Genomic DNA, 111,445 nt, shown 5'->3' with positions numbered 1-111,445 from the left:
ACCGTCCGCCGCATCCACCCCGTCGCCCAGAAACAGCGCGGCCCAAGCCGCATTCGGTGTACTGGCGGTGTCGGCTGGCGTTTCAGTGGACACCGCGCGCACCACCTCAGTGCAAGCCAGCTGAACCAGCGTCGGGCGTTCGGCGCGATAACCGCGCCGTGTCAGTTCCTGCCGCACATCGTCAAAACAGGCGTCGGTCGCCAGGCGAAACAGCGCCGGCAAACCGTGCGCCGCATAACGTGCCGCTATCTGCGCCACCACGCCGACATCCCCCGCGTGATGGCGCAGCGGCACCGCACTTTTGGCCCGGTTCACCGTGCCACGGCCCAGGGGCAGCAACCAGCCGTCCAGTTCCTCCATAACTTCCGGGGCCACGGCGGCCACCGTGGCCCGTTCAATGTTGTCGATATCGGTAGAAACCATCTGTTTACCTGGACCGGCCATCAATATGCTCCACGGTCAGGGACGACAGCTCAAGGCCTTCGAGGCAACGCACATTGATCGCTGCCATACGTTCGCCCGAAGGCCCCATCCCTTCGCCATAAGGATGGATGCCGCAGGTGGGGCAAAAGCGGTGTTTGATCACGTGTTTGTTGAATTCGTAAGTGCTGGCGTTTTCCTCGGGCGTCAGCAGGCGCAGCTTGTCGTGCGGCAAAAACCAGAGCAGCGAGCCCTTGCGCAGACACATGGAGCAATTGCAGGCAAACACCTTCGTGGGCTCCCCTTCGACCTCGAAGGCGACCTGCCCGCAGTGGCAACTTCCTTGGTACTTCATGGATCACTTCCTTTCATGCCAGCACTGGACGGCGTGGTGCCGTCACCTCTTTACAGGAAGACTGTACACAAGCAACAAGTCGGTCAACCAACCCGCTAGCAGAAGACCACGGCCACAGCGTCTGTTGACAGAAATAGTCCCCAAACCGCCCTGTGTAAAGGCATTACGAATGATCAAGACAATAGTAAATTAGCGCCCATGCCTACCGACACCAACGCCCCCCGTCGCGCCCGCCCAGGTTTTCGCATGCCGCATCTCCAAACGCTGCCGCTGCTGCTCGCCCTGGCCTGTCTGCTGACACCGGCCCTGCCCCTGTCAGCAGCCGAAACCAGCCCGCCGCTGATGCTAGCCAATGTCTACCGCCCCGGCATCACACTGAGTGATTATTGGGTCAGTGAAAAGCTTGACGGTGTGCGCGGCTACTGGGACGGCAAACAACTCCTGACCCGTGGCGGTGAACGGATTGTCGCGCCGGCCTGGTTTACCGCCGGCTGGCCCAAGGTGGCGATGGACGGCGAGCTTTGGGCCGGGCGCGGGCAATTTTCCAAAGCCGTGTCCACCGTGCGCCAGCAAACACCTAACGAGGCGGCCTGGCATGCGATGCGTTTCATGGTGTTTGATCTGCCGGCGCAGGGCGGTACGTTTTCCGAACGGATTCCGGTGCTGAACGGTGTGGTCAGCCAGATCGATCAGCCCTGGGTGCAGGCGGTGGTGCAAAGCAAGGTCGCCAGCCCGGCCGCGCTGCAGGCCTTGCTGGTCAAAACCGTGAAGCTGGGGGGCGAAGGCCTGATGCTGCACCGTGGCGCCTCCTTCTACCAGGCGCGGCGCAATGACGACTTGCTCAAGGTGAAGACCCATGAAGATGCCGAAGCCCGGGTCATTGCCGCGATTGGCGGTCAGGGCCAATACGCCGGCATGCTGGGGGCGTTGTTGGTGGAAATCCCCGGCGCGGACGGCCAGCCGGCCCAACGCTTCAAACTGGGCACCGGTTTCAGCGATGCCCAGCGAAAAAATCCGCCGGCCGTGGGCAGCTGGGTGACTTACCGCTTTCGCGGCCTCAACAACAGCGGTGTTCCGCGTTTTGCCAGTTTCATGCGGGTGCGCGAGGACATGCCACCGGCACGTCCCTAGCCTGGACCGGCCCGGGCCTGCGCCCTACTCCTTGACGCAGTCGGCGTAGTAGTGCTTCTTGCCGTTAGCGTCTTCTTCCTCAACCAGACCGTGGATGTCGGTCTCGAAACCCGGGCACTGCGTGTTGAACTCGCGCGAGAACTTCAGGTAGTCGACGATCTTCTTGTTGAAGACCTCGCCCGGAATCAGCAATGGAATGCCCGGCGGGTAAGGCGTGACCAGACCGACCGTGATGCGGCCTTCCAGGTGGTCGATTTCCACGCGCTCGGTCTTGCGCAGGGCAATGTGGGCGTACGCATCGCTGGGTTTCATGGCCGGGGTCAGGTCGCTCAAATACATGTCGGTGGTCAGGCGCGCAATGTCGTACTTGGCATACAGCGTATGCAGGTGCTGGCACAGGTCGGCCAGGCCCATTTTTTCGTATTTGGGAAACTTCTGGCAGAACTCGGGCAGGATGCGCCACATCGGCTGATTCTTGTCGTAGTCGTCCTTGAACTGCTGCAGCGCAGTCAACATGCTGTTCCAGCGGCCCTTGGTGATGCCGATGGTGAACATGATGAAGAAGCTGTACAGGCCGGTCTTCTCGACCACCACGCCGTGTTCGGCCAGGAACTTGGTGACGATGCTGGCCGGAATGCCGGTTTTGGCAAACTTGCCGTTCAGGTCCATGCCGGGGGTGACCACCGTGGATTTGATCGGGTCCAGCATGTTGAAGCCGGTCGCCATTTTGCCGAAGCCGTGCCAGTTGACACCGGCCTTGGCGTTTTTGGCCTCGCCCTTGATGATCCAGTCTTCCGAGCGGCCAATGCCCTCCTCGACCAGCTTGTCCGGTCCCCAGACCTTGAACCACCAGTCGTGGCCATATTCCTCGGCCACCTTGCGCATGGCGCGGCGGAAGTCCAGCGCTTCCAGAATACTTTCCTCCACCAGTGCCGTGCCGCCGGGCGGCTCCATCATCGCGGCCGCCACGTCGCAGCTCGCAATGATGCTGTACTGCGGCGAGGTCGAGGTGTGCATCAAGTAGGCCTCGTTGAAAAGGTGGCGGTCCAGCTTGACGGTTTGCGAGTCCTGCACCAACACGTGGCTGGCCTGGCTGATGCCCGCCAGCAGCTTGTGGATGGACTGCGTGGCGTAGACCATGGCCTGCTTGGGGCGCACGCGTTTTTTACCCATGGCGTGGTAGCTGCCATAAAACGGGTGGAAAGCGGCGTGGGGCAACCAGGCTTCGTCGAAATGCAGGTTTTCCACATAACCGTCCAGCATGCCCTTGATGGTTTCGGTGTTGTACAGCACGCCGTCATAGGTGGACTGGGTGATGGTCAACACACGCGGCTTGACCTTCTTGGCATCCACACCCTTGAGCAGCGGGTTCGCCTTGATCTTGGCCTGGATAGAGGCCACTTCGAACTCTTCCTTCGGGATAGGGCCAATGATGCCGAAATGATTACGTGTCGGCTTCAAAAACACCGGGATTGCCCCGGTCATGATGATGGCGTGCAGGATGGACTTGTGGCAATTGCGGTCCACCACCACCACATCGCCGGGCGCCACCGTGTGGTGCCAGACCATTTTGTTGGAGGTCGAGGTACCGTTGGTGACAAAAAAGCAGTGATCAGCATTAAAAATGCGGGCGGCATTGCGCTCGGAGGCGCCCACCGGGCCGTCATGGTCCAGCAACTGGCCTAACTCTTCGACCGCATTACACACGTCGGCACGCAACATGTTTTCACCGAAAAACTGGTGAAACATCTGGCCGACCGGACTTTTCAGGAAGGCCACGCCCCCCGAGTGGCCCGGGCAATGCCAGGAGTAGGAACCGTCCTCGGCATAGTCCAGCAAGGCCTTGAAAAACGGCGGCTGCACGCCTTCGAGGTAACTTTTGGCTTCCCGGATGATGTGGCGCGCCACAAATTCGGGTGTGTCCTCGAACATGTGGATGAAACCATGCAACTCGCGCAGGATGTCATTGGGGATGTGGCGCGAGGTTTTGGTCTCGCCATAGACATAAATCGGCACGTCCAGGTTCTTGCGCCGCACTTCTTCAATGAAATGGCGCAGGTCCAGCACAACCGGGTCCACGTCCGGTCCGGGCGAGAACTCCTCATCGTCGATCGACAGGATAAAAGCACTGGCGCGGCTTTGCTGCTGCGCAAATTGCGACAGGTCGCCGTAACTGGTGACACCCAGCACCTCGAAGCCCTCCGACTCGATGGCCTGCGCCAGCGCACGAATGCCCAGGCCGGAAGTGTTTTCGGAACGGAAATCTTCGTCAATGATGACGATGGGAAAGCGGAATTTCATCGGGAGGCCCTTGCCTGGAAATGCAAAAAAATCAAATCAGGGCCGAAGTGTAGAGATATTTGATGAAGTCCGAGCCTGCTAGGCCTTTCAGAGCCCCGGTTAAGCTTGTCAAATCGCCCTTCTGGCCCAAAATGTAGTTTTTACGAAACGCAAGGAAACAACATGTACGCCCACGTTCACATTCGCTCACGGCCTCCTGAAGAGGCGCATGCCGGCCTTGAGGCCCTTGGGCGGGGGGCATGAACATGGCCGATTCAACCATTTGGTGGCTGCTGGCGGGTGTCGCCGTGGCGGTGGAACTGGTCACCGGCACGTTTTACCTGTTGATGCTGGCCATAGGCATGGTGGCCGCCGCACTGGCCGCCCACCTGGGCGCCCCGGTCATCGTCCAGATTGTGGTGGCCGCACTGGTCGGCGGCGGCGCTGTCGTGGCCTGGCACTGGAAACGCAGCAAAAGCCCGAAACCCGCCCAAGCCAACGCCAACAGTGACGTACAAATGGACATCGGCCAAACCGTGCACGTCCAGCAGTGGAATGACGATGCCACGGCCAGCGTCAAATACCGCGGCGCCCAGTGGACGGTGCAGCTCGCCGACCCGGATGCCGCTCCCCAGCCCGGTTTATTCAAGGTCAAGGAATTGAACGGCAACCGGCTGGTGGTCGCCAAACTGTGAGACATTGCAGCCTGTCATGTAAGGCTGGTTTCAGCCTCTTTTTTTGATTCAACGGAGAACTTAATGGAAATTGCACTCGTCATCCTGGTGATTGCCGTCATTTTTATTGCACGCAGCATCAAGGTTGTGCCTCAACAAAATGCCTGGGTCATCGAGCGCCTGGGCAAATACCACGGCAGCCTGACGCCGGGGCTCAATTTCCTGGTCCCCTTCATTGACCGCGTGGCCTACAAACACTCGCTCAAGGAAATTCCGCTGGACGTGCCCAGCCAGGTCTGTATCACCCGCGACAACACGCAGTTGCAGGTCGATGGCATTCTGTATTTCCAGGTCACCGACCCGATGCGCGCCAGCTACGGCTCGTCCAACTACATCGTGGCCGTCACCCAGCTGGCCCAGACCTCGCTGCGCAGCGTGATCGGCAAGCTTGAGCTCGACAAGACCTTTGAGGAGCGCAACATCATCAACGCCCAGGTGGTCGCGGCCATCGACGAGGCCGCGCTGAACTGGGGTGTGAAAGTCCTGCGTTATGAAATCAAGGACTTGACGCCGCCCAAGGAAATTTTGCATGCCATGCAGTCGCAAATCACCGCCGAACGCGAAAAACGCGCGCTGATTGCCGCCTCCGAAGGCCGTCGCCAGGAACAGATCAACATCGCCACTGGCGAACGCGAAGCCTTCATCGCCCGCTCCGAAGGTGAAAAACTCGCGGCCATCAACAATGCGCAAGGTGAAGCCTCGGCCATCACGGCCGTGGCCGAAGCCAATGCCCGGGCGATCGAAGTTGTCGCGGCCGCCATCCGCCAACCCGGCGGCGAAATGGCCGTGCAACTCAAGGTCGCGGAAAAAGCTGTCGAGGCCTACTCACGTGTTGCCGCGGATGCCACCACCACCCTGATCGTGCCCAGCAACATGACCGAGGTCTCGGCCTTGATCACTTCGGCCATGAAAATGGTGCAATCCACTGGAAAAGCAGCCTGATCCGGCGGCCAGGGACACAGCGATGAGCGCCAAAAACGTATTGGGCACCGAGCTGGTCCCCTGCTCCTACGATCCGCTGACCGGTTATTTCCGCGATGGCTGCTGCAACACCGACGAGACCGACCTCGGCTCCCACCTGGTCTGCGTGCGCGTGACCCGCGAGTTTCTGGCGTTTTCAGCGGCACGCGGCAACGATCTCAGCACGCCCCGGCCGGAACACCGATTTGCCGGGCTGCAGCCGGGCGACCGTTGGTGTTTGTGCGCGATCCGCTGGCGCGAGGCGCTGGAAGCCGGTGCGGCGCCACCGGTGATCCTGGAGTCCACCCACCTGCGTACGCTCGAGTTCGTGACCCAGGCGCAGTTAGAAAAACACCGGTTTCCGAACGCACTTCATTAAAAAACCAGCCCCTCGCGGTGCAACAGCCTTTCCGCACTGCTACAATCAGAGGCTTCGCGGAAGGGTGGATGAGCGGTTTAAGTCACACGCCTGGAAAGCGTGCGTGGGGTTATACCCACCGCGGGTTCGAATCCCGCCTCTTCCGCCAATAGTCAAGCAGCCGTGAGTTTCCAACACGGTCGCAAAAACTCCTGAAAGCCCAGCCAGTCTGGGCTTTTTTGTGCCCGCATGAAACCCATAAAAAAAGCCACCTCGCGGTGGCTTTTTGACTGAGGTTGCGGAAATTTATTCCAGCGGTGTTTTCTTGCCGCCCACGTAGTTGTACAGGGTGATGGCCGGGTTTTTCAACTCGCCGTTGGGCAGGAATTCGATGGTGGTGGTCACGCCCTTCATGCTGGTCTTGATCAACTCGGGGGTGTAGACCTTGGGATCGATGGAGTTGGCGCGTTTCATGGCGTCAACCAGCACGAAGGTCGCGTCATAGGTGTACGGGCTGTAGACCTGGAACTGGTTCGGGTATTTCTCGTCGTAGCGCTTTTTCCACTCCACACCGCCAGGCATTTTGGCCAACGAAGCGCCACCTTCGGCGCAGATCACGTTTTCCAGCGTCTTGGCGCCGCCGGCGAGTTTGGCGATCTCTGAGGTGCAGATACCGTCACCGCCGAAATATTTCACCTTGCTCATGCCCAGTTGCTCCATCTGGCGCAACATGGGGCCGGCTTGCGGGTCCATGCCGCCGTAGAACACCGCATCAGGATTCTTGGCCTTGATCGCGGTCAGAATGGCCATGAAATCGGTGGCCTTGTCGGTGGTGAACTGTTCGTCCACCACGGTCATGCCTTTTTCCTTGGCTGTTTTCTTGAAGATGTCGGCCACACCCTGGCCGTAGGCCGAACGGTCGTCAATGATGGCGACCTTCTTCAGCTTGAGCTTGTCGGCGGCGTAAAACGCCAGGCCGGCGCCCAGGGCCAGGTCATTGGCAATGATGCGGTAAGTGGTTTTGTAGCCGGGTTTGGTCAGGTCCGGGTTGGTCGCGGCACCGGTGACGTGGGGAATGCCGCAGTCGTTGTAGACCTTGGAAGCGGGAATGGTGGTACCGGAGTTCAGGTGGCCAACCACACCGGCGACTTTGGAGTCGCACAATTTTTGAGCGGCGGCCGTGCCCTGTTTGGGGTCGGCGGCGTCGTCTTCGGCGACGATTTCAAAAGTGGCTTTTTTGCCACCAATCTGGATGTTCTGCTTGTTCAGGTCTTCAATGGCCATGCGCACGCCATTTTCATTGTCTTTGCCGTAATGGGCCTGGGCACCTGAAATCGGGGCCACGTGGCCGATTCGGACGGTAACCGTGTCACCGGAGGGGGCTGCTGGCGCCGCAGCGACGGGGGCAGCAGGTGCAGTAGCGGCTGGTGCGGCTTCCTCTTTTTTACCGCAAGCAACAACCAGGGTGGCGGCCAGAGCGACCGCAGTCCATTTCATTTGCATAAACACACTCCATGTAGGAAATTACCGTTAAAGGTTGAGAACATTCTTATGCTCAACGGCCCCCAACATATCGCAATTTCCGCGCCTGCACCATAGCAAGCTTCCCTAGCGCGAGGTGGCGCCACGGAGCTGTCATACAAAAGTTTACGCCTTGCCGGCGCGGGCCATCAGGCAGCGCTGGCTCAGCGTTTGTCCTGCCACTGGCTGGCCAGTTCCTGCTCAAAGGCGTGGCTCACCGACTGCCGCACCACGATTTCGATCTCGTCGCGCAGGCTGGGCGCCAAGGCCTGGGTGTGCTCCAGCACCAGGCGGCCTACCGTTTCCCGCAGCAAGCGGTCCAGTGTCAAATCAACACGCTGCATGACCCGGTGCACCATCTGCGCCTGAAGGTGCGGCAGGTCAGGCGCAGCAGGCTGGGCCGGCGGGTCTGTCGCCTCAGCGGCAGACGCCACCGCAGGCATAACCGGCTGAACGATTTCCGTCAGCGTGGGCACAAAACGCGGCGGCTGGGTGGCGCGATTCATGACGCCCCTGCAATCGCCAGGTCGTGCCGCTTCATGGCATAACCGCGGTCCGTGTAATGCTTCCAGCGACTGCGCGCCGCCACACGGTCCTCATCGCCCAGTGCGACCAATTCGATAAAACGCTCGAAACGCTCAAACCCGGCGGGAACCTCGTGCCCCAGGTTGACCAGGACGTCATGGTGCGGGCAGTCGTCGAGCGTGCGGGCCAGCAACACCGGCGTGAGGGCCACCGTGGCCGGAGAAGCCGTCAACTGGCAATGCGGCACAAACTCCAGCGGGGAAAAAGTCCACAACAACTGATCCAGGCGGTTCAGCGTCTCCGGCTCGCCCGTTACCACGACACGGGCCCCGCTGCCCCAGGCCTTGCGCAGCAGGCGGCAGCTGTAGGCCAGCTTGTCCGGTACGTTGAAATGGAAAGCGACTTCTGTCATGCGCGGGGCGTGCTCCGCTTTTTAGCCGGTCGTTTGGCGGCGGCAGGCTGAACCTGGCCCAGCAGGAAATCCACCAACAGAGGCACGGGACGTCCGGTAGAGCCCTTGGCTGCGCCGCTTTTCCAGGCCGTGCCGGCGATATCGAGGTGCGCCCAAGGAAACTTGCCGGCGAAGCGCTGGAGGAATTTGGCCGCCGTGATGGCGCCACCGGCACGACCGGCAACGTTGGCCACATCGGCAAAATGGGTCTTCAGGCCATCGGCGTAGTCCTCATCCAGCGGCATGCGCCAGCACAGGTCCAGCGAGCTGTCGCCGGCCGCGCTCAGCGAGGCGGCCAGCGTATCGTCGCTGGAAAACAGGCCGCTGCGCACACCACCGAGCGCAATCACGCAGGCACCGGTCAAGGTGGCAATGTCCACCACGGCACGCGGCTTGAAACGTTCGGCATACGTCAGCGCGTCACACAACACCAGCCGGCCTTCGGCATCGGTATTGAGGATTTCAATGGTTTGCCCGCTCATGCTGGTGACCACGTCACCGGGCTTGATGGCCCGGCCGTCGGGCATGTTCTCGCAGGCCGGGATCAAACCCACCACATTAAGCGCAGGCTGCAGCTCGGCCAGCACCCGGAAGGTGCCGAGCACGCTGGCCGCGCCGCCCATGTCGTATTTCATCTCGTCCATTTCGGCGGCAGGCTTCATGGAGATGCCGCCGGTATCAAAGGTGATGCCTTTGCCCACCAACACCACGGGCGCTTCGGTCTTGAGGCCGCCGTCGTAACGCAGCACGATAAACCGCAGCGGCTCTTCCGACCCCTGGGCCACGGCCATAAAAGAACCCATGCCGAGTTTGGCCACTTCTTTGGGGCCCAGAACCTCAACCTTGATGTTGGGCAGCTTGCCCAGCTCTTTCGCGGCCTGGGCCAGCATCGTCGGCGTGGCGTGGTTGGATGGCCGGTTGGCCCACTCCTTGGCCAAGGCCAGGCCTTTGGACAAACCCAAACCTTTGTCAAACCCCGCCCGGCTGGCCGCCAGCGTGGACACGCCGATCAGCACCCGTTGCAGTTTTTGCTCAGCCGGTTTTGATTTGGTGGTGCTGTAGACATACGTCGCGTCGGCGCAAGCCAGCACAGCGGCGCGCACCGTGTCGTGGCCGGCTTGGGGCAAGGCGACCAGGCTCAGCAAGACACGCCGGGCATTGGTGGTTTTCAAAGCCGACATCGCGGCCGTCACGCCAGTCCGGACACTTTTTGCGCTGCCGTCACCAACGCCGGCCAGCAACACGCGGGGGGCGCTAAAACCCTCGGGGCGGTAAGCGCTGAGCAGCTTGCCGGGCTTGCTCTCAAAATCTCCTGCCTTGGTGGCCAAGGCGGCCAGCCTGGACGCAGCGTCGGTGCCGGAAACCGTGTCGCCGGCGATCAGAACAATCAGGGCGTCACATTTTTCACTGCAAATGCGGGCGGGGGTCAGGGTCTTGAGTTCAAAGTCCATAATCAGTGGTTGGGCGCGGCAAGCGCAGTATCTCGTGTTGTTGTTAAGGCTAAGTTTCAGCTAATGTTATTCCAATCTTCAATCCGCAAAGAATTGGCGCGCAGTTTTGGGGCGACCCTTGTGGTTTTGATGACCATTGTGATCACCATCATCCTGATCCGGACCCTGGGACAGGCCTCGCGCGGCAGTGTTAATCCGCAGGATGTGATGATGGTCATGGGTTATTCGGCGCTCGGACGCCTGCCCATCATCCTCACACTTTCGCTGTTTGTTGCCATGGTCAGCACCCTGTCGCGCATGTACCGCGACAGTGAAATGGTCGTCTGGTTTGTCAGCGGCCGTGGTCTGGCTTTTTTCCTGGTGCCGCTGTTTCGTTTTGCCTGGCCGGTCTTGCTGGTGATCACGCTGATGTCGATTTTTGTCTGGCCCTGGTCCAACCAGCAGGCCCAGGACATGAAGGACCGCTACGAACAGCGCGGCGATCTCGAACGGGTTTCGCCCGGCCAGTTCCAGGAATCATCCAGCGGCAACCGCGTCTTTTTCATTGACCGTGGCGTGTCCACCGAGGGCAAAGCCAGCAACAATGTGTTTATCGCCTCGACGGAAAAAGGCAAAAACTCGGTCACCACGGCCAGATCCGGCCGCATCAGCACCGTGGGTGACGCCCAGATGTTGTTGCTGGAAGACGGCCAGCGGCTGGAAAGCGAGATCGGCAAATCCGCCCTGAAAATCACCGAATTCCAGGAATACGGCAGCAAGGCCGGCGACAGCGCGCAAATCAACGGCGAACACATCCCTGAAAAATCCAAATCCACCCGGGAGTTGCTGCGCGACCCCAACCGCAACAACCAGGGCGAACTTGCCTGGCGCCTGGGCATGGCGCTGGCGGCGATCAACTTTGTGGTGATTGCGCTGGCCCTGGCCAGTGTCAACCCGCGCGCGGGACGCAGCGGCAACCTGATTTTTGTGCTGTTTACCTTTGTGGTTTATCACAACCTGCTGAACCTGGGCCAAAGCTGGATCACGGTAGGTGTCGCCAACTTCGGCACCTTTATCCTGGCCCTGCACGGCGGCACCCTGCTGCTGGCGCTGGGCTGGCTGTCCAAACGCCACCTGAACTGGAGCCTCAAAGGGGCGGCCAGCCGGCAGCGCAAGCGTCAGTCTGAGCGGCAAACCGCCAAGGTGGGCGCATGAAAACCATACGCCGACTGATTTATGGCGAGGTCTTGTCCTCCATCGCTTTTGTGGCCGCCGGTTTTCTGGCGCTGTTTTTCTTTTTCGACTTCGTCGATGAACTGCAATACCTGGGCAAAAATGCCGCCGGCGCGCTGAGTGCCGACGAGAACACCTACCAGATCCGCCACGCGCTGCTGTATGTTGCGCTCTTGATTCCCAGCCATCTGTACGAGCTGGTGCCCATTTCCGTGCTGATAGGCACGATTTTCGTGATGGCGCGGCTGGCGCAGAGTTCGGAATACACCATTTTGCGCACCAGCGGCCTGGAGCCCTGGCGGGCCTTGCGCCTGCTGCTGACACTGGGCGCGCTGTTCACGATTGTGTGTTTTGCCATCGGCGACTACCTGGCACCGGCCGCCGATCGCAGCGCCCAACTGCTCAAGGCCCGATACCAGGGCCGCATCACCATCGGCCAGACCGGCGCCTGGCTCAAGGAAAAACAGGCTTACAACAGCTATGTGGTCAACGTCGGCGCCTTGTCGTCCAACAACGAAATGCACAACGTGCGGGTGTTCGAGTTCGACAACAAAGGTTTGCTGACCTCCATCACCCAGGCGCCGGTCGCCGCCTTTGCGGCCGATGCCTCCTGGCAGCTGAAAAATGGCAGCCGCACCGAATTCACCGTGAAGGCCGGACAGGCCACCCCCACCGCATCAGGCCGGGATTCCGCCAAAATCAGCATCAACAAGATAGACAACTTCCGCTGGCCGACCGAGATCAGCGCGGAAATGGTGTCGGTCGCCGTGCTCAAGCCGGAACGTATGAGCACGCTTGACCTGTTCACCTACATCCGCCACTTGAATGCCAACGGCCAGACCGCCCAGCGTTACGAGATCGAGTTCTGGAAAAAAGTCTTTTACCCGCTCAGTTGCCTGGTGATGGTGGTGCTGGCCCTGCCTTTTGCCTACCTGCATTTCCGCAGCGGCGGCATCGCCGGTTACGTGTTTGGCGGCGTGATGATTGGTATCAGCTTCTTTTTGCTCAACAACGTTTTTGGCTACATCGGCAACCTGCAAAACTGGCAACCCTGGCTGGCGGCGGCGGCGCCCGGCTTGTTGTACACCGCCATTTCGCTGGGCGCCTTTGGCTGGCTGGTGTTGCGACGCTGACGATGGCCATAACGATGAAGCGGGCCATTGTTTTGCTCGCCCACGGCTCGCGCGACCCCTTGTGGCGCCTGCCCATAGCAGCCGTGGCCGACGCGATACGCGCGCGTGACCCCGAGGCCCTAGTCTGCTGCGCCTACCTGGAGTTGTGCCCGCCGGACCTGCCCCAGGCCGCTACGGATTTAATAGCTGCTGGCGCCCACCAAATAAGGGTCTTCCCGCTATTTCTGGGTGTAGGAAAACACGCACGCGAAGATTTGCCACGCCTGATCGATCAAGTCCGGGCCCAACACCCTGGCGTGCCTATCGAGCTCTTGCCGACGGCTGGCGAACACCCACACCTGACGGCGCTGATGGCCGAGATCGCCCTGTCCTGAGCGTGTCAGTCTGCGGCCTATTTTTCAGCATTGGTGGCAACTCTTTAGCTTCAAACGGGCATAATAAAGCAAATATTTAGCCAAATAAACGTATGAATCTCCACCAATTTCGCTTTGTCCAGGAAGCCGTCCGGCGCAACCTGAATCTCACCGAAACCGCGCGCGCGCTACACACCTCGCAGCCCGGCGTGTCCAAAGCCATCATTGAGCTGGAGGAAGAATTGGGCGTGGAGATTTTTGCGCGCCACGGTAAACGCCTGAAACGGGTGACCGAGCCGGGCGAACATGTGCTCAAAAGCATAGAGCTGATCATGCGTGAGGTCGGCAATCTGCGGCGTATCGGCGAGCAGTTTTCCGCGCAGGACAGCGGCACCCTGTCGATCGCCACCACCCACACCCAGGCGCGTTATGTGTTGCCGGTGCCGGTGGCCAAGCTGCGCGAAGCCTTTCCCAAGGTCAACGTCAGTCTGCACCAGGGTTCGCCCGACCAGGTGGCACGTATGCTGATCGACGAAGTGGCCGAAATCGGCATCGCCACCGAATCGCTGTCGCGTTATGAAGAACTGGTCACGCTGCCCTGCTACGAGTGGCAACACATGCTGGTGATGCCGCTGGATCACCCGCTGGCCAGGCAGGAACACATCACACTGGAAGACCTGGCCGAGCAGCCATTGATCACCTACCACCCCTCGTTCACCGGCCGCACCAAGGTGGATCTGGCCTTTGCCGCCAAACGCCTGCAACCGCGGATTGCGCTGGAAGCGATTGACTCCGATGTGATCAAGACCTATGTGCGCCTGGGCTTGGGCATAGGCATCGTGGCCGAAATGGCACTCAAGGACGACGGCACCAACAACGATCTGCTGGCGCGGCCGGCCGGCGCCTTGTTCGGCGTGAACGTGGCGCGTGTGGCCTTCAAACGCAGCGCCTACCTGCGCAATTTTGTCTACAAGTTTGCCGAACTGCTGAACGACAAACTGGACCGCAACCAGATCACCAAGGCCATGAGCAGCCGCCACAACGATTTCGAACTCTAAACACCCATGAGCACCATGATGACTGTTAGCGAATACACCCCTGCCCTGCAAACCAAGCTGCCCGCCGTGGGCACGACGATTTTCACCGTGATGTCGACCCTGGCCACGGAAAAAAATGCGGTCAACCTGGGCCAGGGTTTCCCGGACTTTGAATGTGACCCGCAACTGGTAGGCACTGTCACCGACGCCATGACGCGCGGCCTGAACCAGTACCCGCCCATGACCGGCGTGCCGGTGCTGCGTGAAGCCATCTCGGCCAAACTGCAGCAGTTGCATGGCCGGACTTATGACGCGGGCAGTGAAATCACCATCACGGCCGGCGCCACGCAAGCCATCATCACCGCCATCCTGGCCGTGGTCCATCCCGGTGATGAAGTCATCGTGCTTGATCCCTGCTACGACAGTTATGTGCCCAACATCGAACTGGCCGGCGGTGTCGCCGTGCGTGTGCCGCTGATTCCCGGCACTTTCCGGCCCGACTTCGACAAGATCAGCAGCGCCATCAGCACAAAAACCCGCGCCATCATCATCAACTCGCCGCACAACCCCAGCGCCACCGTCTGGACGCGCGAAGACATGTTGCGCCTGCAGGAAATCCTGGCGCCCACCGACGTCTTGCTGATCAGCGACGAGGTCTATGAACACATGGTGTTCGACGCCGCACAAGGCCGCGTACACCAAAGCGCCGCACGTTTCCCCGGTCTGGCGGCACGCGCCTTCATCGTCAGCAGCTTTGGCAAGACTTACCACGTGACGGGTTGGAAAGTCGGTTATGTGGCGGCACCGGCGTCATTGACGGCCGAGTTCCGCAAGGTGCACCAGTTCAACGTCTTCACCGTCAACACGCCGGTGCAATACGGGCTGGCCGCCTACATGAGTGACGCCCGCCCCTACCTCGACCTGCCCGCGTTTTACCAGCGCAAACGCGACCTGTTCCGCGCCGGCCTGGCCAACACCCGCTTCAAGTTGCTGCCCAGCGAAGGCAGTTATTTTCAGTGTGTGGACATCTCGGACGTCAGCGACCTGAACGAAGCCGACTTCTGCAAATGGCTGACCACCGAAATCGGCGTCGCCGCCATTCCGCTGTCGGCGTTTTACGGCAACGGCTTTGACCAGCGCGTGGTGCGTTTCTGTTTTGCGAAGAAGGATGAGACGCTGAACATGGCGCTGGCGCGGCTGGCCAAGCTGTAGTTGCTACGACATTGATAGCTTCTTGCGCTCATGGGATATGGGCTAGCGGCTTATTTCATTCATAAAATTGGGTTTACAGCCCTACCGGCATCACGCTGCGCTTGTGGCTTGCCGCAGACAGTAGGCCTGACTCCCCACTCCCTCCCCTAACCCCTCCCTCGCCCCGCTGGGCGATGGAGGGGGACTTCATTTGGCTAGGTGTGCTGCCACCGCGTGCATGAATGGCAGTCCCTCGCCTTCCCGGATTTGTGCCCGCACCCACACCCTTTTGTCTGCGACTAGGCGCGCAGAGAAAAGCGGATCAGGGCTCGCGGTTGTCTGAGGCGAAGCCGAGTTCGAGCGAGACCCGGCTTGCTCGAGGTACAAGCAACATGAACGCTGGCAAAAGCCTCACCGAACGAAGACCACCAAGCCCTTTCCTTTCGCAACCTGCAGAAACTCCCTGACAAGCCGGCAGCGCCCCGTCCTGCCAACGTCAGCCGAGCCGCAGGCAAGAATGATTGAAAGACAAACAAGGAGTTCTCCATGTCGATTTCAATGATTCTGCTCATCGTGCTGATCCTGATCCTGGTCGGCGCACTGCCCACCTGGGGTCATAGCCGTTCCTGGGGTTACGGGCCCAGTGGTGGTGTGGGACTGATCGTCATCATCCTCGTCGTGCTGCTGCTGATGGGTCGCATATAAACAGGAAAGCGCCGGGCAACAAAAAAAGGACTCGGCCGCCAGGCGTGAGTCCTTTTTTCTTGGCGCCTGGCGAGAAGCGGCGCCCCCCACTCAACTGTTGATCTGCGCCCAGGCTTTTTCCAGCCGCTTGATACTCACCGGCTGCGGCGTGCGCAATTCCTGCGCAAAAAAGCTCACGCGCAACTCTTCGATCAGCCAGCGCAGCTCCTGCAGCCGCGCATCGGTCGCGCCCTTGCGCTCGGCCACCAGTCGCCAGTAACGCTGCTCTTGCGGCCGCAACTCGGCCAGACGGGCGGCGTCGCGGGCCGGGTCGGCGCGCCACTTTTCCAGGCGCAAAGTAATGGCCTTGAGGTAACGCGGAAAGTGCTGCAACTGCGGGTAAGGCGTGGTGGTCAGGAAACGTTTGGGCACCAGGCGCTGCAGCTGCTGCGCGGCGTCCGCAGCCGCCTCGGTGGCGTTTTTCGTGTCCTTGATCTTGCGCTGCGCCGCCGCAAACTCGACCAGGATGCCGGCCGCCAGACGCGCCACTTCACTGGCGATCAGCGTCAAGCGCCCGCGCCCGTCATCCCCGCGTTTTTTGAAGTCGGCTTCATTGGTCGGCAGCGGTTCCAGCAGGAAAGCACGGTCCAGCGCCACTTCGATGATCTGCTCGCGCAACTCTTCGAGTGTGCCGCCGCCCGAGTTGTCGGCGGCGCGGCCGACCAGCATGTAGGCCGTGGCCATTTTCTGCAGGTCGGGCAAATTCTTTTCAAGGTACTTCAGCGCGTCCTTGATCTGCAGCGAAAACAAACGGCGCAAGCCGGCGCGGTGTTTGGTCGCAGCCACCTCGGGCTCGTCGAAGACCTCGATGGTCACCGCGTCGCCCAGGTCCATCAGCGCCGGGAAACCGATCAGCGTCTGTTTGCCCTTGCTGATTTCCATCAGCTCGGGCAGCTCGCCAAAACTCCAAGTGGTGTAACGCTCAGGTATTCTGGCCGGTACGGCCTTGGACTGGTTCGCTATGTTTTCAGGAGCTGCTTGCGCCCGTCCTTTCTGGGCTGGAGGCCGATTTGACTCTGAACTTTGGCTATTCTCGATACTTTCAGGCGCTATACGTGTTTTCAGTCCGGCCAGCGCCTGGAAAGCACCACGGGCTTGTGATCCCAACTCGCCCTTGAGCGCACCCAGGTTGCGGCCCGCACCCAGCTGCCGGCCATGTTCGTCGACCACGCGGAAGTTCATGAACAGATGCGGCGGCAACATCTCCAGCTTCATGTCGCCGCGTTTGATGTCCAGCGAGGTGGCGTCGCGCACCAGCTTGAGCACGGCATCCGTCAAAGAGCCGGCGCCAAATTTCTCGGGCTGCAGCAACTCCGCCGTCATACGCGCGGCCGTCTCCGGCAGCGGCACCAGGCGTGAGCGCGGCCGCTGGTGCAGGGTTTTGATCAGCGCCTGAACCTTGTCCTTGAGCATGCCGGGCACCAGCCATTCACAACGTTCTTCATTCACCTGGTTCAGCGCAAACAGCGGCACGTCCACGGTCACGCCGTCCTTGGCGTCGCCCGGTTCGTGCAGATAAGTCGCCAGGCAATCCACGCCGCCCAGCCTCAAGGTTTTGGGAAAAGCCTGCGTGGTGATGCCGGCGGCCTCGTGGCGCATCAACTCTTCACGGCTCAAGAGCAGCAGCTTGGGCTGCTTTTTGACCTCGTCCTTGTACCAGTGCTCACAACCGGCGCCGGTGCAAATGTCGGCCGGCAGTTGCTGGTCGTAAAAAGCGTAAATCAGCTCTTCATCCACCAACACGTCCTGGCGCCGCGCCTTGTGCTCCAGGTCCTGCACCTGCTCAATGAGTTTCAGGTTGGCCGGCAGGAAGGGCAGCTTGGTGTCCCAGTTGCCGGCCACCAGCGCTTCGCGGATAAAAATCTCGCGCGCCGTCATCGGATCGACGCGGCCAAAGTTGACGCGGCGGCCGTTGTAAATCACCAGGCCGTACAAGGTGGCGCGCTCCAGCGCAGTGACCTGGGCTGCTTTTTTCTCCCAGTGCGGGTCCAGCAACTGTTTCTTCAACAGGTGGCCGGCCACCTGCTCGACCCACTGCGGCTCGATGTTGGCAATGCCGCGGCCGAACAGGCGTGTGGTTTCCACCAGCTCGGCGGCAACAATCCAGCGCCCCGGTTTTTTGCTGAGTTTGGCGCCCGGGTGCCGGTAAAACTTGATGCCGCGCGCGCCCAGGTACCAGTCCTCTTCCTCGTTTTTGATACCGAGGTTGCCGAGCAAGCCGCACAACATGGACAAATGCAGTTGTTCATAACTCGCCGGCCTGTCGTTCAGGAGCCAGCCCTGCTCGCCCACCACGCTGTGCAGTTGCGAGTGGATGTCGCGCCATTCCCGCACGCGGCGGATGTTGACGTAGTTTTCGCGCAGCAGGTTTTCGTACTGGCGGTTGGTCAGCTTGTGCACGGCATCGTGGCCGCCACGCGCATCACCCAGCCACTTCCAGAGCTTGAGGTAGCCGCTGAACTCGCTTTTTTCATCGTCAAACTTGGCATGCGCCTGGTCGGCCTGCGCCTGTTTGTCCATGGGCCGGTCGCGCACGTCCTGCACGCTGAGCGCACTGGCAATCACCAACACCTCGTCCAGCGCCTGCCTGTCCTTGGCCTCCAGAATCATGCGGCCGACACGCGGGTCCAGCGGCAACTTGGCCAGGGAGCGGCCGACCGCCGTGAGTTCGTTGTCCTCGTCCACCGCACCCAGCTCGGCCAGCAACTGGTAACCGTCGGCGATCGCGCGGCCCTGGGGCGGCTCGATAAACGCAAAACTCTCGATGGTGCCCAGGTGCAGCGACTTCATGCGCAAAATCACCGCCGCCAGCGAGCTGCGCAAAATTTCGGGATCGGTAAAACGCTGCCGGCCCAGGAAGTCCTGCTCGTCGTACAAGCGTATGCAAATACCGTCGGCCACGCGGCCGCAACGCCCGGCGCGCTGGTTGGCAGCCGCCTGCGAGATGGGCTCGACCATCAACTGCTCGACCTTGTTGCGAAAGCTGTAACGCTTGACACGCGCCGTGCCGGCGTCGATCACATAACGAATGCCCGGCACCGTCAACGAGGTCTCGGCCACGTTGGTCGCCAGCACGATGCGCCGGCCGGTGTGGCCGTCAAAAATGCGGTCCTGCTCGGCCTGGGAGAGGCGCGCAAACAGCGGCAACACCTCGGCATTGCGAAACAGCGGCTGATGCGCCAGGTGTTTGCGCAAATGATCCGCCGCCTCGCGGATCTCGCGCTCGCCCGGCAAAAACACTAGAATGTCGCCGGCGCTGTGCGGGTTGCGCCAGAGCTCGTCGACGCCGTCGGCAATCGCGTCGTTCAGGTCGTAGTCGCGGGCCTCTTCAAACGGCCGGTAGCGCTGTTCGACGGGAAACATGCGACCTGACACCATGATGACCGGCGCCGGCCCTTTACTGGAGGCAAAGTAGTCGGCAAACCGCTGCGCATCGATGGTCGCCGAGGTGATGACCACCTTCAGGTCAGGCCGGCGCGGTAGCAACTGGCGCAAATAACCCAGCAAAAAGTCGATGTTCAGGCTGCGTTCGTGCGCCTCGTCGATGATGATGGTGTCGTAGGCCCGGAGCAGCGGGTCGGTCTGCGTCTCGGCCAGCAAAATGCCGTCGGTCATCAGCTTGACCGAGGCGTCGCGGCTGAGTCTGTCCTGGAAACGCACCTTGTAACCCACCACCTCACCCAGCGGTGTTTTCAATTCCTCGGCGATACGTTTGGCGACGCTGGAGGCGGCAATACGACGCGGCTGGGTGTGGCCAATCAGTTTGGCCGGCTGGCCCGCCGGGTAGTTGAGCTTGCCGCGCCCCATGGCCAGGGCGATTTTGGGCAGTTGTGTGGTTTTGCCCGAGCCGGTTTCGCCACAAACGATGACGACCTGGTGCGCCAGCATGGCGGCCGTGATTTCCTCACGTTTGCCCGAAACGGGCAAGGACTCAGGGAATTCGATGCGCAAGGAGGTGGACAAAGGGGGCGACGACACGGATGGGGGTTTCAAAACCTTCCATTATCGGGGCTGCGCAGCGGCTCTGGCGCTTCAGCCGCAAAAGCCGTGGCTCAGGGGGCAGGCGACGCCGGCAATTCGACGGCCTCGCTGCTGGCGGGGTCAAACCAGGCCACCCGGCTGGCATAACTCATGGCGGTGCGCGACATGGCGCGGGCCGTGGCCAGCGCGTCCGAGGCTTTGGCGCTCGGGCCGGACGCCAGCAACACCCCAATGCCGATGTCGGCCTGCCAGCGGGTTTGCGCGCTTTCGCGGCGGCCCGTGTCCAGGCTGGTGTTCAAAACCACCGACTTCGACAGGCGCGCGACCAGCCGGTGCGCCAGGCGGGTCAGCTGGCCACTGTCCTTGCAATGCCGCATCAGCAGCAAAAAGCCGTCGCTGGAAAAACGCCCCATCTCGACATGGACGGGCGCCGTGCGGCGCAAGCGGCCGGCACACACAAACAAGGCATGGTTGACCGCCGCCACACCATGCAATTTTTCCAGCGCGTACAAATTGCCCAGGGTCAGGACCACCACGCCCATCACGGACGGTTCGTCCTGCTGGCGCCTGAAGGCGTCGCCCATCATCTGTCCGGTTTCCGTGTGTGAACGCATGCGGGTCACCGGGTCGTGACCGGGGCCGTGCGCCATGATTTGATTCAACTCGATCAGGTAGGAATAACGCACCCACAAGGCCGACGCCATGCTGACCAGGTAAGCCGTTCCGGCCAGCGCGCTGACCGCATGCACCGGCCAGGGCACGGGCGCGTCGGCCAGCCCAATCCAGCCCAGGCCGGCGATGGCCACCAGCATGAAAAACACCCCCGCGACCGCCGTCCAGGCCAAGCGGTCACCCCGGTAGACACTGCGCAGCGCCACGCCCAAGCCCACCCCGGCCAGTACGCAGGCCAGGCCCAGACTCAGCGCCAGCGCCGGCACCGGGGGTAACAGCCAGCCCAGTGCCATGCCGCCCAGGGCCAGCAAGGCCAACGCCAACATGCTGCGCCGCCGGGTCTGGCGCCGCCCCAGCACCCCCAGAATGGAAAAAAGCAAATAGGCCAGAAGAGCCGACACGCCCAGCGTCAGATGCGCGAGAAAACGCGCCAGCGTGGCCTGGTCGGAAATCGGCAGCCCGCCGAGGAAGGCGAACACAAAAAAACTGGATGCCCCGGCCGACAAGGCTGCGTTGAGCGAAATGCGATGTAACGAGCGGGCAAACGCCAGCGCCGAGCCCGCCAGCATCAAGGCCGCCGTGCCGAAATAACATCCCCAAAAGCCGTAGGCCAATTTGTCCATGTGTGGACGCATTATCCGGTGGAAAACCGAACAAAACCGCAAGGCCCGCTTACGCGGCGCTGTCCTTTACACTCTCTGCCACTGCCCTCCACCCCCTTGCTGCAACCCGAAAGCGCGCCCCATGTCTGCCGTCTTCAATTTCACCTTTGTTCCCTGGTTTCGCTCGGTCGCGCCGTATATCCACCTGCACCGCGGAAAAACCTTTGTGGTCGGTATTGCCGGCGAAGCCATTGCGGCCGGCAAGCTGCAACACCTGGCGCAAGACCTGGCGCTGATCCAGAGCATGGGCGTGAAAATTGTGCTGGTGCACGGCTTCAGGCCGCAGGTCAACGAACAACTGGCGGCCAAGGGCCACGAAGCCAAATATTCCCACGGCATGCGTATCACCGATTCGGTCGCGCTGGACTGCGCGCAGGAAGCCGCCGGCCAGTTGCGTTACGAGATCGAAGCCGCGTTCAGCCAGGGCTTGCCCAACACCCCGATGGCCGGCTCCACCGTGCGTGTCATCTCCGGCAACTTCATCACCGCGCGGCCGGTAGGCATTGTGGACGGCGTGGATTTCAAACATTCGGGCATGGTGCGCAAGGTCGACACCGCCGGCATCTTGCGCACGCTGGACTTCGGCGCCATGGTGCTGCTGTCGCCTTTTGGTTTTTCGCCGACCGGCGAAGCCTTCAACCTGACCATGGAAGAAGTCGCCACCCGCGTGGCGATTGAGCTGCAGGCCGACAAGCTGATCTTCTTGACCGAAATCCCTGGCGTGCGTCTCAACCCCGACCAGCCCGAGAGCGAAGACAACCCCATCGATACCGAGCTGCCGCTGGCCGCCGCCGAAAAACTGCTGGCGCAATTGCCCAACGCCACCCAGCCGACCGACACCGCGTTTTACCTGCAGCACTGCGTCCAGGCCTGCAAGTCCGGCGTCGAGCGCAGCCACATCCTGCCGTTTGCGGTGGACGGCTCCTTGCTGCTGGAGATTTACGTGCACGACGGCATAGGCACCATGGTCATCGACGAAAAGCTGGAAAGCCTGCGCGAAGCCACGGCCGACGACGTGGGCGGCATTTTGCAACTGATCGAACCGTTTGAAAAAGACGGCACCCTGGTCAAACGCGACCGCACCGAGATCGAACGCGACGCCAGCCTCTACACCGTGATTGAACACGACGGCGTCATTTTCGGCTGCGCCGCGCTTTACCCCTATCCCGAAGCCAAAACGGCCGAAATGGCGGCGCTGACGGTGTCGCCGCAAAGCCAGAGCGTGGGCGACGGTGAACGCATCCTCAAACGCATCGAGCAGCGCGCCAAAGCCATGGGCCTGCAAAGCATTTTTGTGCTGACCACACGCACCATGCATTGGTTCATCAAGCGCGGTTTTGTGCCGGTCGACCCGGAATGGCTGCCGGATGCCCGCAAGCGTAAATACAACGTGAACCGCAAGAGCCAGGTACTGGTGAAAAACCTGTACCCCTGAGCGCGGCGCAGGCCGGGTGCCAGATCTCATCCCGGACCGCCACGCCGGGCGTTGTCTTTCATCGGGTTGGTCCTGCTCATCAGGGAAAGTGGCCGCGTCAATTCAGACGGGGTGGCGACGTCAGGCACGCGAACTGAGCTGCGCAGCCCCTGCCCGCGCCGACCTCAATTTTTTTCGAAACCTGCCGATAAACAGACAGGGTGACGTTCGACGCAGACGCCAGGCGTTCTGCCAAAAACGTGACCCGGTTGAGTTTGCGCATTGACGCCTTGACTTGAAAGGCCGGCATTTCCCGTTTCAGATCCGTCGAACTGCAAATCAACAGGCGCCGTCCGGCCAGGCGGCATTCGTGTGTCCCCAAAGACCTTCATACGAGCACCATTGACATGCTGAACAACGCAGAACTGCGCAACGCCGCACAGGCCATCGCCAGAAATATCGCGGGCGTCGGACCCGATTCCCGGATCGATGGCATGCGGCGCCGGGTTTTTAATGCCCACGATCTCATCGTCACCGTGGTCAATGCGCAAGGCCGGCGCCAAGATGTTGCCGTGACCAAACGCGCGCTGGATCGCTACATCGCCACGCCGAAATAACGGGCGCCTGATCGAAACGCCTCTTTGGCAAGATCGCAGCAGCTCCCTGGCAAGTCAGTCCGTGCGTGTGCGCAAGGCGTCCAGCTGGCTGGCCAGCGAAGCCGTTGAGAGTTCGCCAAGGTGGGTGTCGACCAAGCGTCCCTCGGCATCGTAGAAAAGCGGGGTCGGCAGCGCCTTCGAGCCAACGTCGCGCCCAAGCGTCGGGCCGGCGTCAAGCAGCCTATGGGCAAGGCTTCACTGAACGCCAGGCGAGCGGAAAAATCCATGGGCACGGCCGACACAAAAAACCACACGGCCACTAAGCCGCTTTCCTGGCAGGGGATGGGGACAAGCGGTCCAGAATTTCGAAAATCGCCATGCCCGCCAGCATGGCCGCTACAAAGATCAGCGGCTGGCTGCCGCCGGTGGCAAGCGACGTCAAGGCCGGCCCCGGGCAATACCCGGCCAGCCCCCAGCCGACACCAAAGGCCAGTCCGCCCAGCACCAGGCGCCTGTCGATATGACGCGCGCTTGGCAGCCGCATCGGCTCGCCCAGCACCGCCGCCGGACGCGCCCGGGCAAAACGAAAAGCCAACACACCGACCAAAATCGCGCCGCCCATGACAAAGGCCAGCGACGGGTCCCAGTTGCCCGCCAGGTCAAGAAAACCGGTCACTTTGGAGGGATCGCTCATTCCCGAAACAATCAGGCCAAGGCCAAAGACCAGGCCCGCCAACAAGGACATCAACAGTTGCATGTTTGTCTCCCTAGCCCATCCAATGGCGAACAACAAAAACGGTCACAAACCCGGCCGCCATGAACGATGCCGTGGCGACCAGGGAGCGGAATGAAAAGCGCGACAGGCCACACACACCATGGCCACTGGTGCAGCCCGACCCGTAACGGGTGCCGACGCCCACCAAAAGGCCCGCCACCACCAGCGTCGCCGTATCGGCCTCAACCCGCACGGACGGCAGCGGCGCGATAAGTTGATACACCAGAGGCGCAAGCAGCAAGCCGCCTATGAAGGCCACACGCCATCCGATGTCGCCAGCCCGGGGGCGCAACAGCCCGCCAAGAATGCCGCTGATGCCGGCGATCCGTCCATTCAGGAGCAAAAACATGGCGGCGGCGACGCCAATCAGCAAGCCCCCCGCCAGGGAGGACCAGGGTGTGAAATGGGCCCAATCAATCATCGTTTGTCTCCTGAGGTGGGTTCGCAGAACTGCTGGTAAAGCACTTGCATCACCGCCAAGGCCTCCGGGCTCGCCATGCTGTAGAAAATTTGCTTGCCTTCACGTCGCGTCGTCACCAGGCCCTCCTGGCGCAACACGCCAAGCTGCTGCGACAAGGTGGGCTGCAAGATGCCCAGCAAGCCCTCCAGCTCGCTCACACAATGCTCACCCTGGGCAAGCTGGCAGAGCAAGAGCAGCCGGTCGGGATTGGCCAGCGCCCTCAACAGCCCGCTGGCTTGAGTGGCGGCGCGCTGCATCGCCTGCAGATCCAGTGTTTCGGTGGTGCCCTTCATGAACTGACTCCAGACAACATTCAGCAAAATTACAATATATAAAATTGTATTTTATCAGAAGGCCAGAGATCTGAGTGTTTGTCGCGCAGACACCCGATCCGCGCCCGCGCGCAGGCCGGGGATGAAACGCCGGGGCTAGCGGCGAATCAGCAGGACGCAGGGGCTCAGCCCGCTGCGGCGATCTGGCGCAGGGCCTGCTCGAACACTTCGACCGGCTGCCCGCCCGAGATCAGGTGTTTGTCGTTGATGATGATGGCCGGCACCGAGTGGATGCCTTGGCGCTGGTAGAACTGCTCGCGCTCACGCACCACATCGGCATATTCATCCGAGGCCAGGATGGCCTTGGCGCGGGCCACATTCAGCCCGACTTCGCCGGCCACGCGGGCCAGCACCTCGTGCGAGCCCGGGTTTTCGCCGTCGGTGAAATAGGCCTTGAACAAGGCCTCCTTGAGGGCCAGCTGGCGCCCCTCTTCCTCGGCCCAATGCAGCAAACGATGCGCATCAAAGGTGTTGTAGATACGGCCGCGTTTGTCCATGCTGAAGGTAAAACCCACGGCCTCGCCGCGCGCACGGATCATGTCGCGATTGCTTTGCGACTGTTCGGGGCTGGCGCCATATTTTTCGGCCAGGTGTTCCCCAATGTCCTGGCCTTCGGCCGGCATGTTCGGATTCAGCTCGAAGGGCTGGAAGTGCAGTTCGGCCTGGACCTGGTCGCCGACCCGGGCTATGGCGTCTTCCAGCGACTTCAGGCCAATCACGCACCAGGGACAGGAAACGTCGGAGACAAAGTCGATTTTCATGGTGGGGCGGGTGGTCGTGGTCATGGGTAACAAGCCTTGCAGGTGATGGGGCGCCCCGATGCGGGACGGCCTGGAAACAAAGATATGGAGCCCTCTCAGGGAATATTCAAGAAGCTGCCCAGTCGCTCCTATTTTAATAGCTACTTGCGCCCGCCCATGATGGGCTTAGGCCACTTTTCATGCCTCAACCTCGGCCTGAAAAGCTGTCCTACAAATAAATCGCTCCGGTCTGACAGACAACAGGTGCCGCAGGGTGAAGCATGGCAAATCAAGGCGATGCACCATGCCCAACACCCGTCCTCACCTCCCGTTTCGGGACCGACAACAGGCCGGCCAGGAACTGGCCCGCCTGTTGGGCCACTACCGCGGCCAGCCCGGCTTGCTGGTGCTGGCCTTGCCGCGCGGCGGCGTGGCTGTGGCCTGCGAGGTCGCGCGGGCGCTGCAGGCGCCGCTGGACATTTTTGTGGTGCGCAAACTCGGCTTTCCCGGCCAGGAGGAATATGCCATGGGCGCCATCGCCAGCGGCGGCGTGTGTGTGATGAACCCGCTGACCGAAGGCGCGGTCTCGCCGGAGGCCGTCCAGGCCGTGATCCGGCGCGAACAGGCCGAGCTGGCGCGGCGCGAGTTGTTTTACCGCCAGCAGCGCCCCGCAGAGCCCTTGCAGGACCGTACCCTCATCGTGGTGGATGACGGGCTGGCCACGGGCGCCACCCTGCAGGCGGCACTGCTGTCCATCCGCCAGCAGCAGCCACGGCATCTGGCCGCGGCCGTGCCGGTGGGTGCGGCGGACAGCTGCGCGGCCCTGCGCGGGCAGGCCGACGCGGTGATTTGCTGCGCCATGCCCGAGCCGTTTCGCGCCGTGGGCCGCTATTACCGGGAATTTCCGCAATGCAGCGACGAGGAGGTCTGCGCACTGCTGGCACAAGCCAGGCGGGACCATGCCCACGTTCGCCCTTCCCCCGCGTGAAGGCTTATGTGCTGTAACGCACAGACGCCCGGCCCGATAACTGTAAGCATCAACAGTCTTTTTTCGAAGACGTGGTTTCCGGCCTGGCCCGACCGCGGCTTCCCGCGACCGCCCTGGCCCTGAACGCGCCCACGATCGCCCCACCTTTCAAAGAATGCGGCCATATGCCCAACCTCCCCCATCCTGGCGTTCTCGACGACATTGCTAGAGCCAACGGCATTGAAGTCAAACGCCAGGAAGCACTGCTCAAGACCGGGGCCTTGCAGACCGCGATCCTGACCAGTGAAAATTTCTCCATCATTGCGACCGACGAAAAAGGCATCATCCAGCTGTTCAATGTCGGCGCCGAACGCATGCTGGGTTACCTGGCCGCTGAAGTCGTCAACAAGATCAATCCCAGCGACATCCACGACCCGCAGGAAGTGATGGCGCGGGCCCAGGCCTTGAGCCTGGAACTGGCCACCACGATCACACCGGGTTTTGAAGCCCTGGCCTTCAAGGCCTCGCGCGGCATTGAAGACATCTACGAGCTGACCTACATCCGCAAGGACGGCAGCCGTTTTCCCTGCATCATTTCCATCACCGCACTGCGTGACGACTATGGCACCATCATCGGTTACCTGCTGATAGGCACCGACAACTCGGTCCGCAAACAGGTCGAAGTGGCCTTGAAAGACGCCATGGCGGTGGCCGAAAAAGCCAACCTCGCCAAGTCAGACTTTTTGTCCAGCATGAGCCACGAGTTGCGCACACCGCTCAGCGCCATCCTCGGCTTTGCGCAACTGATTGAATCCGGCACGCCGCAACCCACCCCCTCGCAAAAGCGCAGCGTGGACCAGATTCTTCAGGCCGGTTGGTATTTACTGGACCTCATCAACGAAATTCTGGACTTGGCGCTGATCGAGTCCGGCAAGCTGTCCTTGTCGCTGGAGCCGGTCTCGCTCGCCGAGGTCATGCGCGAATGCGAAACCATGATCGAATCGCAGGCCGACAAACGCGGCATCAGCGTGACCTTCCCCCACTTCGACCTGCCCCGCGTCGTCATGGCCGACCGCACGCGGCTCAAGCAGGTGTTGATCAACCTGCTTTCCAACGCCATCAAATACAACACCGAACACGGCTCGGTGGCCCTGAAATGTGTGGACATCGAGCCGCAGCGCATACGCATCTGCGTTGAAGACACCGGCGAAGGCCTGGGCCCCGAGAAAATAGACCAGCTCTTCCAGCCCTTCAACCGCCTGGGGCAAGCCGCCAGCGCCGAACAGGGCACAGGCATTGGCCTGGTCATGACCAAACGACTGGTCGAGCTCATGGGCGGCGTGATCGGCGTGGAAAGTGTGGTCGGCCAAGGCAGCATGTTCTGGATCGAAATGAACACCACGGTCGAACGCCAGCATGCCGCCGAGCTGATGGACCTGGCGCTCGCACCCAAGGCGCCGGCGCTTGCGCAGATGCACACCGTGCTCTATGTCGAAGACAACCCGGCCAACCTCATGCTGGTGGAAGACCTGATGGCCAGGCGGCCTGACTTGCGCCTGCTGTCCGCGCGGGACGGCACCAGCGGCATCGCCATTGCCAAAGCGTCGCTCCCGGATTTCATCCTGATGGATATCAACCTGCCCGGCATCAGCGGCATCCGGGCCCTGAAAATCCTGTCCGACGACCCGCTGACCGCGCATATTCCGGTGGTGGCCTTGAGCGCCAATGCCATGCCGCGCGACATCGAAAAAGGCCTGGAAGCAGGCTTTTTTCGTTACCTCACCAAACCCATCAAGATCAACGAATTCATGGATACGCTGGATGCCGCACTGAAACTTGCGATGACCACAAGCGCCGCCGCCAGCCAGGCGAAGAAGGAAAAAACCGCATGATTGAAGAGTTTGCCATTCTCAACGCCCGCATTCTTGTGGTTGACGACCAGATCGTCAACGTGCAATTGCTGGAGCAACTGCTCAGTGAAACCGGCTACACCCAGGTCAGTTCCACCATGAACCCGCAGGAGGTCTGCGCGCTGCATGCGGCGAATCCTTACGACCTGATTTTGCTGGACCTGAAAATGCCCGTCATGGACGGTTTCCAGGTGATGGAGGCGTTGAAAGAAAACACCACCGATCGTTACCTGCCCGTCATCGTGCTGACGGCAGAGCCCGGGCACAAGTTGCGGGCCCTGCAGGCCGGCGCCAAGGACTTCATCAGCAAACCGTTTGACCTGGTGGAAGTCAAGACACGCATCCACAACATGCTGGAGGTGCGGCTGCTGTACAAAAAACTGGAAAACTACAGCAAACTGCTGGAACACGCGATCCAGCTGGACGCTGCTTGATCAGGTGGCGGCCTTGCCCGGCAGCAACCTGTCGTATTCTTTTTTAACCACCGCGTAACACTCGCAGGTCCGCTTCTCCAGGCCAGGCCGGTCCAGCACCGATATGTGGCCGCGCGCGTAACGAATCAGCCCGGCATTCTGCAACTTGAGCGCGGCTTCGTTCACGCCCTCGCGGCGTACGCCCAGCATGTTGGCGATCAGCTCCTGTGTCATCACCAGTTCATGGCTGCTCAAACGGTCCAGTCTGAGCAGCAGCCAGCGGCACAACTGCTGGTCCAGCGAATGGTGACGGTTGCAGACGGCGGTCTGCGCCATTTGCGTGATCAGGGCCTGGGTGTAACGCAGCAGCAAGGGCAACACCGGGCCGGCTCTGTCAAACGCTTCTTTCATCACGGCCGCTTTCAGGCGAAAGCCTTCGCCGGCACTTTGCACCACCGCACGGCTGGGGGTGGAGCCGCCGCCCATGAACAGGGACACGCCGACCAGTCCCTCGTTGCCGACCACGGCAATTTCAGCCGAGGCGCCGTTCTCCATCACATACAGCAGCGACACAATGGCCGTGATCGGAAAATACACATGTTGGAGCGTGCTGCCCGACTCGTACAACACATGGCCCAGCGGCATGTCCACCCATTCCAGCTGGGGCAGCCAGCGTTGCCACTCGGCCTCCGGCAGCGCGGCCAGCAACTGGTTCGCCAAAGGATTGGGCGGGATCAAGGTCGGGGGTTGCGGTTTTTTCTCAAAGGTCATCACGGAACTCCCGGCGGGTTGCTTGTGGGCATTACCGGGCGTGGTCCTGCATCAGTCGCTGAGTATAGTGAGGCGGCGCCTGGGGCGCCGTTAATGAAAGTCCCGGCTCGACGTACCCAGCCGGCCCAGCAGCGGTGTCAGGTCTTCCAGCCGCTGCGCCACCAGGTTGCGCACTGCGCCATAACCTGGGGCCGTGCCGCTTTCCTCGCTGCGTTGCCAGATACCGTACACCGCCAGCAGGCGCGCATGCAACACTTCGGCGCGCTGCACTTCACGCAGCGACTTCCAGACAATCACATTGACCGGGCCGGTTTCGTCTTCAAGGGTGATAAAAATCGTGCCTTTGGCGGTCTGCGGCTGCTGGCGCACGGTGACGATGCCGCAGGCGGCGACCTCCTGACCATCCGGCAATGCATTCAACTCGCCCGCGCTGAGCAGCCCTTGGCTGGCCAGGCGCGGCCGCAGCAAGGCCAGCGGGTGGCGTCGCAGCGTCAGGCCGGTGGCTTTGTAGTCGAACAAGATGTTTTCGCCTTCAGGCGTGTCCGGCAACTCCAGCGCAGTTTCATACGTGGGCACGGCCTTGAGCAGCCAGGGCGCGGGCTGGATGGCCGCGGCCTCCCAGACCTGCTGGCGCCTGTGGCCGGCCAGTGGCAAGAGTGCGTCGGCAGCGGCCAGGGCGTTGATTTCCTGCATGCCCAGTTGTGCACGTGACACCAGGTCTTCGGTGGAGGTGAAAGGCGCTTGGGCACGTGCGTCCATCAAGCGTGTGGCCGCAGCCTCAGACAAGCCGGTCACCAGACGCAGGCCCAGGCGGACCGCAGGCTGATCCGTATGGATGGCCGGATAACGCGGCAACACAGCCGCTGGCTTCGCAGGTTCCAGCGTGCAGTCCCAGGCGCTGTGCAAAACATCCACCGCCCGCACCTCGACGCCATGTTTGCGTGCGTCCTGCACCAGTTGCGAAGGCGAATAAAAACCCATGGGCTGGGAGTTGACCAAGGCCGCCAGGAAACACGCCGGCTCATGGCACTTGAGCCAGCAGCTCACGTAGACCAGCTTGGCAAAACTGGCGGCGTGGCTTTCAGGGAAACCGTAATCGCCAAAGCCCAAGATCTGCTTGAAGATGCGTTCTGAAAATTCAGCGCTGTACTTGTTCTTGATCATGGCGTTGACCAGCCGGCCATGAAAACGCTCCACCCCGCCCTTGCGTTTCCAGGCTGCCATGGAGCGGCGCAAATCGTCGGCCTCGCCAGGTGTGAAGTCGGCCGCAATCATGGCAATTTGCATCACCTGCTCCTGAAAAATCGGGATGCCCAGCGTGCGCTCCAGCGCTGAATTGAGCGCCGGGTACTCGGGTTTGAATTCACCGCCCAGGCGTTTGATCTCGCGGGCTTTCAGGTAGGGGTGCACCATGCCGCCCTGAATCGGCCCGGGCCGCACGATGGCGACTTCGACCACCAGGTCGTAATAGTTGCGCGGCTTGAGGCGCGGCAACATGGACATCTGCGCCCGGCTTTCGATCTGGAACACGCCCACGGTGTCGGCCTCGCAAATCATGTCGTAGGTGGGCTCGTCCGCCAGCGGAATCGTGTGCATGGCCAGCTCGCCGCCCCGCGTCTGGTTCACCAGCTGCAGGCAACGTTTGATGGCCGACAACATGCCCAGCGCCAGCACATCGACCTTGAGCAGGCCCATGGCGTCCAGGTCGTCCTTGTCCCACTGGATGATGCGGCGCGCCTCCATGGAGGCCGGCTGCACCGGCACCAGCCGCGTGAGTTTGCCCTGCGTCAGCACAAAGCCGCCCACGTGCTGGCTCAAATGGCGCGGGAAACCAATCAGTTGTGCTGCCAGCGCCAGCCATTGCAAGACCGGCCCGGTTTGCCCCTGCAAACCGGCCTCTTCCAGTTTTTGCTGGAGCGCCTCGCTGCCGTCAAACCAGAAATGTTCCTTGGCAAACCGGTCTATCAGTTCAGGGTCGATCGCCAGCGCCTTGCCCACATCCCGGATCGCGCTGCGCGGCCGGTAACTGATGACGGTAGCCGCAATCGCGGCGCGGTCGTGGCCGTATTTGCCGTAGATGTACTGGATCACTTCCTCGCGCCGCTGGTGTTCAAAGTCCACGTCGATGTCGGGCGGTTCGCTGCGCTCGCGGCTGATAAAACGCTCAAACAGCAAAGCGCTCTCAGCCGGATTGACGGCGGTCACACCCAGGCAATAACAAACCACCGAATTGGCCGCCGAGCCGCGCCCCTGGCAAAGAATTTTCTGCTCGGTGGCAAACCGCACGATGTCGTAGACGGTGATAAAAAACATCTCGTAGCCCAGCTCTTCAATCAGGGCCAGCTCCTTGTTGATCTGGGCTTGGATGCCAGGGTCAACACCGCCCGGATAACGCGTCTTTGCACCTTGCGCCACCAGGCGCCGTAAACATTTCGCCGGTGTTTCTGCATTAGGAACCATGTCCTCGACCGGGTAACGGTAGAGCTCGCGAATCTCGTCCAGATTGAAGTTGCAGCGCGCCGCCACCTCCAGCGTGGCACGCAACAGCGCCGCCGGGTAAATGTCAGCCAGCCGCATGCGTGGCCGCAAATGCGCTTCGGCATTGGCCTGCAACGCAAAACCGCAGTCATGCACGGTCCGGCCCAACTGGATGGCCGTCATCACGTCATGCAAAGGCTTGCGTGAACGTTTGTGCATCAACACCTTGCCAGCAGCCACCAGCCGGATGCCAGTGCGTTGCGCCACGTCCTGCAACTGCTGCAGACGTAGCGCATCGTCCAGGCCCTGCAGCAATTCAACGGCGAGCCAGGCATTCAAGCCAAAAAGGCCTGTAGCCCAGGCAGAATGAGCGCCGATAGCTTCTGTATTGATAGCGCCTGACAAGGGCGAGAGCAAAACTTCACAATCTGCCAGCGTGGCGAAATCGGTCTCACCCAGCGCCACGCGGTAGCTGCCCTTCTCTATGGCATCCCCCGCCTGTTTGGCGATACTGATGAACTCGCACAAATTGCCCCAACCCGTGGCGTTGTGCGGCAACACGACGATGCGGAAAGCGCAGTCGCCCTGTACCAAAAATTCAGCGCCCGGCAGCAGCTTCAAGCCCAACTCTTTGGCTGCGACATGCGCCCGCACCACGCCGGCCACCGAACATTCGTCGGTGATGGCCAGCGCCTTGTAGCCCAGCCTAAAAGCCCGCTCGGCCAGCTCCTGCGCATGGGACGCGCCGCGCTGGAAGCTGAAGTTGCTCAGCGCATGCAACTCGGCGTAGTCGGGGAGCGGGTAGGCGGACATACACGGCTTAGGCAAAAAAACCGTGTAAATACCAGGCATGTGACCAGGCCTGCGGCGGCTCGGCCGCGGGTGCGCCCACGGCCAGGCGTTCGCTGTAAATCCACAGCAGGCTGCCCTGCTGGCTGCGGTAGATGAAGTAGTCGCGTATGGCCGGTGGCTTGCCACGTGCGCCCTCCACATCGTTGGCCATCAGCCAGCCGCTGGCTTCCAGCCGCTGCGGCCCGGCCAGGCGCACCAGCGGGCCCTGGTACACCGGGCTGTCACGCAATGCCTGCAGCCGAAGCGGTTCGGACAAGAGCCAGCTCGGGTACAAGGCCTCGGTTTTGGGCGCATCCTCTTTTCTCAAGCTTTTTAGGCCTCTGACCCTGATAGGACGGGCGCAAGCAGCTATTGAATCCATAGCACCTTGGGCCGGCACCCAGCGCTGCATCTGCTCGGGCCGGTGATCGGCGGCGGCTTGCCAGGTCAACACCTGCGCCTCGCCCAGGCGCGCACTCAGCCGCTCGATCAGCTCCACCGCGCTATCGCCCTGCTTGCGCTCCTGCGCCAGCAGGCTGCCGGTGGCGGCCGCTGCATCGGTCAGGCGTTCGGTCACCAGCGATTGCAAGCTCAGGGAATGCACGGGCGCCGGCAACTTTTGCTGCGCCAGGTGCTCGGCGATCAGGCGCGCCACGTGGCGCAAGTCCTGCGCGGGCTGGGCGGTGCGAATCTCCAGCTCGCCGGTGGGCGCCACATCGCGTCGTTTGTCCAGGTGCCAGCTCAGCCTGAGCGCGCTCAGCCCGCTTTGTCGGCCCAGCAGCCAGGCCTGCAGCTTGAGCAGCAGGCGCTCAACACCGGCCATCAGCGCCGGCCCGTGGCTGACGAAGGCATTCAGTTCGAGCTTGTCTTCAAACTGTTCGGGCAATACCTGCCAGGGGTAGTCGTCGGGCCCGCTGCCGCGGGCGCGGTCCAGCGCGTCGAGCAGCTCGGCGCCAAAGCGCCTGGCCACACCGTCACGCGGCAGGCGCAACAAGTCATCCCAGGTGCGGCAACCTATACGCTCCAGCACGCCCAGGTGCGGGCGCGCGGCCGTGAGTGTGTGCATGGGCAGGTCCGCCACACGTGGCCGGCTTGCGCCGCCCTGACTACTTGACTGGCGCAGCCGCCCCAACGCTATCAAAGAAGTAGCGCCTTGCGCCCGATCGATATGGGCTAGAACCCTATTTGACTCAAAAAAATCAAGCAAGCACTGCTCCAGCAAGTGCATCAACCGCGCCAGGCCGCCAAACAGGCGCAGGCTGCCGGTCACGTCCAGCAACACGGCTTCGTCCACCAGCGCCACACGCGGCGTCCAGCCCAGCGCGATGCTGGCCACCGCCTGCTGCACGGCGGCGGCGTCCCACATCACGGGCTGTATGGCTTGTGCCGGCTCAGTGGTGATCGAGGTGTGTAATGCGATCCAGCAACGCATGGGCGGGACTTGGCAAGGACGTGGCAGAAAACGATGGCAGCCACACGGGCGCCAACTCTTCGCGCTGACGGCGTGTGCGCTCGCGGCTGGCGGCCAGCAACGCCGACAGCCGGGCCGGCCGCGTGTCCAGCAACACCGGTGCGGCCAGCGGCGGGCCACGGCGTTTGAGCACATGGACCCGCAAATTGCCGGCCTCGTTGACCGTGCCCTCCAGCAGCAGGCGCAGCGGCGCGGGCGAAGACTCGTGCTGCGCACGCGGCGTCCGGAAGGCAAACAGCAATTTGTGGTGCGCATGCGCGGCAATCTGCAGACGGCGCAAATGGGCGCTGCGCACATCCGGCAGCCAGGCCAGCACGGCGGCCACGTCGGCGCATTGCAAAGCCTCGCGTGTGGCCCAGAGCAAGGTCGGCGCGTCCCTGCCCTGCACACCCAACAGGCGCTGCATATTGAGCTGGCGCGCACCCAGCGCCGGGCCAAAAGGCAGGTAAGGCGCACCCACCAGCACCAGCCATTTTGCGGGCGCCTGCGCCTGGAGGGCGGCCAGTGTCGGCGCGATCAAACCCCATTCCTGCTGGCCCGCCTGTGGCTGAAGCACTTCGACCAGCGCGCCCTGCGGCCAGCCGCCACCGGGCAAGACCGCGTTCAGCGCGGCATAACCCGTGGGAATGGTCTGCAGGCTGGCGCTGCCCAGCTCGCCGGCGCGCCACACCTGGGTGTGGACGAAGTCCGGCAAGACGCGGCGGGCAAAAGTCGGGGAAAACATGGGGCGCAAGCTGAATCAAATAACTGTATTTATATACAGTATATTACTGGATTCAAGCTGCGGGGCCAATACCCCTTGCAACGGCGCAGACGTGGCACGCCGGACCCGGTGTGTCTTAGCGCAACGCCGTCCACAACATGGTCAGGCCCGAAGCCAGCAGCAAGGCGTCCATCAGCAAACGGAATTTTTCAGGGTCCAGGCTGAGCACAAACCGCTTGGCGATAAAAGAGCCCGCCGTCAGCGAGCAACCAATGATCAGGCCCTGGACGATCGCCTCCAGCGGCAAGGCGCCATAACTGCGGAAAACCAGGCTTTTGCTGACATAAACGACGAGCGAAGCCATCGCCTCGGTCCCCAGGAACGCGCCCTTCACCAGCCCATAAGCCAGGAAAAACGGCGCATTGACCGGCCCGGTGGACACCACAATGCCGGTCAGGAAGCCAATCACCGCACCCACCACCGCAAAATGCCAGAGCTTGAGCCTGAAGTTGCGCGCGGCCAGCCAGCGGCGCAGCGGGATCATGGCGATAAAAAACACCGCCAGCACCGCCTCCACGATACGCGGCGGCAACACCAGCAACGTGCGGGCGCCCAGGGCGGCGGCGGGAATGCCGGTCAGCGCATAAGCGCCCACCACGCGCCAGTCCACCTCGCGCCACCAGACCGCCACCCGCGAGACATTGGCCATGATCGCCGCCACCGCCATGATGGGCACTGCCTCGCGCGGGCCAAAGGCAATCACCAGCACCGGCATCAGCATGATGCTGGAGCCAAAACCAACAATGCCGCTGATGGTGCCCGCGATCAGGCCAACGGTGAGGACAAGCAGGTAGGTCATGCGGTGTTATTCGTTTTTATGCCCGGCATGGCTGGGGCGGTGGCCCGCAAGCCGGTCTCCCGGCAGTATCGACGAAGTCGCCGCTGCTTTAGCGCTTGCGGGCTTGCCGCAACATCAGCGTCAGCATGACCAGCCCAATCGCCACAAAACAGACAAAGGACCAGTTGGCAATCGAGCCACCCAGAAACGTCCAGTCGATCGCGGCGCAGTCACCGCTGCCCTTGAAGATCATGGGAATCGCGCGCTTGAGCGGAAAGGTCTCGATCATGCCGTAGAAGTCACGGCCGCAAGAAGAGATTTCAGGCGGGTACCACTGCAAAAAACTCTGGCGCGCGGCAACAAAAGCGCCAAAACCGGCCACCAGCAGCGTCACGAAAGAACCGGTGATGAGCAAGCCCTTTTTATAGGAGAACGCCGTCAGGCCAGACACCAACGCCACCACGATCAAGGCATAACGCTGCACGATACACATGGGACAAGGCTCCAGGCCCACCACATGCTGCAAATAGAGGCCAAAAGCCAGCATGGCCACACAGGCCACAGCCACCAGCGCCAGCACGCGGCGCGGTGCCGCTTCGAAATACTTTAAAAACATCACGTTCCTTTTTGATCGATGTACGAATTGTCCGATGGTTCGTGGGGTTTGGCCGGGATAAGTTCCGCGAGTGAGAACTCATTGACGATTTTTCGGCTGTACGGCTCTCGGTACGTAGTGGATACAGTACCAGTTTGGGAGGGGCGTCGAAGAGCCGCCTCATGGCCAAGCCCGAGAACACTGATATAAGTCAAGGGACTACAAAAGCAAAGGGAAATTCGAAAATGAGCATTCAACCATGTTATCCCGCCGGTTTACGGCCCATACCGCGTTAGCCAGAGACACAAGAGTTCGCTCATGCGCAAGTGGATATCACCGGCTGTGCTCGATTGGGAACCCGACGTTTCGTCCGGAATTCGAAGTGATCCCGAACGAGTACGGCGTCCTCACGCAATCCTTTCTCACAGCGAGAACGTACTCTCAAAAAGCGAATCAGAATTCTCAGTTGCCGACTCAATTCTTAGCCTGAAGCGTGCAATAAACAGTCGCTTGCAGCACCTCGAGGATCTCTATGAGTTCCAGGGCATGTTCCCGAAGTCCGTTGGATCTCTCGAAAGGCTCGAAGAAGTAGGGCTTGCTCGGCCATTCCTCATCAAGCAATTGTTTGACCTTAGAAACAACATTGAACACAACGACGCTCCACCGCCGAGTGCAGAACGAACACGGGAACTTGTAGACGCCACATGGTATTTCCTGCGCACCACGGACTACGCGTGCAAATTACGGCCCGACGGAGTCATGCTCCGGTCAGCAGAGGACGGCTCATTCCCACCAGAACAGTGGCTGGAGATCACCGTAATACGTGACCAACCTCAGCGTTTCAATATTGGGGGCTGGGTTTCACTTGATCTTATTTCGGATCATGAACAACCAGGATTCACTCCGATCGAGGTCAGCATATTTCGTCCTAAACGGCAACTACCAAAAGGACCGGTAGATTCAATAACAATGTCGGCATACAAACAAAATTCGATGCGCGGTGACGATGAGCGATGGATTCAGGCTCACGCGGATCTGCCACAGGAAGTTAGAAGAAAGATATGGCGCTTAGCGTTTGAAGCGTTGTAGCATTCCAGATTTCTTGTGGGCAGTTGCGGAGGGCACCTTACCCGGACTCAGTACCGCCAGCACGCTACCGCAGGTTGCGAGCCAGGGAAATCAAATCCCCGCCCCCTCCTCCACAAACACCCGCGCCTTGCGCGGTGTCAACACCAGAAGATCGCCCTCGCGCAGCCCCATGTCGCGGTATTGCTGCGAGGGAATCTGCGCTTCGATCAGTGGGTCGGCTTGCTGGCTTTCTTCAGACGGCAGCAGCTCCAGCCGGGCGATGGGGCCGATCACAATCGCGCGGCTGAGCTGCGCGGCAATGCCCTCGGCGCCAGGCGTATAACGCTGCACGTCGAAGTCGTGTGGGCGCACATAGGCAAAGGCCTTGGCGTTTTGCGCGCCGCTGTGCTCGGGTGAATCCAGCCGCATGCCTTCGAGCTGAATCTGGCCTTCGTGCGCGCGGCCGTGGAACAGGTTCACGTCGCCCAAAAAGCCATACACAAACGGGCTGGCCGGGTGGTCCCAGACCTGCTGCGGTGAGCCGATCTGCTCGACCTGACCCTGGTTCATCAGCACCACGCGGTCGGCCACTTCCAGGGCTTCTTCCTGGTCGTGGGTCACAAAAATACTGGTGACATGCAGGTCATCGTGCAGGCGGCGCAGCCAGCGGCGCAGCTCTTTGCGCACCTTGGCGTCGAGGGCACCAAAGGGCTCGTCGAGCAGCAGCACCTTGGGCTCGACTGCCAGCGCACGTGCCAGCGCAATACGCTGGCGCTGGCCACCGGAAAGCTGTGACGGAAAACGGTCGGCCAGCCAGTCGAGCTGCACCAGGCTCAGCAGCTCGTGCACTTTTTTCTTGATGTCGGCGTCGCTGGGGCGCATACCGCGCGGCTTGACACGCAGGCCAAAGGCGACGTTTTCAAACACCGTCATGTGGCGAAACAGCGCGTAATGCTGGAACACAAAACCGACCTGGCGCTCGCGCACGTGCACGTCGGTCGTGTCTTCGCCGCTGAATAAAATGCTGCCCTGGTCGGCCGTTTCCAGCCCCGCAATGATGCGCAGCAAGGTGGTCTTGCCGCAGCCCGAGGGGCCGAGCAAGGCGACCAGTTCACCCGACGCGATGTCCAGGCTCACGTCACCCAGCGCCTGGAAGTTGCCGAAATGTTTGCTGACGTTGCGAATTTCAATACTCATGGGAATCTCGTTTCTGCTCAATCACAGCGCACCAAGCGGTGCGACGGGTGTGGGAGGCCGCTCGGGCGGCAACTCGGCCGCGGCTTTTTGCTCCTGCTCGGCGCGCCACTCGGCCACCGACTTGATCAGCAGCGTGACCAGCGCCAGCAGCGCCAGCAGCGAGGCCACGGCAAATGCGGCGACCGACTGGTATTCGTTGTACAAAATTTCCACGTGCAAGGGCAAAGTGTTGGTCTGCCCGCGGATGTGGCCGGACACCACCGACACCGCGCCAAACTCACCCATGGCGCGTGCATTGGTCAGAATCACACCGTAAACCAGGGCCCACTTGATGTTGGGCAGGGTCACATGCCAGAAGGTCTGCCAGCCGGTGGCGCCCAGCACGATGGCGGCCTGCTCTTCGTCGCTGCCCTGGGCCTGCATCAGCGGGATCAACTCGCGGGCGATGAAGGGAAAAGTCACAAACACCGTGGCCAGCACAATGCCCGGCACCGCAAAAATCACCTTGACGTCATGTGCCTGCAGCCAGGGGCCGAACCAGCCCTGGGCGCCAAAGACCAGCACATACATCAGGCCGGCGACCACCGGCGACACTGAAAACGGCAGGTCCACCAGGGTCGTCAAAAACGACTTGCCGCGAAACTCGTACTTGGCAATCGCCCAGGCGGCGGACACGCCAAACACAAGGTTGAGCGGCACGGCAATCGCGGCGGCAATCAAGGTCAGCTCGATCGCCGACCAGGCGTCGGGCTCTTTGAGTGCGGCCAGGTAGGCGCCGAATCCCTTGCGCAAGGCTTCGGTGAACACGGCGGCCAGCGGCAACACCAGGAAGAGAAACAGAAAGACCAGCGCGATACCGATCAGGGTGTACCTGACCCATGGCGCTTCGGTGGTGCCGGCCCTAGCGCCAGCGACGTTGGTGCGTGAAGCCGCGCTCATGCTGGCGCCCCTGTGTTGCGGCGCTGCCAGGCTTGCAGCGCATTGATGACCAGCAGCAGCACAAAAGAAATCACCAGCATCACCACCGCCACGGCCGTGGCCCCGGCGTAGTCGTATTGCTCCAACTTGCCGATGATGATCAGCGGCGTGATTTCGGAAATCATGGGCATGTTGCCGGCGATGAAAATCACCGAGCCGTATTCACCAATCGCGCGTGCAAACGCCATGGCAAAACCAGTCAGCAAGGCCGGGGCGATGTGCGGAAGAATCACCTTGGTGAAAATCTGCAAGCGTGTTGCGCCCAGCGAGGTGGCGGCCTCTTCAAGCTCTTTTTCGGCGTCTTCGAGCACCGGCTGCACCGTGCGCACCACAAACGGCAGGCCGATAAAAATCAGCGCAATCACCACGCCCGCCGGCGTGAAGGCCAGCTTGATGCCCAGCGGCTCCAGGTATTGGCCTATCCAGCCATTGCCGGCCAGGATGGCGGTCAGCGAAATGCCGGCCACGGCGGTCGGCAGGGCGAAAGGCAAATCGACCAGCGCATCGACGATTTTTTTGCCGGGAAACTTGTAGCGCACCAGCACCCAGGCCACCAGCAAACCAAACACCAGGTTCACCAGCGCCGCAATCAGCGAGGCGCCGAAAGTCAGGCGGTAAGAAGCCATGACACGCGGCGACGTCACCGCCGCGATGAACTGCTCCCAGCTCAGCGAGAAGGTCTTGAACAACAACGCCGACAGCGGAATCAGCACGATGATGCTGAGGTAAAACAGCGTGTAGCCCAAGGTCAGGCCGAAACCCGGCAGGACTTTTTTGGCGGCACGCCGGGCCGGCAGCGCCGGGGGCGGCGCCGCAGAAAGGGTCGCGGCAGTCATGGACTTATTTGACGGTGTAGATCTTGTCGAACAGGCCACCATCATTGAAGTGGACTTTTTGCGCTTCGCTCAAGGAACCGAAATAGTCCTTGACCGTGAACAGTTGCAAAGGCTTGAAGATGTTGGCGTATTTTTTCAGGATGGCTTGCGAACGTGGGCGCAGCGCATGTTTGGCGGCAATCTCCTGGCCTTCATCCGAATAAAGGTAGTTCAGGTAAGCCTTGGCGAGCTCGCCCGTGCCTTTTTTGGCCACGGTGCGCTCGACCACAGCCACCGGGTTTTCCGCCACGATGCTGACGGACGGGTAAATTGCGTCGACCTTGCCTTCGCCAAACTCGCGGTTGATGGACAAGACTTCGGATTCAAAGGTGATCAACACATCGCCAATGTTGCGCTGCAGGAAGGTGGCGGTGGCGTCACGCCCGCCCTTGGCCAGCACCGGCACGTTTTTGTAGAGCTTGCTGACAAACTCGGCGGCCTGCGCATCGGTGCCGCCGTTCTTGCGCACCGAGCCCCAGGCGCCCAGGTAGGCATAACGGCCGTTGCCGCCGGTTTTGGGGTTGACCACAATCACCTGCACACCGGGCTTGATCAGGTCGTTCCAGTCCTTGATGCCTTTGGGGTTGCCGTTGCGCACCAGGAACAACATGGTCGAGGTGGTGGGCGAGGCGTCATTCGGGAACCGTTTGGCCCAGTCTTTGGCCACCAGGCCCTTGTCGGCCAGGAACTCGATGTCGGTCGTGGTGTTCATGGTCACGACGTCGGCGTCCAGGCCGTCGGCCACGGACCGCGCCACGGCGCTGGAGCCGGCGTGGGACTGGTCCACCTTGATATCTTTGCCGGTGGTCTTTTTGTAGTTGGCAATAAAAGCCGCGTTGTAGTCCTTGTAGAACTCGCGCGCCACGTCATAAGAGCCGTTGAGCAAGGTCTGGGCCGAAGCCAGGCCACCGGTGGCCAGCACGATGGATGCAAAAGCGAGTTTGATTTTGGAGGTCATACAGTTTCCAGAGAAGCAGAGGAAGTAGGAGGAAAAGAAGAGGAAGAAAGCGATACATGCAGGCGCGAGGCCACAGGTGCATCACCGGCCAGCGATTGCAGCAGGGCCGCGCCCAGCGGCCATTCGCCATGGCCCGACTCGATGTTGATGTGGCCCCCGTCCTGGATACGAACAAATTCACTGCCCCAGGCCCGGGCATAAGCCCCGGCCAGGCGTACCGGGCAATACGGGTCGTTGCTGCTGGCCACCAGCACGCTGCGGTAAGGCAGCTTCTGGTAAGGCACGGGTGCAAAGTCGCTCAGGATGGCGCGCCGCTCCGGATCGGCCGGTGCCACCAGCAAGGCCCCGTGGATACGGGCCGCCACCTCGACCGGCAAATGCGCCGTGGCAATACAGCCCAGGCTGTGCGCCACGATAACCACCGGTTCCTGTTGCAGCAGGATGGTGCGGGCCAGCGAGGCCACCCAGGCCGGACGCGAAGGTGTGATCCAGTCGTCCTGCTGCACCCGCACGGCATCGTCCAGGCGCTCGGCCCACAGGCTTTGCCAGTGGCCGGGGCCGGAGTCGCGCCAGCCGGGAACAATGATGAAACGCACGCGGTGAGGCCGATCTTTAAGCGCTTACTTGTTAGGCTGCGGCGTGATGCGCAGGTAGGGCCGTACGGCTGTAAAGCCTTTGGGGAAGCGCTGGGCCAGTTCGGCCGGGTCCTGGATGCTGGGCACGATCACCACGTCGTCGCCGTCTTTCCAGTTGGCCGGTGTCGCCACCTTGTGGCTGTCGGTCAGTTGCAGCGAGTCAATCACACGCAGGATTTCGTCGAAGTTGCGGCCAGTGCTGGCGGGATAGGTGAAGGTGGTGCGTATGACCTTTTTCGGGTCGATGATGAACACGCTGCGCACGGTGGCGTTGGTCAGCGCCTTCGGGTGAATCATGTCGTAGAGGTTGGCCACGGTTTTGTCGGCATCGGCCAGGATGGGGAAGTTCACCGTGGTGTTTTGCGTGTCGTTGATATCGCTCACCCATTGCTGGTGTGAGTCCAGCGGGTCCACGCTGACGGCGATGGGTTTGACACCGCGTTTGGCAAATTCACCGCTCAGGGCGGCGGTTTTGCCAAGTTCCGTGGTGCACACCGGGGTGAAATCCGCCGGATGGGAGAACAACACCACCCATGAATCGCCAGCCCATTCGTGAAAAGAGATAGTGCCTGCGGTGGATTCCTGTGTGAAATCGGGGGCAGTGTCGCCAAGTCTGAGAGTCGCCATGATGTGCTCCTGATGGGTTGCCGGTGCTACAAAAAGCACCATGACAATCATTGTGGAGAGCAAAGGCTAAAACTCAAAAGAATATATCGCTCTTAATTTATCTCCATAAACGAATATAAAGATTTGCAAACCCAACACCAAGGCTTGAAAAGCACGGCAACAGCTCTTGCCGGCTCGCCCGTTACGTAACAAAACCGGTGCCGCGCCCACCCGCGACGCGGCCACATGATTTGCCCGTCTTGGCCTGTTCAAGCTGGTCTGGCCATGGAGGAACGAGAAAATGCAAGAAATACTGGATACGCAAAAGTACTGGTTTACGAAGGCCAGGCCGACATTTCCAAACGCATCGCCGGCCTCTGATTTTCTCGACGATCAAGCATCAAAAGTGCCTCCAGCCCGATCAATACGGGCGCAAGAAGCTATCAAAACAAGAGCGACGTCTAAAAACAGCTAAACCAGCCGGTCGCCCTGCATGTGCGCCCCCAGGAAATCCAGAAAGCTTCGCACCGACGGCACCTGACCGCGGCGTGACGGAAACACCGCGTGCACCATGCCCGGCGGGATCCCCCAGCCCGGCAACACCGGCACCAGCAACTGGGCTTGCAGTTCGGCCTGGCTCATGGTGTCCGGCAAAAAGCTGATACCCGTGCCCGCCATCACCGCCAGCTTCAAGGTCAACAAATCGTCAGCCACAAAACGCGGCTGGTGCTGAAGCACAAATTCCTGGCCCTCGGGGCCCAACAGCGTCCAGCTGCTGCGCCCGTCGGCAGCGGACATGGCGATGGTGTCGAGCCAGGCCAGGTCTTCCGGCCCGCTGGGCGCACCCTGACGCTGCAGCTGCGCCGGGCTGGCCAGCAATTGGCCGCCTGTGGCACCCAGGTTTTTGATCACCAGGCTGCCGCTGTCGTCCAGGGTGGGCCGCACCCGCAACGCAACATCAATGCCCTCTTCCACCAGGTCCACCACCCGGTTCGTCACGCGCATGTCCAGCTTCACCTGCGGGTGCTTGGCCAGGTAGCGCGGAATCAGATAACCCAGCGTGCCCTGCGCCAGGGTCACCGGGCAGGTCACGCGCAAGGTGCCACGCGGCTCCATCTGCATCTGCGCCACCGCTTCGCCGGCGGCCAGCGCCTCTTCGCGCATGGCCACGCAGTGGCGCAGGTAAAGCGCGCCGGCTTCGGTCAGCGACAGCTTGCGGGTGGTGCGCTGCAGCAGCCGCACACCCAGTTGTGCCTCCAGCTCGGCCACACGCCGCGACAGGCGCGATTTGGGCAGGCCCAGCGCCCGGCCCGCCGCGGCAAAACCGCCCCGCTCCGCCACCTCGGCGAAATACACCATGTCGTTCAGATCCTGCATGTGGCCACTCCATCAAGGGTTTGAGGGCTCAAATTGTCCCAAAAATAGGACAATCTATCGCAATTTTGCCGACTTATCAATCAATCGACTCAGAAGCACAATCTATCCATGGCTGCGATTCACAGTGAACACGGCCACCACCCGATTCACATCTTCAAAGGAATTCATCATGAGCAAGCTTCTTCACATCGACTCCAGCATTCTTGGCGGCAACTCGGTGTCGCGCCAACTCACGGCCCAAATCGTCGCTTCCTGGCGCGCCGCCCACCCAGCCACCGAAGTCAGCTACCTGGACCTGGCCGTGGACACGCCCAGCCACTTGTCGGCCGAGTCCCTGGGTTTTCGGGTTCCTGCCGGCGCTGAACTGAGCGATGCGCAAAAGCGCGAAAACGCCGTGTCTGAAGCCCTGGTGTCGCAGTTTCTGGCGGCTGATGTGGTGGTGATAGGCGCACCGATGTACAACTTCACCATTCCGACCCAGCTCAAGGCCTGGATTGACCGTGTGGCCCAAGCCGGCCGCACCTTCAAGTACACCGAAACCGGCCCGGTTGGCTTGGCCACTGGCAAAACCGTCATCGTGGCATCCACCCGCGGCGGGGCTTATTCCACCAGCGATGCCGGCAATGCGACAGAACACCAGGAAAGTTTCCTGAAAATTGTGTTTGGCTTCTTCGGCATCACCGATGTGCGTTTTGTGCGCGCCGAAGGCCTGGCCATGGGTGACGCCGCCAAAGCGGCAGCCGTGACGGCCGCAGCCATCGAGATCAAGGCGCAAACCCAGACGGCGGCCAATCAGGAACAAGCGGCCCTGGCGGCTTGAGCTGGGTAAGCACGGACCTTCCGGACCCGTGTTTTCCAAAAAGCCCGCAAATTGCGGGCTTTTTTTTTGCTGGCGGGCAAGGCCGCAACCCCGGGTTATACCCGCTTGGGCTCGCTCTGCCTGGCGTCGCGGCCGCGCCGATTCTGAAGGGTCAATGCCCAGAAGATCAGCGCCGTGGCATTGATGGCCGCACCCAAAAGACACACGCCCGTCCAGCCCGCCAGTGCATACATGCTGGTCGAGGCAATCGAGCCAGCACCGCTGCCCACCGCATAAAACATCATGTAGCACCCCACCAACCGGCTGTGCGCCTCGGGGCGCACGCTGAGGATCATGCTTTGGTTGGTGACATGCACCGCCTGCCCTGCCAGGTCCAGCAGAACGATGCCGACGACCAGTACCCACAGCGACTGCGGGGTAAAACTGATCGGCAACCAGGCGGCCAGCATCAGGAGCAAGGCCCCGCCGGTGGTCCATTGGCCCAGGCCGCGATCAGCCAGATGCCCCGCCCGGCTTGCCGCCAGCGCACCGACCGCGCCCACCAACCCAAAAGATCCGATCAGGGTGTGCGACAACGAATACGGCGGCGATCTCAGCGGCAACACCAGCGCCGTCCAGAACACGCTGAAGGAAGCGAATATCAGCATGGCGATCACCCCGCGAATCCGCAGCACGCGTTCCTGCACCAGCAGGGTCAGCATCGAGCGCAGCAATTGCAGATAAGACAGGTGCGCCGTGGGCAACGCTTGCCGCGGCAGCATGCGCGACAGCACGGCGATCATGAGCAGCGTCAAGGCACCGGAGACAAAATACACGGCACGCCAGCCGGCCAGATCCGCCAATGCACCGGCCATGGTTCGCGCCAGCAGCAGGCCGATCACCACGCCGCCCTGCGCGGCGCCCACCACTCGCCCGCGCTCCGCGGGTGCGGCCAGGGTCGCGGCGAATGCCAGCAGGCCCTGCGTCATCGCCGTACCAAGCAGTCCCATGCCGATCATCCCGGCCAACAACACCATGCGCGACGCCGCCATGCCGACGACGACCAGGGCCAATGCAAGCAGCCATAACTGCACCAGCACCAGGCGGCGGCGGTTGACCAGATCACCCAACGGAACCACCAGCAACAGCGCCAGCGCACAACCGACCTGGGTCGCGGTGATCACCATGCCGACCGCACCGTAACTGATGCCGAAATCGTGCGCTATGGCGTCAAGCAGCGGCTGCGCATAGTAAACATTCGCGACACTCAGGCCACAGGCGACCGCAAACAACAGCACCATGGCGCGCGGTAGCGTCGCCCGCCCGGCATCCGCAGGCCGGCCCTGCGCCGCTGCTTGCAAACCCACCCTAGCGCCGGAGGCAATCGCCTCAATTCTTTCATGTTCCATGACTTGCTGCGCCTTCATTCTGGTTTCATAACTAAACCAATTTGAAGTATATCCTGATGAAGTTTTATAATGCAACCAGAATTACCGCGCCGCGCTCAAGCGGCGGCCACTCACCTGGAGGCATGGCATGGTCAAACGGAAAAGCCTTGAAGATGCGGCGTGCCCCGTTGCGCGCTCACTCGACACCATTGGCGACTGGTGGTCGCTGCTGATCATTCGCGACGCATTCGACGGCTTGCGCCGTTTCGGCGAATTTCAGAAAAGCCTAGGCATGGCAAAAAATATCCTGTCTGCCCGGCTTCGCACGCTGGTCGCGCATGGCATTCTGCAGAGCGTCCCGGCGTCAGACGGTAGTGCCTATCTGGAATACGTCCTGACTCCCAAAGGGCTAGGCCTTTTCCCGGTGATCGTGGCGCTGAGGCAATGGGGCGAAGACCATTTTTATGAGCCGGGAGAGGCCCGCTCCCGGCTGGTTGAACGCGCCAGCGGTCGGCTGGTTCCGCGTATGGCGCCGCGCAAGGCAGATGGCGGGCATCTGAAACCCGCCGACGCGGTGGTGAAAAAAGCCGCGGCCCCGCGCGTGCCCGCAGCTTAGGGCGGCGCCGTCAGGCGTGCTTTTTCACCCAGGCCACGTACTGATCCACCCAGCCCTGCAAAAACTTCTTGCTGGCTTCGCCGATGTTGCCAGCTTCGTCATACAGGCCGTCCTTGTTATGGATGAAGGCTTCGGGCTGGCCCAAGGTGGGCACGTTCAAATAGGCCAGCACGTTGCGCAGGTGCTGCTGGGCCAGTGCCGTGCCGGTCGCGCCAACGGACGCCCCGATCACACCGGCAGGCTTGCCGTCCCACGCGTTCTGCCCGTAGGGGCGCGAAGCGTGGTCAATGGCATTTTTCAAAACACCGGGCATCGAGCGGTTGTATTCAGGGGTAAAAAACAGCAGGCCCTGGGCCGCTGTGATCTCGCCTTTCAGGCGCTTCACCTGCTCGGACGGATTACCGTCATCGTCCTGGTTGTACAGCGGCAAGTCGTCAATGCGCAGATGGGTGAAGCTGAAATCCGCCGGAAACAGCTTTTCAAGCGCCTTGGCGAGTTTCTTATTGAAGGAATCCTTGCGAAGGCTGCCGACAACAACGGCGATTTGGTACTGGGCCATGAGCTTCTCCTGGAAAAGGGGTGGACGGGGTTTGAAAATGAAGTGGCCCGACCATTATGCGGAGTGGCCGGGAATCGTGCTGGCCATGCAAAGGTCCGCAACGATGAACGACACCATGTTCTTTCGCAATCTCTACCTGAGCCGCTTGAACGGCCCGACCCAAGTCCCGCTGGAAGCCGCCTTCATGGCCGACGGCGCTGCTGAGGTTCAGAATGCAGGCATGCCCCCGCACAGCGGTTTTACGCTACGCCGGGCCCCGCTGACCACCCGAACTCACGTCAAACCGCCATGAAAAAGCCTGAAGAGATTGCAGAAAAACAGCTGGGTATGCCGTACGAAGCCCTGGACGAACACACCCAAAAAGTGGCGCGTCACATCGCCGGGCGCAAACACATCGCCAGAAACACGGCCACGGAGTTTGAGGCCAGGACCACCACCGGGCAACGCGCCGCCGATCGGGTGGCGGGTTTTGGCGGCTCCTGGACATTCATCATGATTTTCGCGGTGGTCCTGGTCGCCTGGGTAGGTCTGAACTCGCTGATTCTGGCCAGGTACAACACAAGTTTTGACCCCTACCCCTACATCCTGCTCAACCTGGTGCTCTCCATGCTGGCCGCCATTCAGGCGCCCATCATCCTCATGTCGCAAAACCGGCAAGCCGAGAAAGACCGGCTCAGTGCAGAGCATGACTACGAAGTCAACCTGAAGGCCGAGCTTGAAATCATGCTGCTGCACGAAAAGCTGGACTTGTTGCGGGAAGGCCAATGGGGCGAACTGCTGGCCATCCAGAAGGAGCAACTCAGCCTGCTGGCGGGTTTGATCGAAAAAGGCAAAAGCAGCCCTGAGGAGAAAGCCACATGAAACCCAGCATCACGGTCATCACCCTGGGCGTGGACGACCTGCAGCGCGCACTGGTGTTTTACCGCGACGGCCTGGGCCTGAAGACCGAAGGCATCATCGGCCAAGAGTTTGAACACGGCGCCGTCGCCTTTTTTGAGCTGCAGGCCGGCCTGAAGCTGGCGCTCTGGCCGCGTCAAAGCCTGGCGCACGATACCGGCCTGCCCGAAGGCCAACCGAACCCGACCGAATTCAGCCTGGGACACAACGTTGAGTCCAAAGCCGAGGTTGATGCCGTGATGGCCCAAGCCCGACAGGCGGGCGCCACCCTCGTGAAACCGGCGCACGACACCTTCTGGGGCGGTTATGCCGGCTACTTCCAGGACCCCGATCAACACTTGTGGGAAGTGGCGTGGAATCCGCAGTGGGAAATTGCGGATTGAAACGCGGTGTTCCGCCGCCCAAAGACGTTACGATTTCGGATTCATGTTCACTCCAACACATCCCGCAGAGAACACCCTGTCCTGCGCTAAAAATTCATGAACCCACCCGCAATGACCGAACCCAACCCAGGCCGAGCCGTAGCCGGCGACATAACCGAGCCGCTGACACCCGCTGTGACGGCACGGCACCGACCGCCCACGCCCAAAGGACCACTCTGGAAAATCTTTCTGGCTTTTCTGGCGCCCATGTTGCTCAGCAACATCCTGCAGTCCCTCTCGGGCACGCTCAACAATGTCTACCTGGGCCAGATGCTGGGGGTCGGCGCGCTGGCGGCGGTGTCGAGTTTTTTCCCGGTGATGTTTTTCTTCATCGCCTTCACCATCGGCTTGGGCGCCGGTGCCTCGGTGCTGATTGGCCAGGCCTGGGGCGCGGGTGATGTCGGCAAGGTCAAGGCCGTGGCCGGCACCACACTCACGGTCGGTGTGGTCTTCGGGCTGCTGGTCGCGGTGTTTGGCGGCACCTTCACCCGGCCCATGATGGACCTGCTCGGCACGCCGCCCGACATCCTGGCCGACGCCACTGTGTACGCTCGCATCATGCTGATCGCCATGCCGGGGCTGTTTGTGTTTTTGCTCTCGACGGCCATGTTGCGCGGCGTGGGCGACACGGTCACGCCGCTCTACACACTGGCCATTTCCACCGTGATCGGTTTGCTGCTCACGCCGGCGCTGATACGCGGCTGGTTCGGCCTGCCCATGCTGGGCGTGACCAGCGGTGCAGCCGCCACAGTGGTGTCTTTTGTCCTGGCCACCACCTGGCTGGGGTTTCGCCTGCGTCGCATCGGCAGCCCGCTGGCGCCCGATGCCGCTTTTGCGCACAGCCTGCGTATCAACCCGCACATTCTGAAAACCGTGCTCAAGGTCGGCGTGCCCACCGGCGTGCAGATGATTGTGATTTCGCTGGCCGAACTCGCCCTGCTCTCCATGGTCAACAGCTACGGCTCGAATGCCACGGCCGCGTATGGCGCGGTGAATCAGGTGGTGGCTTATGTGCAGTTCCCGGCGATCTCGATCGCCATCACCGCCTCCATCCTGGGCGCCCAGGCCATAGGCGCCGGCCGCGCCGACCAGCTGGGCGCCATCGCCCGTACCGGATTGATGATGAACCTGGTCTTGACCGGCTCGCTGGTGCTGCTGGGTTATTTGCTCTCGCGTTACCTGGTCGGTTTTTTCATCACCAGTGCCCCCGTGATCGAAATCGCCCAGACCTTGCTGCACATCATGTTGTGGAGCACCGTGATTTTCGGCATGGCCTCGGTGCTGTCAGGCGTGATGCGCGCCAGCGGCTCGGTGCTGGTGCCCACAGGCATCGCGATTTTCTGCATCATCGCGGTGGAAGTGCCGGTGGCCTGGTTCACGAGCCAGCGCATCGGCATCAACGGCATCTGGATTGCCTACCCGGTGACGTTTATCGCGATGCTGGCTTTGCAGACGGCGTATTACCGGCTGGTCTGGAAAAAGAAGGCGATCAAGCGTCTGGTGTGAGCTTCGCGGCGGGCTGGGCCTGGGGCGGTGACCCCGCACGCCCGGCCGAGGCGGCCACCGCGGCCCAGGATTTTCCGCCCGCCCGAAGTTGCGCCACCGACGGCCCAACGAGGTTGCCATACTGCGCCAGGGTCCGCGCCTCGATGAGGGCCAGCACGTCCGGCGGCGTCAGGCCGCGGTAAACCTGCTTGAGCTGATTCCGCTGCGCAACCGCCCAGCGAGCCACCTGTTCTTCGGCCGCACCGGAAGCCAGCATGCCGGCGACTTGTTCGCCCAATGCCGCCACCGCACTTTCGTACTGCCCACGTAAATCGCTCATGGCTACATTCTGCCCACCATGGCGGAGCCTAGCCCGCTAGGATGTAGTCATGAGCACCGAACCCAATCCGGAGTTTGCGGAGGAAAAAGTCCAGGAAGACAGAAAAATCTGGTGTGAAACCTATGTGCACGTCTGGTCAGACCTGTCCAAAGGGGTTTTCAACAAAGAAGCGATTCAAAAAGCCGCCGACGAACACTGGCAACGCAGCCCACGCTCTGATCCGGTGGAAATGGCGGTCATGGAATTCATCAAGGTGAAGTGAAGCCAGGCGGACAGGCCAGCCGTCGCTATTCTTTCAATAGCTGCTTGCACCCGCCGGATAAGGGCTAGAGGCCAATTTTTCTTACAATTTTCAACCCGCGCGGCGAAACGTCAGGTTGATGCGCCGCCGGCCCAGCAGGGCATGTTCACCGTCGGCCAGGGGCGCAACGCCGTGATAAGCCAGCCGCGCCGCGCCGCCCCAGACCACCACATCGCCGTGGCTCAGCCAGTGGCGCCGGGGACGATCGCTGCGATGCGACGTGCCGAACAAAAAAACTGCGGGCAAGCCTAATGACACCGAAACAATCGGCTCGGAAAAATCTTTCTCGTCCTTGTCCTGATGTAGCGAGAGTTTTGCGCCGGGTTCGTACAGGTTGATCAGGCAGGCGTCGGGCTGGAACGGGGAAAAACCGGCCTGCGCCGCCGCCCGCTGGGCCAGCTCCGTGAAACAGGCCGGCATGGTCGGCCAGGGCTGGTTAGAAAGCGGGTCCCGCGCGGTGTAGCGGTAACCGCTGCAGTCTGACACCCAGCCCAGCGGGCCGCAGTTGCTCATGGCCACCGACATGGTGTAGCCGCCGGGGGTGATGAGGTGGCGCAAAGGCGCCTGGGCAATGACATCGTCCAGGGCCTGCAGCAGGGCCGCATCAACCTCCCGGGCAAATCCGCGCAGCAACACGGCGCCCGGCGCGATGAGTTCGTGCGCAGGCCCGAGTACGGGCAAGTCATCAAAAAGGTCTGCGGTCAAACGGTGTCCTGTTCGTGCCGTGGCATCCACTTATGTCTTCTCATGCTACTGCGCATCATGAAAAATCACACCCAGTGTGTGGCGATTTCCAGAACGTATCTGGCTCACGCCGTGACGCATGTTGACGCGGTAAAACCCCTTGCTGCCCTGCACCGGCCGGTGGTGCACGGCAAAAATCACCGCATCACCTTGCGCCAAGGGCACCACCTCGGGCCGCGACTGCATACGCGGGCGCTGCTCGGTCAGCACAAACTCGCCGCCGCTGAAGTCCGCACCCGGCCGCGACAGCAACACCGCCACCTGCAGCGGAAACACGTGTTCGCCATACAAGTCCTGGTGCAGGCAGTTGTAGTCGCCCTCAAGGTATTGCAGCAGCAGCGGTGTCGGCCGGGTCTGCCCGGCCGCATGGCAACGCGCCAGGAAAGCCGCGTGGTCGGCCGGATACCGAATGTCTAGGCCCATGGCTTCGTTCCAGCGATTCGCCACACCCACCAGGCGGGGGTACAAGCTGCTGCGAAGTTCCTGCACCAGGTCCGGCAAGGGGTAGCTGAAATACTGGTATTCACCCTGGCCAAAACCATGGCGCGCCATCACCACCCGGCTGCGGAAACGGCCGGTTTGCGGGTAAAGCCCGGCGACAGCCTGGCACTGGGCGGCGCTCAGCAACTGAGGCAGCACCACGCTGCCGCGGGTTTGCAAGGTGTCCATGAGCAGAGGCCAGTCGATGCCAGTCGGCAAAGCCGCGCGCAGGGGTGTGGTGTCACGGTTTGGAGAAGCGAACAAGGTCATGGCGTCGAGTTTGGGGCCGCCTGGTGGTTCAGACTCGCCGGAAACGGACATCTCTGTCATTGGGCGATTGTTGCCCCGTTGATGCATTAAACAGGCATCCAACCCATGCAGGACGGGCGCAAGCAGCTACCCTATTGATAGCAACTAATTCGCGGCCGCCAGTGCCTGCTCAATCGCCTCGTGCAGGTGGCGCAAACCGAAAGACACGTCGGTGAAATGGCCGTTGACATAAAACGCCGGCGTGCTGCGCAGGCCCAGGTATTGCCCGCTGTGTATATGTTCCTGCACACGTTGCAGGTAGACATGGTCGTTCATTTCGTTCTGGAAGCGGGCCAGGTCCAGGTCCAGCCGGCCGGCATACGCGGTCAGGTGTTTTTCCTTGAGGTGCTGCGGATTCTCGAACAAGAGGTCGTGAAACGGCCAGAATTTGCCCTGAGCCGCCGCCGCCTCTGCGGCTTCGGCCGCCTGTTCGGCATCGGGATGGACCCGGCGCTGCGGGTAATGGCGGTAGACAAAACACAGTTGGCGGCCGAAATGCGCAAGCATGACCTTCATCGCCGAGTGCGCCTGGACACAGGACGGGCATTCGAAGTCGCCGTATTCGACCAGCGTCACGCCGGCCGACACCGGCCCCAGGATATGGTCGATGGCCAGGTCGGGCTGGAGCACCGGGTCAGGTTTGGCATGGGCATTCATGGCATGGGCTCCGGAATGCAGCAACAGGCTTCAGCGCAAGTCGGCAGGCAGATGCGACCGTGCCCAACGCACGATGTCGGCCGCACCCATGGCACCGGGCTGGCGCGCCACTTCACGGCCATCCGCGAAAAGCGCGAGGGTCGGAATGCTGCGAATATTGAAACGTGCGCCCAAGGCGCTGGCTTCTTCGGTGTTGACCTTGGCCACGCGAAACCGGGGCTCCAGCTGCGCCGCCGCCTGTTCATAGGCCGGTGCCATCTGCAGGCAGGGGCCGCACCAAGGCGCCCAGAAATCGATCAGGACCGGAATCTGGCTGCGGGTGATGTGGCGCTCAAACGCGGCTTCACCCAGCGCCGCCGGGCGGCCTGTGAACAAAGCCTGGTGGCAACTGCCGCAGTCGGGCGCCTGGGCCAGATCACCCTGCTTGACGCGGTTGGTGGTGTGGCAGTGCGGGCAGACGATGTGCAGGGAATCAGTCATCGCGCCCGCCCGCTTTTTTGCTGAGCAGGCTCAGCTGCTGGCTTCGTCCAGCGCCTTGCAGGAAGGCGCACACACGGCGTGGGACTTGCCCAGCACCTTGCGTGTGCCCATCTGCGAGCGGGGCCGGTGTTTGCCGCACATGAAACACGACATCGTGGCCGCGCCGAAAGATGCGGACGCCACAAAAGGCGAGCCCGACACCTTGGACTTGTAGCGCAGCCCGTCGGCAAGGACAGTGGTTTTGGCATCAGCTCTGGCCATTGGGGTTTCCTTTGTTGGTGGGTGGACGCATTGCGCGTTCTATCGCTTGCCTGGCTTGTTGCTCGGCGCTGAGTGAACTTTCCAGCGGTGAGCGGCACAGGCCTGCGTACTGGTAGTTGATATTTTCGTACAACTCGGCCGCGGCCGGGTGAGTATCGAGCAAAGCCCCCAATGCCAGACCGGGCGCCACATCCCCAAACGCGTGAACCAGGTGGTTCACCACGGAAAGGTATTGCTCAGGCCCGACCGGCTCGGCACTGTGCTCCAGCCGCTCAAGCAACTCGGCCAGCACGTGCGTCACGGTCAGGCTCGCGCTGGATGAAGGGGTTTGGGTGGTAGTCATGCACAAAAGCTGGGGGTTCCCGCCTGAAATTCAAGCGCGGGAAGCCTCCATTTTACCAGCCGAATGGCCCCAACAGGCGCAACATGCCTGCCCTGCCCCTCTTCGACTCACTATTTTTTTCATAGCTGCTTGCGCCCGGTGGACAAGGGGGATAGCCCGATTTGTTTAAAAATCAGGCTCGGGCCGTTGCTGCTTGATACACCTGCTGTTTAGAAGCCGGCCTGCACCGAGCCCTTGAACTCGGTCTGGATGAACTTGCGGATCTCTTCGGACTGGTAAGCCTTGAGCAGCTTGGCCACCCATGGCTTGTCCTTGTCGGCGGCACGCACGGCCAGGATGTTCACGTAAGGCGACTTGGCGCCTTCCTGGGCAATCGCGTCCTTGGGGTTCAGGCCGGCGGACAGCGCAAAGTTGGTGTTGACGGCCGAGGCGTCCAGGTCGTCCAGCGAACGCGGCAGTTGGGCGGCTTCGAGTTCCACGAACTTGAGTTTCTTGGGGTTCTCGATCACGTCCAGCGGCGTGGCTTTCAGGCCGACGCCTGGCTTGAGCTTGATCAGGCCCTTGTCCTGCAGCACCAGCAACACACGGCCGCCGTTGGTGGGGTCGTTCGGAATACCGAAACGCGCGCCCTCTTTCAGCTCGGCCAGGCTTTTGACCTTTTTGGAGTACAGGCCGATCGGGAAGTTGACGGTGTAACCCACCGAGACGATCTTGTAGCCGCGGTCCTGCACCTGCAGGTCCAGGAAAGGTTTGTGCTGGTAGCTGTTGCCATCCAGGTCGCCGGACGCCAGCGCGGCGTTGGGCTGGATGTAGTCGCTGAACTCGACGATCTGGATGTTCAGGCCATCCTTGGCCGCGATCTTTTTGACCTGCTCAAAAATCTGCGCGTGTGGGCCGGCGGTGACGCCAATTTTGATAGGCTTGTCCTGAGCCAGCACGCCGGCAGAGAAAGAAGTGGCCAGGGCCAGCGCGAGGGCCGACTGGATAAGCGTACGTTTGTTCATGGTGTGTCCTTCTTGAGAAATAACAGGGGAATGAATGGATAAATAGGGAAAATCGCCTGCAAGCCAGTTTCTTATGAAAAACAGGCCCTAGCCCAGACAGGATGGGCGCAAGCAGCTATTAAAAAAGTAGCGTCGTCAACAGCGCGGGTAAGCGCTTGGCGGCAGTTGCGCGCTCATTTGTGGCTCAGCCGCCGTACGGCCCAGTCGCCCAGGCTTTGCACCGCCTGCACAAACAGGATCAGCACAATCACCACGGCCAGCATCACTTCAGGCAAGAAGCGCTGGTAGCCGTAACGGATGCCGAGGTCACCCAGACCACCGCCGCCAATCGCGCCAGCCATGGCCGAATAACCGGTCAGGCTCACAAAAGTGATGGTCAGGCCGCCGACGATGCCGGGCAAGGCCTCGGGCAGCAGCACCTTGAGCACGATCTGCCGCGTGGTCGCGCCCATGGCCAGCGCCGCCTCGATCAGGCCGTGATCGACCTCGCGCAGGGAGGCTTCCACCAACCGCGCCACAAACGGTGCGGCCGCAATCGTCAGCGGCACCACGGCGGCTGCCGTGCCGATGGACGAGCCGGTGATAAACCGTGTCAGCGGAATGATGGCCACCAGCAAAATGATGAAAGGTGTGGAGCGCACCGCGTTGACGATGCCGCCCACGACCCGGTTCGCCACCGGGTTGTGCAACACCCCGCCCTCGTCGCTGAGCCGCAAATACACGCCCAGCGGAATACCTATCAGCGCGCCGACCAGGCCCGAAATGCTGACCATGACCACGGTTTCCCAGAGCGAGCTGACAAACAGCTCCAGCAGGGCTTGCGAAAAATTACTGAACATGACTTAACTCCCCACCTGGTCAACATGGACACCGGCGCCGCGCAAATGCGCAACCGCCGCATTGAGTTGCTCGCGCGCACCGCGCGCAAACACCGCCAGCGTGCCAAAAGGTTTGCCCTGGATTTCATCAATCTGTCCATGCACGATGGACAGATCTATGCCAAAACGGCGAATCACATCGGACAACAAAGGCCGGTCCGACTCGTCGCCGGCAAAGGCCAGGCGCAGCAGGCAACCTTCATGGCCCTCTTCAGGGTGTTCGGCACTCATCAGCGTGCGGATGCGCGCCAGCACACTTTCGGGCAGGTCTTGCGGCACGATTTCGGCGATCAGGCTGCGTGTGGTTTCGTGTTTGGGCCGCGTGAACACGTCAATGACCGGGCCGCTTTCAACAATACGACCGGCGTCGATCACCGCCACCCGGTCGGCCACCTGCTTGATCACCTGCATCTGGTGCGTGATCAAGACAATCGTCAGGCCAAATTCCTTGTTGATCTGCTTGAGCAGGCCCAGGATGGAACGTGTGGTTTCCGGGTCCAGCGCCGAGGTCGCTTCGTCGGACAACAAGACCTTGGGGCGATTGGCAAGCGCGCGTGCAATACCCACACGCTGTTTTTGCCCGCCGCTGATCTGCGCCGGGTAACGGTCACGCAGCGCCGTCAAACCGACCAGATCCAGCAAGGGCTCGACACGTTTCTTGATCTCTTGCGCGGAAAGCCCCGCAATCTCCAGCGGCAAGGCCACGTTGTCATACACCGTGCGTGACGACAACAGGTTGAAATGCTGGAAGATGATGCCGATGTCGCGCCGCGCCACACGCAAGGCGTCGCCATCGAGCGAAGTCAGCGCCCGGCCATCGACCAGCACCTGGCCCGAGGTCGGACGGTTCAGCAGATTGATGACACGCACCAGCGAACTTTTGCCGGCGCCGCTGCGGCCGATGATGCCGAAGACTTCGCCCGGCTTGATATGCAGATCGACGCCTCGCAGCGCTTCGACCGGCCCGGTCGGGCCTTTGTACGTTTGAAAAATACTCTTGAGCTCAATCATGAAAACCCGTCATGGCCGCGCGCTTCGCTGATGAAGGCGTATCGGCTCTTTTTTGGAACAGGGTGGAACTTTACAGGGTTTCCCCTAAAACCCAAAAGAATAATAAATTTGTTAGTTAGACTTTTTAGTAGTTACCCAAGAAACAAGACTGACACGAGGCCAAATCCGGGCGCGTAGCACTCACCATTTCTGGGCATAGGCGTGGCTGGCAGACGCCTGTAGCCTGTTGCTGGGGTCATTCAGAGAGAGGGTTGCCGGGTAGGCCACACACCGCCACCCTGATCGCCGCGCAGGCGCAGCCTGCCAGCAGGCATGGCCCTGAGCCAGCACAACGGGGCCGTTGCTGGCCTGTTTGGCCTGTCAGGCCCTCTACCCGGACGGAGAACCCAGAATGCTTACCTACATTGCACTTTCCAACTTCACCGATCAAGGCATACGCGGTATCAAGGAGACCACCCAGCGCGCCGAAGCCGTCAAGGAGGCCGGCAAGAAGTTTGGCGCCAAGATGACGCAGATTTACTGGACCCTGGGGAAATACGACCTGGTGGCCATCATCGAGGCACCCGACGAAGCCTCGGCCGCCGCGTTTGGCCTGGCCATAGGCATGTCGGGCAATGTCCGCATGCAAACCCTGCGCGCCTACACGGCGGCGGAAATGAACGGGATTCTGGGCAAGCTGGGATAAAAACCCGCCGCCCCCTCCCCCTTTCCCCCGGCGTGTGCGGCACCGCCGTCAAGGGCCGCAACAGAAGCAGGAGAACACGTCATGAAAATGTTATTGACGGTCGATATCCCCCATGAACCTTTCAATACCCTCGTCAGAAGTGGCGAGGCGGGCGAGATTCTTGGGCGCATCCTCGAAGCCATCCAGCCGGAGGCGGCTTATTTCACGGAGCAAAACGGCAGACGCGGCGGAATTTTCGTGATTGAGGTCAAAACGTCGTCAGACCTGCCCAGCTTTTCAGAACCCTTTTTTCTCAACTTCCAGGCCGATTGCAAATTTCGCATGTTGATGAGCCCTGAAGATTTGCAAAAGGCGGGACTAGAAGCGCTCGGCAAAAAGTGGGCCTGAGCGCCACCTGAGACGCCACTGCAACCAGCAGTAGCCCCACCTTGCCGTGACCACGTCGCGGCTGGTGCGGGTGTCCTGAAAAATGCGGGGTCATGGTTTGACCTCACATCGCCTGACAAGCGCTTCGAGAAGGCGCAACAGAAGGAGGTAGGAGATGTCCGCCACGCTCACTTACCAGCGCCTCTACGCAGACGACATGGGTGTCTCGCATTTCGCACCGCTGGACGTCGAGGTATCGCCTCGCGAGTTCGCTCCTCCTGCTCCGCCTTTCAGCGTCTCGGCCTTCACACCGGCATCGCGCTGCGGTTTTTTGCACCTGACTCGCGGATGGTCCGGAGACCTTCATCCCTCGCCCCTGTGCATGTGGATCATCGTGTTATCCGGAGAAATGGCGTTAGAGGCCGGGGATGGCACGCAACAACGCATCGCTCCCGGAAGTGCGCTACTGCTCGAAGACACCGTCGGAGTGGGCCATCGCAGCCGCGTCCTCGGCAATGCCGCGGCGAATCTCTTCGTCGTTCATGTCTAGCGCCACGATAGGTCGACCCCTGAACAAAATCCTCTCTCTAAGGAAAACGTCATGACACCCGAAATGGAATCACTGAAAGCCCGCCTCAAAACCACCTGGATGGCCGGCGATTACGGACACTTTGCCAAGTACCTGGAACCGGGCGCGCTGGCCTTCCTGGCGCGCCTGTCGATCACACCGGGAACACGCCTGCTTGACGTGGGCTGCGGTGCGGGTCAGATCGCGATTCCGGCCGCGCGCGCCGGTGTCCGTGTGACCGGCGTCGACATCGCCCTGAACTCCATTGAACAGGCCCGCGCTCGCGCCCAGGCCGAGGGACTGGACGCCCATTTTGACGAAGGTGATGCCGAGATGCTGGCCTTTGCGGATGGGACCTTCGACATGGTGGTCAGTCTGATAGGCGCGATGTTTGCGCCCCGGCCCGAACGTGTCGCGGCGGAACTGGTCCGCGTCTGCCGCTCGGGGGGTCGCATCGTCATGGCGAACTGGACACCTGAAGGTTTCGTTGGTCAGATGTTCAAGACGATTGGCCAACATGTGCCGCCCTCGCCGCTGATGCCCTCGCCCTTGTTGTGGGGCAAGGAAGCGACTGTGCGTGAGCGGCTGCAGGACGGGATCACAGACCTGCGCATGACCAAATGCTTGTATCCGATTCAATATCCCTTCGGCCCACCTGAAGTTGTGGAGTTCTACCGCAGTTATTACGGCCCCACGAATCGCGCTTTTGCCGCACTCGACGCGGCAGGACAGGCCGCCTTGCACAGCGACCTGGAGCAGTTGTGGGCACAACACAACCTCGCCACCGATGGCACGACCCGTTATGAGGCGGAATACCTGGAGGTGTCGGCGATCCGCCTGTAGCCGCAAGACACAGCAAGGCGCTGCCGCTGGCGCCGCGCGACGCCAGCGGCAGCGATGTCAGAGCTTGGCAATGGACACTTCGGTGGCCTTGACCAGCGCCACCACGTCACTGCCTATCACCAGTTCCAGGTGATCGACCGAGCGGGTGGTGATGACCGAGGTGACGATGCCCCACGGCGTTTCGACATCGATTTCGGACATCACGTCACCACGAATGATTTCCTTGACCTTGCCTTTGAACTGGTTGCGTACGTTGATCGCTTGAATGGACATGGGTTTCCTTGGGGTTTAAAAAACAATAAAAAATCAGATGGCCCAGCGGACCTGAGTAACCGACGCCACCGAGGCAAACAGCGAGTGATCGCCGCGTTCGTTGTGGGATTCCTGGCCGTCCTTGCTGAGCACGCGGTTCAGCACGCGGGCTTCGAGCGCGGCAAAGGCCGCACTGCCGCGTACACGCGGCCGCGCCAGTTCAATGCGTTCGTCCAGCGCAATCCGGCCGTCCTCGATCAGGATCACGCGGTCGGCCAGCGCCACGGCTTCCTGCACATCGTGGGTGACCAGCAAGGCCGTGAAGCCTTTGCGCTGCCACAAGCCCTCGATGAGCTGGTGCATCTCGATGCGGGTCAGCGCATCCAGCGCGCCCAGTGGCTCGTCCAGCAGCAGCAAACGCGGGTTGTGCACCAGGGCCCGGGCCAGCGACACACGCTGGCGCTGGCCGCCCGACAGCCGGGCCGGCCAGTCGCCGCCGCGGTCGCCCAGGCCGACCTGAGCCAGCACCTCGTTGGCGCGTGGGCGCTGCGCAGGCGGCAAACCCAGCGCCACGTTGTCGTAGACACGGCGCCAGGGCAGCAGGCGCGAGTCCTGGAACATGATGCGGGTGTCTTCACGCAGGCCGGTGATTTCTTCACCATCAATGCGCAAGCTGCCGGTGGTCGGGCTTTCCAGCCCGGCCACCAGGCGCAGCAAGGTGGATTTGCCGCAGCCGCTGCGGCCGACAATAGCGACAAACTCGCCGGGTGTGATCGTGATCTCGGTATGACTGAGCACCTCGCGCGGGCCATAACGTTTGTGCACGTCGTGCACTTCCAGGCGCACACCGGCTTGGACAGGGTTGGTTGTGCTTGTTGTCATGCTTGCTCCTCAGGCCTTGGCCATCTGGTAGCCAGGATGCCAGCGCAGCCAGCCCCGCTCCAGCGCGCGGGCCAGCACATCGGCGATCTTGCCCAGCGCGGCGTACAAAAGAATGCCGACCAGCACGATGTCGGTCTGCAAAAACTCCCGGGCATTCATGGTCATGTAACCAATGCCGGCCTGGGCTGAAATGGTTTCGGCCACGATCAGGATCACCCACATCAGGCCCAGCGAAAACCGCAGGCCCACCAGGATGGACGGCAAGGCGCCAGGCAAGATCACCTCGCGGTAAAGCTGGGTGCGCGACAGCCCATAGGTGCGCGCCATCTCGATCAGGCCGGGGTCCACATTGCGTATGCCGTGAAAGGTGTTGATGTAGATCGGAAAAAACACCGATACCGCAATCAGGAACAACTTGGCCGTCTCGTCGATGCCAAACCACAGGATGACCAGCGGGATCAGCGCCAGCGCCGGGATGTTGCGCACCATCTGGATGGTCGAGTCGAGCAGGGTTTCAAAAAACCGCACCGATCCCGTCAGCAGGCCCAGCAACAACCCCAGGCTGCCGCCTATCGCCAGCCCGGCCAGCGCGCGTCCGGCGCTGACCTTCACATGGGTCCACAACTCGCCGGACAGCGCCAACGCCCAGGCGGCCTTGATCACCTCCAGCGGCGCGGGCAAAACACGGGTCGAGAGCCAACCCTGTGCCGAGGCCACTTGCCACAGCGCAATCAGGCCCACCGGCACCAGCCAGGGCAAAAGGCGTTGTCCCAGGTCCCGCAGAAAAGCAGCTATGTGCGTCCCGCTCAGGCTGGCGCCCAGCGGCAAAAAGCCCAGCCCCGGTGCGTCTATCGTGTCGGGCATCGGCGTAACCTGGATTTCACGTAGCTGTGTTGTCATCAATCCTCCTTGGGTTCAGCTTTGCGACACACGCGGCAGGTAGTCGTTGGCCACGACCTCCCCAAAAGGCCCGTTCAGGCCACCGCCCGACAAGGTGTCACGCAACTTGCGCGGCAGCAACGGGAACACCAGCTCGGCAAAACGGTAGGCCTCTTCCAGGTGCGGATAGCCCGAAAACACAAAGGTGTCCAGGCCCAGCGCGGCGTATTCCTCAATCCGTGCGGCCACGGTTTTGGCATCCCCCACCAGCGCCGTGCCGGCGCCGCCGCGCACCAGGCCCACGCCGGCCCAGAGGTTGGGGCTGATTTCCAGGTCCTCTCGGCTTCTTTTTTTGCCACCCGCATGTAGCGCAGCCATGCGCCGCTGACCTTCCGAGTCCATGCGTGAAAACGCGGCCTGGGCACGACTCACTGTGTCATCGTCCAGCCGGCTGATCAGGCTTTCGGCGGCGCGCCAGGCTTCGTCCTCGGTCTCGCGCACGATCACGTGCAGGCGTATGCCGAACTTGACGGTCCGACCGTGTTGGGCGGCCTTGGCCCGCACGTCGGCGACTTTTTTGGCCACGTCCGCGGGCGGCTCACCCCAGGTCAGATAGGTATCCACCTGCTCGGCAGCGAGCTCGTGTGCGGCCGGCGAAGAGCCACCAAAATACACCGGCGGATAAGGCTTTTGAACCGGTGGATACAGCAGCTTGGCGCCTTTCACACTCAGGTGTTGGCCTTCGTAGTCCAAACTTTCCCCCTCATGGCTGCGCGCCAGAATCTCGCGCCAGATCCGGATGAACTCGGCCGACTGCTCGTAACGCTGGGCATGGTCGAGGTAAACCCCGTCGCCCTCCAGTTCGGCCTGGTCACCGCCTGTGACCAGGTTGATCAGCAGACGCCCGCCCGAGAGCCGGTCAAAGGTGGCGGCCATTCGTGCGGCCAGGCTGGGCTGGTGCAAGCCAGGCCGCACCGCGACCAGGAACTTGAGCTTCTTCGTCACCGGCAGCAGGCTGGCCGCCACCACCCAGGGGTCCTCGCAGGAACGGCCGGTCGGAATCAGCACCCCCTCATAACCCAGTGTGTCGGCCGCCATGGCCACTTGTTTGAGGTAGTCATGGCTGACCTCGCGCGCGCCCTCGCCCGTGCCCAGGTAACGGCTGTCGCCATGGGTAGGAATAAACCAGAAAACTTGCATGAGATATTCCTTATTCGCGGTCGAGTTGGGCCAGGCGGGCGGCCTCGGGCCGCCAGACGATGTCGGCCACCTTGATGGGTTTGGGGATCAGTCCGAGCTTCAAAAAGGCGTCGGCCACCCGCTGCTGGTCAGCCACCGTGGCAGCGCTCAGCGGCGATACCGGTGACTTGGGCCGGCGCTGGATGAAGAGGCTCACCACGCCGGCGTCCAGGCCGCTGAAGCTGGAAATCAGCTTGATGGTGTCCTTGCGCTGGGTCTGCGCATACACGTCGGCACGCGAGAGCTCCTCCAGTAGCGCCCCCAAAGCCTGGCTGTGTTGCGTCGCAAAAGCCCCCGACGCCAGGTAAAACGAGTTGTTGCTGGACAGATCGCGGCCGGTTGCCAAAGCGCGCGGTTTGATGGCCAGTTCGATCGCGGCGTAAAACGGGTCCCAGATGGCCCAGGCGTCCACACTTTTGCGCTCAAACGCGGCCCGTGCATCGGCGGGCGGCAGGTAAATCGGCTGGATGTCGCTCCACTGCAGGCCGGCTTTTTCCACCGCACGCACCAGCAGGTAATGCGCGCTCGAGCCTTTTTGCAAGGCAATCTTGCGGCCCTTGAGGTCGGCCAGGGTTTTCAGCGGCGAGTCGTTCAGCACCAGAATTGCCGAGCTGTCGGGTTTGGGCGGCTCCGCCCCCACATACAGCAAGTCCTTGCCGGCCGCTTGTGCAAACACCGGCGGCGAGTCCCCGGTCAGGCCAAACTCCAGGCTGCCGACCGACAAGGCCTCCAGCAGTTGCGGGCCAGCCGGAAACTCGGCCCACTGGATGCGGGTGTTGGGGAAACGTTTCTCCAGCACGCCCTGCTGCTTGAGGATGACCAGGTTCACGGCGGACTTCTGGTAACCGATACGCAACTGTTCGGGGGCTTTCTCTGCTTTGGAACTGGCCGACTGGGCCACGGCCTTACCGCTCAGGCCCCAACCGGCGGCGGTGGTGCCTATGATCTGCAGAAAGCGGCGGCGCAGAAAACCGACGCCGGAGGAGGATGAGTCGAAAGAGGTCATGAGGATGTTGTCCTGAAAATGTTTTGCCGTTACAGCGCGGGTTTCCAGGCTGCATCACGCACGGCGATGGGCTTGGGAATCAGCTTGAGCTCAAAAAAGGTGTCGGCGATTTTTTGCTGCTCGGCGATCACGCTGTCAGACACCGGCTGGACCTTGAATTCATAACGGCGCAGGCTCAGCTCGGCCACGTCCACCGGCTGGCCTTGCAAAGGTGCGATCAACTCGGCGGCCTGCTTCAGGTTGGCTTTGAGCCACCGGCCCTGCTCGACCGAGTCTTCAAACCAGGCGGCAATCAGCTTGGGGTGTTTGTCCACAAAACCGCGCTCGCCCAGGTAATACTGGTAGTTGTTGGCAACCCCCGTGCCGTCGGCCAGCACCCGGGCGCCAATCGCTTTTTCAGCCGCGGCCGTGAACGGATCCCATATCACCCAGGCATCGACGTTTTTGCTTTCAAACGCAGCGCGGGCATCGGCCGGCGCCAGGTACACGGTTTGTACGTCGCTGAGCTTCAGGCCATTTTTCTCCAGCAGTTTGACCAGCAGGTAGTGCACATTGCTGCCCTTGTTGAGCGCAATTTTTTTACCCTTGAGTTCGGCCACGGTTTTGACGGCCGAGTCTTTCGGCACCACCAGCGCTTCGGCTTGCGGCGCCGCCGGGTCGTGCCCGATGTAGACAAATCGAGCCCCTGCGGCCTGCGCAAAAATAGGCGGCGCCTCGCCGACATAACCCACGTCCACCGAGCCCACATTCAGGCCTTCCAGCAGTTGCGGCCCGGCCGGAAACTCAACCCATTTGACGCTGGCGCCCAGCGGTGCCAGGCGTTTTTCCAAGCTGCCCTTGGCTTTTTGCAACACAAAGAGGCTGGCGCCTTTCTGGTAGCCAATACGCAGTTCGGTCGCGGGTTTGCCTTGCGCCCTGGCCACGGGCAGCAGCAAAAGGCTGACCAGCGAGGCCAGGCCAACCAGCCCCAGCGCGACCAGCGCCAGGTTTTGAAGGGGATGGAGTCGGCGCCACAAGGGCGTCGGTTTTTGAAAGTCCGTGGAATGAGTTGTCATAAAAGTCCTTGTCGGGTCAGCGCAGGCAAAAGCAGTCCCCTGCCGCCTGCGCAGGCGGTTGATCAATGCATCAGCTTGGGAGTTGTTGCAGGCCGTCAGGTGGCCTGAGGGAGAAGCGTCAAACGCTACATCGCACCCTGGAAAAATGCACGGGCTCGAAACCGGTGGTGGCCGGCGTCTGGAAACTCTCCAGCATCAGGGTGGCGACGGCATCGTCAAGCCGTGTTGAGATATCCGGTCCGGGCGTATAAGCGCCACCGGTCGATGGCGGCACCTGCGAATCAACGGCATACACACCCGGCAGGATGTGGCGCGCCGACAGCGAGTGCAACACGGGCCGCAAGGCGTAGTCCAGCGCCAGCATGTGGTGCGGGCTGCCGCCTGTGGCCAGCGGCAAAAGGGTTTTGCCCTTCAGCGCGGTTTGCGGCAGCAGGTCCAGGAAAACCTTGAGCACACCGCTGTAAGCGGCCTTGTACACCGGTGTGGCCACCACAATCACCTTGGCCCTGGCCACCTGGTCAATCGCACGAATCACAGCGGGGTGGGTCCAGTCGGCGAGCAGCAAGGCCGCAGCCGGCAGTTCACGGATAGGCAGGCGATCAACGGTCTGGCCGTGCTGGGCCAGGCGCTGGCCGACCCAGTCAAGCAGCCCGGAGGAACGCGAATACTCTGAGGGACTGCCGGCAATCAGCAACACGGAAGCTTGCACGGACATGGCTTGTTTTTCTTTCTTGAATGGACATAAAGACGGGCAAAGACGGCGCCAGGTGCGGCTTATTTCCGCACGTAAATCTGGTCAAAGCTGCCACCGTCGGCAAAATGTTCTTTGTCTGCCTTGGCCCAGCCACCAAACGCCTGGTCGATGGTGAACAGGTTCAGCTTGGGAAACTGCTTGGCGTATTTGGCAATCGCCTTTTGCGACACGGCCGGGCGATAGAAGTTTTTGCCGGCAATGTCCTGGCCTTCTTCGGAATACAGGTATTTCAGGTATTCCTCGGCCACGGCACGTGTGCCTTTTTTGTCGACGTTTTTATCGACAACCGCCACCGCCGGTTCAGCCAGGATGCTGATGGACGGCGCAATCACGTCGAACTTGGCGCCGAACTCTTTTTCGAGCAGGTAGGCCTCGTTTTCCCAGGCGATCAACACGTCGCCCTGGGCACGCTGGGCAAAGGTGATGGTCGAGCCCCGCGCACCGGTGTCCAGCACGGGCACGTTGCCATAGAGCTTGGCGACAAACTCCTTGGCCTTGGCGTCGCTGCCGTATTTGCGTTTGGCGAACTCCCAGGCCGCCAGGTAGTTCCAGCGCGCGCCGCCCGAGGTTTTGGGGTTGGGCGTGATCACGCTGATGCCGGGTTTGATCAGGTCATCCCAGTCCTTGATGCCTTTGGGATTGCCCTGGCGCACGGCCAGCACAATGGTCGAGGTGTAAGGCGAGGCGTTGTGTGGCAGCTTTTTTTGCCAGTCGGCCGCGAGCCAGCCGCCGTTTTTCACCAAGGCATCGGTGTCGCCGGCCAGAGCCAGGGTGGCCACGTCGGCATCCAGGCCGTCAATGATGGAGCGCGCCTGTTTGCCTGAGCCGCCGTGCGACTGTTTGATGGTCACGTCCTGGCCGGCTTTAGCCTTCCAGTGTTTGGCGAAGGCGGCGTTGTACTCGACGTACAGTTCACGGGTCGGGTCGTAAGACACATTGAGCAAGCTCACGGGCGGTTTCTGGGCCAAGGCGGCGCCTGCCGACCCTGCCAGCGCCACGGCTAATGCCAGGCGGGTGGAAACATTCATAAAATGGCGGCGAGTAGTCATATCTGCTTTCTGGGTCCAGCTGCATTTGCATGCGATTTAAAGAAGAAACTGGATTCTGGAAGCATTGATTCAAAACTGGAACGAATAAAAATTCAGTTCTTAATACCCATAACATCTATAAAACTCTTCACGAAAGAAATCTCACATGGCACGCACCGTCAATTGCATCAAACTGGGCCGAGAAGCTGAGGGTCTGGATTTCCCGCCCTACCCTGGCCCCTTGGGCAAGCGGCTCTGGGAAGAAGTCAGCAAGGAAGCCTGGGCGGAATGGATGAAGCAGCAAACCATGCTGGTCAACGAAAACCGCCTGAACCTGGCCGATGCCAGAGCCCGCCAGTACCTGGCGCGGCAGATGGAAAAACACTTCTTCGGCGATGGCGCCGATGCCGTGCAGGGTTACATCCCCCCAACGCAACCTTAAGCCCCCACGCTTGTCGCTTCGCGTACTGCGCTGCCCCCCGAGGGGGCGCTGCGCCTGCGGCCCGGCAAAGCCGGTTCCGCGGCCCCGGCTGGTCTGGGTCCATCACCACACGTTTGCCGGTTATGGCTGAGCTGATCGAATGGCTGGCCGATGGCACGCCCTACAGCCCGCGCTTTGGCGACCGTTATCGCAGCGAACTCGGCGGCCTGGCGCAGTCGCGTGAAGTGTTTTTGCGCGGCTGCGGCTTGCCTGCGGCCTGGGCCAACCAGCCGCAATGGCGCATCCTGGAAACCGGCTTCGGCCTGGGCCTGAACTTCCTGGTCACCTGGCAGGCCTGGAAAGCCGATCCGCAGCGCCCGCGCCTGCTGCATTTTGTCGCAACCGAAGCCCACCCGGCCAGCGCCGCCGACGTGTTGCGCGCTGCGATGGCGCATCCGGAACTGCTGCCATTGGCCGAGCAATTGCAAGCCCAGTGCTGGGGTTTGTTGCCGGGGGTTCACCGGCTGGTGTTTGAAGAAGGCCGGGTGCTGCTCAGCCTGTGTATTGGCGACACCAAAGCGGTGTTGCGCGAACAGGTGTTTGAAGCCGACACGGTTTACCTGGACGGCTTCAGTCCATCCAAAAATCCCGGCATCTGGGACCTCCACACCCTCAAGGCGGTGGCGCGTTGCTGCCGCCGCGGCACACGTATCGCCAGTTGGACCGTGGCACGCGCCGTGCTGGACGGCTTGACGCAGTGCGGGTTTGCCGTCACAAAAACGCCTGGCCTGCCGCCCAAGCGCGACAACCTGCAAGGCGAGTTCAATCCACGCTGGGAGCCGCGCAAGGCCAGACCGATCACGACAGTCACACCCTCGACTTGTGTGGTGATAGGCGGCGGCTTGGCCGGCGCGGCCACCGCGGCCAGCCTGGCCCGGCGCGGCTGGCGGGTCGAGGTGCTGGACAGCCAGGCGGCGCCAGCCGGCGGCGCATCGGGTTTGCCGGCTGGTTTGCTGGTGCCACATATCTCCCCCGATGACAGTCGGCTCTCGCGCCTGTCGCGTTGCGGCGTGCGTGCCACCTGGCAGCAGGCGGCAGCGCTGCTGCAGGAGGGCCGCGACTGGCAAGCCACCGGTGTGCTGGAACGGCGCCTGGATGGCAGCGCCGGCCTGCCCGCAGACTGGCCGGCGGCTGGCCGCGACTGGAGCGAAGCGGCCGGGCTCGAGCAGCTTGCCGGCGCCGGGCTCAGCGCCGCGGATGGGCCGGCCTGCTGGCACCACCGGGCCGGCTGGATCAAACCGGCACGTCTGGTCCAGGCCTTGCTGGCGCAGTCCGGCATCCACTGGCGTGGTGCTAGCCAGGCCGCGCATTTGCAGCGCGACGTGGCGACAGGCGCCTGGCAGGTGCTCGACGCGTTAGGGTGCAGGCTGGCGCAGGCCGACCTGGTGGTGTTGGCCGCAGGTTATGCCAGCCGCTTGCTGGTGGACGGAGGCCTGCCCTTGCAGGCGATTCGCGGGCAGGTGTCTTGGGGGCTGCGGCCAACGGATGAGACAGCGGATACCGGGGCCTTTCCTTCGTTTCCAGTCAACGGTCACGGCAGCTTTATCCCCGCCGTGCCGACCGAAAAAGGCCTGGCCTGGCTGGCCGGCGCCAACTTCGAGCGTGACCAGGACCACACACGCATCCAGCGACAAGACCAGCAAACCAACTTTGAACGCCTGCAGACCTTGCTGCCGGCCACGGCAGCCCACCTGGCCACGGCGTTTAACAGCGATGCAGCGCAGGCCTGGGCCGGGGTGCGCTGCGCTTCGCCGGACCGGTTGCCGCTGGTGGGGCCTGTGGATGTCGGGCTGTGGGTCCACACCGCCATGGGCGCGCGTGGCTTGAGCTTTGCGGTGTTGTGCGGCGAATTGCTCGCAGCCAGGCTGCACGGCGAACCTTTGCCGCTGGAACAACGCCTGGCGCAGGCGCTGGCAGCGCAGCGGTTTTCCTCGGCTACCGCCAAACATTCATAGCCTTTTAGGCCTCCAGCCCTGATGGGATGGGCGCAAGCAGCTATATATGTTGTAGCAACGCCTTGAGCTGGCCAGGGTGCAAAGGTTTCTTCAGGGAAACCCTGGCGCCGGAAAACCAGGCACGCACGCCCTGGTGCCAGACCAGCTCCGAACCTGTGACAAACAGATGCGGCACGGCCGGACGCGTGGCTTCCACCGCCTTGATCAGTTGCCAGCTGTCCATGTCGGCCAGGCCCAGATCAACCGTGACGAGGTGATAAGGCTGCTCACGCAACAAGGCCAGCGCCTCGGCCCCGCTGGCCGCTTCATCCACCTCATAAAGGCCGGCGGCCGCCAGCTTGGCGCGCCAGTACAGGCGCTCGTCGCGCCCGGCATCCACCACCAGCACCCGCCGCTCGGGGACGGCCGGCGCCAGTTCCTGGCGTTCGGTATCGTCCGCTTCGTCGAAATGCACCTCCAGGTCCTCCGCGTGCACCAGGTCCAGATCGAGCGACAAAGAATGCGAATTCAGCGGCGCAAATTCCTCGTCCAGGGTTTCGATCAGGGTGGACCATTTGACGGGTGAAGGAAACACCCGCCAGGCCTGACCGGGCGCAGCATCGCCGACCCAGACCAGTTTGAGGTCATCATGCGCGGGATTGGCCAGCGCCAGCACGGCCTCCCAGCTGTCGCCGTCTATCAGCAGCACCTCGGGCGCGTCCGTGGTTTCTGGCGTCCAGGCGGAATAAACCGTCTCGCGCGATTCGGACAGGCGAAACACCGTGTCCAGCGCATGGCGCTCGGTCTCACTGAACCCGTAATGTTTAACAAATATTCTTTTCACAATCCGGCTGTCTCCGTACTTATTATTTGCCGTGGATTATGCGGGGCGCGTGCGGCCCGTTTTCATCGGGGTTTGCCCACACCCCCTCAAAACACGGCTAAGCCGCATGCAGACTGGTGAATAAGCTTATTCGCATAAGCGCACAACAAATTTGTAGTTTGTTTTCATAAGCGGGGCTTTTACAGTTCCCGGCTTATGCATGATTTTGCTTTTGTATTTGCCGGATTTGCGGTGGGCCTGGTGGTAGGCCTGACCGGGGTGGGCGGCGGCTCGCTGATGACGCCCTTGCTGATCTTCTTTTTCGGCGTCAAACCCCATCTGGCCATAGGCACCGACCTGTTGTTTGCCGCCTTCACCAAGATGGGCGGCACCGTCAGCCTGGCGCGCGCCCGCGTGGTGGACTGGAAAATTGTCGGACAAACCGCGGCGGGCAGCATCCCGGCCTCGCTGGCCACCTTGTATGCGCTGCAGCAACTCGGCCCGGCCAGCCCGGCCGCCCATGCGGTGATGACCACCACCCTGGGCGTGGCCTTGCTGCTCACGGCCACCGCCACCTTGTACAAGGCGATCTACGGCAAAGCCGCGCCGCGCACCATCGCCACTGCCGACCTGGCCGCCGCCACACAAGCCCGCCACTGGGCCTTGCCCATGTTGTTTGGTGCGGTGATTGGTTGCCTGGTCACGCTCACCTCCGTGGGCGCGGGCGCGATTGGTGTCATTGTGCTGATGCTGCTTTACCCGGCCCTGCCGCTGCCGCGTATTGTGGCCGCCGACATTGCCCACGCCGTGCCGCTGACTTTAGTTGCCGGTTTGGGCCACGCCTCCATCGGCTCCGTCGACTGGGTCTTGCTGGCCAAGTTGCTGGCCGGCTCTCTGCCCGGCATCTGGCTGGGCACACGCCTGGTCACCCGCACGCCCGACCGCTGGATACGTTCCCTGCTTTCCCTGCTGTTGGCGTATGCCGGCCTCAAGTTAATCGCCATCTGAATCCATTTTTGATCTCTGACAGCCATGTACCAATACACAGAATTTGACCGCGAATTTGTCAAAGCCCGCGCCAACCAGTACCGCGACCAGTTGACGCGCTGGCAGGCCGGCCAGTTGCCGGAAGACGAATTTCGCCCCCTGCGCCTGCAAAACGGCTGGTATGTGCAGCGTTATGCACCCATGTTGCGTGTGGCCGTGCCTTATGGCGAACTGTCCAGCGCGCAAGTGCGTGTGCTGGCCAAAATTGCGCGTGACTACGACCAGCCAAACGCCGCCTTGTTCAAGGAAGCCCAGGCCAAGCAGGACCAGCTCGGCCCCGTCAAGCTCAAGAACGGCCTGTCCGTCAGCTCCAAATTGACGACCGGCTACGCCCACTTCACCACGCGCCAGAACATCCAGTACAACTGGATTCCGCTGGACAAATCAGCCGAGGTGATGGACTTGCTGGCCAGTGTCAGCATGCACGGCATCCAGACCAGCGGCAACTGCATACGCAACATCACCAGCGACGAACGCGCCGGCATTGCGGTGGACGAAATTGCCGACCCCCGGCCTTTCGGCGAAATCCTGCGCCAGTGGAGCACATTGCACCCGGAGTTCGCCTTCCTGCCACGCAAGTTCAAGATCGCCATCAGCGGCGCCCGCGAAGACCGCGCCGCCACCGCCTGGCATGACGTGGGCCTGCACCTGATCCGTAATGCCGAAGGTGAACTCGGCTTCAAGGTGCAGGTTGGCGGTGGCATGGGTCGCACGCCGGTGATTGGCACCGTGATCCGCGAGTTCCTGCCCTGGCACCAGATCATGAATTTCATCGAAGCCATCGTGCGGGTCTACAACCGCTACGGCCGTCGCGACAACATCTACAAGGCGCGTATCAAGATTCTGGTCAAAGCCGAAGGCCAGCGCTACATCGACGACGTCGAGGCCGAGTACCTGCAGATTCTGGAACACGACGGCGGACCGCACACCATCACGCAAGCCGAGCTGGACCGGGTCACCGCCTCCTTTGTGCCGCCCACGCTTAATTGCGACCGCAAAAGCGCCGATGCCAAGATCGCCAACATCCTGCGTGCCGCCGCCGAAGACGACATCGAGTTTGGCCGCTGGCTCAAGCAAAACGTGGCGCCCCACCGCAACCCCGACCTGCGTGCCGTGACCCTGTCTTTCAAACGCCTGGGCCAGGCCCCCGGCGACGCCACGGCCGACCAGCTGGACACGGCGGCCGACCTGGCGGATCGTTTCAGCGCCGGCGAAGTGCGAGTCACCCACGACCAGAACCTGTTGCTGCCCTGGGTGCGTTGCGACGAGTTGCCCGAGCTCTGGCGCGCCGCGCGCAAGGCCGGTTTTGCCAAGCCCAACATCCGCCTGCTGACCGACATGATTGCCTGCCCCGGCGGCGATTTTTGCTCGCTGGCCAATGCGCGCTCCATCCCGATTGCCGAAGCGATTACCGAGCGTTACCAGGACATGGACGAGTTGCATGACCTGGGCGAGATCGATTTACACATCAGCGGCTGCATCAACTCCTGCGGCCACCACCACAGCGGCCACATCGGCATCCTGGGCGTGGACAAGGATGGCCTCGAGTGGTACCAGGTCTCGCTGGGCGGCTCGGACGGCTCCACGCTGAGCGGCGCACCCGTTCCCGGCAAGGTGGTGGGTCCCTCGTTTTCGGCCGCCGAAGTGCCCGAGGTGATCGAAGCCGTGCTGGACACCTACCGCAGCGAGCGCCAGGCCGGCGAAACCTTTATTGCGACATTCCGCCGTATTGGCATCGACCCCTTCAAGGCCGCCGCCAAGGGTGCACGTTTGCCGGCTGCGACCGAAGCCGTCTGAGGAAACCCCATGAAATTACTGCCTTTTACCGACGTTCCCGCGCTGAGCGAAGACCCCAGCGTTCTTGTGCTGGCCAACGACGCGGACCCGCTGCAAGCCCCGCTGCAAGGGATTCAGCGCATAGACCTGTTTTTCCCAAAATTCACAGACGGCCGCGCCTTCAGCCAGGCTTTTTTGCTGCGCCGCCGCCGCGAGTTCCGGGGTGAAATCCGCGCCACCGGCGACGTGCTGGTGGACCAGCTGGCCCAGATGGAACGCAGCGGTTTTGACAGCGCCGTGTTGCGCGCCGACCAGGACATGGGGATCGCCCAGCGTGTATTGAGCACTTACCCCGGTTATGGCGTGGGCCGTTACCAGGGTGATGCCGTACACGTCACACCGCATTTTGCGGATGCAGGCCAGGTCTGACCATGGGTGCCATTTCGCTCTACGCCAAGGCCTCGCCGGATTTCGCGCAAAAGCTGGCCGCCAGCCGCGCGCTGCTGATCTCGGCCGCCGCGCAATACACACCGCTGACCCAGGCCTCCAGCCTGGGTGCGGAAGACATGGTGGTGACCCAGCTGATTCATGACACGGGCATTGGCAGCCGCGTGTTTGTGCTCGACACCGGCATGTTGCATCCGCAGACCCTGGCCTTGATCGGCCGGCTTGAAGAACGTTACGGCCTCTCTGTCGATGTCTACCAGCCGGACCCGGCGGCGGCCGCCGATTTTGTGCGCGACAACGGCGAGGACGCGATGTACCGCAGCCTGGACCTGCGCAAAGGCTGCTGCCACATCCGCAAGATGGAACCGCTGGAGCGTGCCTTGACCGGCAAAAAAGGCTGGATCACCGGCCTGCGCCGCGAACAGTCGAACGCCAGAGCCGACGTGCATGACGTGGAGCAGCAGGAATTACTCATCCAGGGTGAAACCGTCTCACGCGCCAAGATCAACCCGCTGGCCGACTGGACCTGGGGCGATGTCTGGCACTTCATTGCCGCGAACAACATTCCCTACAACCCGCTGCACGACGAGTTTTTCCCCAGCATAGGCTGCGCACCCTGCACCCGCGCCGTGACCCTGGGTGAAGACTTCCGCTCCGGCCGCTGGTGGTGGGAGCAGGAAAGTGCCAAGGAATGTGGCTTGCACGTGGCCGCCGACGGCACCCATGAAGCCGAAGAACCGGCCGCCTTTGAACCTCTTGTCCGTCCCGTTTCCAGCATCATCCCCATCAGGCAGATCCCCGCATGAACGCACGCACCGAACCCCAACTGCTCAGCAAGCTGAGCAATTCCCATCTCGATGCGCTGGAGGAAGAAACCATCTTCATCCTGCGCGAGGTGGCCGCCGCCTTTGAACGCCCGACCCTGCTGTTTTCGGGCGGCAAGGACTCGCTGGTGATGCTCAAATGCGCCGAAAAAGCCTTTGGCGTGGGCCGTATCCCCTATCCGCTGCTGATGATAGACACCGGCCACAACTTCCACGAAGTAACCGATTTCCGCGACCTGCGGGCCAAAGAATTAGGCGCCGAGCTGATTGTGCGCAACGTGGAAGACTCGATGAAACGCGGCACCGTGCGCCTGGCGCATCCCGGCGAATCGCGGAATGTGCACCAGTCGGTGACCTTGCTGGAGGCAATTGAGGAGTTCCGCTTTGACGCCTTGATAGGCGGCGCCCGCCGCGACGAGGAAAAGGCTCGCGCTAAGGAGCGCATTTTTTCGCACCGCGACAGCTTCGGCCAGTGGCAGCCCAAGGCCCAGCGGCCCGAGCTCTGGACCCTGTTCAACACCCGGCTGCAGCCCGGCGAGCACTTTCGCGTGTTCCCGATTTCCAACTGGACCGAACTCGACGTCTGGCAATACATCGAACGCGAGCAGATCGCCCTGCCTTCGCTTTATTACGCGCACCAGCGCAAGGTCGTCGAGCGCAAAGGTTTGCTGGTGCCCGTGACCGAACTCACGCCGGCGCGCGAAGGCGAGCAGATCGTTGAAAAAACCGTGCGTTTTCGCACCGTGGGCGACATCACCTGCACCTGCCCGGTGGACAGCCCGGCCGCCACGGCCGCCGAAATTGTGATCGAAACACTGGCCGCCGACGTGAGCGAACGCGGCGCCACACGCATGGACGACAAAACCTCCGATGCGTCCATGGAAAAACGCAAGAAAGACGGGTACTTTTAGTTCTCCCCCGCAGCAGGCTTCGCCTGCTTCCCCCCAGGGGGCGGCGCCTGCGGGCCGGCGAAGCCGGACCCGCGGCCCCCACTGACATGGACACTCCCTACATTTTGAGACTGAGATGAACACAAGCACCAACACTATTGATTTAATAGCTGATAGCGTAATACCTACGGGGGCTACAGGCCAAAATGACTTGAGGTCTGCGCTGAAGTTCATCACCTGCGGCTCGGTCGACGACGGTAAAAGCACCCTGATCGGTCGCCTGCTGGTGGACAGCCGTGCGGTGCTGCAAGACCACCTGGCCGGCGTGCAACGCGGCGGCGAGACCGATCTGGCTCTGCTGACGGACGGCCTGTCGGCCGAGCGCGAACAAGGCATCACCATCGATGTGGCTTACCGCTACTTCGCCACCGAAAGCCGTAAGTTCATCATTGGGGATGCACCCGGCCATGAGCAATACACACGCAACATGGTCACGGCGGCATCGAGTGCCGACGCCGCCGTGGTGCTGGTCGACGCCACCAAGCTGGACTGGAACAACCCGGCCATGGAGTTGCTGCCGCAGACCCGCCGCCATTCGCTGCTGGTCAACCTGCTGCGTGTGCCCTCCATCGTGTTCGCCGTGAACAAGCTGGATGCCGTGGAAGACGCCACCCTGGCCTTCAACAACATCAGTGCCGCACTCCAGGCTTTCGCCGAGGCCGCGAAGATCCCGGTCAAGGCCACGGTGCCGGTGTCGGCGCTCAAGGGTTACAACGTGGTCGACGCCAAACCGGGCTGGTGCGGTTATGAGGGCTTGTCGCTGCTGCAACTGCTGGAGCACCTGCCGGCCACGCCCGCGGAAACTACCGAGGCTTTTGCCTTCCCGGTGCAGTGGGTGGAAAAATTCTCCTCGTCGGCCGACACCTCCCAGGGCCGCCGCGTTTTCTGGGGCCGCGTCGCCACCGGTGGCGTGCAACCAGGCCAGACCGTGACCGTGTTGCCCAGCGGGCAAACCGCCGTGGTGGCCCAGGTGCTGGACCATACCCGCCAGCCCAAGTCCATCCTGGCCGGCCACAGCGCGGGTATTGTGCTGGACCGCGAAGTGGATGTGTCGCGCGGCGACTGGCTGCTGGCCGAAGACAGCTTCACGCCTTCGCGCGAACTGTCGGCCACCATCGCCTGGATGGACGACGAACCCCTGGTCGCCGGGCGTGTCTACTGGGCGCTGCAAGGCCACCGCTGGGTCAAGGCCAAGGTCAAACGCATCGTCCACAAGCTGGATGTCAACACCCTCGCCGAGGAAGACGCCACCGAACTGCCGCCCAATGCGATTGGCCATGTGGAACTGAGTTTGCAGGAGGCCCTGGCCACCCTGCCGTATGCGCGTTCACGCATCCTGGGCTCGCTGGTGCTGGTGGACACGGCCTCACACAAGACTTCCGCCGCCGCGCTGATCCAGTGACGGCCAGTCGCCCCTTTTTAAAGCCATTTTTGAAACAGGCCATCCCTGTTTAACCCCTGCGTGCGAAACCTCATAAAATCAAGGGTTTCCACCGATTAGCTTAGAACAACATGACTCACATCGTCTCCGAATCGTGCATCCGCTGCAAATACACCGACTGTGTGGATGTCTGCCCCGTGGATTGTTTCCGCGAAGGCCCGAACATGCTGGTGATCGATCCGGACGAATGTATTGACTGCGCCGTCTGTATTCCCGAATGCCCGGTCAACGCGATTTATGCCGAGGAAGATGTGCCGGCCGATCAAATCGCGTTTATCAAACTCAATGTCGAGTTGAGCCAGGCGGCGGGCTGGAAAAGCATCACCAAGCGCAAGGAAGCCTTGCCGGATGCCGAAGAGTGGAAAGACAAGACGGGTAAGCTGTCCGAGCTGGTAAGGTAACTTGGCACACCCCCGTCGGATGCTCACTTCGTGTAGCACCTTCCCCCCTTGCAGGGGGCGGCGCCAGCGGCCTGGCAAAGCCAGTTCCGCGGCGTCCGCTGGCGAGGGATTCGGACATTGGGCAACGACATGATTCAAACCGATGCGCTGGTCATAGGCGCCGGGCCGGTCGGCCTGTTCCAGGTCTTCCAGCTCGGTTTGCTGGAGATCCAGGCCCATGTCGTGGACTCCCTGCCCCACCCCGGTGGCCAGTGTATGGAGCTGTACCCCGACAAACCGATTTACGACATTCCCGGCGTACTGCGCTACACGGGCCGGGAGTTGGTGGCCAATCTGCTCAAGCAAATTGAACCGTTTGCTCACACGTTTCACCTGGGCCAGGAAGTCCGCGTGCTGGAGCAGCGCCCCGACGGCCGGTTTTTTGTGGAGACATCTAGAGGCAGCCAGTTCCTGGCCAAAACCATCATCGTGGCAGCGGGCGTGGGCGCCTTCCAGCCCAAGTTGCTGAAGATAGATGGCCTGGACAAGTTCAATAACAGCCAACTGTTTTACCGCGTTGACCATCCCGACCACTTTGTCGGCAAGAAGCTTGTCATCGTGGGCGGTGACGACGCGGCGCTGGACTGGGCATGCCGTTTGGCGACCGAGGGCAAAACCGCCAGTGTGACGCTGCTGCACCGCCGCGACGTCTTCCAGGCGGCGCCCGAAGCCACGACAAAAATCAAAGCGCTGTGCAATGCAGGAAAAATGCGCTTTGAAGTTGGCCAAGTGACGGGTTACGACGAGAAGGACGGCCGGCTTGTTGCCGCCCAGGTCACCGATGTAGAAGGCCAGACACACCCGCTGCCGCTGGATGCGTTGCTGGTTTTACTCGGCCTGTCGCCCAAGCTCGGGCCAGTGGCGCACTGGGGCCTGGACATGGAGCGCAAACAACTGCTGGTGGATACCGAGAAGTTTTCAACCAGCATCCCGGGCATCTTCGCCGTCGGCGACATCAACACCTACCCCGGCAAGAAAAAACTGATCCTCAGCGGTTTCCATGAAAGCGCACTGGCCGCCTTTGGCGCGGCAGCGCTGGTCTTTCCGGACAAAAAAATCATGCTGCAATACACCACCACCAGTCCGCGCCTGCACCAGTTGCTGGGTGTAGATGGCGGCACCTGAACCGGCAATACAACGCCTCTCTTCAACCCGGCGGGCTTGAAGTGGTCACCTCCAGCGGCGCCAGCAAGGCCTGCAGGTCTTCGGGGCCGAATTTAAGGACGGTTGCACTGTCGCTGCCCAACACACCCTCGGCCAGCGCGGCCTTGCGAGCCTGCAGCTCCAGCATGCGTTCTTCAATGCTGCCTTCCACCACCAGCTTGTAGACAAACACCGGCTGGTCCTGCCCGATACGGTGGGCGCGGGCCGTGGCCTGCTCTTCCACGGCAGGGTTCCACCAGGGGTCCACATGGATCACCGTGTCCGCCGCCGTCAGGTTGAGGCCAACACCACCGGCCTTCAGACTGACCAGCAGGATGGGCACGGTTTTATCCTGGAAGCGGCGCACCACCTCGCCGCGCTTTTTCGGCGGCGTATCACCCGTCAGTGACAGCCAGGGAAGCTGCAGCGCCTGCAGTTCGGCTTCTATCATCGCCAGCATGCCGGTGAACTGCGAAAACACCAACACACGCCGGCCCTCGGCAATCAGCTCGGGGAGCATGCCGCCCAGCAGCTCCAGCTTGGCCCGGCCCATGGCGCGCGAAGGTTTCACGCCTCGCAGCAGGTAGGGGTCGCAGCAGACTTGGCGCAGCTTGAGCAGCGCGTCCAGGATGGATATCTGCGCCCCGGCAAAACTGTTGCGCGTCAACACCCGGCGCACCTGCTCATTGGCGGCGACACGCACACTTTCATACAGCTCGCGCTGGCCGCCGAGCAACTGCACACGCTTGATGACCTCGGTGCGCGGCGGCAGTTCGGTGGCGACCTCGTCCTTGCGCCGGCGCAGGATAAAAGGACGCACACGCTGCGCCAGCAGTTGCGCACGCAGGGTTTCGCCATTGGTCTCTATCGGCTTGCGCCACAGCCGCGCAAAGCTGCGGGCATCGCCCAGAAAACCGGGCATCAAAAAATCGAACTGCGCCCAGAGTTCGCCTAAATGGTTTTCCAGCGGTGTGCCGGTCAGGCACAGGCGATGCCGCGCTTGCAGGCGGCGAAGCGCGCGGGCGCTGCGGCCGGCTGCGTTTTTCACCCATTGCGCCTCATCAAGAATGAGCAGGTGAAACGGCTGCTCCGCCAGTACATCCACATCACGCCAGAGCAGCGGGTAGGTGGTCAGCACGACGTCGTGGTCCGGCATGGCCTGGAATACTTCTGCACGGTCCGGCCCCTGCAACACCAGCAGGCGCAAGCCCGGAGCCATGCGCCTGGCCTCGGCCTGCCAGTTGAACACCAACGAGGTGGGCACCACCACCAGGCTGGGCAGCGTCATCCGGCCCGCCTGTTTTTCGATGAGCAGGTGGGCCAGCGCCTGCGCTGTTTTACCCAGTCCCATGTCGTCGGCCAGGATGCCGCCCAGCTGGTGGGTGCGCAGGTATTGCAACCAGGCCAGGCCCTGAAACTGGTAGGGCCGCAGCGTCACGCCCAGGCCAGCCGGCGCATCCACCGACTTGGGGCCGCCTGCTCCCTGCAGGCGCTGCGCCAGCTCACGCAAACCGGCGTCGCCCCGGGACTGCCAGGCACTTCCCACGCCCGCTCGGGCGGCACCCGAATCGAGCATATCCAGCCGCCAGGCGTCCCACGCCGACAGGCGCAAGGGTCCCTCGGCACGCCGGGGATCGGTCAGCAAATCCAGCATGCTGCCCACAATCGTCTTGAGCAGGGCTGCCGGGACGGCCACCCGTTTGCCACCCGGCGCACGCAAGGTAATCGCCGATTTATCGTCGATGGCCAACACCTGCCGGGCATTCAGCCAGCGGCTGTCGCGGCGCAAGAGGTCGGCCATCATGGGCGCGAGGTCCAGCGTCTGGCCATCCACCTCCACACCGAGCGTGAGCAGCCAGGAGCCTTCGCGCGGCGCCAGGCCCAGGGCTTGCACAACGGGTGGGCGGCCGTGCATGGGCGCGGCCACTTCCTTGCCCAACACCTCGCCGGTGTCGGGGCTGATCACCAGGCGCCAGGCGTCCACCGGCACACTTTCATGGGCAAAACCGGGCCGCACCACGACGGCCCAGCCTTGCGCCTGCAGAGCCGGCAATTGATCCGCCCAGAAATCCGCAAAAGATTCCTCCTGTACCAGCGACCAGAAGACACCATGGCCTGCCTCAGCATCGTCGCTGCGCCACTGCAAGGCATCGGGCGGCACCGGGTGCAGGCCCAGCGTCCACAAGCCATCCATGGCCTCGGCTTCGGCATACAGGTCACGCTGGAAGGCCACGAACCTGCCATAGCTGTCCGCCACGTTTTGGACAGGTGCGGCGCGGCTGTTGAGCACCGTCACCGGCGCCGGGCATTCCCAATACAAGCCACCGTCGAGGGCATAGGTCCAGTCCACCTGCACCACCGTCACCTGCTCGCCGCGCGGGCCAAACGGACCGTTGGGTTTCATGCCCAGCAAACCATCGCCGCGCGTCAGCGTCTGCAAGGTCAGGCGTGGGCGAAAACGGGCAGCAACAACTGGCACGGCGCTCACAGCTGGACGCGCCTTGGCACGTGCCGGAAAAGGCAGACAGGTACAGGAGAACAAACACGCATGGCGCTGATTGTCCATGGGGCCTGCCTGAACCCTGCGTGTGTCTGCTCGCTGCCCCATTCCGGCGTCATTCCTCCGCTACATTTTTAATAGCTGACTGCGCTTACCCTGATTGGGCTAGAGCATTATTTAATGCCTAAAAAGGTCGAAAAAAGCACCTCCTGAGGCCAACAATTGCGGATTTTATAAGCCAAAAAGGCCTGTAACCCAATCAGGATAAGCGCAAGCAGCTATCAATTAAGTAGCATCCTGAGGTTACCTGCACGGCCACCCGAACCAAGCGTGCATTCGCCAGGATCTGGCGTCGCCGCTATTCGATTGAGAAAACCGCTGTGCCATCCAGCCCGCTTTTGAGTGGGTTTTTTCATTCCAAGGGTAATCCCGAATTTTCCTTGAAGACGGGATTGGCAACAATCTGGTCCAACCAATCTGGTTAAACCAATTATGACCACAGCCCTAGACAGCACCCAAGTCCTCTCCCGCATCCTGCCCTTCATCCGTGAGCGCGGTTATGCGGCGGGTGACCGTATTCCCTCGGAGCGCGAACTGGCCGAGCGTTTCAAAATCAGCCGTGGCATCCTGCGGGAAGCGTTGTCGGCGCTGGAAGCCATGCGTGTGATCCAGCGCAAGCCGCAGTCCGGCATCTACCTGCGCGATATCGCCACGGAAGCCTCTGTCGACATGCTGGTCCTCGAATCCGACCTCGGCATGCCGGTGTCGGCAGCAGACGTGAAAGACCTGAACGAATTCCGCTCCATGCTGGAAGTTCAGTCGGTGGGCCTGGCCTGCAGCCGCCGTACCGACGCCGACCTGGCTCGCATCGACGCGGTTTTGACAACCTCCAGAGAACGCCACGCGGCCGGCCAATCCATCAGTGATCAGGACGCGCTGTTTCACATGGCTTTGTGCGCGGCCAGCGGCAACAAGTTGATCCAGCGTGCAGCCAACTCCTTCTGGCTGGCCTCCAAAGCGCGGCGCGCCCAGTATTTCAGCGATCCGGCCAACGGCCTGCGCTCCATCCGGCAACACACAGCCTTGCGGGATGCCGTCGAGGCTGGTGATTCGTCGCGCGCACTCGCCGTGTTGGGCGATCACCTGGGCAATGTGGAGCGCTACTGGATGTTGCATGTCGGCCCCGCCGACCAGGCCAGTCCGCCGACCACGGCCTGACGCCCTTCTTTTCCTCGCCTTCTTTTCACTTTTTTCACGACTGTGTTACCTGCCGTGTCCCTGCCCCGCGTCCTGCTCACCAATCCCATCCACCCCGAGGTGGCCCGCCAACTGGCCGTGCACTTCGACCTGCACCTTGCCAGTGCGACGGATGCGGCCTCGCTTAGAAGCGCCGCGTCGGATGCCAGTTTCATCGTGGTGCGCTCGCCGCTGCCCGAAGATCTTTTTGCGGGCGCAGCTCAACTGCGTGGTGTGGTGCGGCATGGTGCCGGGCTGGACATGATTCCGGTTGATGCGGCCAGCCGCCATGGCGTGGCCGTTGCCAACGTGCCGGCCGTCAATGCCGGCAGCGTGGCCGAATACGCGGTGGCGCAAATGCTCAATCTGGCGCGCCACCTGGCCCACATCAACACCACACTGCGCAACACGTCCTGGGCCGCCGCACGCCAACTGGCCGACGGTGCCAGCGACCTGCAGGGCAAAACGGTCGCGATTGTGGGCATGGGTGCAATCGGCCAGGCACTCGCCCGCATCTGCGCTCTGGGCTTCGGCATGCGTGTGCTGGGCATACAGCGCAGCCCGGCGCCAGACACCGAACTGCTGCATTACATCACCCTGGCCCAAGCCTTGCCGCAGGCGGACTACCTGGTGCTGGCTTGCCCGCTGACCGAAAACACACGCGGCCTGATCGGTGCCACCGAACTGGCCTGCATGAAGCCGGGTGCACGCCTCATCAATGTGGCGCGCGGCCCGGTCGTCGATGAAGTCGCGCTCGCTGCGGCGCTGAGCAGTGGTGCGCTGGCCGGCGCTGCGCTCGACGTGTTCACTACACAACCGTTGCCTCCATCGTCCCCGCTGCTGGGCCTGCCCAATGTGCTGCTGTCCCCGCACCTGGCCGGCATCACGCAGGAAAGCATGCGCCGCATGAGCGAAGGTGTCGCCAGCCAGTTGCTGGAGATGCAAGACGGCCGCCTCCCCCGCCATTTCGTCAACCCCGAAGCGCAAAAGGCCATCCTCGCGCGCTGGTCCCACCTGTCTCAATCATGAAAATCAAAAGTATCAACGCCCGCTGGCTACACGTCCCCATTCCCTACGAAAAACAACACGTGTCCGATTTCGGCCGCGTCGCCTCCTTCGACTCCGTGCTGGTCCGCATCGAAACCGACTGTGGCCTGATCGGCTGGGGCGAAGCCAAGGAAGAGGTCGGCAGCGAGGCCAATAGCCACGGCCTGGTGGCGCTGATCAACCAGAAGTTCGGCCCCGCATTGATCGGCGAAGACCCGCGCGACATCAACCGCCTCTGGGAGTTGATGTACAACGGCTGCCGCGGCCACTACGCGCTGGCGCACGGCCACGTGTTCCCCATCATGGGGCGGCGCGGCGTCTCGATTTCGGCCATCAGCGGTATCGATCTCGCCCTCTGGGACTTGCTGGGCAAACACCTCAACGCCCCGATCTGGCGCCTGCTCGGTGGCCGCAAGGCCGAGCGTATGCCGGCCTACGCCTCGGGTGGCTGGGCCGATGCCGATCACATCGGCGAACAACTGCTGGGCTACGTGGCGCGCGGCGGCTTCAAGGCCGTGAAGATGCGTGTCGGCGTGATCGACTGCGACCCCATCCACTCGGCGCGCCGCGTGATCGCCGCACGCAAGGCATTGGGCCCGGACATCGGCTTGGCCTGCGACGCCCATGGCACTTACACCGTGGCGGAGGCCAAGCGTTTCTGCCGTCTGGTGGAAGACTGCAACCTGTTGTGGTTTGAGGAGCCGGTGACGGCCGACGACAAACGCGGCATGGCCGAGGTACGCGCCGCCACGGCCATCCCGATCGCGACCGGCGAGAGCGAGTTCAACCGCTTTGACTTCCGCGACCTGGCAGAACTGCGCGCGGCCGATATCTTCCAGCCCGACCTGGCGATCTGCGGCGGGATTTCCGAAGCCATGCGTATAGGCGCTATTGCTTCGGCCTGGAACCTCAAGCTGGCACCGCATCTGTGGACAGGGGCTCTGGCCTTTGCCGCCGGCATGCATGTGGCCGCCGCGTCACCGGCCGGCTGGCTGCTGGAGTATTCCGTGGGTGCCAACCCCTTGCTGCAAGAGCTGGCCGAAGAGCAATTCGAAGTCAAGGACGGCCTGGTCGACATCCCCGACCGGCCGGGCCTCGGTATCACGATTCGCCAGGACTTCGTCGACCGCTACGCCGTGGCCTGAACCGCAACCTCTGCTTTTTTCAAATACAACGATAGGAGATTTTCATGTTCACTTCTTCCATGTCGCGCCGACTGGCGCTCGGCCTCTGCTGCGCCAGCCTGGCGCTGGCCTCCGGCCTGGCTGGCGCGCAAAGCAGCTATCCCAACAAGCCGGTCAAACTGGTCGTGCCTTTCGCAGCTGGCGGCACAACCTCCATCCTGGCGCGCATGCTGGCCGAACGCATGGGCCAGCAGATGGGCCAGCCCGTCATCGTCGACAACCGTCCGGGCGCGGGCGGCAATGTTGGCATGGACATGGTGGCCAAAGCGGAACCCGATGGTTACACCATCCTCATGGGGCCCATCGGCCTGGCCATCAACCCCGCCCTGTACGCGAAGATGCCCTTCGATCCGATCAAGGACCTTGCCCCCATCGGTTTGTACGCCGGCGTACCCAACCTGCTGGTGGTGCATCCGGCCGTGCCCGCCAACAACGTGAAGGAGCTGGTGGCCTACGCCAAAGCCCATCCCGGCAAACTCAATTACGCCTCCAACGGCAACGGCACCTCCAGCCATCTGGCCGCCGAAATGCTCAAGTCGGCGGCCGGCGTGGACATCGTCCACGTTCCCTACAAAGGCGGCGGCCCCGCCATGCAGGACCTGATTGGCGGCCAGGTCAGCATGTTGTTTGACCAGATGCCGGCGGTGTTGCCTCAGGTCCAGGGCGGACGGGTGCGCGCTTTGGGCGTTTCCAGCCTCAAACGTTCGGCCGCTGCGCAGGACATCCCTGCCGTGTCCGAAAGTGTGCCGGGCTTCGACATGACGGTCTGGTTTGGATTTCTGGCGCCCAAGGGAACACCGTCAGACATCGTCGCCCGCCTCAACTCAGAAATGAATCGCGCGCTCAAAGACCCGGCCTTCCAGGCGCAGCTCGCCGGTATGGGCGTCACACCCATGCCGAGTTCTTCCGCAGAATTCGGCACCTTCATCCGCCGCGAAATGAGCCACTGGGCCAAAGTCGTCAAGGATTCCGGCGCCAAGCTCGATTGATACGGCACACCTAATCCCTGTTCAGGAGACCCACGATGACGTTTTCTTCTTTCTCTCGTTTGTTAGGTGTGACACTGGCCTGCGCGGCCAGCCTGGGGGTGCCCGCGGTGGCGCAGACCGATTTTCCGAGCAAGGGAATGCGCGTGATCGTGCCCTTCCCGCCAGGCGGTGCATCCGACACCTTGGGCCGCATGGTGGCGCAGCACCTGTCCACGGCCTGGGGCCAGCCTGCCATCGTGGAGAATCGGCCGGGCGCAGGCGGCAACATAGGCGCCGAAGCCGGCGCCAAGGCGCCTGCCGATGGCTACACGCTAACCCTGGCCGCGGCCGGCTTCATGGCGGTGAACCCGTCGATTTATCCCAAGCTCAATTACGACTCGGCCACCGACTTCCAGCCTGTGGCCCTGCTGGTCAAAGCACCTTTGTTGCTGGTCGTCCATCCCAAGGTCCCGGCGCAAAACGCCCGTGAATTTATTGAATTGGCCAAACGCTCGCCTGGCCGCATCACCATCGGCAACGGCGGTACCGGCACGGCCCAGCATCTGGGCGGCGTGAGCTTCGGCTTGGCGGCAGGCGTCGATGTCGGCCACATTCCCTACAAGGGCAGCGCGCCGGCCACCACCGACCTGCTGGGCGGTGTGGTGGATGCGCAATTCGACAACCTGGTCACGCTGGTACCTTTTGTGAAAAGCGGCAAGCTGCGCGCCCTCGGGGTTTCGTCGACACAACGCGTGGCAGCCCTGCCGGAAGTGCCCACCCTGGCCGAAGCCGGATTGCCCGGTTTTGAGGATGGCACCTGGTATGGCATCGTCGCGCCGCGCAACACACCCAAAGCCGTTGTCGACAAGCTCAATGCCGAGCTGCTGCGTATGCTGTCGCAGCCGGACATCAAGGAAAAGCTCCTGTCCATGGGGCTTCAGCCTGCGGGCAACAGCCCCGTGGAGTTTGGCGCGCTGATCCGTTCGGAAATCGGCAAGTACCGCACCATTGTCAAAACCGCCAACGTCAAGATCGACTAAAAAGCAACAGCTGTCCGTTCCGAGGTTAGGCCGCTGGGCGGCCTCTTCCTATAATCGGCCTCGTGCCTGCAAGGGCATATTCGCTAGGGGTGTTGTGCTGTTTTAAAAAACAGCACGACTGAGAAAGTCCCTTTGAACCTGATTGAGGTAATCCTCGCGCAGGGAAGCATGTTTCAGGCGCCGGGCCCTGGGCGTCAGACAAGCCGACCTGCCATTAACGATTGGAATGTTGATGGCTACTAATCCCCCCACTCCCGCCTCTTCCGGCAGCACCAACACGGCGCTCACGCCACAACCCGCCGGCGACCGCTCGTTTGGTTTTCGCGACCACGCCGCGCTCTGGCTCAGCCTGGGCGTTGGCCTGCTGGTCATGCAGATTGGCGCCTACCTGGTGCCGGCACTGGGCGCCCAACAGGCCGCCCTGGTCATCGTGTTCGGCTCCCTTCTGGGCGCCGGGTTGCTGGCCTGGACAGCCAAGGTCGGTTGCGACAGCGGACTGTCCAGCGCCGGCCTGATGCACGCCACCTACGGCAGCAGCTTCGCGCGCCTGCCAGTCTTGCTCAACATCGTGCAGCTCGTTGGTTGGACGACTTTTGAGCTGGTTGTCATGCGCGACGGCACCCTGGCCATTGCGCGCCAGTCTGGCAGCTTCACCAGCGCCATCTGGCCCTTGCTGGCGACTTTGCTGTGGGGCGGCGTGCTGATCGCCCTGCTGTCGGGCTCCATGGTCAAGCTGGTGCGCAAATTCATAGGCCGTTACGGCCTGCCGCTGGTGATTGCCTCGCTGCTTTGGCTCACTTGGCAGTTTCTTGCCAAAGCCAATGCGCAAGGCTTTGGCACTTTGTGGAACCGCCCCGGCACAGGCGGCATGAGCACACTGGCCGCGCTGGACCTGGTGATTGCCATGCCGGTCTCGTGGCTGCCGCTGGTGGCTGACTTTGCGCGCCACGGACGTGACGGCAAAAGCGCCCTGCGCGGCACCTGGCTGGGTTACGCCGTGGCCAATATCTGGTGTTACGCGCTCGGCGTGCTGATCGCCATCACCACACCCAGCACCGACCTGGTCGCGGCACTGTTGCTCGCGCAGGGCGGCCTGATTGCCTTGGGCCTGATCCTGATTGACGAGGTGGACAACGCCTACGGCGACATTTATTCAGGCTCGGTCGCCGGCCACAGCCTGAAACCCCGCTGGAGCGTGCGTCGCTGGGGCATCACCATGGCGGTGGTGTGCACGGCCCTGGCCATGGTTTTGCCCATACACAGCCTGGAGCCGTTTTTGCTGATGCTCAGCTCGGTCTTTATCCCCCTGTACGGCGTGATCCTGGCGCGGCTGGCCGGCCGCTCCGATGTGGCGGCGCTGGTCACAGAACGGCAGGTCAACTACAGCGCCGTGCTGATCTGGTTCACAGGCATCGTCTGTTACCACGCCTGCGCGCAGCTTGCGCCGAGTTGGGGTGCGGCACTGCCGACGCTGGTGTTGACTTTTGTGCTGGCCAGATTTACCAGCGACACGCCGGCAAGAGTCAGCGCAACAGCCTAAGCAAGCGTCTAAGAGTCCAGCGGAACAAGCCGCATGACCTGCGGCGCGTGGCTGTGGTTCAGCGGCCCGCTGCCCGCGCCGGTGCGCACGGCGGCGCCAGCCTCCAGCGCGCCACGCACATAGGCCCGTGCGGCCTCCACGGCCTCAGCCAAGGACAGGCCCAAAGCCAGGTGCGCCGCAATCGCCGATGACAGCGTGCAGCCCGTGCCATGGGTGTTGGCGCTGTGAATACGCGGCGCGCGCATCCAGTGCGGCGCACCGTCTTGTGTGATCAGCAAATCACTGACCACATCCCCCGGCAAATGCCCGCCCTTGAGCAACACCGCCCGCGCACCTTGGGCCAGCAGCTCACGTGCGGCAATTTCCATCGCCTGCTCGCTCTCCAGTGGCCGGCCCACCAGCAAGGCGGCTTCGTCCAGATTCGGCGTGACCAAAGCCGCACGGCCAAACAGTTCGCGCACCAAAGCCGCAATCGCCGGGTTGTCGATCAGCACGGCACCACTGGTCGCCACCATCACCGGGTCCAGCACCACACGCGTAAGCACATGCCGGTCAATTGCCTCGGCCACGGCATGCACGATTTCGGGGGAATGCAACATGCCGATCTTCACGGCATCCACACCAATGTCTTCGACCACCGCATCGATCTGGTCCAGCAGCATTTGCTGCGGCACCCCATGGATGGCGCGCACACCCAAGGTGTTCTGCGCAGTCAGCGCCGTGATGGCCGTCATGCCGTAGCAGCCCAGTGCCGCAAAAGTCTTGAGGTCAGCCTGTATGCCCGCGCCACCGCCGCTGTCAGAACCGGCAATGCTCAGGACGCGAGGGTATTTGAATTCAAAAGCCTGATTTGTCATGGTGCCAATGCTAGCTGCAATACCAGCGCCAGAAATGAAAAAAGCACCTGATGCTTACGCATCAGGTGCTTGAATTCTTGGCTCCTCAACCTGGGCTCGAACCAGGGACCTACGGATTAACAGTCCGGCGCTCTACCAACTGAGCTATTGAGGAATGCAGCCTTAGATTATAGCCATAAATTTTGGCTCTTCTTCGCGGGCCTTCATCTTCTGCTCACAAAAAGTGGAGCGGATGAATCGCTGCGTGAGGTAGTACCATTTGCAGCGACCGCGAATTTTCGCATAGCCTGACGGCCAAAATCATCCTCAGGCTGGCTCCAGGCGTTTTATTTTTCACATCCTCTTTTATTGATGCGCAAGTCACCCCGCCCCCTGCCCTGGCTTGCTGCCGATGAAGCCTTTCCACCAGTGGACAGCGCATGGGCCGAGCATGACCCTGCACCGGGTTTGCTGGCAGCGGGCCGGACGCTGGATGTGCCTAGCTTGTTGCAAGCCTACACGCTCGGCATCTTTCCGTGGTTCAGCGCGGACCAACCCATTTTGTGGTGGAGCCCGGACCCGCGCATGGTGCTGCGCACGCAAGATTTCAAACTTCACCGCTCCTTGCGCAAGAGCCTGCTGCATTTTGAAAACACACCCGGCCATGAGATTCGTTTTGACACGGCGTTTGCCGACGTGATTCAAGCCTGCGCCAGCACTCCACGTGCCGGCCAGCCGGGCACCTGGATCTTGCCCGACATGGTGCGCGCCTATACCGCCCTGCATCTCGCCGGCCATGCACACAGCGTTGAAACCTGGGTGGATGAGCAACTCGTCGGCGGGCTTTATTGCGTGAGCCTGGGCGGCATGGTGTTTGGTGAATCGATGTTTGCGCACCAGACCGACGCGTCCAAGATTGCCTTGGCCGCCTTGGTGGCTTTTTGCCGCGCAAAAGGCATCCGCATGATTGATTGCCAGCAAAATACACTGCACCTGGCCTCGCTGGGGGCGGCTGAAATGTCGCGCACCAGCTTTGTCGCGCACGTCGCCAAAGCCGCGGGGGACACACCACCCCATTGGCAATTCGACCCTCTATACTGGAAGCAGATTTTGATGGCCAGAACGAGCTGACGACGTGACGCACCTCAAAGACCTGCCCCTCCAGACGCTGCAGTTTTATGCAACGGCACCTTATCCTTGCAGCTACCTGCCTGGCAGGCAGGCGCGCTCGCAGGTCGCCACCCCCAGCCACCTGATCCACAACGCGGCGTATTCAGAGCTGGTGACCAACGGCTTTCGCCGCAGCGGCATGTTCACTTACCGCCCTTACTGCGACGGCTGCCAGGCCTGTGTGCCTTTGCGGGTTCCCGTTCACACCTTCCAGCCGGACCGCAGCCAGCGCCGCGCCTGGAAGCGCCACCAGTCGCTGCAGGCCCGCGTGCTCAAGCTGTGTTTCATGCCCGAGCATTACCAGCTTTACCTGCGTTACCAGAACGGCCGCCACGCCGGCGGCGGCATGGACCATGACAGCATCGACCAGTACACGCAATTCCTGCTGCAAAGCCGTGTCAATTCACGCCTGGTGGAGTTCCGCGACACCCTGCCCAACGGCGAAGCTGGTGCGCTGAAAATGGTCTCTATCCTCGATGTGCTGGAGGACGGTGTCTCAGCGGTGTATACCTTTTACGAACCCGATGCGCAGGCCAGTTATGGCAACTACAGCGTGCTCTGGCAGATTGAACAGGCCAAGCGGCTGGACCTGCCTTATGTCTACCTGGGTTACTGGATCGCCGAAAGCCCGAAGATGAATTACAAGGCCAGGTTTGCACCGAACGAGGTGCTGATCGATGGGCAATGGATCGCCGCCGACAATCCCGATCCAGCAACGGCCGCCTAAGCACGGACGCACGGAAACAGCCGCACAAAAAACAATCCCTCACCCAAAGCGATTTCACAGGGTAAAATTTGTGCAAAACCTGCCTATGAGAAAGCTCGATCCCCTCAGCCCACCCGCCAAACCAACGGTACAGGTGATCGAACGTATGTTCTCCCTGCTGGAAATCCTGGCAACCCGCGAAGAAGCGGTGTCGCTCAAGGAGATCAGCGAAAAATCCGGCCTGCATCCGTCCACCGCACACCGCATCCTTAATGACCTGGCCACCGGCCGTTTTGTGGATCGACCCGTGGCCGGCAGTTACCGGCTGGGCATGCGCCTGCTGGAACTCGGCAACCTGGTGAAAGCGCGTTTGAGCGTGCGTGATGCCGCCCTGATCCCGATGCGCGAGCTGCACAAGCTGACCCAGCAACCCGTCAACCTGAGCATGCGCCAGGGCGATGAAATCATTTACGTCGAACGCGCCTACAGCGAACGTTCCGGCATGCAGGTGGTGCGGGCGATTGGCGGACGTGCGCCCTTGCACCTGACCTCGGTGGGCAAACTTTTCCTGGCTTTTGACGATCCCCAGCGCCTGCGCACCTACGCCACGCGTACCGGGCTGCCAGGCCACACCCGCAACAGCATCACCCAACTGGCGGTGCTCGAGCGCGAACTCGCGAAAGCCCGCCAATACGGTATCGCCCGTGATAACGAAGAGTTGGAACTGGGTGTGCGCTGCATGGCCGCCGGCATTTACGACGATCAAAGCAAGCTGGTGGCAGGCTTGTCGATTTCAGCGCCAGCCGACCGGCTGGACGAAAGCTGGCTGCCCAAGCTGGAAGCCACTGCGCACGAAATTTCGGCAGCGCTCGGCTACAAATCCGGAAGTTTTAAGTAAAAACGGGCTCTAGCCCTTGCTGCATATGCGCAAGCAGCTATCAATAACATAGTGATGAATGGCGGCAGGAAGCCGCCCGCGCAGACAGTCCTCAGCCGGCGGCCGGCCGGGCCACGGCGCTGACTTTGGGCGTTGCGCTGATCGGTTGTGACTCAACCCAACGACGCACACGCTCGGCGTCACCCAGGCGGCTTAACTTGCCAGCCGAATCCAGAAACACCATGATCAACTTGCGGCCGGCAATCTTGGTCTGCATGACCAGGCACTGGCCGGCTTCGGAGATGTAGCCGGTTTTTTGCAGGCCAATGTCCCAGTCCGGGTTTTTGACCAGGCGGTTGGTGTTGTTGTACTGCAGCGTGTGCCGGCCCACGGCCACCTGGTAGCCAGTCGACGTGGACAACTCACGCAACACCGGATCGGCATGCGCGGCATTGACCAGCGTCGCCAGATCTTGCGCGCTGGACTGGTTCTGGCTGGACAAGCCCGTAGGCTCGACGTAACGCGTGTCCTTCATGCCCAGCATTTTGGCCTTGGCATTCATCAGACTCACAAACGTGGGCAGGCCACCCGGATAGGTGCGGCCAAGCGCGTGCGCTGCGCGGTTTTCGCTGGACATCAGCGCCAAGTGCAGCAATTCGCCACGCGTCAGGCTGGTGCCTACGCGCAGACGTGAGCTGCTGCCTTTTTCAGTATCCACATCGTCCTGCGTGATGGTGATGACATCGTCCATCGGCAGGTGGGCATTGCTGACAATCACACCCGTCATCAACTTGGTCAAGGAAGCAATCGGCAACACGGCGTGGTCGTTTTTGCTGAACAGCACTTCCTGTGTGTCCTGGTCAATCACCAGCGCCACGCTGGATTTCAAGTCAAGTGCATCCTGCGCATTGTGCAAACCAGCAATTTGCCCGAACGAAGGTTTGGCCGGCACGATGGCGACAATCTCCGACTTGCGCCGGGACTTGGCCACAAAACGAGCGCTCTTGCGGCTGGAAACCACTTTTTTCGATACGACTTTGGCGGCATGGACCTTTTTGACCACCTGGCGTTTGGCAGGCGCGGCCTCCGCCGCAGGCGAATTCAAGCTCAACGCGGCCGAAAACGTAAGAAATCCAACGACTTGTAAACTTCGTTTGAAAATCAGATTCAGCTTGTTGAACATGGGGGTCGCCTCCAGTTGCGATTAGTGCGATGCTGGAGTGTATCCAAATAGAAAAAGTCACGCAATATCAATCGTTTGCGTAACTTTCCTAAACGCAACAATGAAGTTGCGCGTCTTTTGGGCTAATTTCGCTCTTCTGGCCGCCAAAAAATACCTAAATTGTTGAATTTAAAGGGATTTTTTGACGCCAGCCACCTTCAGCCCTGGGCTGCCACTCGGTCAGCTTTATTTTGTAACTTGCTCAGCGCACTCAAATAAGCTTTGGCCGACGCGACCACGATATCCGGGTCGGCGCCCACCCCGTTGACGACACGGCCACTGTTTTGCAGCCGTACCGTGACCTCACCCTGACTTTCGGTGGAGCCGCTGATCGCATTCACGGAATAAAGCACCATCTCGGCACCACTTTTGACATGGGTTTCGATGGCTTTGAGCGACGCATCCACCGGGCCATTGCCGTCGGATTGACCGCGCACCTCCTTGCCGTCCACGGTGAACACGACGGTGGCCTGCGGGCGCTCGCCGGTTTCGCTGTGCTGGGACAAGGAGACAAAGCCGTATTGCTCCTTTTCGTGGGTCTGGCTTTCCTCGCTGACCAGGGCCAGGATGTCTTCGTCGAAAATTTCGCTCTTGCCGTCGGCCAGCTCCTTGAAACGCGCAAAGGCGGCATTGGTATCGGCTTCGCTGTCCATCTGGATGCCGAGATCTTGCAGGCGCTGCTTGAACGCATTGCGGCCGCTGAGCTTGCCCAGCACCATCTTGTTGGAGCTCCAGCCCACGTCTTCGGCGCGCATGATTTCATAGGTTTCGCGCGCCTTCAACATACCGTCCTGGTGAATGCCGGACGCATGGGCAAACGCATTGGCGCCGACCACGGCCTTGTTCGGCTGCACCACAAAACCGGTGGTCTGGCTGACCATGCGGCTGGCCGCCACGATGTGTATCGGGTCGATGTTCATGTCCAGGCCGAAATAGTCCCTGCGCGTTTTCACGGCCATGACGATTTCTTCCAGCGAGCAGTTGCCGGCGCGCTCACCCAGGCCGTTGATCGTGCACTCAACCTGGCGCGCGCCGCCGATTTTCACGCCGGCCAGCGAATTGGCCACCGCCATGCCCAGGTCGTTGTGGCAATGCACCGACCAGATGGCCTTGTCGCTGTTGGGCACCCGTTCACGCAAGGTTTTGATGAAATTGCCATACAACTCGGGAACGGCATAACCGACTGTGTCAGGTACGTTGATGGTGGTCGCACCTTCGGCGATCACGGCCTCGATCACACGGCACAAAAAGTCCACGTCGCTGCGATAACCGTCTTCCGGGCTGAACTCGACATCGGCCACGAGATTGCGCGCAAAACGCACTGAAAGCTTGGCCTGCTCCAGCACCTGCTCCGGGCTCATACGCAGCTTTTTCTCCATGTGCAGCGCACTGGTCGCGATGAAGGTATGAATGCGGGCATTGGCCGCCCCTTTGAGGGCTTCGGCAGCGCGGGAAATATCCCGGTCATTGGCGCGCGAAAGCGAACAAATGGTGGCGTCCCTGATGGTGTTGGCAATTGCCTGCACGGCTTCAAAGTCCCCGTTGGAGCTGGCAGCAAAACCGGCTTCAATCACATCCACCTTCAGGCGTTCCAGCTGGCGCGCAATCCGCAACTTTTCATCACGTGTCATGGAAGCGCCAGGCGACTGCTCGCCATCGCGTAAGGTGGTGTCAAAAATAATCAGTTTGTCAGTCATGGGGTTCTCCTGTTGATCTTTTGCCGCTCAGGCGGCTGTGCCGCTAATTTGCTTGGGTGACATTGTAATTTTTGCGCGCTGCAGTCCGGAAATGACCGCTTTCAGCGAAGCCGACACGATATTCGCATCCCGGCCCACGCCAAACAGCGTCTGGCTTTCATTCACACGCAACTCCAGATAGGCCACCGCCTGTGCATCGGCGCCCGAGCCCACCGCATGTTCGTGGTAGTCCAGCACACGAATGGTGTGGCCCGTGGCCTCGTTCAAGCCATTGACGAAGGCATCGATGGGGCCGGTGCCCTGCCCGTCCACGGTGAAAGATTGCCCTTGAAACGTCACGTCGGCATGCATCTGCACCACCTGGCTACCCGCTTCTTCCTCGACCTGATGCCGGGGTGCCACAACACTTTGAACGCCGTACTCATGGTCAAACAAGGTCCACAAATCCTGGGCTGTCAGCTCCTTGCCGGTGGCGTCCATCACCCCCTGGACCACCTGGCTGAATTCAATTTGCAGACGGCGCGGCAACTCCAGTCCGTATTCACTTTCAAGCAGGTAGGAAATCCCGCCTTTGCCCGACTGGCTATTAACACGAATCACAGCTTCATAGCTGCGGCCCAAGTCCTTGGGGTCGATCGGCAAATAAGGCATGTCCCAGACATCGCCGTCCTTGCGTGCGGCGAAGGCTTTTTTGATGGCATCCTGGTGCGAACCAGAAAACGAGGTGTAGACCAAGTCACCCGCATAAGGGTGGCGCGGATGCACCGGCAACTGGTTGCAGTGCTCCACCGTGCGGCGAATATCGTCGATGTCTGAAAAATCAAGGCCTGGGTGAACGCCCTGGGTGTAAAGGTTGAGTGCAACATTGACCAGGTCGAGGTTGCCGGTACGCTCGCCATTGCCAAACAAACAACCTTCTACACGGTCGGCGCCGGCCATCAAGGCCAGTTCCGCAGCAGCCGTCCCGGTGCCGCGGTCATTGTGGGGATGCACGGAAAGAATCACCCCATCGCGCCGTTCGATATGACGGTGCATCCACTCGATCATGTCCGCGAAAATATTCGGCGTGGAGTGCTCGACGGTTGTCGGCAAATTGATGATGCACTTGTTCTCGGGACTGCTCTGCCAAACTTCGGTGACCGCATCGACCACGCGTTTGGAGAAGGCCAGTTCGGTGTCCGAAAACATCTCGGGTGAATATTCGAAGGTCCACTCGGTTTCAGGCTGCGTCGCCGCAAGTGCGCTAAACAACCTGGCGTTGCGCTGCACCAGCTCGATGATGCCATCTTCGCTCAAGCCCAGCACCACCCGCCGCATGATGGGTGCAATCGGATTCACCATGTGCATGATGGCTTTGCGTGCGCCTTTGAGCGATTCGAAGGTACGTTCAATCAGGGGCTCACGGGCATGCGTGAGAACTTGGATACGCACATCGTCGGGGATCAGATTGCCTTCGATCAGTTGACGCACAAAGTCAAATTCCACCTGGGAGGCCGATGGGAAACCGACCTCGATTTCCTTGAACCCGATTTTCACCAGCGTCTGGAACATGCGGTGTTTACGCGCCAGGTCCATGGGCTCGATCAGCGCCTGGTTGCCATCCCGCAGATCCGTGCTCAGCCAGATCGGCGCCTGGGTCAGCACGGCATCGGGCCAGCTGCGGTCACGCAGAGCAATCGGTTTGAAGGCGGGGTACTTGCTGGCAGGTTGTTTCAACATGTGGATCTCGTCGATTGTGAAAGTTCAAACCCAGCAACCCAAAGAAAAACGGCCCGTTGCTGGTGCAAACGGGCCGTTGAATTGGGTGTACGCGTGCGCGCTACCGTCTCCGCCCGTTGGCAGATAGCAGTAGTGCTAGCGAAATTCGTTTCATGTCTGGCAATGTATCACAAAATTTTGCGGGTTCGCGACGCCGAGGACATGGCGCCTGGAACCGACTGCTTGACTAGTGAAGTCCCCGCTCGTCGGGCTCATCGGTCGAGGTCGAGATCAGGCTGGTCTGCAGGCCCTTGGCTTTGCGCCACGCATACAACGCATAACCGGAAAAGCCATAAATGATGAACAGGCCGAAAATCACGGTCGGCGGGTCAATATTGATCACAGCGATGCCCAAGGCAATCAGCACGATCACGACAAACGGAACGCTGCGTTTGATGCTGAGGTCCTTGAAGCTGTAAAAAGGCACGTTGGTCACCATGGTCAAGCCCGAATACAGGGTCAAGGCAAACATGAACCAGCGTACGTCTTCACCCTGCACGCCCGCTTCCGCCATCAGCCAGATAAACCCCGCCACCAGCGCCGCCGCCGCCGGCGAAGGCAATCCTTGGAAGAAGCGTTTGTCGACAACCGCCGTGTTGACGTTGAAGCGAGCCAACCTGAGCGCGGCGCAGGCACAGTACACAAATGCCGCAACCCAACCCCAACGGCCCAAGCTGGTCAAGGCCCACACATAGGCAATCAACGCTGGCGCAGCACCAAACGAGACCATGTCGGACAAGGAGTCCATCTGCTCGCCAAACGCACTCTGGGTGTTGGTCATACGCGCCACACGGCCATCCAGGCTGTCCAGCACCATGGCACAAAACACACCAATGGCCGCTTGATCAAAGCGTCCATTCATAGCCATCACAATGGCGTAAAAACCGCCAAACAGCGCAGCCAGCGTGAACAGGTTGGGCAGTATGTAAATACCCTTGCGCCGCTTGCGCGGCACGGCGTCGTCAACGTCTACCTGTGAGTTCTCGCCGTCATGCATAAAAAATTCCCTCGATTGCTGCTTGGCAGGCGCAGAAGGCACGCCGAACAGCCGCATTCGCCTGGAGGTCATGGCGCGCAGATAGTGATTGAGTCATAAACAGAGGATACCAAACGAAAGTGCCGCAAACGAAAAAGCCGCGCAAGTGTTTTGCGCGGCTTGAAAGCTGAGCCAGTCTGGGCCTGATAAGGCCCAGCCGATTCATCAGTTGCGGGTTTGGTCAACCAGCTTGTTCTTGGCGATCCAAGGCATCATGGCGCGGAGCTTTTTGCCCACGACTTCGATCTGGTGCTCGGCATTCAGGCGGCGGCGGCTGATCAGTGTCGGCGCGCCAGCATGATTTTCCAGCAGGAAGCTCTTCGCGTATTCGCCGGTCTGGATGTCCTTCAGGCACTTGCGCATGGCTTCTTTCGTGGCCGAGGTCACGATGTTCGGGCCGGTCACGTATTCGCCGTATTCAGCGTTATTCGAGATCGAGTAGTTCATGTTGGCGATGCCGCCTTCATAAATCAGGTCGACGATCAGCTTGAGCTCGTGCAGGCACTCGAAGTACGCCATTTCAGGGGCGTAACCGGCTTCCACCAGCGTCTCGAAACCAGCCTTGATCAGTTCAACCGTACCGCCGCACAGAACAGCCTGCTCGCCGAACAAGTCGGTTTCGGTTTCTTCGCGGAAGTTGGTTTCGATGATGCCGGCCTTGCCGCCACCGTTGGCCATGGCATAGCTCAGGGCCAGATCGCGGGCCTTGCCGCTCTTGTCCTGGTGCACAGCGACCAGGTGGGGCACGCCGCCACCCTGGGTGTAGGTGTTGCGAACCGTGTGGCCAGGGGCTTTCGGCGCGACCATCCAGACGTCGAGGTCAGCGCGCGGGATCACGGCACCGTAATGCACGTTGAAGCCGTGAGCAAACACCAGCGAGGCACCCTGCTTGATATTGGGGGCCACGTCGTTTTTGTAAACCGAGCCGATTTGCTCGTCAGGCAACAGAATCATCACAACGTCAGCTGCCTTGACCGCATCAGCCACTTCAGCCACCTTGAGGCCGGCTTTTTCAACCTTGGGCCACGAAGCGCCGCCTTTACGCAGACCGACCACGACCTTGACGCCGCTGTCGTTCAAGTTTTGCGCATGGGCATGACCCTGGCTGCCGTAACCGATGATGGCGACGGTTTTGCCCTTGATCAGGCTCAGGTCGCAGTCTTTGTCGTAAAAAACTTTCATTTTTCTCTTTCGGAATAAGTATTGGCGAAAATGCCCTTCGACAGGCTCAGGGCGAACGGTCAACGCATATCGCCACTCCAAAATCCGTTCGCGTTGAGCCTGTCGAAACGCGCGCACGGACAGCTGAAATCAAACTCTGAGAATTCTCTCACCACGGCCTATGCCGCTGGCGCCGGTGCGCACTGTTTCCAGAATCGCACTGCGGTCAATCGCCTCCAGAAACGCGTCGTTTTTGGTCTGATCACCGGTCAACTCAATCGTGTAACTCTTTTCCGTCACGTCAATGATCCGACCGCGAAATATATCAGCCATGCGTTTCATCTCCTCGCGCTCCTTGCCGACAGCACGAACCTTGACCATCATCAACTCACGTTCGGTGTACGAGCCTTCGGTCAGATCCACCACCTTGACGACCTCGATCAGGCGGTTCAGATGTTTGGTGATCTGCTCGATCACGTCGTCGGAACCGGTGGTCTGGATGGTCATGCGCGACAAACTCGCGTCTTCGGTAGGTGCAACGGTCAGGCTCTCGATGTTGTAGCCACGGGCCGAGAACAGGCCAACCACGCGGGAAAGAGCGCCCGGCTCGTTTTCCAGCAAAACTGCAATGATGTGTTTCATAAGAAGATTCCTCTTTTCGCTGCCCTCCCCTGCGCACGGTAATGCGCAGGCTCGGCAGACAATAGATTCGTCAGGTGACGGTGAATGAATGGGGAAAGCGCGACTCAGAGGTCTTCAGACCCGAGCAGCATTTCAGTGATGCCTTTGCCGGCCTTGACCATGGGGAACACGTTTTCAGTCGGATCGGTACGGAAGTCCATAAACACCGTGCGATCTTTCAGCTTGCGTGCTTCACGCAGCGCGGGCTCCACATCCTGTGGCTTTTCTATCAACATGCCGACATGGCCGTAGGCTTCGGCCAGCTTCACGAAGTTGGGCAAGGCGTCCATATAGCTGCTGCTATAACGGCCTTCGTAGTCAATTTCCTGCCATTGGCGCACCATGCCCAGGTAACGGTTGTTCAACGAACATATCTTGATCGGCGTGTTGTACTGCAGGCAGGTGGACAGCTCCTGGATGTTCATCTGCACCGAACCTTCACCGGTGATGCAGAAAACCTCGCTCTCGGGTTTGGCCAGCTTGATGCCCATGGCATAAGGAATACCCACACCCATGGTGCCCAGGCCGCCCGAATTGATCCAGCGGCGCGGTTCGTCAAATTTGTAATACTGCGCCGCCCACATCTGGTGCTGGCCGACGTCGGACGTGATGTAGGTATCGGCGTCCTTGGTCATGTTCCAGAGTGTCTCGACCACGTATTGCGGTTTGATCACGTCGCCCGTGCCCAGGCTGTATTTCATGCAGTCGCGCTTGCGCCAGGCTTCAATGGTGTCCCACCAGCCGCCCAGGGCGTTGGCGTCAGGCTTGAGGCCGGACTCCTTGATCATGGCAATCAGCTCAAGCAACACGTCTTTGACGTCGCCGACGATGGGGACGTCGACCTTGACACGTTTGGAAATGCTGGACGGGTCGATGTCAATATGGATGATCTTGCGTTCGTTTTGCGCAAAGTGTTTCGGGTTGCCGATCACACGATCGTCAAAACGGGCGCCGACGGCCAGCAACACGTCGCAGTTCTGCATCGCATTGTTGGCTTCGAGCGTGCCGTGCATACCCAGCATGCCGAGGAATTTTTTATCGCTGGCCGGGTAAGCGCCCAGACCCATCAAGGTGTTGGTGCAGGGGTAACCCAACATATCCACCAGCGTGCGCAATTCTTGCGAGGCGTTGCTCAGCAACACACCGCCGCCGGTGTAGATATAAGGCCGCTTGGCCGTCAACAACAGTTGCAGCGCCTTGCGAATTTGTCCGCCGTGGCCTTTGCGCACCGGGTTGTAAGAGCGCATTTCAACCGTCTGCGGGTAACCGGTGTAGAGCGTTTTGTTGAAGGACACGTCCTTGGGAATGTCGACCACGACCGGGCCGGGACGTCCGGTACGGGCAATGTGAAAAGCTTTTTTCAGGGTCTCCGCCATGTCGCGCACATCCTTGACCAGGAAGTTGTGCTTGACGATAGGACGGGTGATGCCCACGGTATCGCATTCCTGAAAGGCATCAAGGCCGATGGCCGCAACCGGCACTTGCCCCGTGATGATCACCATCGGGATGCTGTCCATGTAGGCCGTGGCAATACCGGTGATCGCATTGGTCACGCCGGGACCGGAAGTGACCAGCGCCACGCCAACATCACCGGTGGCGCGGGCATAGCCGTCGGCCGCGTGCACGGCAGCCTGCTCATGGCGCACCAGGATGTGTTGAATCGAATCTTGCTTGTAAAAAGCGTCGTAGATGTGCAGAACGGCGCCGCCTGGGTAACCCCAGATGTGCTTGACACCTTCGGCCTGCAGAGCCTTCACGAGGATTTCAGCGCCCCGGAGTTCTTGCGAATTGGAATTGGCAGAGGCTGCCGCTGCTGCCGACGTCATTTCGGCTTTTGTGATTTCCATGATGAACCTTTGTGAATTTCTCTAACGAAATACCTTGGGTGCCTCTTCACCCACTCTTGTGAAGCGGTGTTGAGACTTGAGGCCAAAACCATGAGCGAAAACATAATCCGCCGAGCCATGACCCGTTTGCTGTTTGAATTGCAATGAACATTATAAGACACCCACCGACCTTCAATTTTCAAAAACTCCAAAAAAATCCAGCTTGAACGGCCCTTGATGCGATAATTTTCCAGCTTGTGACCATCTCCGGTAGCAGGGCCTGTCGGGCCCGGGACGCTAACAAAGCGCCTGGCAAGAATGCAAAGCAATGACCGTGCTGGGACAAACCGGAACTCAAACCGTTGGCAACCGAACAAGAACTTTCCGACTTCCTGAAAAGCGTTGAAAAACGCGCCTTCAAGCGCAGCGTTTACCACGTGCGAGACGACGAGGCCGCGCTCGATATCGTTCAGGACAGCATGATGAAGCTGGCCCAGCACTATGGCGACAAACCCGCGGCCGAACTGCCCATGTTGTTCCAGCGCATCCTGTCCAACACCACGCTGGACTGGTTTCGCCGGCGCAAGACGCGCAACGCGCTGTTTTCCAACATGAGTGACTTCGAATCCGCCGGGGACGACGGAGATTTCGATTTGCTTGAAACTTTAGAGGCCTCAACCAGCTCTGAAGGTACGGAGAGCGCCCAGGACGCGACCGAACGGGCTCAAATCCTGAAAGAAATTGAAGCCGAGATCAAGGAATTGCCCGGCCGTCAACGAGAAGCCTTTCTCATGCGTTACTGGGAGGAAATGGACGTTGCTGAGACCGCTGCGGCCATGGGTTGCTCCGAAGGCAGCGTGAAAACGCATTGTTCGAGAGCCGTCCATGCGCTCAGTAAAGCTTTGGCCGCCAGGGGAATAAAACTATGAATAACTCGCAACAAAACCGCACCGACATCCTGCAAGACCGCTACGGCCTGAAAACCGCCTCCTACCTGTCAGCGGGTGCGGCAGACCTGCCTTACGATATTTCGGAGCGCCTGCGCGCCGCACGCGCCCAGGCCGTGGCCGTGCGCAAGATCGCCAAGATCCAGACCGCGCCCGTTGCGGCCAGCAGCAGCACGGGATCAACACTGACCTGGGGTTCGGACGAAGGTTTTGGCCTGTGGCGCCGGATTGGTTCGGTACTGCCGCTGATCGCCCTGGTCGCAGGCCTGCTGACCATCAACTCCCTGCAGTCGGACAACGTGGTCCGGGAACTGGCCGAGGTCGATTCAGCCCTGCTGACCGATGATTTGCCACCGGACGCTTACTCGGACCCCGGTTTTGTGCAATTTCTCAAAGCCACGCTGTAAACCCGCCTTGCCCGTCACTGAAAAGAAAAACTGAGCCCATGACCGTGCGACCGACCTGCCCCTCCGACAAGCACATGCTTGACCTGTTGGCGCCGTCTTGGGTGCTGCTTCTTGCGCTGGCGGTCTCGACCGGCGCCAGCGCCCAGCCGACAGCCCCCAAGGCTGCAGCAGCACCCGCCGTTCCGGCCAAAACCGTTGTGGCCCAGGCCTCCGCCGGTCCGGGCTGGGCCGAGTTGAGCCCGGCACAACGCGACATTCTCAAACCGCTGGCACCCAATTGGGCCTCGCTGAGCCAGACCCACAAACGCAAGTGGCTGCAAATGGCCAAAAGCTACCCGGCCCTGCCCACCGATGAGCAGGCCAAAATGCAGGGCCGCATGCAGGAATGGGGGGCCTTGAGTTCACAACAGCGGACCCAGGCCAGGCTGAATTTTGCAAAAACCAAAGAACTCTCCAAAGAGCTGACGCCTGAAGAAAAAAAGGCTAAATGGGAAGCCTATCAGTCGCTCAGTGACGACGAAAAGCACAAACTCGCCGCCAAGGCGCCGGCCAAACCCCTAGGTGCTGCGCCCGCCCTCAAACCGGTCGCGCGGCAGAAGCTGGCCACCATTCCTTCGGCCACTGACAAACCCAAGGTCCCGGCAGCGCCTAAAATTGCGGTTTCGCAGTCAATTGACAGCCCGCCGGGCACGGCGCCGGCCGCTGCCGCCGCGCCGGGTGTCACACCGGCTCAGCCGCACTAGCCTTCACCGGCCTGCCAGCCACGCCGGGGTACCGGCCGGATGCTGATCAATTTGCACTGTAGCCCTTCTCCCCTCTCATTTGAACGCTACAAAATTGATAGTCAATTCCGCTGACCGCGCCCCCACCCCGTCCTTGCGCAGGCGCATGGCTTGCTGGCTTTACGAGGGCTTGCTGATGTTCGGCGTGGTTTTTATCGCCGGTTACCTGTTTGGCACACTGAGCCAGACGCGTAATGCGCTGGACAACCGCCATGCCTTGCAAGCCTTTCTTTTTGTGATTTTTGGCATTTATTTCGTCTGGTTCTGGGCCAAAGGCCAGACCCTGGCGATGAAAACATGGAATATCCGCGTGGTGGACACCCAGGGCGCGGCCATCAGCCAAAAACGTGCGCTGCTGCGTTATGCACTGAGTTGGCTATGGTTTTTGCCGCCCTTGGCGATCAGTTGGATCTTCGGCGTGCCAGGCCAGGAAGCCGCGGTGCTGATCCTCGGCTGGGTGGCGATCTGGGCGATTTTGTCGCGCTTTCACCCTGACCGGCAGTTCTGGCACGATGCGCTGGCCGGCACCCGGCTGGTTTCCAGCCTGCCCCTGGGCACACCGGCCAAAGCGGCCTGAAAATACCGGCCGGCCATGAAACCTTCGCATCCAACTGCCACAAAGCCGCACGACAATCGGCCCATGTCCGAACAAGTTTCCTCGACCGCAGGTCAGAGCCACCCAGCGGCTACCGCGCCCAGCGCTGACCCCGTCAACCCCCAAAAAAACCGTAAAGGCCTGAACCGCGTCTGGCATGCGCTCGGCTACTCGCTGGCGGGCCTGCGCGCGGGCTGGCACGAGACCGCCTTTCGCCAGGAAGCTTTGGCCAGCCTGATCCTGCTGCCGGTGTCGGTCTGGCTCGGTCGTACCTGGGTGGAAACCGTGTTGCTGGCCGGCGCAGTGGTCCTGGTGATGATCATCGAACTGCTCAACACCGGCATAGAAACGGCGATTGACCGCATTGGCCCCGAATGGCACGACCTGTCCAAACGCGCCAAAGACATGGGCAGCGCGGCCGTTTTACTCAGCTTGCTGCTGTGCGCCGGCATTTGGGCCACGGCCCTGTTTCAAAGGTTTTTCACGACATGAAGCCCGCTTTTTCCCTCTGCGTTTATTGCGGCTCACGCCCGGGCGTGGACCCCGTTTTTGCTGAAACCGCACGCCAGGTCGGCCGCTGGATAGGCGAGCACGGCGGGCAACTGGTCTATGGCGGCGGCCGCAACGGCCTGATGGGCCTCGTCGCCGACGCCACGCTGGCGGCGGGCGGCCGGGTGATCGGCGTGATCCCGAAAGCGCTGGTGGAAAAGGAATGGGCCCACACCGGCTGCACAGAACTGCACATCGTGGACACCATGCATGAGCGTAAACGCCTGATGGCCGAACATGCCGATGCTTTTTTGTCGCTGCCGGGCGGCATAGGCACACTGGAAGAATTTTTCGAGGTCTGGACCTGGCGCCAGCTCGGTTATCACGCCAAACCGGTGGGCCTGCTCAATCTGGGCGGTTATTACACCGAACTGCTGACGTTCCTGAATTCGTCGGTCAAAAGCGGCTTCATGAGCGACTGGCAGATGGAACTGATTTGTGTCGCCAGCGAGCCAACCGACTTGCTGCAGCAACTGGTGCAGGCGGCGGGCATGGCGCCCGAGGGACTGCGGCTCGACCAGATTTAAGGCACTCGCTTCAGGTCCCATGGGGGCTATCTCTTTACAAGCCGGGGCCGCGGGACTGGCTTAGCCAGACCGCAGGCGCAGCGGCCCCCCAGGGGGGCAGGGAGCTACACGAAGTGAGCGACCGTGGGGGGCCTAAACAGCAGATTCGTCCTCTTCCCCGGTCCGGATACGCACCACACGTTCAACGCTGGTGATGAAAATCTTGCCGTCGCCAATCTTGCCGGTGCGGGCAGCACGCACGATGGCTTCCACGCAACGGTCCACGTCGTCGGACTTCACCACCACTTCAACCTTGACCTTGGGCAGAAAGTCGACCACGTATTCGGCGCCGCGATACAGCTCGGTATGGCCTTTCTGGCGGCCAAAACCCTTGACTTCGGTGACCGTCAGGCCGGTCACGCCGCATTCGGCCAGGGCTTCACGGACTTCTTCGAGCTTGAAAGGTTTGAGGACAGCGGTAATTTGTTTCATAGTCGGATTGTCTCTTAGTTAATCAGGTCAGGCTCTGAACTTGCTGGTCACAGGATAGCGCCAATCCTTGCCGAAGCTGCGGTGGGTCACCCGTATGCCTATCGGGGCCTGGCGGCGTTTGTATTCGTTGATCTTGATCAGACGGGTCACACGCTCGACCACGGCCGCGTCAAAACCGGCGGCCAGAATACTTTCAATACTTTCGTCGTTTTCCATGTAACGCTGCAAAATCGCGTCCAGCACCTCGTAAGGCGGCAGGCTGTCCTGGTCGGTCTGGTCGGCGCGCAACTCGGCGCTGGGCGGACGCGTGATGATGCGCTCCGGAATCGGGTTGCTGCCCGTGCCGTAGGGGTCGTTGTCATTGCGCCAGCGCGCCAGCTTGAACACCGTGGTTTTCAGCAAGTCCTTGATCACCGCAAAACCGCCCGCCATGTCGCCGTACAAGGTGCAATAACCGGTCGCCATTTCACTCTTGTTGCCGGTGGTCAGCACGATGGCGCCGAACTTGTTGGACAGCGCCATCAAGAACACGCCGCGTATCCGCGCCTGGATGTTTTCCTCGGTCGTGTCTTCCTTCAGGCCCTTGAACTCGCCGGCCAGCGAGGCCTTGAAGGCCTCAAACTCCGGCACGATGGACAACTCGTCGTAACGCACTTTCATGCGTTCGGCCATCTCACGTGCGTCTATCCAGGAGATGTCGGCCGTGTAGGGCGAAGGCATCATCACCGTGCGCACCTTGTCGGCGCCCAGCGCATCGACGGCAATCGCCAGCACCAGCGCTGAATCAATACCGCCCGACAAACCCAGAATTGCGCCCGGAAAGCCATTTTTGCCCAGGTAGTCACGCACACCCAGCACCAGCGCGTCCCACAAATCGGCCTCGGCGCTGCGCTCGGGCACCACAGTCGCTACCAATTTAATAGCTGCTTGCGCCCGCTGCGCCTGGACAGCAAACAGATTTTCCTTGAAACTTTCGGCCCGGCCGGCCAAGGTGCCGTCGGCCTGCAGGGCAAACGAGTGGCCTTCAAAAACGATTTCATCCTGGCCGCCGACCAGGTGCGCATAAACCATGGGCAAGCCGGTGGCCAACACACGCTCACGCATCATCAGTTCACGCTCGCCGCCTTTGCCCACATGGAAAGGCGAGGCGTTGATGACGGCCAGCAGCTCGGCGCCGGCCTCTTTGGCCAGCCGCGCCGGCTCTTCAAACCAGGCGTCTTCGCAGATCAGCAGCCCGACGCTGATGCTGTCTTCGCCTTCACCGGCCTGAAACACACACGTGCCCTGACCCGGCGTGAAATAACGTCGCTCGTCAAACACCTGGTAATTGGGCAACTCGCGTTTGGCATAGGTTTCGATGATGTGTCCCTCGCGCAAGACCTTGGCCGCGTTGTGCCGCTGCTGCACTTCCACACTTTTGGTACGCAAGCCCTTGCCGTTGTCGCCGTGGGTGGGCGTGCCCACCACCACGGTCAGCCCTTTTAACCCGGCCAGCTCACTGGCCACCCGATTCACGGCATCATCACAGGCTTGAATAAACGAGCGGCGCAGAAACAGGTCTTCGGCCGCGTAGCCGCAAATCGCCAGCTCGGGCGTCAGCAGCAGCCGCACGCCGTCGGCATAAGCCGTGTGGGCGGCGTCTATGATTTTTTGCGCGTTGCCCGGCATGTCGCCGACGCAGTAGTTCAATTGGGCAACACAGATTTTGAGTGACATGAGTGAAATTGAACCCTGAAAAACACGTGAAAAACAACGCAAACGATTATGTCATCCGCGTGCTGGATTCGCCGCGCCAGGTCGATGCCGCCGCCTGGAATACCCTGCTCGCCGCGCAAGACCCGGCCAGCGGGCTCAACCCCTTCATGCGCCACGAGTACCTGAGCGCCATGCTGGAAAGCGGCAGCGCCACGCCAAAAACCGGCTGGACCGCGCGTTTTGTCATCCTCTCGCAAGGCGACGAGATGGTCGCGGCCTGCGCGCTGTACCTGAAAGACCACTCCTACGGCGAATACGTCTTCGACCACGCCTGGGCCAACGCCTACCACCAGCACGGCCTGCCCTACTACCCCAAGGCCCTGGTCGCACCGCCCTTCACGCCCGTGCCCGGCGCCCGCCTGCTGGCGCGGGACGCCGAAACCCGCACCTTGCTGGTCAAGGCCCTGGTGGCCTGGTGCAGCGATGAAAAGTTGTCCTCGCTGCACCTGCTGTTTGCCAGCGATGAGGATGTGGCCGCGTGTGAGGCGGCGGGTTTGATGCTGCGCCACAACATACAGTTCCACTGGACTGGCCCGCCTTCCGGCTATCGCGACTTCGACGACTTCCTGATGTCCCTGAGCCAGGAAAAACGTAAAAAAATCCGCCAGGAGCGACGCAAGGTCAGTGACGCCGGTGTCAGCTTCCGCTGGTCGCTGGGCCAGGACATCTCGACGGCCGACTGGGACTTTTTCTACCGCTGTTACGAGCGCACCTATTACGAACACGGCAACGCACCTTACCTGAGCCGCGACTTCTTCCAGCGTATGCAGGACGACATGCCGGAGAACTGGCTGCTGTTTGTGGCAGAGCGTGACGGCACCCCCATCGCTACGAGTTTGATAGCTGTCAGCGCAAGAACAATGGCCCCCACGCTCCCCACTGCGTGTGGTTCGCTGCCCCCCGAAGGGGCTGAACTTGCTCGGGGCGGCCCTTCGCTGCGTTCGCCAAGGGCTGCAGGCCAATTTGATGCTAAAAACCCCAGCAAAATCGCCTACGGCCGTTATTGGGGCGCACTCGAGCGGGTGGATTGCCTGCACTTTGAAGCCTGTTATTACCAGCCGCTGCAGTGGTGCATCCAGCACGGCTACCAGCGCTTTGAAGGTGGTGCTCAAGGCGAACACAAAATGGCGCGCGCCCTGCTGCCCGTGAAAACCACCAGCGCCCATTGGCTGGCGCACCCGGCTTTTGCCGATGCGGTGGAGCGCTTTCTGGAACGTGAAGGCGAAGGGATCGCCGGCTACATGGAAGAACTGGAGCGGCGCAACCCGTTCAAACAAGACTACTCAAAATGAGGGTCCTTCCGCTGTCGAGGGGGCTAGGCTGTTTCGCCAGCCTCCATGGCTTGGTTCCAGCGACGCTGCATCTCGTCTGGCGATACCTGCTCGACGCGAGTAGCGACTGTCCATTTGTGTCCGAACGGGTCCAACAGCATGCCGCTGCGGTCTCCAAAAAACTGGTCCTGAACCTTGCGCAGTTCTGTGGCGCCCAGCGCAATGGCACGCGCAAAAGTTGCATCGACATCAGCCACATACAAGTGCAGGGTCACGGGTGTGCCGCCCACGGCCGCTGGACTCAGCGCGCCAAAATCTGGGTATTCATCCGCCAGCATGAGCGTTGAACCGGCAATCTTCAGCTCTGCATGCCCGATTTTCCCGGAACCCTCGCTGAGACGGAACAGTTCTTCGGCGCCAAATGCGTCGGCAAAAAAAGCGATGGCTTGGGCTGCCCCCTTCACGACGATATAAGGCATCAAGCCCGGTGTCGTTTCAATGCTTTTGTCCATGGTCATAAAATTTCCTGGGTAAAATGAATTTAATTACGAAACGTATCGTCACGAAAATATCCATGACTGTCAAGCTCCCTGATTCGCCCTTGCGTCAACGCGGGCGTCCGCGCAGCATGGACGCTCACGCGGCCATCCTCAAAGCCGCCAGACAACTACTGGAAGACGGAGGCCTGCCGGCAGTCACGATGGAGGCTGTGGCAGCGCGCGCTGGCGTTGGCAAACCCACGCTGTACCGGTGGTGGCCCGACCGGCACGCGGTGGCCATGGCCGCCTTGATGGATCAATCAGATCCTTCTTTGCCCGCGAACAAGGCGCAAGCTCCGTTGCAGGCCCTGCGCAGCCAACTCGAAGCAGTCAGTGAGCTGTTTTCCGGAAAAATGGGCCGCAACGTGGCGACGATGATTGCCACAGCTGATGCCGGAACCGAACTGTCAAAGTCGTTCCGCAATCATTTTGTGATGACGAGGCGAGCCGAAGGCCTGGATTTTCTGGCCCAAGCGGTGGCGCAAGGGCATATTCGCAGCGACCTGGATCTGGACCTTGCCGTAGACCTGATCTATGGCGCGCTGTTCTTTCGCTTGCTGATGGGTCATGCGCCGTTATCGGCAACTTTTGTACGGCAAGTTCTTTCTGACGTGCTGGAGGGATTTGCAACCAAGTACGTCGAGGCGGCAAAGCCGCGCGGCGCGCTGAAAAAATCCCCGTAAGAGCTGATTCCCCACCTCACCCCGGGCAACAGCTGGCCGCGACAAGGCGGCAAATGAAGCTATCAATTCAATAGCGCATGACGCCCGTACTTATTGCTCTAGATGCCTATTTTCCCTTATGAACCGGCTTGTTTTAAGCTCTTGCTGATGCTGAACCCTGACGCCAAACCGCCCAGCAACAACACAGCCGGCGCGCCGCCCGCGCCGCTGGGCCGCACCCATGCCCGGCGCCTGCGCGAGATTTACCGCTCCGCTGGCTGGCCCAGCCAGGATCTGGTCGAGATTGAGTTGCTGGCCTGGGGCATGCTGCAGCGTGTCTCTGGCCCCAGCGGTCACGAAACCCTGCGTGTCACCGATGCCGGTGTGTCTTATCTGGCCGCCACCTTGGTGCGCAACCGCTCGGCGTTGTCGGCCCACGAGGCGCTGGTGGAACGCCTGGCCGGCGAGATGGTGCGTGCCGGCCGCATCACCTGGCGGGGCTTGGGTCTGCGGGCGCAGCTGCCGCCCGCCATCGAAGGCGGCCCGGCACGCTGGTGTATCGCGCGGCCCGATGTGTTTTCAATCCGCAACACCTCGGTGGCGGCTTATGTGGACCCCATCGTGCACGAGATCAAGGTGCACCGCTCCGATTTGCTGGGCGACCTGCGCCGCCCCGAAAAACGCGCGGCCTACCTGGACCTGGGCGGCGAGTGCTGGTACGTGTTGGGCTGCGATGCCAAGGGCCGGTGTATTGCCGAACCCGACGAAGTGCCGGCGGAATGCGGCGTGATGGTGGTCGACAACCATCGCCTGGTGGTCGCGCGTGTCGCGCCGCGGCATTCGCGGCAGGCCTTGCCTTTTGGCGTGTGGGTGGCGCTGGCCAAGGCGACCCCGGTGGCGGGCTTGAACGAGGATGCCCAGGGAATGCTGGATGATGCGCAAGCATCCGGCCCTTAGCGGCCAGGCGACGGCCCCTCTGGAGCAACCCCTGTTGGCGCGGTGACAGCGCCTCCACGGGCTCAGGGTATCGGCATCGGTTCTTCGGCGGGATGCGTCAGCGCCATGTTTTTGTAGGCGGCGAACCAGGTCTCTCGCGGGTAATTCTCGGGGTCACGCACGGCCAGGAATTTGGCTAACTCGAAATGGTTGATCTTTCCCGGCACGGGCACCTCGTCGAGATGCGCCTTGCCATGGATATGCGACATGATGGTCCTGGCGGCGTGGGCATAGGCCCAGGGCGCGGAGCCCGTGGCTTCGAGTCCCACGGCCAGAAAAAACAGATTCGGTGCGTCGAGTGATCGAAACAGGCAACCACAACGCGCTGCCAATTCGTCAACCCGGGTGATCGCCGCCAAGGCTGGGGAATCAAAATAGCCGAGATCCATCGCATAACCAGTGCCCCAAAGAATCAGGTCGACATCAATCCGCTCACCCGAGGAGAGCAGAACCGTCCGATCAACGATTTGCGCTATTTCGCCCCGTTGCCTGGCGATCTTGCTGAAATTCTCAATCATGGCGCGGCGGCCAGGAATCAGCTGATCCCGGGTGATATCAAAGTCGCCTGCGGGAAGAATGTCCTGAAGGCCAAACTTTTCGTAGCGCCCCTTCAGATCAAGGTTGATGTCCCGATTCATCTGCGCGACGGAAACACCCAGCATCTGCTGCTTGGCCAGTCCACGGATGTCGCCGGCGATATGTTTGGGTTTGCGTGTCGGGAGCATCCATTTCAGGCTGCGATAAAGCCAGACCACCTTGCGCGCCTGGTGTTCGAAGCAGAGATCCAGCAGGTCATAGGCAGAAGCACCACCACCGACCACCAGCACATCTTTACCAGTGAGCACATGGGGGTCTTCCAGCGTGGAGGAGTGGTATTCCTGAATCGATGGGTTGACTCTTTCGGTCGGGGGTGTGAAGGCGCGATTGTGTCCTCCAGTGGCGGCGATGAGAAATCTCGAAAAATAACGCTGATCTGGTGTAGTCACCGTCCAGCCATCGGGGGTTTCCTTGGCCGTCGTCACCGCCGTATCCAGCCGCATCGAGGAAGCCAGATCAAATTTATCGACCCAGGCCTGAATGTGGCTGGCGATACTGGCCTGCCGCGCCCCGCTGATGGGAATATCGCCCAAAGCCCAGTCGACAGGGTTGATCTGTATATCCTGCCAGGAAGGTAGTTGGGACCAAAGCCCGCCCACGGTAGGCTGCTTTTCGAGCAGCAACACCTTCAGCCCCGCCTTTTTTGCGTAGTAAAGACTGATCACGCCGCCTATACCGCCACCCACAATGATGAGGTCCAAAGGGTCTTGGGCATGCATGTTGTTCTCCTGCTTTTTCGGCTTGCCATCTACCAACCCGAACAGAAAATGCTGGCTACGCCAAGCCCAGCAGAAGCTCACTATAGGTGCTTGTGCCGCCAAAATCCATCCCTGTTTTGATGCGCACCTTGACCTCACACGGCAAAC

At 61.4% G+C, this 111,445-nt stretch carries 114 protein-coding genes, 2 tRNA genes, 1 pseudogene and 1 riboswitch (1 of these 118 cut by a window edge); of the genes and pseudogenes, 56 read left to right on the top strand and 61 right to left on the bottom strand.

What is annotated here, in order from left to right:
• Positions 1-423, bottom strand: the 5' portion of a protein-coding gene (locus tag R6254_RS17650; RefSeq protein ID WP_318408749.1) for a GNAT family N-acetyltransferase. The gene continues 318 nt to the left of window position 1, outside the view; the window shows 423 of its 741 coding nt (coding positions 1-423); the start codon lies at positions 421-423; its stop codon lies beyond the left edge, outside the window.
• A gap of 4 nt (positions 424-427) precedes the next feature.
• Positions 428-775 carry a GFA family protein gene (locus R6254_RS17645; protein ID WP_318408747.1) on the bottom strand — a complete coding sequence of 116 codons (348 nt, stop codon included), beginning with the start codon at positions 773-775 and terminating at the stop codon, positions 428-430.
• 246 nt (positions 776-1,021) lie between these two features.
• Here R6254_RS17645 and R6254_RS17640 point away from each other — a divergent pair, with 246 nt between their 5' ends.
• A complete protein-coding gene (locus R6254_RS17640; RefSeq protein ID WP_318408745.1) occupies positions 1,022-1,906 on the top strand; it encodes a DNA ligase in 885 nt (294 codons plus the stop codon).
• 24 nt (positions 1,907-1,930) lie between these two features.
• Here R6254_RS17640 and R6254_RS17635 read toward each other — a convergent pair whose 3' ends face one another.
• Entirely contained in the window at positions 1,931-4,207 is a 2,277-nt protein-coding gene (locus R6254_RS17635) for an arginine/lysine/ornithine decarboxylase (RefSeq protein WP_318408744.1), read from the bottom strand.
• A 245-nt stretch (positions 4,208-4,452) separates the two neighbouring features.
• On the opposite strand from R6254_RS17635, the gene R6254_RS17630 reads away from it, so the two are divergent.
• The 4 genes from R6254_RS17630 (at position 4,453) to R6254_RS17615 (ending at position 6,407) form a co-directional block, all read left to right on the top strand.
• Positions 4,453-4,881 carry an NfeD family protein gene (locus tag R6254_RS17630; protein WP_318408742.1) on the top strand — a complete coding sequence of 143 codons (429 nt, stop codon included), beginning with the start codon at positions 4,453-4,455 and terminating at the stop codon, positions 4,879-4,881.
• A gap of 63 nt (positions 4,882-4,944) precedes the next feature.
• On the top strand, positions 4,945-5,862 hold the full coding sequence (locus R6254_RS17625) for an SPFH domain-containing protein (RefSeq protein ID WP_318408740.1): 918 nt from the start codon (positions 4,945-4,947) through the stop codon (positions 5,860-5,862).
• A 22-nt stretch (positions 5,863-5,884) separates the two neighbouring features.
• Positions 5,885-6,259, top strand: a complete 375-nt coding sequence (locus tag R6254_RS17620; protein WP_318408738.1) for a DUF2237 family protein — start codon at positions 5,885-5,887, stop codon at positions 6,257-6,259.
• A gap of 58 nt (positions 6,260-6,317) precedes the next feature.
• Positions 6,318-6,407 (top strand) — tRNA-Ser (locus tag R6254_RS17615).
• 137 nt (positions 6,408-6,544) lie between these two features.
• Here the strand turns inward: R6254_RS17615 and R6254_RS17610 are convergent.
• From R6254_RS17610 to R6254_RS17595, 4 genes are all read right to left on the bottom strand, one after another.
• Positions 6,545-7,741, bottom strand: a complete 1,197-nt coding sequence (locus R6254_RS17610; RefSeq protein WP_318408736.1) for a branched-chain amino acid ABC transporter substrate-binding protein — start codon at positions 7,739-7,741, stop codon at positions 6,545-6,547.
• Positions 7,742-7,923: 182 nt separating this feature from the next.
• The gene (locus tag R6254_RS17605) at positions 7,924-8,265 is read right to left on the bottom strand and encodes a hypothetical protein (RefSeq protein WP_318408734.1); all 342 of its coding nucleotides are present in this window, start codon (positions 8,263-8,265) and stop codon (positions 7,924-7,926) included.
• Positions 8,262-8,696, bottom strand: a complete 435-nt coding sequence (locus R6254_RS17600) for a DNA polymerase III subunit chi (protein WP_318408732.1) — start codon at positions 8,694-8,696, stop codon at positions 8,262-8,264. Before R6254_RS17600 ends, R6254_RS17605 begins: the two co-directional genes overlap by 4 nt.
• Positions 8,693-10,186 (bottom strand): leucyl aminopeptidase, encoded by a 1,494-nt coding sequence (locus tag R6254_RS17595; protein ID WP_318408731.1) that lies wholly within the window; start codon positions 10,184-10,186, stop codon positions 8,693-8,695. The genes R6254_RS17600 and R6254_RS17595 overlap by 4 nt, the downstream gene beginning before the upstream one ends.
• A 63-nt stretch (positions 10,187-10,249) precedes the next feature.
• On the opposite strand from R6254_RS17595, the gene lptF reads away from it, so the two are divergent.
• From lptF to R6254_RS17565, 6 genes are all read left to right on the top strand, one after another.
• On the top strand, positions 10,250-11,380 hold the full coding sequence (gene lptF, locus R6254_RS17590; RefSeq protein WP_318408729.1) for an LPS export ABC transporter permease LptF: 1,131 nt from the start codon (positions 10,250-10,252) through the stop codon (positions 11,378-11,380).
• The gene (gene lptG / locus R6254_RS17585) at positions 11,377-12,531 is read left to right on the top strand and encodes an LPS export ABC transporter permease LptG (protein WP_318408728.1); all 1,155 of its coding nucleotides are present in this window, start codon (positions 11,377-11,379) and stop codon (positions 12,529-12,531) included. Before lptF ends, lptG begins: the two co-directional genes overlap by 4 nt.
• Before the next feature lie 14 nt (positions 12,532-12,545).
• Positions 12,546-12,905, top strand: coding sequence for a sirohydrochlorin chelatase (locus tag R6254_RS17580; protein WP_318408726.1), 360 nt, complete (start codon positions 12,546-12,548; stop codon positions 12,903-12,905).
• Between the two features lie 92 nt (positions 12,906-12,997).
• Positions 12,998-13,942 (top strand): CysB family HTH-type transcriptional regulator, encoded by a 945-nt coding sequence (locus tag R6254_RS17575; protein ID WP_318408724.1) that lies wholly within the window; start codon positions 12,998-13,000, stop codon positions 13,940-13,942.
• Positions 13,943-13,957: 15 nt separating this feature from the next.
• On the top strand, positions 13,958-15,133 hold the full coding sequence (locus tag R6254_RS17570) for a pyridoxal phosphate-dependent aminotransferase (protein ID WP_412103190.1): 1,176 nt from the start codon (positions 13,958-13,960) through the stop codon (positions 15,131-15,133).
• Positions 15,134-15,658: 525 nt separating this feature from the next.
• Positions 15,659-15,817: a DUF3309 family protein gene (locus R6254_RS17565; protein ID WP_318408721.1), complete on the top strand. Its 159-nt coding sequence runs from the start codon at positions 15,659-15,661 to the stop codon at positions 15,815-15,817.
• A gap of 90 nt (positions 15,818-15,907) precedes the next feature.
• On the opposite strand, the gene hrpA is transcribed toward R6254_RS17565, so the two are convergent.
• Positions 15,908-19,834, bottom strand: coding sequence for an ATP-dependent RNA helicase HrpA (gene hrpA, locus R6254_RS17560; protein WP_318408719.1), 3,927 nt, complete (start codon positions 19,832-19,834; stop codon positions 15,908-15,910).
• Between the two features lie 74 nt (positions 19,835-19,908).
• Entirely contained in the window at positions 19,909-21,132 is a 1,224-nt protein-coding gene (locus R6254_RS17555) for a GGDEF domain-containing protein (RefSeq protein WP_318408717.1), read from the bottom strand.
• 121 nt (positions 21,133-21,253) lie between these two features.
• On the opposite strand from R6254_RS17555, the gene argA reads away from it, so the two are divergent.
• Together argA and R6254_RS17545 are read left to right on the top strand one after the other, a co-directional pair.
• A complete protein-coding gene (gene argA, locus R6254_RS17550; RefSeq protein WP_318408715.1) occupies positions 21,254-22,606 on the top strand; it encodes an amino-acid N-acetyltransferase in 1,353 nt (450 codons plus the stop codon).
• Positions 22,607-22,992: 386 nt separating this feature from the next.
• Positions 22,993-23,202, top strand: coding sequence for a hypothetical protein (locus tag R6254_RS17545; protein WP_318408713.1), 210 nt, complete (start codon positions 22,993-22,995; stop codon positions 23,200-23,202).
• Positions 23,203-23,500: 298 nt separating this feature from the next.
• On the opposite strand, the gene R6254_RS17540 is transcribed toward R6254_RS17545, so the two are convergent.
• From R6254_RS17540 to R6254_RS17525, 4 genes are all read right to left on the bottom strand, one after another.
• The gene (locus R6254_RS17540; protein WP_318408711.1) at positions 23,501-23,938 is read right to left on the bottom strand and encodes a YeeE/YedE family protein; all 438 of its coding nucleotides are present in this window, start codon (positions 23,936-23,938) and stop codon (positions 23,501-23,503) included.
• 10 nt (positions 23,939-23,948) lie between these two features.
• Entirely contained in the window at positions 23,949-24,377 is a 429-nt protein-coding gene (locus tag R6254_RS17535; protein ID WP_318408710.1) for a YeeE/YedE family protein, read from the bottom strand.
• Positions 24,374-24,709 carry a metalloregulator ArsR/SmtB family transcription factor gene (locus R6254_RS17530; RefSeq protein WP_318408709.1) on the bottom strand — a complete coding sequence of 112 codons (336 nt, stop codon included), beginning with the start codon at positions 24,707-24,709 and terminating at the stop codon, positions 24,374-24,376. The genes R6254_RS17535 and R6254_RS17530 overlap by 4 nt, the downstream gene beginning before the upstream one ends.
• Before the next feature lie 164 nt (positions 24,710-24,873).
• A complete protein-coding gene (locus R6254_RS17525; RefSeq protein WP_318408707.1) occupies positions 24,874-25,533 on the bottom strand; it encodes a DsbA family oxidoreductase in 660 nt (219 codons plus the stop codon).
• A gap of 259 nt (positions 25,534-25,792) precedes the next feature.
• Here R6254_RS17525 and R6254_RS17520 point away from each other — a divergent pair, with 259 nt between their 5' ends.
• The 3 genes from R6254_RS17520 to R6254_RS17510 all read left to right on the top strand — a co-directional run bounded on the left by R6254_RS17520 (position 25,793) and on the right by R6254_RS17510 (position 28,799).
• Positions 25,793-26,476, top strand: coding sequence for a phosphoribosyltransferase (locus R6254_RS17520; protein WP_318408705.1), 684 nt, complete (start codon positions 25,793-25,795; stop codon positions 26,474-26,476).
• A gap of 164 nt (positions 26,477-26,640) precedes the next feature.
• Positions 26,641-28,347, top strand: a complete 1,707-nt coding sequence (locus R6254_RS17515) for a PAS domain-containing hybrid sensor histidine kinase/response regulator (protein WP_318408703.1) — start codon at positions 26,641-26,643, stop codon at positions 28,345-28,347.
• Positions 28,344-28,799 carry a response regulator gene (locus R6254_RS17510; RefSeq protein WP_318408701.1) on the top strand — a complete coding sequence of 152 codons (456 nt, stop codon included), beginning with the start codon at positions 28,344-28,346 and terminating at the stop codon, positions 28,797-28,799. Before R6254_RS17515 ends, R6254_RS17510 begins: the two co-directional genes overlap by 4 nt.
• On the opposite strand, the gene R6254_RS17505 is transcribed toward R6254_RS17510, so the two are convergent.
• The 6 genes from R6254_RS17505 to R6254_RS17480 form a co-directional block, all read right to left on the bottom strand.
• Positions 28,800-29,549 (bottom strand): Crp/Fnr family transcriptional regulator, encoded by a 750-nt coding sequence (locus R6254_RS17505; RefSeq protein WP_318408699.1) that lies wholly within the window; start codon positions 29,547-29,549, stop codon positions 28,800-28,802. It abuts the gene before it with no gap.
• 90 nt (positions 29,550-29,639) lie between these two features.
• Complete coding sequence (locus tag R6254_RS17500; RefSeq protein ID WP_318408697.1) at positions 29,640-32,840, bottom strand: error-prone DNA polymerase; 3,201 nt, start codon at positions 32,838-32,840, stop codon at positions 29,640-29,642.
• A gap of 7 nt (positions 32,841-32,847) precedes the next feature.
• Complete coding sequence (locus R6254_RS17495) at positions 32,848-34,290, bottom strand: DNA polymerase Y subunit UmuC family protein (RefSeq protein WP_318408695.1); 1,443 nt, start codon at positions 34,288-34,290, stop codon at positions 32,848-32,850.
• Positions 34,250-35,053, bottom strand: a complete 804-nt coding sequence (gene imuA, locus R6254_RS17490; RefSeq protein ID WP_318408694.1) for a translesion DNA synthesis-associated protein ImuA — start codon at positions 35,051-35,053, stop codon at positions 34,250-34,252. The genes R6254_RS17495 and imuA overlap by 41 nt, the downstream gene beginning before the upstream one ends.
• A gap of 115 nt (positions 35,054-35,168) precedes the next feature.
• Positions 35,169-35,891 (bottom strand): sulfite exporter TauE/SafE family protein, encoded by a 723-nt coding sequence (locus R6254_RS17485; RefSeq protein ID WP_318408692.1) that lies wholly within the window; start codon positions 35,889-35,891, stop codon positions 35,169-35,171.
• 88 nt (positions 35,892-35,979) lie between these two features.
• Complete coding sequence (locus tag R6254_RS17480) at positions 35,980-36,486, bottom strand: disulfide bond formation protein B (protein WP_318408690.1); 507 nt, start codon at positions 36,484-36,486, stop codon at positions 35,980-35,982.
• A gap of 297 nt (positions 36,487-36,783) precedes the next feature.
• On the opposite strand from R6254_RS17480, the gene R6254_RS17475 reads away from it, so the two are divergent.
• Positions 36,784-37,554 carry a hypothetical protein gene (locus tag R6254_RS17475; RefSeq protein WP_318408689.1) on the top strand — a complete coding sequence of 257 codons (771 nt, stop codon included), beginning with the start codon at positions 36,784-36,786 and terminating at the stop codon, positions 37,552-37,554.
• 90 nt (positions 37,555-37,644) lie between these two features.
• Here R6254_RS17475 and R6254_RS17470 read toward each other — a convergent pair whose 3' ends face one another.
• From R6254_RS17470 to R6254_RS17440, 7 genes are all read right to left on the bottom strand, one after another.
• Entirely contained in the window at positions 37,645-38,730 is a 1,086-nt protein-coding gene (locus R6254_RS17470; protein WP_318408687.1) for a sulfate/molybdate ABC transporter ATP-binding protein, read from the bottom strand.
• A 21-nt stretch (positions 38,731-38,751) separates the two neighbouring features.
• Positions 38,752-39,669: a sulfate ABC transporter permease subunit CysW gene (gene cysW / locus R6254_RS17465; RefSeq protein WP_318408686.1), complete on the bottom strand. Its 918-nt coding sequence runs from the start codon at positions 39,667-39,669 to the stop codon at positions 38,752-38,754.
• The gene (gene cysT, locus R6254_RS17460; RefSeq protein ID WP_318408685.1) at positions 39,666-40,544 is read right to left on the bottom strand and encodes a sulfate ABC transporter permease subunit CysT; all 879 of its coding nucleotides are present in this window, start codon (positions 40,542-40,544) and stop codon (positions 39,666-39,668) included. The genes cysW and cysT overlap by 4 nt, the downstream gene beginning before the upstream one ends.
• Before the next feature lie 4 nt (positions 40,545-40,548).
• Positions 40,549-41,541, bottom strand: a complete 993-nt coding sequence (locus R6254_RS17455; protein ID WP_318408684.1) for a sulfate ABC transporter substrate-binding protein — start codon at positions 41,539-41,541, stop codon at positions 40,549-40,551.
• Positions 41,538-42,137, bottom strand: a complete 600-nt coding sequence (locus R6254_RS17450; RefSeq protein WP_318408682.1) for an RBBP9/YdeN family alpha/beta hydrolase — start codon at positions 42,135-42,137, stop codon at positions 41,538-41,540. Before R6254_RS17450 ends, R6254_RS17455 begins: the two co-directional genes overlap by 4 nt.
• A 24-nt stretch (positions 42,138-42,161) precedes the next feature.
• The gene (locus R6254_RS17445) at positions 42,162-42,803 is read right to left on the bottom strand and encodes a peroxiredoxin (RefSeq protein WP_318408681.1); all 642 of its coding nucleotides are present in this window, start codon (positions 42,801-42,803) and stop codon (positions 42,162-42,164) included.
• A gap of 450 nt (positions 42,804-43,253) precedes the next feature.
• Positions 43,254-44,159 (bottom strand): LysR substrate-binding domain-containing protein, encoded by a 906-nt coding sequence (locus tag R6254_RS17440; RefSeq protein WP_318408679.1) that lies wholly within the window; start codon positions 44,157-44,159, stop codon positions 43,254-43,256.
• A gap of 169 nt (positions 44,160-44,328) precedes the next feature.
• Between R6254_RS17440 and R6254_RS17435 the strand changes: the two genes are divergently transcribed.
• Positions 44,329-44,979, top strand: coding sequence for an FMN-dependent NADH-azoreductase (locus R6254_RS17435; RefSeq protein WP_318408677.1), 651 nt, complete (start codon positions 44,329-44,331; stop codon positions 44,977-44,979).
• Positions 44,980-45,074: 95 nt separating this feature from the next.
• On the opposite strand, the gene R6254_RS17430 is transcribed toward R6254_RS17435, so the two are convergent.
• A complete protein-coding gene (locus tag R6254_RS17430) occupies positions 45,075-46,385 on the bottom strand; it encodes an MFS transporter (protein ID WP_412103185.1) in 1,311 nt (436 codons plus the stop codon).
• A gap of 109 nt (positions 46,386-46,494) precedes the next feature.
• Here R6254_RS17430 and R6254_RS17425 point away from each other — a divergent pair, with 109 nt between their 5' ends.
• Complete coding sequence (locus tag R6254_RS17425; RefSeq protein ID WP_318408675.1) at positions 46,495-46,962, top strand: winged helix-turn-helix transcriptional regulator; 468 nt, start codon at positions 46,495-46,497, stop codon at positions 46,960-46,962.
• A 10-nt stretch (positions 46,963-46,972) separates the two neighbouring features.
• Here the strand turns inward: R6254_RS17425 and R6254_RS17420 are convergent, their stop codons facing one another.
• Entirely contained in the window at positions 46,973-47,521 is a 549-nt protein-coding gene (locus tag R6254_RS17420; protein ID WP_318408673.1) for an NADPH-dependent FMN reductase, read from the bottom strand.
• On the opposite strand from R6254_RS17420, the gene R6254_RS17415 reads away from it, so the two are divergent.
• From R6254_RS17415 to R6254_RS17400, 4 genes are all read left to right on the top strand, one after another.
• Positions 47,520-47,813 (top strand): hypothetical protein, encoded by a 294-nt coding sequence (locus R6254_RS17415; RefSeq protein ID WP_318408671.1) that lies wholly within the window; start codon positions 47,520-47,522, stop codon positions 47,811-47,813. The two genes, R6254_RS17420 and R6254_RS17415, sit on opposite strands and share 2 nt — an antisense overlap.
• Entirely contained in the window at positions 47,810-48,382 is a 573-nt protein-coding gene (locus R6254_RS17410) for a DUF1003 domain-containing protein (RefSeq protein ID WP_318408670.1), read from the top strand. Before R6254_RS17415 ends, R6254_RS17410 begins: the two co-directional genes overlap by 4 nt.
• Complete coding sequence (locus R6254_RS17405; protein ID WP_318408668.1) at positions 48,379-48,801, top strand: VOC family protein; 423 nt, start codon at positions 48,379-48,381, stop codon at positions 48,799-48,801. Before R6254_RS17410 ends, R6254_RS17405 begins: the two co-directional genes overlap by 4 nt.
• Positions 48,802-49,047: 246 nt before the next feature.
• Positions 49,048-50,346, top strand: a complete 1,299-nt coding sequence (locus R6254_RS17400) for an MATE family efflux transporter (RefSeq protein WP_318408916.1) — start codon at positions 49,048-49,050, stop codon at positions 50,344-50,346.
• On the opposite strand, the gene R6254_RS17395 is transcribed toward R6254_RS17400, so the two are convergent.
• Positions 50,330-50,665, bottom strand: a complete 336-nt coding sequence (locus tag R6254_RS17395) for a hemagglutinin (protein WP_318408667.1) — start codon at positions 50,663-50,665, stop codon at positions 50,330-50,332. The genes R6254_RS17400 and R6254_RS17395 overlap by 17 nt on opposite strands.
• 49 nt (positions 50,666-50,714) lie before the next feature.
• Between R6254_RS17395 and R6254_RS17390 the strand changes: the two genes are divergently transcribed.
• Positions 50,715-50,927 carry a hypothetical protein gene (locus R6254_RS17390; RefSeq protein WP_318408665.1) on the top strand — a complete coding sequence of 71 codons (213 nt, stop codon included), beginning with the start codon at positions 50,715-50,717 and terminating at the stop codon, positions 50,925-50,927.
• A gap of 90 nt (positions 50,928-51,017) precedes the next feature.
• On the opposite strand, the gene alkB is transcribed toward R6254_RS17390, so the two are convergent.
• From alkB to R6254_RS17345, 9 genes are all read right to left on the bottom strand, one after another.
• Complete coding sequence (alkB, locus tag R6254_RS17385) at positions 51,018-51,671, bottom strand: DNA oxidative demethylase AlkB (protein ID WP_318408664.1); 654 nt, start codon at positions 51,669-51,671, stop codon at positions 51,018-51,020.
• A gap of 45 nt (positions 51,672-51,716) precedes the next feature.
• Positions 51,717-52,379: a 2OG-Fe(II) oxygenase gene (locus R6254_RS17380; protein WP_412103189.1), complete on the bottom strand. Its 663-nt coding sequence runs from the start codon at positions 52,377-52,379 to the stop codon at positions 51,717-51,719.
• Between the two features lie 225 nt (positions 52,380-52,604).
• Positions 52,605-53,156, bottom strand: coding sequence for a DsbA family protein (locus R6254_RS17375; RefSeq protein ID WP_318408662.1), 552 nt, complete (start codon positions 53,154-53,156; stop codon positions 52,605-52,607).
• Between the two features lie 30 nt (positions 53,157-53,186).
• Positions 53,187-53,636 (bottom strand): thioredoxin TrxC, encoded by a 450-nt coding sequence (gene trxC, locus R6254_RS17370; protein WP_318408660.1) that lies wholly within the window; start codon positions 53,634-53,636, stop codon positions 53,187-53,189.
• 30 nt (positions 53,637-53,666) lie between these two features.
• Positions 53,667-53,897 (bottom strand): hypothetical protein, encoded by a 231-nt coding sequence (locus tag R6254_RS17365; RefSeq protein WP_188708423.1) that lies wholly within the window; start codon positions 53,895-53,897, stop codon positions 53,667-53,669.
• Positions 53,884-54,240 (bottom strand): hypothetical protein, encoded by a 357-nt coding sequence (locus R6254_RS17360; protein ID WP_318408657.1) that lies wholly within the window; start codon positions 54,238-54,240, stop codon positions 53,884-53,886. Before R6254_RS17360 ends, R6254_RS17365 begins: the two co-directional genes overlap by 14 nt.
• Positions 54,241-54,449: 209 nt before the next feature.
• Positions 54,450-55,244: a MetQ/NlpA family ABC transporter substrate-binding protein gene (locus R6254_RS17355; RefSeq protein ID WP_318408656.1), complete on the bottom strand. Its 795-nt coding sequence runs from the start codon at positions 55,242-55,244 to the stop codon at positions 54,450-54,452.
• Positions 55,245-55,417: 173 nt separating this feature from the next.
• Positions 55,418-56,083 (bottom strand): methionine ABC transporter permease, encoded by a 666-nt coding sequence (locus R6254_RS17350; RefSeq protein WP_318408655.1) that lies wholly within the window; start codon positions 56,081-56,083, stop codon positions 55,418-55,420.
• 3 nt (positions 56,084-56,086) lie between these two features.
• Positions 56,087-57,133 (bottom strand): methionine ABC transporter ATP-binding protein, encoded by a 1,047-nt coding sequence (locus tag R6254_RS17345; RefSeq protein ID WP_318408653.1) that lies wholly within the window; start codon positions 57,131-57,133, stop codon positions 56,087-56,089.
• Between the two features lie 391 nt (positions 57,134-57,524).
• Between R6254_RS17345 and R6254_RS17340 the strand changes: the two genes are divergently transcribed.
• From R6254_RS17340 to R6254_RS17325, 4 genes are all read left to right on the top strand, one after another.
• A complete protein-coding gene (locus R6254_RS17340) occupies positions 57,525-57,818 on the top strand; it encodes a GYD domain-containing protein (RefSeq protein ID WP_318408651.1) in 294 nt (97 codons plus the stop codon).
• Positions 57,819-57,899: 81 nt separating this feature from the next.
• The gene (locus R6254_RS17335; RefSeq protein WP_318408650.1) at positions 57,900-58,205 is read left to right on the top strand and encodes a panthothenate synthetase; all 306 of its coding nucleotides are present in this window, start codon (positions 57,900-57,902) and stop codon (positions 58,203-58,205) included.
• 154 nt (positions 58,206-58,359) lie between these two features.
• Positions 58,360-58,734, top strand: a complete 375-nt coding sequence (locus R6254_RS17330) for a cupin domain-containing protein (protein ID WP_318408649.1) — start codon at positions 58,360-58,362, stop codon at positions 58,732-58,734.
• A gap of 51 nt (positions 58,735-58,785) precedes the next feature.
• Complete coding sequence (locus R6254_RS17325) at positions 58,786-59,595, top strand: class I SAM-dependent methyltransferase (protein WP_318408647.1); 810 nt, start codon at positions 58,786-58,788, stop codon at positions 59,593-59,595.
• Positions 59,596-59,652: 57 nt separating this feature from the next.
• Here R6254_RS17325 and R6254_RS17320 read toward each other — a convergent pair whose 3' ends face one another.
• The 8 genes and pseudogenes from R6254_RS17320 to R6254_RS17285 form a co-directional block, all read right to left on the bottom strand.
• Positions 59,653-59,868 (bottom strand): TOBE domain-containing protein, encoded by a 216-nt coding sequence (locus tag R6254_RS17320; protein WP_318408646.1) that lies wholly within the window; start codon positions 59,866-59,868, stop codon positions 59,653-59,655.
• Positions 59,869-59,901: 33 nt separating this feature from the next.
• Positions 59,902-60,612 (bottom strand): annotated as a pseudogene (locus R6254_RS17315) (ATP-binding cassette domain-containing protein); the annotation flags it as partial.
• A 126-nt stretch (positions 60,613-60,738) separates the two neighbouring features.
• Entirely contained in the window at positions 60,739-61,629 is an 891-nt protein-coding gene (ssuC, locus tag R6254_RS17310; protein ID WP_318408644.1) for an aliphatic sulfonate ABC transporter permease SsuC, read from the bottom strand.
• 15 nt (positions 61,630-61,644) lie between these two features.
• Positions 61,645-62,808, bottom strand: coding sequence for an FMNH2-dependent alkanesulfonate monooxygenase (ssuD, locus tag R6254_RS17305; RefSeq protein ID WP_318408642.1), 1,164 nt, complete (start codon positions 62,806-62,808; stop codon positions 61,645-61,647).
• A 10-nt stretch (positions 62,809-62,818) separates the two neighbouring features.
• The gene (locus tag R6254_RS17300) at positions 62,819-63,853 is read right to left on the bottom strand and encodes a sulfonate ABC transporter substrate-binding protein (protein ID WP_318408641.1); all 1,035 of its coding nucleotides are present in this window, start codon (positions 63,851-63,853) and stop codon (positions 62,819-62,821) included.
• A 29-nt stretch (positions 63,854-63,882) separates the two neighbouring features.
• Positions 63,883-64,908, bottom strand: a complete 1,026-nt coding sequence (locus R6254_RS17295; protein ID WP_318408640.1) for a sulfonate ABC transporter substrate-binding protein — start codon at positions 64,906-64,908, stop codon at positions 63,883-63,885.
• Positions 64,909-65,026: 118 nt separating this feature from the next.
• On the bottom strand, positions 65,027-65,623 hold the full coding sequence (gene ssuE / locus R6254_RS17290) for an NADPH-dependent FMN reductase (RefSeq protein WP_318408639.1): 597 nt from the start codon (positions 65,621-65,623) through the stop codon (positions 65,027-65,029).
• Positions 65,624-65,682: 59 nt separating this feature from the next.
• The gene (locus tag R6254_RS17285) at positions 65,683-66,711 is read right to left on the bottom strand and encodes a sulfate ABC transporter substrate-binding protein (RefSeq protein WP_318408638.1); all 1,029 of its coding nucleotides are present in this window, start codon (positions 66,709-66,711) and stop codon (positions 65,683-65,685) included.
• A 145-nt stretch (positions 66,712-66,856) separates the two neighbouring features.
• On the opposite strand from R6254_RS17285, the gene R6254_RS17280 reads away from it, so the two are divergent.
• The gene (locus R6254_RS17280; RefSeq protein ID WP_318408636.1) at positions 66,857-67,132 is read left to right on the top strand and encodes an oxidative damage protection protein; all 276 of its coding nucleotides are present in this window, start codon (positions 66,857-66,859) and stop codon (positions 67,130-67,132) included.
• Between the two features lie 122 nt (positions 67,133-67,254).
• Positions 67,255-69,126, top strand: coding sequence for a bifunctional tRNA (5-methylaminomethyl-2-thiouridine)(34)-methyltransferase MnmC2/FAD-dependent 5-carboxymethylaminomethyl-2-thiouridine(34) oxidoreductase MnmC1 (mnmC, locus tag R6254_RS17275; protein ID WP_318408635.1), 1,872 nt, complete (start codon positions 67,255-67,257; stop codon positions 69,124-69,126).
• Between the two features lie 40 nt (positions 69,127-69,166).
• On the opposite strand, the gene R6254_RS17270 is transcribed toward mnmC, so the two are convergent.
• A complete protein-coding gene (locus tag R6254_RS17270) occupies positions 69,167-69,949 on the bottom strand; it encodes a response regulator (RefSeq protein WP_318408634.1) in 783 nt (260 codons plus the stop codon).
• A gap of 195 nt (positions 69,950-70,144) precedes the next feature.
• On the opposite strand from R6254_RS17270, the gene R6254_RS17265 reads away from it, so the two are divergent.
• The 8 genes from R6254_RS17265 (at position 70,145) to R6254_RS17230 (ending at position 77,978) form a co-directional block, all read left to right on the top strand.
• On the top strand, positions 70,145-70,936 hold the full coding sequence (locus R6254_RS17265; protein WP_318408633.1) for a sulfite exporter TauE/SafE family protein: 792 nt from the start codon (positions 70,145-70,147) through the stop codon (positions 70,934-70,936).
• A gap of 24 nt (positions 70,937-70,960) precedes the next feature.
• The gene (locus R6254_RS17260; protein ID WP_318408631.1) at positions 70,961-72,772 is read left to right on the top strand and encodes a nitrite/sulfite reductase; all 1,812 of its coding nucleotides are present in this window, start codon (positions 70,961-70,963) and stop codon (positions 72,770-72,772) included.
• Positions 72,773-72,781: 9 nt separating this feature from the next.
• Complete coding sequence (locus R6254_RS17255; protein ID WP_318408629.1) at positions 72,782-73,180, top strand: DUF934 domain-containing protein; 399 nt, start codon at positions 72,782-72,784, stop codon at positions 73,178-73,180.
• A gap of 2 nt (positions 73,181-73,182) precedes the next feature.
• Positions 73,183-74,004: a phosphoadenylyl-sulfate reductase gene (locus R6254_RS17250; RefSeq protein WP_318408628.1), complete on the top strand. Its 822-nt coding sequence runs from the start codon at positions 73,183-73,185 to the stop codon at positions 74,002-74,004.
• Positions 74,001-74,933, top strand: coding sequence for a sulfate adenylyltransferase subunit CysD (gene cysD / locus R6254_RS17245; protein ID WP_318408627.1), 933 nt, complete (start codon positions 74,001-74,003; stop codon positions 74,931-74,933). Before R6254_RS17250 ends, cysD begins: the two co-directional genes overlap by 4 nt.
• A gap of 115 nt (positions 74,934-75,048) precedes the next feature.
• Entirely contained in the window at positions 75,049-76,374 is a 1,326-nt protein-coding gene (locus tag R6254_RS17240) for a sulfate adenylyltransferase subunit 1 (protein ID WP_318408625.1), read from the top strand.
• Between the two features lie 110 nt (positions 76,375-76,484).
• Positions 76,485-76,814, top strand: coding sequence for a ferredoxin FdxA (fdxA, locus tag R6254_RS17235; protein ID WP_318408623.1), 330 nt, complete (start codon positions 76,485-76,487; stop codon positions 76,812-76,814).
• A 129-nt stretch (positions 76,815-76,943) separates the two neighbouring features.
• Positions 76,944-77,978: an NAD(P)/FAD-dependent oxidoreductase gene (locus tag R6254_RS17230; protein ID WP_318408621.1), complete on the top strand. Its 1,035-nt coding sequence runs from the start codon at positions 76,944-76,946 to the stop codon at positions 77,976-77,978.
• A gap of 22 nt (positions 77,979-78,000) precedes the next feature.
• Here the strand turns inward: R6254_RS17230 and R6254_RS17225 are convergent, their stop codons facing one another.
• Positions 78,001-80,484, bottom strand: coding sequence for a DEAD/DEAH box helicase (locus R6254_RS17225; protein ID WP_412103188.1), 2,484 nt, complete (start codon positions 80,482-80,484; stop codon positions 78,001-78,003).
• 504 nt (positions 80,485-80,988) lie between these two features.
• Here R6254_RS17225 and R6254_RS17220 point away from each other — a divergent pair.
• The 6 genes from R6254_RS17220 to R6254_RS17195 all read left to right on the top strand — a co-directional run bounded on the left by R6254_RS17220 (position 80,989) and on the right by R6254_RS17195 (position 87,511).
• Positions 80,989-81,714 carry a FadR/GntR family transcriptional regulator gene (locus tag R6254_RS17220; protein WP_318408618.1) on the top strand — a complete coding sequence of 242 codons (726 nt, stop codon included), beginning with the start codon at positions 80,989-80,991 and terminating at the stop codon, positions 81,712-81,714.
• Positions 81,715-81,768: 54 nt separating this feature from the next.
• Entirely contained in the window at positions 81,769-82,761 is a 993-nt protein-coding gene (locus R6254_RS17215; RefSeq protein WP_318408617.1) for an NAD(P)-dependent oxidoreductase, read from the top strand.
• Positions 82,758-83,924, top strand: a complete 1,167-nt coding sequence (locus tag R6254_RS17210; RefSeq protein ID WP_318408615.1) for a mandelate racemase/muconate lactonizing enzyme family protein — start codon at positions 82,758-82,760, stop codon at positions 83,922-83,924. Before R6254_RS17215 ends, R6254_RS17210 begins: the two co-directional genes overlap by 4 nt.
• 44 nt (positions 83,925-83,968) lie before the next feature.
• The gene (locus R6254_RS17205) at positions 83,969-84,952 is read left to right on the top strand and encodes a Bug family tripartite tricarboxylate transporter substrate binding protein (RefSeq protein WP_318408613.1); all 984 of its coding nucleotides are present in this window, start codon (positions 83,969-83,971) and stop codon (positions 84,950-84,952) included.
• A 35-nt stretch (positions 84,953-84,987) separates the two neighbouring features.
• Entirely contained in the window at positions 84,988-85,971 is a 984-nt protein-coding gene (locus R6254_RS17200) for a Bug family tripartite tricarboxylate transporter substrate binding protein (protein WP_318408612.1), read from the top strand.
• A 75-nt stretch (positions 85,972-86,046) separates the two neighbouring features.
• Positions 86,047-86,153: riboswitch (TPP riboswitch) on the top strand.
• A gap of 50 nt (positions 86,154-86,203) precedes the next feature.
• Positions 86,204-87,511, top strand: a complete 1,308-nt coding sequence (locus R6254_RS17195) for a purine-cytosine permease family protein (RefSeq protein WP_318408610.1) — start codon at positions 86,204-86,206, stop codon at positions 87,509-87,511.
• An 8-nt stretch (positions 87,512-87,519) separates the two neighbouring features.
• Here R6254_RS17195 and thiD read toward each other — a convergent pair whose 3' ends face one another.
• Both thiD and R6254_RS17185 read right to left on the bottom strand, forming a co-directional pair.
• Positions 87,520-88,368 (bottom strand): bifunctional hydroxymethylpyrimidine kinase/phosphomethylpyrimidine kinase, encoded by an 849-nt coding sequence (thiD, locus tag R6254_RS17190; protein WP_318408608.1) that lies wholly within the window; start codon positions 88,366-88,368, stop codon positions 87,520-87,522.
• Between the two features lie 78 nt (positions 88,369-88,446).
• Positions 88,447-88,522: transfer RNA gene (locus R6254_RS17185), tRNA-Asn, on the bottom strand.
• Between the two features lie 197 nt (positions 88,523-88,719).
• Between R6254_RS17185 and aat the strand changes: the two genes are divergently transcribed.
• From aat to R6254_RS17170, 3 genes are all read left to right on the top strand, one after another.
• Complete coding sequence (gene aat / locus R6254_RS17180; RefSeq protein WP_318408606.1) at positions 88,720-89,478, top strand: leucyl/phenylalanyl-tRNA--protein transferase; 759 nt, start codon at positions 88,720-88,722, stop codon at positions 89,476-89,478.
• Between the two features lie 4 nt (positions 89,479-89,482).
• On the top strand, positions 89,483-90,244 hold the full coding sequence (locus tag R6254_RS17175; RefSeq protein ID WP_318408604.1) for an arginyltransferase: 762 nt from the start codon (positions 89,483-89,485) through the stop codon (positions 90,242-90,244).
• An 85-nt stretch (positions 90,245-90,329) separates the two neighbouring features.
• Positions 90,330-91,121, top strand: coding sequence for an IclR family transcriptional regulator (locus tag R6254_RS17170; RefSeq protein ID WP_318408603.1), 792 nt, complete (start codon positions 90,330-90,332; stop codon positions 91,119-91,121).
• Positions 91,122-91,212: 91 nt separating this feature from the next.
• On the opposite strand, the gene pbpG is transcribed toward R6254_RS17170, so the two are convergent.
• The 7 genes from pbpG to R6254_RS17135 form a co-directional block, all read right to left on the bottom strand.
• A complete protein-coding gene (gene pbpG, locus R6254_RS17165) occupies positions 91,213-92,283 on the bottom strand; it encodes a D-alanyl-D-alanine endopeptidase (protein WP_318408602.1) in 1,071 nt (356 codons plus the stop codon).
• Positions 92,284-92,480: 197 nt separating this feature from the next.
• A complete protein-coding gene (locus tag R6254_RS17160) occupies positions 92,481-94,019 on the bottom strand; it encodes a 2-isopropylmalate synthase (RefSeq protein ID WP_318408600.1) in 1,539 nt (512 codons plus the stop codon).
• A 27-nt stretch (positions 94,020-94,046) separates the two neighbouring features.
• A complete protein-coding gene (gene leuA / locus R6254_RS17155) occupies positions 94,047-95,738 on the bottom strand; it encodes a 2-isopropylmalate synthase (RefSeq protein WP_318408598.1) in 1,692 nt (563 codons plus the stop codon).
• Between the two features lie 226 nt (positions 95,739-95,964).
• Entirely contained in the window at positions 95,965-96,774 is an 810-nt protein-coding gene (gene pssA / locus R6254_RS17150; RefSeq protein ID WP_318408914.1) for a CDP-diacylglycerol--serine O-phosphatidyltransferase, read from the bottom strand.
• Positions 96,775-96,978: 204 nt separating this feature from the next.
• A complete protein-coding gene (ilvC, locus tag R6254_RS17145) occupies positions 96,979-97,995 on the bottom strand; it encodes a ketol-acid reductoisomerase (protein WP_318408597.1) in 1,017 nt (338 codons plus the stop codon).
• 129 nt (positions 97,996-98,124) lie between these two features.
• Entirely contained in the window at positions 98,125-98,616 is a 492-nt protein-coding gene (gene ilvN / locus R6254_RS17140; RefSeq protein ID WP_318408595.1) for an acetolactate synthase small subunit, read from the bottom strand.
• Positions 98,617-98,720: 104 nt separating this feature from the next.
• Positions 98,721-100,502: an acetolactate synthase 3 catalytic subunit gene (locus tag R6254_RS17135; RefSeq protein ID WP_318408593.1), complete on the bottom strand. Its 1,782-nt coding sequence runs from the start codon at positions 100,500-100,502 to the stop codon at positions 98,721-98,723.
• Between the two features lie 341 nt (positions 100,503-100,843).
• Here R6254_RS17135 and R6254_RS17130 point away from each other — a divergent pair, with 341 nt between their 5' ends.
• The 6 genes from R6254_RS17130 to R6254_RS17105 all read left to right on the top strand — a co-directional run bounded on the left by R6254_RS17130 (position 100,844) and on the right by R6254_RS17105 (position 104,288).
• Positions 100,844-101,410: an RNA polymerase sigma factor gene (locus tag R6254_RS17130; protein WP_318408591.1), complete on the top strand. Its 567-nt coding sequence runs from the start codon at positions 100,844-100,846 to the stop codon at positions 101,408-101,410.
• The gene (locus R6254_RS17125; protein ID WP_318408590.1) at positions 101,407-101,835 is read left to right on the top strand and encodes a DUF3619 family protein; all 429 of its coding nucleotides are present in this window, start codon (positions 101,407-101,409) and stop codon (positions 101,833-101,835) included. Before R6254_RS17130 ends, R6254_RS17125 begins: the two co-directional genes overlap by 4 nt.
• A 74-nt stretch (positions 101,836-101,909) precedes the next feature.
• Positions 101,910-102,578 carry a DUF3106 domain-containing protein gene (locus tag R6254_RS17120; protein ID WP_318408589.1) on the top strand — a complete coding sequence of 223 codons (669 nt, stop codon included), beginning with the start codon at positions 101,910-101,912 and terminating at the stop codon, positions 102,576-102,578.
• 133 nt (positions 102,579-102,711) lie between these two features.
• Positions 102,712-103,194, top strand: coding sequence for an RDD family protein (locus R6254_RS17115; RefSeq protein ID WP_318408912.1), 483 nt, complete (start codon positions 102,712-102,714; stop codon positions 103,192-103,194).
• A 63-nt stretch (positions 103,195-103,257) separates the two neighbouring features.
• Positions 103,258-103,704 (top strand): diacylglycerol kinase, encoded by a 447-nt coding sequence (locus R6254_RS17110; protein WP_318408588.1) that lies wholly within the window; start codon positions 103,258-103,260, stop codon positions 103,702-103,704.
• Complete coding sequence (locus R6254_RS17105; protein WP_318408586.1) at positions 103,701-104,288, top strand: LOG family protein; 588 nt, start codon at positions 103,701-103,703, stop codon at positions 104,286-104,288. Before R6254_RS17110 ends, R6254_RS17105 begins: the two co-directional genes overlap by 4 nt.
• A 132-nt stretch (positions 104,289-104,420) precedes the next feature.
• On the opposite strand, the gene R6254_RS17100 is transcribed toward R6254_RS17105, so the two are convergent.
• Both R6254_RS17100 and R6254_RS17095 read right to left on the bottom strand, forming a co-directional pair.
• Positions 104,421-104,759, bottom strand: a complete 339-nt coding sequence (locus tag R6254_RS17100) for a P-II family nitrogen regulator (RefSeq protein WP_318408584.1) — start codon at positions 104,757-104,759, stop codon at positions 104,421-104,423.
• A 27-nt stretch (positions 104,760-104,786) separates the two neighbouring features.
• The gene (locus tag R6254_RS17095) at positions 104,787-106,475 is read right to left on the bottom strand and encodes an NAD+ synthase (RefSeq protein WP_318408583.1); all 1,689 of its coding nucleotides are present in this window, start codon (positions 106,473-106,475) and stop codon (positions 104,787-104,789) included.
• 26 nt (positions 106,476-106,501) lie between these two features.
• Between R6254_RS17095 and R6254_RS17090 the strand changes: the two genes are divergently transcribed.
• On the top strand, positions 106,502-107,806 hold the full coding sequence (locus R6254_RS17090) for a GNAT family N-acetyltransferase (RefSeq protein WP_318408581.1): 1,305 nt from the start codon (positions 106,502-106,504) through the stop codon (positions 107,804-107,806).
• Positions 107,807-107,829: 23 nt separating this feature from the next.
• Here the strand turns inward: R6254_RS17090 and R6254_RS17085 are convergent, their stop codons facing one another.
• The gene (locus R6254_RS17085; RefSeq protein WP_318408579.1) at positions 107,830-108,303 is read right to left on the bottom strand and encodes a VOC family protein; all 474 of its coding nucleotides are present in this window, start codon (positions 108,301-108,303) and stop codon (positions 107,830-107,832) included.
• Between the two features lie 56 nt (positions 108,304-108,359).
• Between R6254_RS17085 and R6254_RS17080 the strand changes: the two genes are divergently transcribed.
• Positions 108,360-109,007: a TetR/AcrR family transcriptional regulator gene (locus R6254_RS17080; protein WP_318408578.1), complete on the top strand. Its 648-nt coding sequence runs from the start codon at positions 108,360-108,362 to the stop codon at positions 109,005-109,007.
• Positions 109,008-109,154: 147 nt separating this feature from the next.
• Positions 109,155-109,943, top strand: coding sequence for a hypothetical protein (locus tag R6254_RS17075; protein ID WP_318408577.1), 789 nt, complete (start codon positions 109,155-109,157; stop codon positions 109,941-109,943).
• Between the two features lie 62 nt (positions 109,944-110,005).
• Here the strand turns inward: R6254_RS17075 and R6254_RS17070 are convergent, their stop codons facing one another.
• On the bottom strand, positions 110,006-111,298 hold the full coding sequence (locus R6254_RS17070; RefSeq protein WP_318408575.1) for an NAD(P)-binding domain-containing protein: 1,293 nt from the start codon (positions 111,296-111,298) through the stop codon (positions 110,006-110,008).
• Positions 111,299-111,445: the final 147 nt, after the last annotated feature.

This window comes from Polaromonas potterensis (genome assembly GCF_033446725.1).
GTDB lineage: Bacteria > Pseudomonadota > Gammaproteobacteria > Burkholderiales > Burkholderiaceae_C > Polaromonas.
This window is presented reverse-complemented; position numbering and strand designations above follow the sequence as displayed.

Excerpts from the sequence above, each read along its gene's own strand:
- R6254_RS17645 (WP_318408747.1), bottom strand. The coding sequence starts at position 775 with ATGAAGTACCAAGGAAGTTGCCACTGCGGGCAGGTCGCCTTCGAGGTC.
- R6254_RS17640 (WP_318408745.1), top strand. The coding sequence starts at position 1,022 with ATGCCGCATCTCCAAACGCTGCCGCTGCTGCTCGCCCTGGCCTGTCTG.
- R6254_RS17635 (WP_318408744.1), bottom strand. The coding sequence starts at position 4,207 with ATGAAATTCCGCTTTCCCATCGTCATCATTGACGAAGATTTCCGTTCC.
- R6254_RS17630 (WP_318408742.1), top strand. The coding sequence starts at position 4,453 with ATGGCCGATTCAACCATTTGGTGGCTGCTGGCGGGTGTCGCCGTGGCG.
- R6254_RS17625 (WP_318408740.1), top strand. The coding sequence starts at position 4,945 with ATGGAAATTGCACTCGTCATCCTGGTGATTGCCGTCATTTTTATTGCA.
- R6254_RS17620 (WP_318408738.1), top strand. The coding sequence starts at position 5,885 with ATGAGCGCCAAAAACGTATTGGGCACCGAGCTGGTCCCCTGCTCCTAC.
- R6254_RS17610 (WP_318408736.1), bottom strand. The coding sequence starts at position 7,741 with ATGCAAATGAAATGGACTGCGGTCGCTCTGGCCGCCACCCTGGTTGTT.
- R6254_RS17605 (WP_318408734.1), bottom strand. The coding sequence starts at position 8,265 with ATGAATCGCGCCACCCAGCCGCCGCGTTTTGTGCCCACGCTGACGGAA.
- R6254_RS17600 (WP_318408732.1), bottom strand. The coding sequence starts at position 8,696 with ATGACAGAAGTCGCTTTCCATTTCAACGTACCGGACAAGCTGGCCTAC.
- R6254_RS17595 (WP_318408731.1), bottom strand. The coding sequence starts at position 10,186 with ATGGACTTTGAACTCAAGACCCTGACCCCCGCCCGCATTTGCAGTGAA.
- lptF (WP_318408729.1), top strand. The coding sequence starts at position 10,250 with ATGTTATTCCAATCTTCAATCCGCAAAGAATTGGCGCGCAGTTTTGGG.
- lptG (WP_318408728.1), top strand. The coding sequence starts at position 11,377 with ATGAAAACCATACGCCGACTGATTTATGGCGAGGTCTTGTCCTCCATC.
- R6254_RS17580 (WP_318408726.1), top strand. The coding sequence starts at position 12,546 with ATGAAGCGGGCCATTGTTTTGCTCGCCCACGGCTCGCGCGACCCCTTG.
- R6254_RS17575 (WP_318408724.1), top strand. The coding sequence starts at position 12,998 with ATGAATCTCCACCAATTTCGCTTTGTCCAGGAAGCCGTCCGGCGCAAC.
- R6254_RS17570 (WP_412103190.1), top strand. The coding sequence starts at position 13,958 with ATGATGACTGTTAGCGAATACACCCCTGCCCTGCAAACCAAGCTGCCC.
- R6254_RS17565 (WP_318408721.1), top strand. The coding sequence starts at position 15,659 with ATGTCGATTTCAATGATTCTGCTCATCGTGCTGATCCTGATCCTGGTC.
- R6254_RS17555 (WP_318408717.1), bottom strand. The coding sequence starts at position 21,132 with ATGGACAAATTGGCCTACGGCTTTTGGGGATGTTATTTCGGCACGGCG.
- argA (WP_318408715.1), top strand. The coding sequence starts at position 21,254 with ATGTCTGCCGTCTTCAATTTCACCTTTGTTCCCTGGTTTCGCTCGGTC.
- R6254_RS17545 (WP_318408713.1), top strand. The coding sequence starts at position 22,993 with ATGCTGAACAACGCAGAACTGCGCAACGCCGCACAGGCCATCGCCAGA.
- R6254_RS17540 (WP_318408711.1), bottom strand. The coding sequence starts at position 23,938 with ATGCAACTGTTGATGTCCTTGTTGGCGGGCCTGGTCTTTGGCCTTGGC.
- R6254_RS17535 (WP_318408710.1), bottom strand. The coding sequence starts at position 24,377 with ATGATTGATTGGGCCCATTTCACACCCTGGTCCTCCCTGGCGGGGGGC.
- R6254_RS17530 (WP_318408709.1), bottom strand. The coding sequence starts at position 24,709 with ATGAAGGGCACCACCGAAACACTGGATCTGCAGGCGATGCAGCGCGCC.
- R6254_RS17525 (WP_318408707.1), bottom strand. The coding sequence starts at position 25,533 with ATGACCACGACCACCCGCCCCACCATGAAAATCGACTTTGTCTCCGAC.
- R6254_RS17520 (WP_318408705.1), top strand. The coding sequence starts at position 25,793 with ATGCCCAACACCCGTCCTCACCTCCCGTTTCGGGACCGACAACAGGCC.
- R6254_RS17515 (WP_318408703.1), top strand. The coding sequence starts at position 26,641 with ATGCCCAACCTCCCCCATCCTGGCGTTCTCGACGACATTGCTAGAGCC.
- R6254_RS17510 (WP_318408701.1), top strand. The coding sequence starts at position 28,344 with ATGATTGAAGAGTTTGCCATTCTCAACGCCCGCATTCTTGTGGTTGAC.
- R6254_RS17505 (WP_318408699.1), bottom strand. The coding sequence starts at position 29,549 with ATGACCTTTGAGAAAAAACCGCAACCCCCGACCTTGATCCCGCCCAAT.
- R6254_RS17500 (WP_318408697.1), bottom strand. The coding sequence starts at position 32,840 with ATGTCCGCCTACCCGCTCCCCGACTACGCCGAGTTGCATGCGCTGAGC.
- R6254_RS17495 (WP_318408695.1), bottom strand. The coding sequence starts at position 34,290 with ATGCGTTGCTGGATCGCATTACACACCTCGATCACCACTGAGCCGGCA.
- imuA (WP_318408694.1), bottom strand. The coding sequence starts at position 35,053 with ATGTTTTCCCCGACTTTTGCCCGCCGCGTCTTGCCGGACTTCGTCCAC.
- R6254_RS17485 (WP_318408692.1), bottom strand. The coding sequence starts at position 35,891 with ATGACCTACCTGCTTGTCCTCACCGTTGGCCTGATCGCGGGCACCATC.
- R6254_RS17480 (WP_318408690.1), bottom strand. The coding sequence starts at position 36,486 with ATGTTTTTAAAGTATTTCGAAGCGGCACCGCGCCGCGTGCTGGCGCTG.
- R6254_RS17475 (WP_318408689.1), top strand. The coding sequence starts at position 36,784 with ATGCGCAAGTGGATATCACCGGCTGTGCTCGATTGGGAACCCGACGTT.
- R6254_RS17470 (WP_318408687.1), bottom strand. The coding sequence starts at position 38,730 with ATGAGTATTGAAATTCGCAACGTCAGCAAACATTTCGGCAACTTCCAG.
- cysW (WP_318408686.1), bottom strand. The coding sequence starts at position 39,669 with ATGAGCGCGGCTTCACGCACCAACGTCGCTGGCGCTAGGGCCGGCACC.
- cysT (WP_318408685.1), bottom strand. The coding sequence starts at position 40,544 with ATGACTGCCGCGACCCTTTCTGCGGCGCCGCCCCCGGCGCTGCCGGCC.
- R6254_RS17455 (WP_318408684.1), bottom strand. The coding sequence starts at position 41,541 with ATGACCTCCAAAATCAAACTCGCTTTTGCATCCATCGTGCTGGCCACC.
- R6254_RS17445 (WP_318408681.1), bottom strand. The coding sequence starts at position 42,803 with ATGGCGACTCTCAGACTTGGCGACACTGCCCCCGATTTCACACAGGAA.
- R6254_RS17440 (WP_318408679.1), bottom strand. The coding sequence starts at position 44,159 with ATGCAGGATCTGAACGACATGGTGTATTTCGCCGAGGTGGCGGAGCGG.
- R6254_RS17435 (WP_318408677.1), top strand. The coding sequence starts at position 44,329 with ATGAGCAAGCTTCTTCACATCGACTCCAGCATTCTTGGCGGCAACTCG.
- R6254_RS17430 (WP_412103185.1), bottom strand. The coding sequence starts at position 46,385 with ATGAAGGCGCAGCAAGTCATGGAACATGAAAGAATTGAGGCGATTGCC.
- R6254_RS17425 (WP_318408675.1), top strand. The coding sequence starts at position 46,495 with ATGGTCAAACGGAAAAGCCTTGAAGATGCGGCGTGCCCCGTTGCGCGC.
- R6254_RS17415 (WP_318408671.1), top strand. The coding sequence starts at position 47,520 with ATGAGCTTCTCCTGGAAAAGGGGTGGACGGGGTTTGAAAATGAAGTGG.
- R6254_RS17420 (WP_318408673.1), bottom strand. The coding sequence starts at position 47,521 with ATGGCCCAGTACCAAATCGCCGTTGTTGTCGGCAGCCTTCGCAAGGAT.
- R6254_RS17410 (WP_318408670.1), top strand. The coding sequence starts at position 47,810 with ATGAAAAAGCCTGAAGAGATTGCAGAAAAACAGCTGGGTATGCCGTAC.
- R6254_RS17405 (WP_318408668.1), top strand. The coding sequence starts at position 48,379 with ATGAAACCCAGCATCACGGTCATCACCCTGGGCGTGGACGACCTGCAG.
- R6254_RS17400 (WP_318408916.1), top strand. The coding sequence starts at position 49,048 with ATGTTGCTCAGCAACATCCTGCAGTCCCTCTCGGGCACGCTCAACAAT.
- R6254_RS17395 (WP_318408667.1), bottom strand. The coding sequence starts at position 50,665 with ATGAGCGATTTACGTGGGCAGTACGAAAGTGCGGTGGCGGCATTGGGC.
- R6254_RS17390 (WP_318408665.1), top strand. The coding sequence starts at position 50,715 with ATGAGCACCGAACCCAATCCGGAGTTTGCGGAGGAAAAAGTCCAGGAA.
- R6254_RS17380 (WP_412103189.1), bottom strand. The coding sequence starts at position 52,379 with ATGGACACCTTGCAAACCCGCGGCAGCGTGGTGCTGCCTCAGTTGCTG.
- R6254_RS17375 (WP_318408662.1), bottom strand. The coding sequence starts at position 53,156 with ATGAATGCCCATGCCAAACCTGACCCGGTGCTCCAGCCCGACCTGGCC.
- trxC (WP_318408660.1), bottom strand. The coding sequence starts at position 53,636 with ATGACTGATTCCCTGCACATCGTCTGCCCGCACTGCCACACCACCAAC.
- R6254_RS17365 (WP_188708423.1), bottom strand. The coding sequence starts at position 53,897 with ATGGCCAGAGCTGATGCCAAAACCACTGTCCTTGCCGACGGGCTGCGC.
- R6254_RS17360 (WP_318408657.1), bottom strand. The coding sequence starts at position 54,240 with ATGACTACCACCCAAACCCCTTCATCCAGCGCGAGCCTGACCGTGACG.
- R6254_RS17355 (WP_318408656.1), bottom strand. The coding sequence starts at position 55,244 with ATGAACAAACGTACGCTTATCCAGTCGGCCCTCGCGCTGGCCCTGGCC.
- R6254_RS17350 (WP_318408655.1), bottom strand. The coding sequence starts at position 56,083 with ATGTTCAGTAATTTTTCGCAAGCCCTGCTGGAGCTGTTTGTCAGCTCG.
- R6254_RS17345 (WP_318408653.1), bottom strand. The coding sequence starts at position 57,133 with ATGATTGAGCTCAAGAGTATTTTTCAAACGTACAAAGGCCCGACCGGG.
- R6254_RS17340 (WP_318408651.1), top strand. The coding sequence starts at position 57,525 with ATGCTTACCTACATTGCACTTTCCAACTTCACCGATCAAGGCATACGC.
- R6254_RS17335 (WP_318408650.1), top strand. The coding sequence starts at position 57,900 with ATGAAAATGTTATTGACGGTCGATATCCCCCATGAACCTTTCAATACC.
- R6254_RS17330 (WP_318408649.1), top strand. The coding sequence starts at position 58,360 with ATGTCCGCCACGCTCACTTACCAGCGCCTCTACGCAGACGACATGGGT.
- R6254_RS17325 (WP_318408647.1), top strand. The coding sequence starts at position 58,786 with ATGACACCCGAAATGGAATCACTGAAAGCCCGCCTCAAAACCACCTGG.
- R6254_RS17320 (WP_318408646.1), bottom strand. The coding sequence starts at position 59,868 with ATGTCCATTCAAGCGATCAACGTACGCAACCAGTTCAAAGGCAAGGTC.
- ssuC (WP_318408644.1), bottom strand. The coding sequence starts at position 61,629 with ATGACAACACAGCTACGTGAAATCCAGGTTACGCCGATGCCCGACACG.
- ssuD (WP_318408642.1), bottom strand. The coding sequence starts at position 62,808 with ATGCAAGTTTTCTGGTTTATTCCTACCCATGGCGACAGCCGTTACCTG.
- R6254_RS17300 (WP_318408641.1), bottom strand. The coding sequence starts at position 63,853 with ATGACCTCTTTCGACTCATCCTCCTCCGGCGTCGGTTTTCTGCGCCGC.
- R6254_RS17295 (WP_318408640.1), bottom strand. The coding sequence starts at position 64,908 with ATGACAACTCATTCCACGGACTTTCAAAAACCGACGCCCTTGTGGCGC.
- ssuE (WP_318408639.1), bottom strand. The coding sequence starts at position 65,623 with ATGTCCGTGCAAGCTTCCGTGTTGCTGATTGCCGGCAGTCCCTCAGAG.
- R6254_RS17285 (WP_318408638.1), bottom strand. The coding sequence starts at position 66,711 with ATGACTACTCGCCGCCATTTTATGAATGTTTCCACCCGCCTGGCATTA.
- R6254_RS17280 (WP_318408636.1), top strand. The coding sequence starts at position 66,857 with ATGGCACGCACCGTCAATTGCATCAAACTGGGCCGAGAAGCTGAGGGT.
- mnmC (WP_318408635.1), top strand. The coding sequence starts at position 67,255 with ATGGCTGAGCTGATCGAATGGCTGGCCGATGGCACGCCCTACAGCCCG.
- R6254_RS17265 (WP_318408633.1), top strand. The coding sequence starts at position 70,145 with ATGCATGATTTTGCTTTTGTATTTGCCGGATTTGCGGTGGGCCTGGTG.
- R6254_RS17260 (WP_318408631.1), top strand. The coding sequence starts at position 70,961 with ATGTACCAATACACAGAATTTGACCGCGAATTTGTCAAAGCCCGCGCC.
- R6254_RS17255 (WP_318408629.1), top strand. The coding sequence starts at position 72,782 with ATGAAATTACTGCCTTTTACCGACGTTCCCGCGCTGAGCGAAGACCCC.
- R6254_RS17250 (WP_318408628.1), top strand. The coding sequence starts at position 73,183 with ATGGGTGCCATTTCGCTCTACGCCAAGGCCTCGCCGGATTTCGCGCAA.
- cysD (WP_318408627.1), top strand. The coding sequence starts at position 74,001 with ATGAACGCACGCACCGAACCCCAACTGCTCAGCAAGCTGAGCAATTCC.
- R6254_RS17240 (WP_318408625.1), top strand. The coding sequence starts at position 75,049 with ATGAACACAAGCACCAACACTATTGATTTAATAGCTGATAGCGTAATA.
- fdxA (WP_318408623.1), top strand. The coding sequence starts at position 76,485 with ATGACTCACATCGTCTCCGAATCGTGCATCCGCTGCAAATACACCGAC.
- R6254_RS17230 (WP_318408621.1), top strand. The coding sequence starts at position 76,944 with ATGATTCAAACCGATGCGCTGGTCATAGGCGCCGGGCCGGTCGGCCTG.
- R6254_RS17220 (WP_318408618.1), top strand. The coding sequence starts at position 80,989 with ATGACCACAGCCCTAGACAGCACCCAAGTCCTCTCCCGCATCCTGCCC.
- R6254_RS17210 (WP_318408615.1), top strand. The coding sequence starts at position 82,758 with ATGAAAATCAAAAGTATCAACGCCCGCTGGCTACACGTCCCCATTCCC.
- R6254_RS17205 (WP_318408613.1), top strand. The coding sequence starts at position 83,969 with ATGTTCACTTCTTCCATGTCGCGCCGACTGGCGCTCGGCCTCTGCTGC.
- R6254_RS17200 (WP_318408612.1), top strand. The coding sequence starts at position 84,988 with ATGACGTTTTCTTCTTTCTCTCGTTTGTTAGGTGTGACACTGGCCTGC.
- R6254_RS17195 (WP_318408610.1), top strand. The coding sequence starts at position 86,204 with ATGGCTACTAATCCCCCCACTCCCGCCTCTTCCGGCAGCACCAACACG.
- thiD (WP_318408608.1), bottom strand. The coding sequence starts at position 88,368 with ATGACAAATCAGGCTTTTGAATTCAAATACCCTCGCGTCCTGAGCATT.
- aat (WP_318408606.1), top strand. The coding sequence starts at position 88,720 with ATGCGCAAGTCACCCCGCCCCCTGCCCTGGCTTGCTGCCGATGAAGCC.
- R6254_RS17170 (WP_318408603.1), top strand. The coding sequence starts at position 90,330 with ATGAGAAAGCTCGATCCCCTCAGCCCACCCGCCAAACCAACGGTACAG.
- pbpG (WP_318408602.1), bottom strand. The coding sequence starts at position 92,283 with ATGTTCAACAAGCTGAATCTGATTTTCAAACGAAGTTTACAAGTCGTT.
- R6254_RS17160 (WP_318408600.1), bottom strand. The coding sequence starts at position 94,019 with ATGACTGACAAACTGATTATTTTTGACACCACCTTACGCGATGGCGAG.
- leuA (WP_318408598.1), bottom strand. The coding sequence starts at position 95,738 with ATGTTGAAACAACCTGCCAGCAAGTACCCCGCCTTCAAACCGATTGCT.
- pssA (WP_318408914.1), bottom strand. The coding sequence starts at position 96,774 with ATGCATGACGGCGAGAACTCACAGGTAGACGTTGACGACGCCGTGCCG.
- ilvC (WP_318408597.1), bottom strand. The coding sequence starts at position 97,995 with ATGAAAGTTTTTTACGACAAAGACTGCGACCTGAGCCTGATCAAGGGC.
- ilvN (WP_318408595.1), bottom strand. The coding sequence starts at position 98,616 with ATGAAACACATCATTGCAGTTTTGCTGGAAAACGAGCCGGGCGCTCTT.
- R6254_RS17135 (WP_318408593.1), bottom strand. The coding sequence starts at position 100,502 with ATGGAAATCACAAAAGCCGAAATGACGTCGGCAGCAGCGGCAGCCTCT.
- R6254_RS17125 (WP_318408590.1), top strand. The coding sequence starts at position 101,407 with ATGAATAACTCGCAACAAAACCGCACCGACATCCTGCAAGACCGCTAC.
- R6254_RS17120 (WP_318408589.1), top strand. The coding sequence starts at position 101,910 with ATGCTTGACCTGTTGGCGCCGTCTTGGGTGCTGCTTCTTGCGCTGGCG.
- R6254_RS17110 (WP_318408588.1), top strand. The coding sequence starts at position 103,258 with ATGTCCGAACAAGTTTCCTCGACCGCAGGTCAGAGCCACCCAGCGGCT.
- R6254_RS17105 (WP_318408586.1), top strand. The coding sequence starts at position 103,701 with ATGAAGCCCGCTTTTTCCCTCTGCGTTTATTGCGGCTCACGCCCGGGC.
- R6254_RS17100 (WP_318408584.1), bottom strand. The coding sequence starts at position 104,759 with ATGAAACAAATTACCGCTGTCCTCAAACCTTTCAAGCTCGAAGAAGTC.
- R6254_RS17095 (WP_318408583.1), bottom strand. The coding sequence starts at position 106,475 with ATGTCACTCAAAATCTGTGTTGCCCAATTGAACTACTGCGTCGGCGAC.
- R6254_RS17085 (WP_318408579.1), bottom strand. The coding sequence starts at position 108,303 with ATGACCATGGACAAAAGCATTGAAACGACACCGGGCTTGATGCCTTAT.
- R6254_RS17080 (WP_318408578.1), top strand. The coding sequence starts at position 108,360 with ATGACTGTCAAGCTCCCTGATTCGCCCTTGCGTCAACGCGGGCGTCCG.
- R6254_RS17075 (WP_318408577.1), top strand. The coding sequence starts at position 109,155 with ATGCTGAACCCTGACGCCAAACCGCCCAGCAACAACACAGCCGGCGCG.
- R6254_RS17070 (WP_318408575.1), bottom strand. The coding sequence starts at position 111,298 with ATGCATGCCCAAGACCCTTTGGACCTCATCATTGTGGGTGGCGGTATA.